100 protein-coding genes, 2 tRNA genes and 1 pseudogene (2 of these 103 only partly in view) are annotated in these 113,081 nt (G+C 70.0%); 40 read left to right on the top strand and 63 right to left on the bottom strand.

All coding sequences use genetic code 11. The features are described 5' to 3' along the window. On the bottom strand, window positions 1–826 hold the 5' portion of the coding sequence (gene hemC / locus BUB57_RS07105; RefSeq protein WP_073064395.1) for a hydroxymethylbilane synthase. 149 nt of this gene lie to the left of the window's left edge; 826 of the gene's 975 nt are visible here — the first part of the coding sequence; it begins with the start codon at window positions 824–826; its stop codon lies off the left edge, out of view. A gap of 71 nt (window positions 827–897) precedes the next feature. Here hemC and hemE point away from each other — a divergent pair, with 71 nt between their 5' ends. Next, window positions 898–1,941, top strand: a complete 1,044-nt coding sequence (hemE, locus tag BUB57_RS07100) for a uroporphyrinogen decarboxylase (protein WP_073064392.1) — start codon at window positions 898–900, stop codon at window positions 1,939–1,941. 9 nt (window positions 1,942–1,950) lie between these two features. Further along, the gene (locus tag BUB57_RS07095; RefSeq protein WP_073064389.1) at window positions 1,951–2,826 is read left to right on the top strand and encodes a DMT family transporter; all 876 of its coding nucleotides are present in this window, start codon (window positions 1,951–1,953) and stop codon (window positions 2,824–2,826) included. A 131-nt stretch (window positions 2,827–2,957) separates the two neighbouring features. Here BUB57_RS07095 and hemF read toward each other — a convergent pair whose 3' ends face one another. Next, window positions 2,958–3,860 (bottom strand): oxygen-dependent coproporphyrinogen oxidase, encoded by a 903-nt coding sequence (gene hemF, locus BUB57_RS07090; protein WP_073064386.1) that lies wholly within the window; start codon window positions 3,858–3,860, stop codon window positions 2,958–2,960. An 80-nt stretch (window positions 3,861–3,940) separates the two neighbouring features. Between hemF and BUB57_RS07085 the strand changes: the two genes are divergently transcribed. After that, the gene (locus tag BUB57_RS07085; RefSeq protein WP_073064384.1) at window positions 3,941–4,348 is read left to right on the top strand and encodes a hypothetical protein; all 408 of its coding nucleotides are present in this window, start codon (window positions 3,941–3,943) and stop codon (window positions 4,346–4,348) included. A 24-nt stretch (window positions 4,349–4,372) separates the two neighbouring features. Here the strand turns inward: BUB57_RS07085 and BUB57_RS07080 are convergent, their stop codons facing one another. Together BUB57_RS07080 and clpS are read right to left on the bottom strand one after the other, a co-directional pair. Beyond that, window positions 4,373–5,410, bottom strand: a complete 1,038-nt coding sequence (locus BUB57_RS07080) for a class I SAM-dependent methyltransferase (RefSeq protein ID WP_073064381.1) — start codon at window positions 5,408–5,410, stop codon at window positions 4,373–4,375. A gap of 18 nt (window positions 5,411–5,428) precedes the next feature. After that, entirely contained in the window at window positions 5,429–5,761 is a 333-nt protein-coding gene (gene clpS, locus BUB57_RS07075; RefSeq protein ID WP_073064767.1) for an ATP-dependent Clp protease adapter ClpS, read from the bottom strand. Between the two features lie 257 nt (window positions 5,762–6,018). Between clpS and BUB57_RS07070 the strand changes: the two genes are divergently transcribed. Then, complete coding sequence (locus BUB57_RS07070; RefSeq protein WP_327082958.1) at window positions 6,019–7,632, top strand: D-alanyl-D-alanine carboxypeptidase family protein; 1,614 nt, start codon at window positions 6,019–6,021, stop codon at window positions 7,630–7,632. A 403-nt stretch (window positions 7,633–8,035) separates the two neighbouring features. On the opposite strand, the gene ccoS is transcribed toward BUB57_RS07070, so the two are convergent. From ccoS to ccoN, 8 genes are all read right to left on the bottom strand, one after another. Further along, window positions 8,036–8,194, bottom strand: a complete 159-nt coding sequence (gene ccoS, locus BUB57_RS07065) for a cbb3-type cytochrome oxidase assembly protein CcoS (RefSeq protein WP_073064378.1) — start codon at window positions 8,192–8,194, stop codon at window positions 8,036–8,038. After that, complete coding sequence (locus tag BUB57_RS07060) at window positions 8,194–10,377, bottom strand: heavy metal translocating P-type ATPase (protein ID WP_073064375.1); 2,184 nt, start codon at window positions 10,375–10,377, stop codon at window positions 8,194–8,196. Before BUB57_RS07060 ends, ccoS begins: the two co-directional genes overlap by 1 nt. Then, window positions 10,374–10,841 (bottom strand): FixH family protein, encoded by a 468-nt coding sequence (locus tag BUB57_RS07055; RefSeq protein ID WP_073064372.1) that lies wholly within the window; start codon window positions 10,839–10,841, stop codon window positions 10,374–10,376. Before BUB57_RS07055 ends, BUB57_RS07060 begins: the two co-directional genes overlap by 4 nt. Next, window positions 10,842–12,302 (bottom strand): cytochrome c oxidase accessory protein CcoG, encoded by a 1,461-nt coding sequence (gene ccoG, locus BUB57_RS07050; RefSeq protein ID WP_073064369.1) that lies wholly within the window; start codon window positions 12,300–12,302, stop codon window positions 10,842–10,844. It lies immediately after the preceding gene. Between the two features lie 286 nt (window positions 12,303–12,588). Further along, window positions 12,589–13,446 (bottom strand): cytochrome-c oxidase, cbb3-type subunit III, encoded by an 858-nt coding sequence (gene ccoP / locus BUB57_RS07045; RefSeq protein ID WP_234952017.1) that lies wholly within the window; start codon window positions 13,444–13,446, stop codon window positions 12,589–12,591. Window positions 13,447–13,700: 254 nt separating this feature from the next. After that, window positions 13,701–13,904: a CcoQ/FixQ family Cbb3-type cytochrome c oxidase assembly chaperone gene (locus BUB57_RS07040; protein ID WP_073064366.1), complete on the bottom strand. Its 204-nt coding sequence runs from the start codon at window positions 13,902–13,904 to the stop codon at window positions 13,701–13,703. A 13-nt stretch (window positions 13,905–13,917) separates the two neighbouring features. After that, window positions 13,918–14,643, bottom strand: a complete 726-nt coding sequence (gene ccoO, locus BUB57_RS07035) for a cytochrome-c oxidase, cbb3-type subunit II (protein WP_073064362.1) — start codon at window positions 14,641–14,643, stop codon at window positions 13,918–13,920. Window positions 14,644–14,658: 15 nt separating this feature from the next. After that, window positions 14,659–16,275 (bottom strand): cytochrome-c oxidase, cbb3-type subunit I, encoded by a 1,617-nt coding sequence (gene ccoN, locus BUB57_RS07030; protein ID WP_073064359.1) that lies wholly within the window; start codon window positions 16,273–16,275, stop codon window positions 14,659–14,661. 189 nt (window positions 16,276–16,464) lie between these two features. Between ccoN and BUB57_RS07025 the strand changes: the two genes are divergently transcribed. Next, a complete protein-coding gene (locus BUB57_RS07025; protein ID WP_073064357.1) occupies window positions 16,465–17,304 on the top strand; it encodes a universal stress protein in 840 nt (279 codons plus the stop codon). Between the two features lie 210 nt (window positions 17,305–17,514). Here BUB57_RS07025 and fnrL read toward each other — a convergent pair whose 3' ends face one another. Then, on the bottom strand, window positions 17,515–18,237 hold the full coding sequence (gene fnrL / locus BUB57_RS07020; RefSeq protein ID WP_073064353.1) for a transcriptional regulator FnrL: 723 nt from the start codon (window positions 18,235–18,237) through the stop codon (window positions 17,515–17,517). Window positions 18,238–18,315: 78 nt separating this feature from the next. Between fnrL and hemN the strand changes: the two genes are divergently transcribed. Beyond that, window positions 18,316–19,671: an oxygen-independent coproporphyrinogen III oxidase gene (gene hemN, locus BUB57_RS07015; RefSeq protein WP_073064349.1), complete on the top strand. Its 1,356-nt coding sequence runs from the start codon at window positions 18,316–18,318 to the stop codon at window positions 19,669–19,671. Between the two features lie 167 nt (window positions 19,672–19,838). On the opposite strand, the gene BUB57_RS07010 is transcribed toward hemN, so the two are convergent. Continuing rightward, window positions 19,839–20,657 carry a sulfotransferase family protein gene (locus tag BUB57_RS07010; protein ID WP_073064347.1) on the bottom strand — a complete coding sequence of 273 codons (819 nt, stop codon included), beginning with the start codon at window positions 20,655–20,657 and terminating at the stop codon, window positions 19,839–19,841. A gap of 159 nt (window positions 20,658–20,816) precedes the next feature. On the opposite strand from BUB57_RS07010, the gene BUB57_RS07005 reads away from it, so the two are divergent. Further along, window positions 20,817–22,394 (top strand): DUF5928 domain-containing protein, encoded by a 1,578-nt coding sequence (locus BUB57_RS07005; protein ID WP_073064344.1) that lies wholly within the window; start codon window positions 20,817–20,819, stop codon window positions 22,392–22,394. 12 nt (window positions 22,395–22,406) lie between these two features. After that, window positions 22,407–22,781, top strand: a complete 375-nt coding sequence (locus tag BUB57_RS07000) for an HIT domain-containing protein (protein WP_073064340.1) — start codon at window positions 22,407–22,409, stop codon at window positions 22,779–22,781. 3 nt (window positions 22,782–22,784) lie between these two features. Here BUB57_RS07000 and BUB57_RS06995 read toward each other — a convergent pair whose 3' ends face one another. Continuing rightward, window positions 22,785–23,762, bottom strand: a complete 978-nt coding sequence (locus BUB57_RS06995) for an ABC transporter ATP-binding protein (protein ID WP_073064337.1) — start codon at window positions 23,760–23,762, stop codon at window positions 22,785–22,787. 144 nt (window positions 23,763–23,906) lie between these two features. Between BUB57_RS06995 and BUB57_RS06990 the strand changes: the two genes are divergently transcribed. Next, window positions 23,907–24,122, top strand: a complete 216-nt coding sequence (locus tag BUB57_RS06990) for a zinc-finger domain-containing protein (protein WP_073064334.1) — start codon at window positions 23,907–23,909, stop codon at window positions 24,120–24,122. 181 nt (window positions 24,123–24,303) lie between these two features. Here the strand turns inward: BUB57_RS06990 and polA are convergent, their stop codons facing one another. Continuing rightward, complete coding sequence (polA, locus tag BUB57_RS06985; RefSeq protein WP_073064331.1) at window positions 24,304–27,108, bottom strand: DNA polymerase I; 2,805 nt, start codon at window positions 27,106–27,108, stop codon at window positions 24,304–24,306. 327 nt (window positions 27,109–27,435) lie between these two features. Between polA and fumC the strand changes: the two genes are divergently transcribed. The 5 genes from fumC to BUB57_RS06960 all read left to right on the top strand — a co-directional run bounded on the left by fumC (window position 27,436) and on the right by BUB57_RS06960 (window position 30,783). Next, on the top strand, window positions 27,436–28,830 hold the full coding sequence (gene fumC, locus BUB57_RS06980) for a class II fumarate hydratase (protein WP_073064327.1): 1,395 nt from the start codon (window positions 27,436–27,438) through the stop codon (window positions 28,828–28,830). Between the two features lie 70 nt (window positions 28,831–28,900). Continuing rightward, complete coding sequence (locus BUB57_RS06975; protein ID WP_073064324.1) at window positions 28,901–29,095, top strand: DUF4169 family protein; 195 nt, start codon at window positions 28,901–28,903, stop codon at window positions 29,093–29,095. Next, on the top strand, window positions 29,085–29,333 hold the full coding sequence (locus tag BUB57_RS06970) for a ribbon-helix-helix domain-containing protein (protein ID WP_073064319.1): 249 nt from the start codon (window positions 29,085–29,087) through the stop codon (window positions 29,331–29,333). Before BUB57_RS06975 ends, BUB57_RS06970 begins: the two co-directional genes overlap by 11 nt. A gap of 30 nt (window positions 29,334–29,363) precedes the next feature. After that, entirely contained in the window at window positions 29,364–30,110 is a 747-nt protein-coding gene (locus BUB57_RS06965; protein WP_073064316.1) for a YebC/PmpR family DNA-binding transcriptional regulator, read from the top strand. A gap of 64 nt (window positions 30,111–30,174) precedes the next feature. After that, window positions 30,175–30,783, top strand: a complete 609-nt coding sequence (locus tag BUB57_RS06960; protein ID WP_073064313.1) for a LysE/ArgO family amino acid transporter — start codon at window positions 30,175–30,177, stop codon at window positions 30,781–30,783. Window positions 30,784–30,935: 152 nt separating this feature from the next. Here BUB57_RS06960 and BUB57_RS06955 read toward each other — a convergent pair whose 3' ends face one another. From BUB57_RS06955 to BUB57_RS06945, 3 genes are read right to left on the bottom strand one after another with little or no spacing between them, the layout of a single operon-like run. Then, entirely contained in the window at window positions 30,936–32,012 is a 1,077-nt protein-coding gene (locus BUB57_RS06955; protein ID WP_084732012.1) for a quaternary amine ABC transporter ATP-binding protein, read from the bottom strand. Next, window positions 32,009–32,860 carry a choline ABC transporter permease subunit gene (gene choW / locus BUB57_RS06950; RefSeq protein WP_073064309.1) on the bottom strand — a complete coding sequence of 284 codons (852 nt, stop codon included), beginning with the start codon at window positions 32,858–32,860 and terminating at the stop codon, window positions 32,009–32,011. Before choW ends, BUB57_RS06955 begins: the two co-directional genes overlap by 4 nt. Then, window positions 32,860–33,807, bottom strand: a complete 948-nt coding sequence (locus BUB57_RS06945; RefSeq protein WP_073064306.1) for a choline ABC transporter substrate-binding protein — start codon at window positions 33,805–33,807, stop codon at window positions 32,860–32,862. Before BUB57_RS06945 ends, choW begins: the two co-directional genes overlap by 1 nt. Window positions 33,808–33,921: 114 nt before the next feature. On the opposite strand from BUB57_RS06945, the gene betI reads away from it, so the two are divergent. Next, window positions 33,922–34,491 (top strand): transcriptional regulator BetI, encoded by a 570-nt coding sequence (gene betI / locus BUB57_RS06940; protein ID WP_073064303.1) that lies wholly within the window; start codon window positions 33,922–33,924, stop codon window positions 34,489–34,491. A 35-nt stretch (window positions 34,492–34,526) separates the two neighbouring features. Here betI and BUB57_RS06935 read toward each other — a convergent pair whose 3' ends face one another. The 6 genes from BUB57_RS06935 to BUB57_RS06910 form a co-directional block, all read right to left on the bottom strand. After that, entirely contained in the window at window positions 34,527–35,018 is a 492-nt protein-coding gene (locus tag BUB57_RS06935) for an SspB family protein (RefSeq protein ID WP_073064300.1), read from the bottom strand. Window positions 35,019–35,145: 127 nt separating this feature from the next. Further along, window positions 35,146–35,222: transfer RNA gene (locus BUB57_RS06930), tRNA-Asp, on the bottom strand. Window positions 35,223–35,254: 32 nt separating this feature from the next. Beyond that, a tRNA-Asp gene (locus BUB57_RS06925) sits at window positions 35,255–35,331 on the bottom strand. Window positions 35,332–35,834: 503 nt separating this feature from the next. Continuing rightward, complete coding sequence (locus BUB57_RS06920; RefSeq protein WP_073064297.1) at window positions 35,835–36,962, bottom strand: PRC-barrel domain-containing protein; 1,128 nt, start codon at window positions 36,960–36,962, stop codon at window positions 35,835–35,837. A gap of 130 nt (window positions 36,963–37,092) precedes the next feature. Continuing rightward, on the bottom strand, window positions 37,093–37,953 hold the full coding sequence (locus BUB57_RS06915; protein ID WP_073064294.1) for a PRC-barrel domain-containing protein: 861 nt from the start codon (window positions 37,951–37,953) through the stop codon (window positions 37,093–37,095). Window positions 37,954–38,069: 116 nt separating this feature from the next. Continuing rightward, window positions 38,070–39,161 carry an anhydro-N-acetylmuramic acid kinase gene (locus tag BUB57_RS06910; RefSeq protein ID WP_073064291.1) on the bottom strand — a complete coding sequence of 364 codons (1,092 nt, stop codon included), beginning with the start codon at window positions 39,159–39,161 and terminating at the stop codon, window positions 38,070–38,072. Window positions 39,162–39,235: 74 nt separating this feature from the next. Here BUB57_RS06910 and tyrS point away from each other — a divergent pair, with 74 nt between their 5' ends. After that, complete coding sequence (gene tyrS / locus BUB57_RS06905) at window positions 39,236–40,483, top strand: tyrosine--tRNA ligase (RefSeq protein ID WP_073064288.1); 1,248 nt, start codon at window positions 39,236–39,238, stop codon at window positions 40,481–40,483. 129 nt (window positions 40,484–40,612) lie between these two features. Continuing rightward, on the top strand, window positions 40,613–41,521 hold the full coding sequence (locus BUB57_RS06900; protein ID WP_073064286.1) for a pseudouridine-5'-phosphate glycosidase: 909 nt from the start codon (window positions 40,613–40,615) through the stop codon (window positions 41,519–41,521). A 250-nt stretch (window positions 41,522–41,771) separates the two neighbouring features. On the opposite strand, the gene BUB57_RS06895 is transcribed toward BUB57_RS06900, so the two are convergent. The 5 genes from BUB57_RS06895 to BUB57_RS06875 all read right to left on the bottom strand — a co-directional run bounded on the left by BUB57_RS06895 (window position 41,772) and on the right by BUB57_RS06875 (window position 49,116). Continuing rightward, a complete protein-coding gene (locus BUB57_RS06895; RefSeq protein ID WP_073064283.1) occupies window positions 41,772–42,824 on the bottom strand; it encodes a patatin-like phospholipase family protein in 1,053 nt (350 codons plus the stop codon). A gap of 46 nt (window positions 42,825–42,870) precedes the next feature. Next, the gene (prfB, locus tag BUB57_RS06890; RefSeq protein ID WP_073064280.1) at window positions 42,871–43,998 is read right to left on the bottom strand and encodes a peptide chain release factor 2; all 1,128 of its coding nucleotides are present in this window, start codon (window positions 43,996–43,998) and stop codon (window positions 42,871–42,873) included. A 107-nt stretch (window positions 43,999–44,105) separates the two neighbouring features. Further along, entirely contained in the window at window positions 44,106–46,598 is a 2,493-nt protein-coding gene (locus tag BUB57_RS06885; RefSeq protein WP_073064276.1) for a penicillin-binding protein 1A, read from the bottom strand. 73 nt (window positions 46,599–46,671) lie between these two features. After that, window positions 46,672–47,970, bottom strand: a complete 1,299-nt coding sequence (locus tag BUB57_RS06880) for an N-acetylmuramoyl-L-alanine amidase family protein (protein WP_073064272.1) — start codon at window positions 47,968–47,970, stop codon at window positions 46,672–46,674. A gap of 3 nt (window positions 47,971–47,973) precedes the next feature. Next, the gene (locus BUB57_RS06875; RefSeq protein WP_073064269.1) at window positions 47,974–49,116 is read right to left on the bottom strand and encodes a pyridoxal phosphate-dependent aminotransferase; all 1,143 of its coding nucleotides are present in this window, start codon (window positions 49,114–49,116) and stop codon (window positions 47,974–47,976) included. Between the two features lie 159 nt (window positions 49,117–49,275). Here BUB57_RS06875 and BUB57_RS06870 point away from each other — a divergent pair, with 159 nt between their 5' ends. Beyond that, the gene (locus tag BUB57_RS06870; protein ID WP_073064247.1) at window positions 49,276–50,025 is read left to right on the top strand and encodes a DsbA family protein; all 750 of its coding nucleotides are present in this window, start codon (window positions 49,276–49,278) and stop codon (window positions 50,023–50,025) included. A 342-nt stretch (window positions 50,026–50,367) separates the two neighbouring features. Here BUB57_RS06870 and ispG read toward each other — a convergent pair whose 3' ends face one another. The 3 genes from ispG to hemA all read right to left on the bottom strand — a co-directional run bounded on the left by ispG (window position 50,368) and on the right by hemA (window position 54,192). Further along, entirely contained in the window at window positions 50,368–51,489 is a 1,122-nt protein-coding gene (gene ispG, locus BUB57_RS06865; protein ID WP_073064244.1) for a flavodoxin-dependent (E)-4-hydroxy-3-methylbut-2-enyl-diphosphate synthase, read from the bottom strand. Between the two features lie 94 nt (window positions 51,490–51,583). Continuing rightward, a complete protein-coding gene (locus BUB57_RS06860) occupies window positions 51,584–52,843 on the bottom strand; it encodes a helix-turn-helix domain-containing protein (RefSeq protein ID WP_073064242.1) in 1,260 nt (419 codons plus the stop codon). A gap of 119 nt (window positions 52,844–52,962) precedes the next feature. After that, window positions 52,963–54,192 (bottom strand): 5-aminolevulinate synthase, encoded by a 1,230-nt coding sequence (gene hemA / locus BUB57_RS06855; RefSeq protein ID WP_073064240.1) that lies wholly within the window; start codon window positions 54,190–54,192, stop codon window positions 52,963–52,965. 177 nt (window positions 54,193–54,369) lie between these two features. On the opposite strand from hemA, the gene BUB57_RS06850 reads away from it, so the two are divergent. After that, window positions 54,370–55,755 (top strand): M20/M25/M40 family metallo-hydrolase, encoded by a 1,386-nt coding sequence (locus tag BUB57_RS06850; RefSeq protein WP_073064239.1) that lies wholly within the window; start codon window positions 54,370–54,372, stop codon window positions 55,753–55,755. 180 nt (window positions 55,756–55,935) lie between these two features. Next, window positions 55,936–56,631, top strand: a complete 696-nt coding sequence (locus tag BUB57_RS06845; RefSeq protein ID WP_143159650.1) for a peptidoglycan peptidase — start codon at window positions 55,936–55,938, stop codon at window positions 56,629–56,631. 55 nt (window positions 56,632–56,686) lie between these two features. Here BUB57_RS06845 and BUB57_RS06840 read toward each other — a convergent pair whose 3' ends face one another. From BUB57_RS06840 to BUB57_RS06820, 5 genes are all read right to left on the bottom strand, one after another. Continuing rightward, window positions 56,687–57,196, bottom strand: a complete 510-nt coding sequence (locus BUB57_RS06840) for a CarD family transcriptional regulator (RefSeq protein ID WP_073064237.1) — start codon at window positions 57,194–57,196, stop codon at window positions 56,687–56,689. Window positions 57,197–57,482: 286 nt separating this feature from the next. Continuing rightward, window positions 57,483–57,821 (bottom strand): ferredoxin FdxA, encoded by a 339-nt coding sequence (gene fdxA, locus BUB57_RS06835; RefSeq protein WP_073064235.1) that lies wholly within the window; start codon window positions 57,819–57,821, stop codon window positions 57,483–57,485. A gap of 55 nt (window positions 57,822–57,876) precedes the next feature. Beyond that, entirely contained in the window at window positions 57,877–58,233 is a 357-nt protein-coding gene (locus BUB57_RS06830; protein WP_073064232.1) for an RNA-binding S4 domain-containing protein, read from the bottom strand. Between the two features lie 25 nt (window positions 58,234–58,258). After that, the gene (locus tag BUB57_RS06825) at window positions 58,259–61,372 is read right to left on the bottom strand and encodes a helicase-related protein (protein WP_073064229.1); all 3,114 of its coding nucleotides are present in this window, start codon (window positions 61,370–61,372) and stop codon (window positions 58,259–58,261) included. Window position 61,373: 1 nt separating this feature from the next. Beyond that, window positions 61,374–61,994: a hypothetical protein gene (locus BUB57_RS06820; protein WP_234952007.1), complete on the bottom strand. Its 621-nt coding sequence runs from the start codon at window positions 61,992–61,994 to the stop codon at window positions 61,374–61,376. Between the two features lie 15 nt (window positions 61,995–62,009). On the opposite strand from BUB57_RS06820, the gene BUB57_RS06815 reads away from it, so the two are divergent. Continuing rightward, complete coding sequence (locus BUB57_RS06815) at window positions 62,010–62,294, top strand: SCP2 sterol-binding domain-containing protein (protein WP_073064226.1); 285 nt, start codon at window positions 62,010–62,012, stop codon at window positions 62,292–62,294. A 3-nt stretch (window positions 62,295–62,297) separates the two neighbouring features. After that, window positions 62,298–63,284 carry an alpha/beta hydrolase gene (locus BUB57_RS06810; protein ID WP_234952006.1) on the top strand — a complete coding sequence of 329 codons (987 nt, stop codon included), beginning with the start codon at window positions 62,298–62,300 and terminating at the stop codon, window positions 63,282–63,284. A gap of 68 nt (window positions 63,285–63,352) precedes the next feature. Here the strand turns inward: BUB57_RS06810 and pgi are convergent, their stop codons facing one another. From pgi to BUB57_RS06790, 4 genes are all read right to left on the bottom strand, one after another. Next, window positions 63,353–64,966, bottom strand: a complete 1,614-nt coding sequence (gene pgi, locus BUB57_RS06805) for a glucose-6-phosphate isomerase (RefSeq protein WP_073064223.1) — start codon at window positions 64,964–64,966, stop codon at window positions 63,353–63,355. A 43-nt stretch (window positions 64,967–65,009) separates the two neighbouring features. Continuing rightward, the gene (pgl, locus tag BUB57_RS06800; RefSeq protein ID WP_073064220.1) at window positions 65,010–65,678 is read right to left on the bottom strand and encodes a 6-phosphogluconolactonase; all 669 of its coding nucleotides are present in this window, start codon (window positions 65,676–65,678) and stop codon (window positions 65,010–65,012) included. Between the two features lie 48 nt (window positions 65,679–65,726). After that, a complete protein-coding gene (gene zwf / locus BUB57_RS06795; protein ID WP_073064746.1) occupies window positions 65,727–67,175 on the bottom strand; it encodes a glucose-6-phosphate dehydrogenase in 1,449 nt (482 codons plus the stop codon). A gap of 110 nt (window positions 67,176–67,285) precedes the next feature. Further along, entirely contained in the window at window positions 67,286–67,840 is a 555-nt protein-coding gene (locus BUB57_RS06790) for an RSP_2648 family PIN domain-containing protein (RefSeq protein ID WP_073064216.1), read from the bottom strand. A gap of 175 nt (window positions 67,841–68,015) precedes the next feature. Here BUB57_RS06790 and BUB57_RS06785 point away from each other — a divergent pair, with 175 nt between their 5' ends. After that, window positions 68,016–69,377, top strand: a complete 1,362-nt coding sequence (locus BUB57_RS06785; RefSeq protein WP_073064213.1) for a glutamate--cysteine ligase — start codon at window positions 68,016–68,018, stop codon at window positions 69,375–69,377. A gap of 67 nt (window positions 69,378–69,444) precedes the next feature. On the opposite strand, the gene BUB57_RS06780 is transcribed toward BUB57_RS06785, so the two are convergent. The 6 genes from BUB57_RS06780 to BUB57_RS06755 all read right to left on the bottom strand — a co-directional run bounded on the left by BUB57_RS06780 (window position 69,445) and on the right by BUB57_RS06755 (window position 72,761). Continuing rightward, the gene (locus BUB57_RS06780) at window positions 69,445–69,861 is read right to left on the bottom strand and encodes a DUF2852 domain-containing protein (RefSeq protein ID WP_084732010.1); all 417 of its coding nucleotides are present in this window, start codon (window positions 69,859–69,861) and stop codon (window positions 69,445–69,447) included. Between the two features lie 85 nt (window positions 69,862–69,946). Then, on the bottom strand, window positions 69,947–70,558 hold the full coding sequence (locus BUB57_RS06775) for a TetR/AcrR family transcriptional regulator (protein WP_073064210.1): 612 nt from the start codon (window positions 70,556–70,558) through the stop codon (window positions 69,947–69,949). Window positions 70,559–70,573: 15 nt separating this feature from the next. After that, on the bottom strand, window positions 70,574–70,849 hold the full coding sequence (locus BUB57_RS06770) for an HPr family phosphocarrier protein (RefSeq protein WP_143159649.1): 276 nt from the start codon (window positions 70,847–70,849) through the stop codon (window positions 70,574–70,576). Next, entirely contained in the window at window positions 70,846–71,265 is a 420-nt protein-coding gene (locus BUB57_RS06765) for a PTS sugar transporter subunit IIA (RefSeq protein ID WP_073064203.1), read from the bottom strand. The genes BUB57_RS06770 and BUB57_RS06765 overlap by 4 nt, the downstream gene beginning before the upstream one ends. A 13-nt stretch (window positions 71,266–71,278) precedes the next feature. Continuing rightward, window positions 71,279–72,316 carry an RNase adapter RapZ gene (gene rapZ, locus BUB57_RS06760; protein WP_084732009.1) on the bottom strand — a complete coding sequence of 346 codons (1,038 nt, stop codon included), beginning with the start codon at window positions 72,314–72,316 and terminating at the stop codon, window positions 71,279–71,281. Between the two features lie 31 nt (window positions 72,317–72,347). Then, on the bottom strand, window positions 72,348–72,761 hold the full coding sequence (locus BUB57_RS06755) for an HPr kinase/phosphorylase (RefSeq protein WP_073064199.1): 414 nt from the start codon (window positions 72,759–72,761) through the stop codon (window positions 72,348–72,350). A gap of 156 nt (window positions 72,762–72,917) precedes the next feature. On the opposite strand from BUB57_RS06755, the gene BUB57_RS06750 reads away from it, so the two are divergent. Then, a complete protein-coding gene (locus BUB57_RS06750) occupies window positions 72,918–74,513 on the top strand; it encodes a phosphoenolpyruvate carboxykinase (RefSeq protein WP_073064196.1) in 1,596 nt (531 codons plus the stop codon). Window positions 74,514–74,789: 276 nt separating this feature from the next. Here the strand turns inward: BUB57_RS06750 and rnr are convergent, their stop codons facing one another. Together rnr and BUB57_RS06740 are read right to left on the bottom strand one after the other, a co-directional pair. After that, the gene (gene rnr / locus BUB57_RS06745; protein WP_084732008.1) at window positions 74,790–77,048 is read right to left on the bottom strand and encodes a ribonuclease R; all 2,259 of its coding nucleotides are present in this window, start codon (window positions 77,046–77,048) and stop codon (window positions 74,790–74,792) included. Window positions 77,049–77,130: 82 nt separating this feature from the next. Then, complete coding sequence (locus BUB57_RS06740; protein ID WP_073064193.1) at window positions 77,131–77,676, bottom strand: gamma-glutamylcyclotransferase; 546 nt, start codon at window positions 77,674–77,676, stop codon at window positions 77,131–77,133. Between the two features lie 63 nt (window positions 77,677–77,739). On the opposite strand from BUB57_RS06740, the gene BUB57_RS06735 reads away from it, so the two are divergent. Next, window positions 77,740–78,741 (top strand): DUF2125 domain-containing protein, encoded by a 1,002-nt coding sequence (locus BUB57_RS06735; RefSeq protein ID WP_073064190.1) that lies wholly within the window; start codon window positions 77,740–77,742, stop codon window positions 78,739–78,741. A 122-nt stretch (window positions 78,742–78,863) separates the two neighbouring features. Here BUB57_RS06735 and BUB57_RS06730 read toward each other — a convergent pair whose 3' ends face one another. Beyond that, window positions 78,864–79,796, bottom strand: a complete 933-nt coding sequence (locus BUB57_RS06730; protein WP_234952005.1) for a prephenate/arogenate dehydrogenase family protein — start codon at window positions 79,794–79,796, stop codon at window positions 78,864–78,866. Next, window positions 79,793–80,938 (bottom strand): histidinol-phosphate transaminase, encoded by a 1,146-nt coding sequence (gene hisC, locus BUB57_RS06725; RefSeq protein WP_073064186.1) that lies wholly within the window; start codon window positions 80,936–80,938, stop codon window positions 79,793–79,795. The genes BUB57_RS06730 and hisC overlap by 4 nt, the downstream gene beginning before the upstream one ends. 181 nt (window positions 80,939–81,119) lie before the next feature. Between hisC and queA the strand changes: the two genes are divergently transcribed. From queA to lpdA, 4 genes are read left to right on the top strand one after another with little or no spacing between them, the layout of a single operon-like run. Next, window positions 81,120–82,181, top strand: coding sequence for a tRNA preQ1(34) S-adenosylmethionine ribosyltransferase-isomerase QueA (gene queA / locus BUB57_RS06720; protein WP_073064183.1), 1,062 nt, complete (start codon window positions 81,120–81,122; stop codon window positions 82,179–82,181). Beyond that, on the top strand, window positions 82,175–83,425 hold the full coding sequence (locus tag BUB57_RS06715) for an MFS transporter (RefSeq protein ID WP_073064179.1): 1,251 nt from the start codon (window positions 82,175–82,177) through the stop codon (window positions 83,423–83,425). The genes queA and BUB57_RS06715 overlap by 7 nt, the downstream gene beginning before the upstream one ends. A 2-nt stretch (window positions 83,426–83,427) precedes the next feature. Beyond that, window positions 83,428–84,027, top strand: coding sequence for a DUF924 family protein (locus BUB57_RS06710; RefSeq protein WP_073064176.1), 600 nt, complete (start codon window positions 83,428–83,430; stop codon window positions 84,025–84,027). Window positions 84,028–84,069: 42 nt separating this feature from the next. Next, window positions 84,070–85,461 carry a dihydrolipoyl dehydrogenase gene (lpdA, locus tag BUB57_RS06705; RefSeq protein WP_073064173.1) on the top strand — a complete coding sequence of 464 codons (1,392 nt, stop codon included), beginning with the start codon at window positions 84,070–84,072 and terminating at the stop codon, window positions 85,459–85,461. 76 nt (window positions 85,462–85,537) lie between these two features. Here lpdA and phoU read toward each other — a convergent pair whose 3' ends face one another. The 8 genes from phoU to BUB57_RS06665 all read right to left on the bottom strand — a co-directional run bounded on the left by phoU (window position 85,538) and on the right by BUB57_RS06665 (window position 92,289). Beyond that, on the bottom strand, window positions 85,538–86,257 hold the full coding sequence (phoU, locus tag BUB57_RS06700) for a phosphate signaling complex protein PhoU (protein ID WP_073064169.1): 720 nt from the start codon (window positions 86,255–86,257) through the stop codon (window positions 85,538–85,540). Window positions 86,258–86,274: 17 nt separating this feature from the next. Further along, on the bottom strand, window positions 86,275–87,078 hold the full coding sequence (gene pstB, locus BUB57_RS06695; protein WP_073064166.1) for a phosphate ABC transporter ATP-binding protein PstB: 804 nt from the start codon (window positions 87,076–87,078) through the stop codon (window positions 86,275–86,277). A 23-nt stretch (window positions 87,079–87,101) separates the two neighbouring features. Next, window positions 87,102–88,445 carry a phosphate ABC transporter permease PstA gene (gene pstA, locus BUB57_RS06690; RefSeq protein ID WP_073064162.1) on the bottom strand — a complete coding sequence of 448 codons (1,344 nt, stop codon included), beginning with the start codon at window positions 88,443–88,445 and terminating at the stop codon, window positions 87,102–87,104. Beyond that, window positions 88,442–89,650 (bottom strand): phosphate ABC transporter permease subunit PstC, encoded by a 1,209-nt coding sequence (pstC, locus tag BUB57_RS06685; protein WP_073064159.1) that lies wholly within the window; start codon window positions 89,648–89,650, stop codon window positions 88,442–88,444. The genes pstA and pstC overlap by 4 nt, the downstream gene beginning before the upstream one ends. Window positions 89,651–89,713: 63 nt before the next feature. Beyond that, window positions 89,714–90,745 (bottom strand): substrate-binding domain-containing protein, encoded by a 1,032-nt coding sequence (locus tag BUB57_RS06680; RefSeq protein WP_073064134.1) that lies wholly within the window; start codon window positions 90,743–90,745, stop codon window positions 89,714–89,716. 345 nt (window positions 90,746–91,090) lie between these two features. Continuing rightward, on the bottom strand, window positions 91,091–91,255 hold the full coding sequence (locus BUB57_RS06675; RefSeq protein WP_073064131.1) for a YdcH family protein: 165 nt from the start codon (window positions 91,253–91,255) through the stop codon (window positions 91,091–91,093). A gap of 12 nt (window positions 91,256–91,267) precedes the next feature. Further along, window positions 91,268–92,086 carry a tRNA1(Val) (adenine(37)-N6)-methyltransferase gene (locus BUB57_RS06670; RefSeq protein ID WP_073064128.1) on the bottom strand — a complete coding sequence of 273 codons (819 nt, stop codon included), beginning with the start codon at window positions 92,084–92,086 and terminating at the stop codon, window positions 91,268–91,270. Beyond that, complete coding sequence (locus tag BUB57_RS06665) at window positions 92,083–92,289, bottom strand: putative signal transducing protein (RefSeq protein ID WP_073064125.1); 207 nt, start codon at window positions 92,287–92,289, stop codon at window positions 92,083–92,085. The genes BUB57_RS06670 and BUB57_RS06665 overlap by 4 nt, the downstream gene beginning before the upstream one ends. Window positions 92,290–92,410: 121 nt before the next feature. Here BUB57_RS06665 and BUB57_RS06660 point away from each other — a divergent pair, with 121 nt between their 5' ends. Together BUB57_RS06660 and BUB57_RS06655 are read left to right on the top strand one after the other, a co-directional pair. Continuing rightward, window positions 92,411–93,412 (top strand): polyprenyl synthetase family protein, encoded by a 1,002-nt coding sequence (locus tag BUB57_RS06660; RefSeq protein ID WP_073064122.1) that lies wholly within the window; start codon window positions 92,411–92,413, stop codon window positions 93,410–93,412. A gap of 214 nt (window positions 93,413–93,626) precedes the next feature. Then, a pseudogene (locus tag BUB57_RS06655) lies at window positions 93,627–95,687 on the top strand (transglycosylase domain-containing protein); the annotation flags it as partial. Between the two features lie 765 nt (window positions 95,688–96,452). On the opposite strand, the gene BUB57_RS06650 reads toward BUB57_RS06655, so the two are convergent. Together BUB57_RS06650 and BUB57_RS06645 are read right to left on the bottom strand one after the other, a co-directional pair. Continuing rightward, window positions 96,453–97,061, bottom strand: coding sequence for an MlaC/ttg2D family ABC transporter substrate-binding protein (locus tag BUB57_RS06650; RefSeq protein WP_073064119.1), 609 nt, complete (start codon window positions 97,059–97,061; stop codon window positions 96,453–96,455). After that, window positions 97,039–97,758 carry an MlaA family lipoprotein gene (locus BUB57_RS06645; protein ID WP_073064116.1) on the bottom strand — a complete coding sequence of 240 codons (720 nt, stop codon included), beginning with the start codon at window positions 97,756–97,758 and terminating at the stop codon, window positions 97,039–97,041. Before BUB57_RS06645 ends, BUB57_RS06650 begins: the two co-directional genes overlap by 23 nt. Before the next feature lie 138 nt (window positions 97,759–97,896). Between BUB57_RS06645 and BUB57_RS06640 the strand changes: the two genes are divergently transcribed. The 9 genes from BUB57_RS06640 to ntrX all read left to right on the top strand — a co-directional run bounded on the left by BUB57_RS06640 (window position 97,897) and on the right by ntrX (window position 112,635). Then, window positions 97,897–99,606, top strand: coding sequence for a type I secretion system permease/ATPase (locus BUB57_RS06640; protein ID WP_073064734.1), 1,710 nt, complete (start codon window positions 97,897–97,899; stop codon window positions 99,604–99,606). Then, window positions 99,603–100,991 (top strand): HlyD family type I secretion periplasmic adaptor subunit, encoded by a 1,389-nt coding sequence (locus tag BUB57_RS06635; protein ID WP_234952004.1) that lies wholly within the window; start codon window positions 99,603–99,605, stop codon window positions 100,989–100,991. Before BUB57_RS06640 ends, BUB57_RS06635 begins: the two co-directional genes overlap by 4 nt. A gap of 1,304 nt (window positions 100,992–102,295) precedes the next feature. Then, on the top strand, window positions 102,296–103,669 hold the full coding sequence (gene trkA / locus BUB57_RS06630; protein WP_073064114.1) for a Trk system potassium transporter TrkA: 1,374 nt from the start codon (window positions 102,296–102,298) through the stop codon (window positions 103,667–103,669). Next, on the top strand, window positions 103,669–105,297 hold the full coding sequence (locus BUB57_RS06625; RefSeq protein WP_073064111.1) for a TrkH family potassium uptake protein: 1,629 nt from the start codon (window positions 103,669–103,671) through the stop codon (window positions 105,295–105,297). Before trkA ends, BUB57_RS06625 begins: the two co-directional genes overlap by 1 nt. Window positions 105,298–105,394: 97 nt before the next feature. Further along, the gene (dusB, locus tag BUB57_RS06620) at window positions 105,395–106,411 is read left to right on the top strand and encodes a tRNA dihydrouridine synthase DusB (protein WP_073064108.1); all 1,017 of its coding nucleotides are present in this window, start codon (window positions 105,395–105,397) and stop codon (window positions 106,409–106,411) included. Continuing rightward, window positions 106,408–107,514: a two-component system sensor histidine kinase NtrB gene (locus tag BUB57_RS06615; RefSeq protein WP_073064105.1), complete on the top strand. Its 1,107-nt coding sequence runs from the start codon at window positions 106,408–106,410 to the stop codon at window positions 107,512–107,514. Before dusB ends, BUB57_RS06615 begins: the two co-directional genes overlap by 4 nt. Then, complete coding sequence (locus tag BUB57_RS06610) at window positions 107,514–108,890, top strand: response regulator (RefSeq protein WP_073064102.1); 1,377 nt, start codon at window positions 107,514–107,516, stop codon at window positions 108,888–108,890. Before BUB57_RS06615 ends, BUB57_RS06610 begins: the two co-directional genes overlap by 1 nt. A gap of 92 nt (window positions 108,891–108,982) precedes the next feature. Further along, window positions 108,983–111,250 carry a sensor histidine kinase NtrY-like gene (locus BUB57_RS06605; protein ID WP_073064729.1) on the top strand — a complete coding sequence of 756 codons (2,268 nt, stop codon included), beginning with the start codon at window positions 108,983–108,985 and terminating at the stop codon, window positions 111,248–111,250. Next, on the top strand, window positions 111,247–112,635 hold the full coding sequence (ntrX, locus tag BUB57_RS06600) for a nitrogen assimilation response regulator NtrX (RefSeq protein WP_073064098.1): 1,389 nt from the start codon (window positions 111,247–111,249) through the stop codon (window positions 112,633–112,635). Before BUB57_RS06605 ends, ntrX begins: the two co-directional genes overlap by 4 nt. 250 nt (window positions 112,636–112,885) lie before the next feature. On the opposite strand, the gene hflX is transcribed toward ntrX, so the two are convergent. Next, window positions 112,886–113,081, bottom strand: partial view of a GTPase HflX gene (gene hflX / locus BUB57_RS06595; RefSeq protein WP_084732003.1) — the final stretch only. It continues 1,211 nt past the right edge of the window; 196 of the gene's 1,407 nt are visible here — the last part of the coding sequence; its start codon lies beyond the right edge, outside the window — the gene reads right to left on this strand; the stop codon is at window positions 112,886–112,888.

Genomic DNA, 113,081 nt, shown 5'->3' with positions numbered 1-113,081 from the left:
AGCCGTCGGGCAGCAGGATCTCGCCCCGCAGCCACAGCTGATCGCCGTCCAGCAGCGCCAAGCCCGCGATGGGGGTCTGGCAGGATCCGTCCAGCCGGCGCAGATAGGCGCGCTCAGCTTCCACCCGCAGGGCGGTGGGCTGGTCGGCAATGGCCGCCAGCAGCCCGGCCGCGATCTCGTCGCCCTTGCGCCGTTCCACCCCGATGGCGCCCTGCGCGACCGCGGGCAGCATGTCTTCGGGCTCGATCGCGCCCCTGACGACTTCCAGCAGCCCCAGCCTTGTCAACCCGGCCATGGCGAGGAAGGTCGCCGCCGCCACGCCTTCGTCCAGCTTGCGCATCCGTGTCTGCACGTTGCCGCGGAACTCGACCAGCTGCAGGTCGGGGCGGCGATGCGCCAGTTGCGCGCGCCGGCGCAGGCTGGAGGAACCCACCGCCGTGCCCGCCGGCAGCTCGGCGATCGAACCATAGCGGCGGCTGACGAAGGCGTCGCGCACATCCTCTCGCGGCAGGTAGCAGTCGATCACCAGCCCGTCGGGCTGCAGCACCGGCATGTCCTTCATCGAGTGCACGGCGATGTCGATGCTGCGGTCCAGCAGCGCATCCTCGATCTCGCGGGTGAACAGGCCCTTGCCGCCGATCTCGCGCAGCGGGCGGTCCAGCACCCGGTCGCCGGTGGTCTTGATGACGTGGATTTCAAACGCGGCCTCGGGCAGCCCATGGGCCGCCATCAGCCGGTCGCGGGTCTCATGCGCCTGCGCCAGCGCCAGCGGAGAGCCGCGGGTGCCGATGCGCAACGGGCGTTCGGGGGAAGGGTGTGCGTCCATGGCCACGGGTTAGCCCCACGGCAGCGGCTTGACAACCGCCCCCCCGCTGCGATGAAGGGCGCATGACTGCGATGCCCACCCCCCGCCCGACCAAGACCCTCCTGCGTGCCCTTGCCGGGGAACGCCTGCCGACGCCGCCGATCTGGATGATGCGGCAGGCGGGGCGCTATCTGCCCGAATACCGCGCGACCCGGGCGCAGGCCGGCGACTTTCTGTCGCTGTGCTATACGCCTGATCTGGCGGCCGAGGTGACGCTGCAACCGATCCGCCGCTTCGGCTTCGACGCGGCGATCCTGTTTGCCGACATCCTGCTGATTCCGCAGGCGCTGGGGATGGACCTGTGGTTCGTCACCGGCGAGGGGCCGCGGCTGTCCACCGTCACAACTCCGGCGGAGCTGGCGGCGCTGAAACCGGCCGGGGCGGTGCATGAGACCCTGGCCCCGGTCTATGAAACCCTGCGCATCCTGTCGCGCGAGCTGCCCCGCGAAACCACGCTGATCGGCTTTGCCGGCGCGCCCTGGACGGTGGCGACCTATATGGTCGCGGGCCGCGGCGGGCTGGAACAAGCCCCGGCACATGCGCTGAAGGATCAGGACCGCGCGACGTTCCAGGGGATCATCGACCTGGTGACCGAGGCCACGATCACCTATCTCTCCGCCCAGATCGAGGCCGGGGCCGAGGTGGTCAAGCTGTTCGACAGCTGGGCCGGCAGCCTGCGCGGGCAGGATTTCGACGATTTCGCGCTGGAACCCACCCGCCGCATCATCGCGGCGCTGAAGGACCGCCACCCGGATATCCCGGTGATCGCCTTCCCGCGCGAAGCGGGTGAGCGCTATGTCGGCTTTGCCCGCGCCACCGGCGCCAATTGCGTGGCGCTGGACAACTCGGTCGCGGCGGAATGGGCGGCGGAGCATGTGCAGAAGGACGGCTGCGTGCAGGGCAACCTTGCGCCCGGGCACATGGTCACCGGCGGGCAGGCGCTGGTGGACGAGACGCGGCGGATCGTCGCAGCGTTCTCCAATGGGCCGCATATCTTCAACCTCGGCCACGGCATCACCCCGGATGCGAACCCCGACAACGTGGCGCTGATGATCCAAACGGTGCGCGGCGGCTGACACCCAGCCATGTGGATCGCGGCGACCCTGATTGCCTCGCTGGCGCAGACGGGGCGCAATGCCGCGCAGATGGGGCTGACCGCGCGCATCGGCACCATGGGCGCGACCGGCGTACGCTTTGTCTTCGGCCTGCCGTTTGCGCTGCTGTTCCTGGCGGTGGCGGCACTGGTCGGGCCGGTCCCCGCCCCGGACGCGACCGTGCTCGGATATGCGGCGCTGGGGGCGGTGGCGCAGGTCGCCGCGACGGCGCTGATGCTGACGGCGATGCGGCACCGGGGCTTTGCCGTCGCCACCGCGCTGATCAAGACCGAGCCGGTGACGCTGGCGCTGATGGGCTGGGCGATGCTGGGCGACGCGCTCTCGCCCCAGCGCGCGCTGGCGATCCTGGTGGCAACGCTCGGGGTGCTCATGGCCTCGGGCCGGGGGTGGAGACGCGCGGCCCCCGGTCCGGCGCTGCTTGCGATCGGGGCGGGCGCGCTGTTCGGCCTGTCGGCGATCGGCTTTCGCGGCGCGATCCTGGCGCTACCCGAGGGGGGCGAGGTCGTGCGCGCCACCACCGTGCTTGCCATCACCCTGGCCCTGCAGACCGCGATGGTCGGCGCCTGGCTGGCGCTGGCCGACCGCGCGGCTTTGCGCGGCATGGCCGCCGCATGGCGGGAATCGCTGGGCGCGGGGTTCCTGGGGGCGCTGGCCTCTCAGTTCTGGTTCATCGCCTTTGCACTGACCCCGGCCGCGAATGTGCGCACGCTGGCGCTGGTCGAGATCGCCTTCGCCGCTGCCGTCAGCCGCCACCGGCGCGAGGCGATGTCCCCCACCCAGCTTGCCGGCATGGCGCTGATCCTGATCGGCGTCGCCTGGCTGATCCTGGCCGGCGCGAGCGGCTGACTCCTCGCAGTTCCAGCCCGTCGTTGGTGTAGAAATATCCCGGGGCTTCCGAGCGCCCGGAAAACGGTCCGGTGGACCGTTTTCAGCGAGGAAGGCCACGGCAGTGGCCCGGGGCAGAGCCCCGGTCCCCGCTAAACCCACTTCGCCAGCGGCGGCAGGCTCATCAGCACCGCGTCGGGGTCGTGCCCGGTTTCCAGCCCGAACTTGGTGCCGCGGTCATAGACGAGGTTGTATTCGGCATAGAGCCCGCGGTGGATCAGCTGCGCATCCTTGTGGCCTGCGTTCCACTCGCGCCCCATGCGGCGGCGGACCAGCGGCAGGAAGGCGGGCAGGAACGCCTCGCCCACCGCCTTGGTAAAGGCGAAATCCCCCTGCCAGTCGCCGCTGTTCAGGTCGTCATAGAAGATGCCGCCGACGCCGCGGGCGCGGCCGCGATGGGGGATGAAGAAATATTCGTCCGCCCAGGCCTTGAAGCGGTCATAGTAATCCGCGCCATGCGGGGTGCAGGCGTCGCGCAGCGTGTCGTGGAAATGCGCGGTATCCTCGGGGTATTCCAGGCAGGGGTTCAGGTCGGCGCCGCCACCGAACCACCACGCATTCGGGGTCCAGAACATCCGCGTGTTCATGTGCACCGCCGGCACATGCGGGTTCTTCATATGCGCGACCAGGCTGATGCCGCTGGCCCAGAACCGCGGGTCGCTGTCCATCCCCGGCACGCCGCGCGCCGCCATCGCCGCCTGTGCGCGGGGGGCCAGCGTGCCATGCACCTCGGACCAGTTCACGCCGACCTTCTCGAACACGCGCCCGCCGCGCATCACCGACATGATGCCGCCGCCGCCGTTGCCGGCGCGCTCGGTCGGGGTTACCTCGAAGCGGCCGGGCGTCGGCGGGCCCGCCGCGGGCTCGCCCCCGGTCTCACCGTGGGCCATGGCGCCGCCGGCCTCGTCCTCCAGCGCCTCGAACGCCTCCACGATCCGGTCGCGCAGGTTGCGAAACCACAGCGCCGCCTCGCGCCGTTCGTCGATCATGTCCATCCCGAAAGCCCCTTTCGTGATTTGCGCCAGCGTGCCGGGCGCGCTACCCTGTCAATCCGTCCTGACTAAGGCGAGCACCGATGACCCGCAACCTGACCCTTGCCGCGCTTGGCTGCCTGATGCTCGCGTCCTGCGGGACGCCGCAGGAGCAGTGCATTTCCCGCAACACCCGCGAATACCGCACCGTGGCGAACCTGCTGCAAGAGGTCGAGGGCAATCTTGCCCGCGGCTATGCGTGGGAAGAGCGCACCGTCTGGCGCCCCGAGTTCGACACGTGCAGCCATGTGGTGCGCGACAAGGACGGCAACGCCCATATCATCCGCCGCGGCTGCTGGCGCGATGTCGCGGAAACCGAACGCTACCGCGTGCCCATCGACCCCGCGGTCGAGCGCCGCAAGGCCGAGGGTCTGCGCTTGCGGCTGACCGAGCTGACCCCGGGGGCCGAGGCCGCGGTGCGCGCCTGCCGCAGCGCCTATCCCGAGGACTAGCGGCCACACCACAGCGGCAGGCGCCTAGCGCCGCCGCCGCGTCTTCGGCTGCCCAGCACCCGAACCCTTGCCCGCGGGCGCCTTGCGGCCCGCGCCGCTGGCAGAGATGATCTTGAAGCGGCTGTCGCCGCCGATTTCCTGCACATCCCCGAAATGCTCGGCCAGCACCGCTTCGTAGGGCAGATGCCGGTTGGCGACCATCCACAGCCGCCCGGCCCCGGTCAGCAGCCCCGCCGCGGCGCGGATGAAGCGCGCCCCCAGATGCGGGTCGGCGGCACGGGTTTCGTGGAAGGGTGGATTCATCACCACCCCGTTCACCGGCTCGGGCAGGCGGAAGGTGGTGGCGTCGGCCCAGTGGAACTGCGCGCGCGGGTCGGTGATGTTGCGGCGCGCGCATTCCAGCGCGGCGTGGTCGGCCTCGACCAGATGCAGCTGCTCGACGCCCGGATGGGTCAGGATCTGCGCGGCCAGCCAGCCCCAGCCCGCACCCAGCTCGACGATGCGGGTGGGCAGGCGCTCGGGCAGCGCCGCGGCCAGCGCCTGCGAGGCCGGGTCCGGCCCGTCGGCCGAAAACACCCCCGGCGCGGTGACGAAACCGCCCGCGATCTGATGCTGGCGCCCGGCCCAGTCCGGCGGCAGCCACGCGCCCGCGGGCAGCGTCACCCGAAAGATCTTGCCATGCGCGCGCGACTGCACCTGGTCCACCGGGGCGAGTTCGCGCAGCTCGCGCAGCACGGAATCGACGCCATCGGTCTTTTGCCCGTCGATCCACAGCGCATCCCCCGGCGCCAGCGCCGCGGCCGCGGCCGCGATGCGGGCCCGCGCCTCGGCCCGCGCCCGCGGCAGGAAGACCACCGCCGCATCGGCGCGGCCCTCAGGCCCCGCGGCGGGGGCGGTCAGCACCCGGAACCCCTGCCCCGCCACCGCGTCGTGCAGCGGCCGGAACCCCTGCACCACCAGCGTGCGCGCCGGGTCAAAGGGCGCAACATCGCCCGGCCCCGCCCCGATCAGCAGCAGCTTTCCCGCGGGCGGGTCGATCAGTTCAAGCCGTGATCCGGCCATCTATGCGGTCCCCGCCATTTATTCCTTTTCCATGGTGCATTGCAGCGGGTGCTGCTGGCGGCGCGCCAGCTCCATCACCTGCGCGACCTTGGTCTCCGCGATCTCGTGCGAGAACACCCCCACCACCGCCACCCCCTTGCGGTGCACGGTCAGCATGATCTCGATCGCCTGCGCGTGGGTCATGCCGAACAGCCGTTCCAGGATATGGACCACGAACTCCATCGGGGTGAAATCGTCGTTCAGCAGCAGCACCTTGTACATCGGCGGGCGCTGGGTCCGCGGCTTGGTCTTGACCGCGACCCCCGCCTCGCCGCCGCCATCGGGGGGCGAGGGCGGCGCAGGGTCGGTCATGCGCGGGGTATCGGTCGAAGACAGCGTCACGGGCAGCTGGTCCTGGCTGGTCAGGGGCATGGCGGTTTGCCGTCCGAATATAAGGATCGCGGCGGGCAAGGAAAGGCCCGGGCAGATACGCACGCCCGGCGGAACACGGCCTGAGGTTGAAAAACTGGCGATTGCGTGGTTCCCGGGCGCAATTCGCCGTGCTATTGTCGATTTATAAACGAATGGCGTGCGACAAGAACACGCCCACAGGCAGAGAGAGCAGGACAGTGCAGATTCTCTATCGGACCCTCATCGCGGGGTGGATCGCCCTTATCGGCGCGCTCGTGCCGCTGACGGCGTCCTCCGCGCCCTTTGCGGCCTTTGTCATGGACGGGCGGACCGGCAAGGAAATCTATTCGCAGAACGCCAATGCCCGGCTGCACCCGGCCTCGCTGACCAAGATGATGACGCTCTACATGGCCTTCACGGCCATCGAGCGGGGGCAGGTGCGGCTGGACAGCCGCTTTACCGTCACCCCGCACGCCGCGGGGCAGCCGCCCTCGCGGCTGGGGCTGCGCGCCGGCCAGCAGATCGAGCTGCGCTACCTGATTCGGGCCGCGGCGGTGAAATCGGCCAATGACGCTGCCACCGCGATCGGCGAGGGGCTGGCCGGTTCCGAAAAGCGCTTCGGCCAGCAGATGACCGCCATGGCGCGGGCGCTGGGGATGAACAACAGCAACTTCCTGAACGCCAACGGGCTGACGCAGCAGGGGCATTATTCCTCGGCCCGCGACATGACCCTGCTGGGGCGGCGGCTGTTCTATGATTTCCCGCAGTATTACTCGATCTTCTCGCGCCGCTCGGCCGACGCCGGGATCGCCACCGTGTCCAGCACCAACAAGCGCTTCCTGGACAACTATTCCGGCGCCGACGGGATCAAGACCGGCTACACCCGCGCGGCGGGGTTCAACCTGACCGCCTCGGCGCAGCGCGGCTCCAAGCGGATCATCGCCACGGTGATGGGCGGCCAGTCCACCGCGCAGCGCAACGAGGTCATGGCGCAGCTGCTCGACACCGGTTTCGGCAAGGCCCCGACCAAGGTGCGCGAGGAACGCCCCGATCCGCCCGCCTATATCGCCGAACGCAAGCGCAGCGTGCAGATGGCGCGCAGCGCGCCGCCGGTGCCCTCGCCGGTGGCGGCGCGGCAGGTCCGCGGCTCGACCGTGCCGCTGGAACCGCCGGCGCAGCGCCAGGCCGAGGCCGCACCGGCCCGCAACGTCGGCTCGGCCCGCCCGTTGCGCCGCCCAGGCAGCGCCGTGGCGCTGGCCGCGGCCCCTGCGGCCGAACCCGCCGCCGAACCTGCACCCGCGCCGACCACGGCGGCGGTGCGGCTGGCCGTGGTCGGGTCCGCTCGCCCGGTTCCGGCGCCGCGCACCGTCGCTGTCGCATCGGCGTCCGCTGCGGCCCCGGCCGCCCAGGCCAAAGCGCCGCGCACCCCCGGCTCGACCTTCGCCGCCGCCGAACCGGCAAGCGGGCGCGCCGCGCTGCTGGCCTCATCGAAGCCGGTGCCCAAGTCCGACACGGTGATCCTGGCCGCGCTCGAGGAAGAGGGCGACCGTTCGGATCCCGAGGCGACCGAGATCGTCTCGCGCCCCGTCACCAAGGGCCGCGGCAACTACGGCATCACCCTGGGCCGCTACAAGACCAAGGCCGAGGCCGAGCAGCTGCTGCTGCGCATCGCGCTGCAGGAAAGCGCGGTGCTGAGCAACGCCGTCCGCCGCGTCGGCGACACCCCCCGCGGCTGGGAGGCCAATTTCTCGGGCCTGACCCGCGACGCCGCACAACTGGCCTGCGACAAGCTCGCCGCCACCGCCCAGCGCTGCACGGTGCTGGGGAACTAGGCGCGCTGGGGCGGCCCCGGCGGGCACGTCCTTTGCGACAAGACACCGAAAACCCCGCGTGAGGCGCGGGGTTTTCTTTTGGGCGGCATCGCGCGCGCCTGGCCGGTTGGGCAAGCCGCCATGGTCATGGAGAGAGCATTCCACCGCATCTGTTGGACGCATGAGCCATGCCGGTCGGGACGAAACCATGCTACATTAGCAGTAACGACTACCTCCCGCTGCGCATAGAGAATACCGTCGCTGCCGGGCAGCCGTCGGCACGCCTCGGGTGCAGTGACAGAGCCTGTTAAGCCAACTCCGACAGCCATCTGCCGGTCCGCTCGACGACAATCCGAGTCACAGAGCCCTGACAAACCCGCCGTGCAGCCTCTATGCCAGTGCGTCGGAGCGCACCCTCCGCCCCTTACGGCTTCGGCCGGTCGTCCCATTCGTCGCTGAGGATACGTTCGGCGTCGCCCTTGGGGTCGTCGTACTGGCGGTTGCGCAGCGCCCAGAGGAAGGCCAGCAGCCCCAGCGCCCCCAGCAGCAGCGATACCGGGATCAGGAAGGCCAGCACCTCCATCAGCGCAGCCTCAGCGCGTTCAGCGTCACGCAGATGGAACTCGCCGACATCGCCAGCGCCGCGATCAGGGGGGTGGCGAAGCCGGCGATGGCGATCGGCACCGCCAGGATGTTGTAGCTGACCGAGATGCCGAAATTCTCGCGGATGCGGCGGACCGAGGCGCGCGCGACGCCGACCGCCTCGGCCACCGGCGCGAGGTTCGAGCCGACCAGCACCATGTCCGAGGCCACCCGCGCCGCATCCAGCGCAGTCGCCGGAGAAATCGAGGCATGGGCCGCGCTCAGCGCCGCGGTGTCGTTCAGCCCGTCGCCGACCATCAGCACCCGGCGCCCCTCGGCCCCCAGCGCGGCCACCACGGCCGCCTTGTCCTGCGGCAGCACATCGGCGCGCCATTCGGCAATCCCCAGCCGCGCGGCGGTATCCGCGACCGCGCCGGCGCCGTCGCCCGACAGGATCAGCACCCGCAGCCCCAGCGCCTGCAGCCTTGCCACGGCCGCCTCGGCCCCAGGGCGCAGGCTGTCGGTGAAGTCGATGCGCTGCACCCGCTCGCCGATGCGCAGCCAGCTGGCGGCGCCCGGGGCGCCACCCTCGGCCCCGATCCAGTCGGCGCGACCCAGCCGCACCAGCTGCCCCTGCCAGCGGCCCTCGACCCCGTAGCCCGGCACCTCGCGCAGCTCGTCCAGCGCGGCGGGGGCGGTGTCTGCCAGCGCCTCGGCCAGCGCCCGCGACAGCGGGTGGCTCGATCCCGCGGCCAGGGACAGCGCCACCGCGCGCGCCTCACCGGCCAGCGCGTCGGGGTTGTTCACCCGCGGGGTGCCCATGGTCAGCGTGCCGGTCTTGTCGAACACCACCGTGTCGACCTCGGCCAGACGTTCCAGCGCGGTGCCGTCCTTGATCAGCAGCCCGGCGCGGAACAGCCGCCCCGACGCCGCGGTGATCACCGCCGGCACCGCCAGCCCCAGCGCGCAGGGGCAGGTGATGATCAGCACCGCCGCGGCGACGTTCAGCGCCACCCGCGCGTCGCGCGTGGCCCACAGCCAGCCCAGAAAGCTGAGCAGCGCCACCGTATGCACCACCGGCGCATAGAAGCGGCTGGCGCGGTCGGCCAGCGAGGTGTAGTGCCCGCGCGCCGATTCCGCCGCCGCGACCAGCGCGGTCAGCCGCGCAAGCGAGCTGTCCTGCCCCGCCGCCGTCACCCGCAGAGTCAAGGGGCCGGTCAGGTTCACCTCTCCCGCGGACAGCGGCTGCCCCGGATGCGCGGCGACCGGCACCGATTCCCCGGTCAGCAGCGAGCGGTCGATTTCAGACGCGCCCGCCGTCACCACCCCGTCCGCGGGGATGCGCCCGCCGGGCCGCACCAGGATCAGGTCGTCCGGGCGCAGTTCGGCCACCGGCACGGTTTCCTCGGCCCCGTCGGTCAGGCGGATCGCGCGCGGCACCTCGAGCGCGGTCAGCTCTTCGGCGGCGGAACGCGCCACCGCGCGGGTGCGATAGTCCAGATAGCGCCCGATCAGCAGGAAGAAGCACAGCATCGCGGCGGCGTCGAAATAGGCGTGGCGCCCGCCGTGGAAGGTCTCATAGACCGAGATCGCGCTGGCCAGGATCAGCGCCAGCGAGATCGGTACGTCCATCCCCAGCCGCCGTGCCCGCAGCGCCCGCCAGGCGCTGGAAAAGAACGGCTGCCCGGCAAAGGCCACGGTGGGCAGCGCGATGGCGCCGGAAATCCAGTGGAACAGGTCGCGGGTGTTGGCGTCGGCCCCCGACCACACCGCCACCGACAGGATCATGATGTTCATCATCGCAAAGCCGGACACCCCGATCCGCATCAGCAGATCGCGGCCGTGGCGGTCGGCGGCGGTGGCCGACAGCGCGCCTGGGTCGAGTTCATGCGCCTCGTAGCCGATGCGGTCGAGCACCGGGATCAGGTCGGGCGCGGCCAGCCCCTCGGCGTCGACGATGACCCGGCGCAGGGTCAGGTTCACCCGCGCGTCGCGCACCCCCGGCACCGCCCGCAGCGCGCGCTCGACATCCGAGATGCAGGCGGCGCAATGGGCGGTGGGCAGCGACAGCACGATGTCGCCGCGCGCCGGCCCGGTCTGCGCCAGCCGCCCGGCCAGCGGCGCTGCATCGCAGGCCGGGCAGGCGCTGAAGCGGCTTTCGAAATCCTGGGTGGCGTGGGTCATCCCTTCACCCGGCTGCCCGAGAAATGGTCGATGCGCTGGCGGAACGGGGTGCCGTCCCAGGCCTCGGCGGTCAGGTGGATGATCCAGTTGCCCGGGGCCAGGGTCAGCGGGGCGCGGAACATCCCGTTTTCATAGCTGAACTGCGGGGTCTGGTCGTCGCGCACATGGGTGGGTCGGCCGATGCTGGCGGTCAGGTTGCGGACCCGGGCCGGGTTGCCCTGCGCATCGCGGACCATCAGCGTCAGCTCGGTCCCGTCATAGTCGGGGGTGACGGTCCAGCCCAGCGATTCCTGCGCCACCCGCTCGGCGTCGAACACCTGCGAGGCGACGTAGCTGTTCGGGGTTTCCAGCCCCGGGAAAGTGCTGACCGCCTTGAAGGCCATCAGCAGGTTCACCGCGATGATGACGCCAAAGGCGCCCAGGGTGATCGCCAGCACATGCCGGCCGGTCAGTTCGCATGCCATCTATCGCCCCCTTCCCTGGAACACGGTTTCCACCGCGGCGCGGCGGCCGGACACCACATCCTCGATCCACAGGATCAGCCCGGCCTGCGCGCCGTCCGCCAGCGCCGAGCCCGGCCCGGCGGTCAGGTAGACGCGCTGTTCGTAGGTGGCGTCCTGCGCCACGGTCACGGCGTCGCCGCCGCCTTCCAGCGTCAGCTCAAGCCCGTCCAGCGCCGCGCCCGCGGCATCGCTGACCCCCACGGCAAAGGTCTTTTCCTCGCCCTGCTTGTTGCGCAGCCGCAGTTCGTAGGTGTTGCGGATCGAGCCGTCGGACATGGTGACATACAGCGGGTTGCGGATCGGGGTGACGTTCAGATCATAGGGCGAACGCAGGAAAAGCGCCACGATCAACCCGACGCCGATCGCCGACCACAGGCCGAAATACAGCAGCGTGCGCGGGCGCAGCACATGGCGCCACAGCGACTCGCCCTCTTGCCCGGTCTTTTCGGCGCTTTCATCCTTGAGCGCCATATAGTCGATCAGCCCGCGCGGTTTGCCGATGCGCGCCATCACGTCGTCGCAGGCGTCGATGCACAGCGCGCAGGTGATGCATTCCAGCTGCTGGCCGTCGCGGATGTCGATGCCCATCGGGCAGACGTGGACGCAGGCCAGGCAGTCGATGCAGTCGCCCTTGAGCGCGGTAGGGCTGTCGGATTTCGTGGCCTCGCCCTTGGCGATCTTGCCGCGCGGCTCGCCCCGCCATTCGCGATAGGCGACGGTCAGCGTGTCCTCGTCCATCATCGCGCCCTGGATGCGCGGCCAGGGACAGGCGTAGATGCAGATCTGCTCGCGCGCGAAACCGCCAAAGAAAAAGGTGGTCGCGGTCATGATCGCGATGGTGGAGTAGGCGATCGGATGGGCGTTGCCGGTGACCAGATTGCCCAGCAGCGTCGGGGCATCGGCGAAATAGAACACCCAGGCGCCGCCGGTCAGCAGCCCGATCAGCAGCCACACCACCCATTTGGTGACCCGTAGCCGCGCCTTGCGCGCGTCCCAGCGCTGTTCGTACAGGCGGATGCGGGCGTTGCGGTCGCCCTCGATCCAGCGCTCGACCAGGATGTACAGGTCGGTCCAGACGGTCTGCGGGCAGGCATAGCCGCACCAGACCCGCCCCAGCGCCGAGGTGAACAGGAACAGCCCCAGCCCGGCCATGATCAGCAGCCCGGCGACGAAATAGAACTCGTGCGGCCAGATCTCGATCCAGAAGAAGAAGAAGCGGCGGTTGGCGAGGTCCACCAGCACCGCCTGGTCGGGCAGGCCGGGGCCGCGGTCCCAGCGGATCCAGGGGGTGATGTAGTAGATGCCCAGCGTCACCGCCATCAGCACCCATTTGAGGCTTCGGAACTTTCCCTTCACCCGGCGCGGAAAGATGGGTTCGCGCGCCGCATAGAGGCGTGGGGGTTCCTGCTCGACTGTGGACATCCGTCGCTCCGTTGCCGCAGGGCACGGTGGCGGACCCTGCAAATGCGGGCTTGACTTACATCAAGCAACCGATGGCCCGTCATATATGGGACAGGGCCGGAAGCTTTTAGGGGCGTTTTGTCGCAGCCTCCGCCAAGGCCGGACAGAACGCGATCCGGGCGCGGCCCTGGGGGGCGCGCCCGGGAAGTCCGGTGGTCCGCCGGCCAGCCGCTGCGGCGACCGGCCCGGCTGCGCGGTCACGCAATCGGGGCCGGCGCGGGTGCAGCCCGGCGGGCGGGGGCGGCGATCACTCGCCGCCGCCCAGCCCGTGCACATAGGTCGCGACCGCGCGGATGTGGCTTTCCGACAGGCGGCCCGCCCAGGCCGGCATCACGCCGAAGGGGCCGTCGTGGATGATCCGGCGGATCGTGGCCTCGTCGGCCTGCCCGTTGACGTTGTACAGCCAGACCGCATCGGTCAGGTCGGGCGCGCCCTGCATCCGGTCGCCGGTGCCGTCCTCGGCGTGGCAGGCGATGCACTGCTCTTCAAAGACCACGGCGCCGGCCTCGGCCGCGGCCTGATCGTGCGGCTGGCCCGACAGCGACAGCACGAATTGCGTCACCTCGTCGATCTGCTGGTCCTCCAGCAGCCCGTCCACGCCGAAGCGCGGCATTTCCGAATAGCGGGTGTCGCCGTCGTCGGGGCTGCGGATGCCGTGCATCACCGTCAGGTGAATGTCCTCGATCGAACCGCCCCACAGCCAGTCGTTGTCCAGCAGGCTGGGATAGCCCGGGTTGCCGCCCGCGCCCGAACCGTGGCACTGCGCGCAATAGGTGCGGAACACCGCGGCGCCGGCGTTGTTGGCATAGTTGAGCAGATCGGGATCGCCCTGGATCTCGGTCAGGTCCACTGCGGCCAGCCGGGTCTCGATCGGGGCGTTCGCCTCGTCAAAACGCTGGATCTCGCGCGCAACCTCGTCGCGCGGGGTCGTGCCCAGGAAGCCCTGGGTGGTGCCCTTCAGCAGCGGCACCGCCGGGAAGGCCAGCGCATAGGCCAGCGCCCAGGCGATCGTCACGTAGAAGGTCCACAGCCACCAGCGCGGCAGCGGGTTGTCGTATTCCTCGATCCCGTCCCAGCTGTGGCCGGTGGACTGGACCTCGACCACCTTCTTGCCGACCCGGCGGGTGACCTTGCGGCGCGGCTCGCGATCCGCGCGCGGCTTCACCCCCACGATATTCTCGGGGACGTTGCGCAGGATCTGCTCGGCGTTTTCCGCGTCGGCGGCCTGCCGCTCCAGCGAGATCCGGTTTTCCGGGTTCGCCGGGCTGGTGTGCGGATCGTCGGCGCTGACCCCCAGGTTTTCGGCCACCTGGCGGTCCAGCGGGGTCGGCGTCGGGTTTTCGTCTTTCGGATCGGCCATCAGTCGACCTCCTTGCGGTCCTCCGCTTCCCTGTCCTCAGGGGCGGGTTTCGTCTCGTTGCGGAAGATGCTCTCGGCGGCGTCCTTTTGCAGCCGGCGCGCGCCGGGGCGCCAGACGAACAGGATCACCCCGACGAACACCAGTGTCAGCACCAGCAGCACCCAGCTGTCGGCGAGCTGGCGCAGGAACGTATAGCGGTCCATGCTCCTGCCCGCGTCAGCGATGCTGGTCGGGCTGGAAGGTCGAGAAATCGACCATCGTCCCCAGGACCTGCAGATAGGCGATCAGCGCATCCATCTCGGTCACGCCCGGCTGGCGGTCGAAGTTGCGCTGCTGCGCCCCCGGATACCGCTCTTCCAGGTCCGAGCCGTCCGCGTCGGGATCGGCCTGCGCCACGAAGTCGGCGCGCGCCTCGGCTAGCATCTCGTCGCTGTAGGGCACGCCGACGCGGCGGTCGGCGACCAGCCGGTCCTCGATGTACTTGGCGTCGATCGGGCGGTTCAGCAGGAAGCCGTAGCCGGGCATGATCGATTCCGGCACCACCGACTGCGGATTGACCAGGTGGTCGATGTGCCATTCGTCCGAATAGCGGCCGCCGACCCGGGCCAGGTCCGGCCCGGTGCGCTTGGAGCCCCACTGGAACGGGTGGTCGTACATCGATTCCGCGGCAAGGCTGTAATGGCCATAGCGCTCGACCTCGTCCCGCATCGGGCGGATCATTTGGCTGTGGCAGGTATAGCAGCCCTCGCGGACATAGATGTCCCGCCCGGTCAGTTCGAGCGGCGTATAGGGACGCATCCCCTCGACCTTCTCGATGGTGTTTTCCAGGTAGAACAGCGGCGCGATCTGCACGATGCCGCCGATGGTGACGACCAGGAACGAGAACACCAGCAGCAGGGTGGCGTTCTTTTCGATGATCTTGTGGTGATCAAGAAGGGCCATGAACTTTGCCTTTTCTTATTCGGCCGGCACGGCGACGCGATCCGACGCGACGCGCGGCTGGCGGGCAACCGTGGCCCAGAGGTTCCAGCACATGATGATGCCGCCGGTCAGGTAGAACACCCCGCCCAGGGTCCGCACCACCAGCATCGGGTATTTGGCGACCACCGTGTCGGCGAAGGCGTTGACCAGGAAGCCCTGGGTGTCGACCTCGCGCCACATCAGCCCCTCCATGATGCCCGACACCCACATGGACGAGGCGTAGAGCACCAGCCCGATGGTGGCGAGCCAGAAGTGCCAGCTGACCAGCGACAGCGAATACAGACGCTCACGCCCCCACAGACGCGGCACCAGGTAGTAGAGCGCGCCAAAGGTGATCATGCCGTTCCAGCCCAGCGCGCCGGAATGCACGTGGCCGATGGTCCAGTCGGTATAGTGCGACAGCGAGTTCACGGCCTTGATCGACATCATCGGCCCCTCGAACGTCGCCATGCCGTAGAAGCCGACGGCGACGACCATCATGCGGATGATCGGGTCGGTGCGCAGCTTGTCCCAGGCGCCCGAGAGGGTCATCAGCCCGTTGATCATGCCGCCCCAGCTGGGCATCCACAGCATGATCGAGAACACCATCCCCAGCGTCGCGGCCCAGGCCGGCAGCGCGGTGTAGTGCAGGTGGTGGGGGCCGGCCCAGATATACATGAAGATCAGCGCCCAGAAGTGGATGATCGACAGCTTGTAGCTGTAGACCGGACGCTCGGCCTGTTTCGGGATGAAGTAATACATCATCCCCAGGAAGCCCGCGGTCAGGAAGAAGCCGACGGCGTTGTGGCCGTACCACCACTGCGTCATGGCGTCCTGCACGCCCGAGAACAGCTGCACCGACTTGGACCCGAACACGGACACCGGAATCGCAAGGTTGTTGACCACGTGCAGCATCGCGATGGTCACGATGAAGGACAGGTAGAACCAGTTGGCGACGTAGATATGGGGCTCGCGCCGCTTCATGATGGTGCCGACGAACACCGCCAGGTAGGTCACCCAGACCGCGGTCAGCAGCCAGTCGGCGTACCATTCCGGCTCGGCGTATTCCTTGGAATGGGTGGCGCCCAGCACATAGCCGCTGGCGGCCAGCACGATGAACAGGTTGTAGCCCCAGAACACGAACCACGCCGCATTGCCGCCCCACAGCCGCGTGGCCGAGGTGCGCTGCACCACATAGAACGAGGTCGCGATCAGCGCGTTGCCGCCAAAGGCGAAGATCACCGCCGAGGTGTGCAGCGGGCGCAGCCGGCCGAAGTTGGTGTAGCCGGCGGTCCATTCGGACAGGTTCAGCACCGGCCAGGCCTGCTGGGCGGCGATGACGACGCCGACGAGGAAGCCCACGACCGCCCATCCGGCGGTGGCGATCACCCCCGCACGGATCACGCCGTCCATGTATTCCGATCCGGCATTCGCCAGCGCGCGCTGGCGGATCGGGTCGTCCATGGTCCGCATGGTCCACAGGAACGCCGTGCCTGCGGCCAGCATCACAATCAGCGCGCTTACCATAAATGCCAGATCGCGCGCGTAATTGGCCGCGATCGCGGCAAAGACCGCAATCGCGCCCAGCACGATCAGCTTCAAGCTATCCCACATCGTGTCGGTATCCTTCGTGTCGAAACGGCCCGGCCGACTCGTCCGCTGACGATCCGCCAGGCCGTCGTGCCCGTGTGCTCTAGGGAGGGAAACTTGACCAATCCTTGATCTAGGTCAATCAAAGGGGGGCAAACTGCGGCTTAAGGTCGCCCCCGCGGGCAAGTTGTCCCGCCAATATGGAGCAGCGCAATGGGCTACAAGACCATCCTTACCGTCATCACCCAGACCGGCCAGATCGCGCAGCTCGAATCCGCCATGGCGCTGGCCCGGCGCGAGGATGCGCATCTCGAGGTGTTCGCGCTGGGGGTCGACCGCACCCAGACCGGATATTACTACGCCGGCGCCTCGGCCTATGTGTTCCAGGAGGCCGTCGACCGCGCCATGGCCACCGCCGAGGCGATCGAGGCCGAGATGCGCGAGCAGCTCTCGCACGAGGATATCCGCTGGTCGCTGGACAGCGCAGTGGCCCAGATCGGCGGGCTGTCGTCGCTGGTGGCGATGCGGGCGCGCTATGTCGATCTGGTGGTGCAGACCCAGCCCTACGGCCCCGACGCCGCCCCCGACGCCGAAGCCGTGGTCGAGGCGGCGCTGTTCGAGGGCGGCGCCCCGGCGCTGATCATGCCGCGCGGGGCAGAGCTGGGAACCGCGGTGGGCAAGCGGGTGCTGATCGGCTGGAACCAGTCCGACGAGGCGCTGCACGCCGTCCGCCGCGCCATGCCGCTGCTCAAGATGGCCGAATCGGTGGAAATCGCGGTGGTGGACCCCTCGCCCCATTCGCCCGAGGGCTCGGACCCCGGCGGGCGGCTGTGCCAGATGCTGACCCGCCACGGGGTCAACGCCAATATCGCGGTGCTGGCCAAGACCCTGCCCACCGTCACCGAAGTGCTGAACCGCCGCGCGATCGAGACCGGCGCCGACATGATGGTGATCGGCGCCTACAGCAAGTCGCGGCTGCGCGAGGCGATCCTGGGCGGCGTGACAAGGCGGATGCTGGAACATGCTACGCTGCCGGTGCTGATGGCGCGCTGAGCGCTTAAGGAGCGGCCGGGCATCCGGCCCTTCCTGCATCACGGGCCGCGCCCCATTACGCCCCCCGAGGGTGAGGTTCAGATCGGCAGGCCGCCGTCGGAGCTGATGGCGCGCTGAGCGCAGTCACGCGCCGATCGCGCAAAGGGGGTGACCCGGCATCCGGCCGTCCCCGCAGCACGGGCCCGTCCCCATCGCAGCCTTCTGGAGGAGTCAGATCGGCAGGCCGCCGTCGGAATCGTCGCCGCTTTCGGTGACCAGCCGGTTGAAATCGGGCACCGCCACCTGCCGCTTGCCGACCAGCCGGATCACCCCGTCCCGCTTCAGCGCCGAGATCTGGCGGCTGACGGTTTCCAGCGTCAGGCCAAGATAATCGGCCATCGCCTCGCGGGTCAGTGGCAGCTCGATCTCGATCCCGTTTTCCGGCTCGGCCTGCATCAGGGCGGCGTGGCGGCGCGCCAGGATCACCAGGAACGAGGCGATCTTTTCGCGCGCCGACTTGCGGCCCAGCAGCAGCAGCCATTCGCGCGCCGCGTCCAGGTCGTCCAGCGTCATGTCCAGCAGCCGCCCCGAGATCCGCGGGTTCGAGCGCAGCAGATCCTCGAAGGGCTTGCGGCGGAAACAGCACAGCAGCAGGTCCGACAGCGCGGTCACGTCATAGGCCGACACCGCCCGTCCCGGCCGGCCCAGGAAGTCCGACGGCAGCAGCAGCCCGACCATCTGGGTGCGCCCGTCCTCCATCGTCTGCGACAGCCCGGCCACGCCGGTGACGACCGAGGCCACGAACTCCATCCGCTCGCCCGCCAGCGCCACGGTCTGGCCGGCCTGATAACGGCGATAGTATTTGGTGGCGTCGAGACGGTCGAGATCCCCCGCCTCGCAGGTGGCACAGACCGCGCGGTAACGGATCGGGCAATCCGCACAGGGAACCTGCATCGGGTGGCAGGTTTCAGGGGTGATGCTCTTGACCTGTGTCAATGCCGTGTCCAGTTAAGCCGGGCAATGAATAGCGCCATGGAACAGGAATCGCAACTGACCCGCCTGGGGTTGTTCGACGCGCGCGTGCCGCGTTACACATCCTATCCGACCGCGCCGCATTTCAAACCCACGGTAGGCGCTGCCGATTTCACCCGCTGGGTGCAGGAGATCCCGGCCGGGGCGGCGATCTCGCTGTACATGCATGTGCCGTTCTGCCGCAGGCTGTGCTGGTTCTGCGCCTGCCGCACCCAGGGCACCCAGTCGGACGCGCCGGTGCGCGCCTATGCCGACGTGCTGCTGCAGGAACTCGATCTGCTCAAGGCCAGGCTCGCCCCCGGGGTCAGGCTGTCGCGCCTGCACTGGGGCGGCGGCACGCCGACGCTGATGCCGCCCGACATGATGCGCCGCGTGGCCGGCGCGGTGTTCGACGCGTTCCCGCTTGCCGAGGGGGCAGAGTTCTCGGTCGAGATCGACCCCAACGAGATCGACGAGGCCCGCATGGACGCGCTGGCCGAGGCCGGACTGACCCGCGCCTCGATCGGGGTGCAGGACTTCGACCCCGAGATCCAGAAGACCATCGGCCGCGAACAGAGCTTCGAGATCACCGCGCAGGCGATCCGCATGATCCGCGACCGCGGCATCGCCAGCCTGAACACCGACATCCTTTACGGGCTGCCCCACCAGACCCCGCAGAAGATCGCCGATTCCATCCAGAAGCTGATGGCGCTGTCGCCCGACCGCATCGCGCTTTACGGCTATGCGCATGTGCCGTGGATGGCCAAGCGGCAGGTGATGATTCCCGACGACACCCTGCCCGACGCGCAGGCGCGGCTGCGGCTGTTCGAGGTCGCCCGCGACCTGCTGGTCGCCGACGGCTATGACGAGATCGGCATCGACCATTTCGCCCGCCCCGGCGACGGGCTGGCGGTGGCGCAGCGCGCCGGGCTGCTGCGCCGCAACTTCCAGGGCTACACCGACGATCTGGCGCAGGCGCTGGTGGGCATGGGCGCCTCGTCGATCTCGCGGTTTCCGCAGGGCTATGCACAGAACGCCCCCGCCACCGGCGCCTATACCAAGGCGATCCGCGAGGGGCGCTTCTCGACCACCCGCGGCCATGTGTTCACCGACGAGGACAACTGGCGCGCCCGGATGATCGAGGCGCTGATGTGCGATTTCCGCATCTCGGCCGAGGAGTTCATCCGCGACCACGGCTTCACCCAGGCCGCACTCGCCGCGCTGTTCGCCCCGGTCAAGGAAGAGTTCGGCGACATGGTGCAGCTGGACGATAGCGGCCTGTCGATCCCCGAACCGGGCCGCCCGCTGACACGGATGATCGCCCGCCGCTTCGACGGCTACGAGATGGAGGCCAAGGGCCACAGCCCCGCCATCTGACCTGCCGCGCGGGGGCCAGCCCCCGCGCCCCCGGGATATTTCAGGACAGAAGATGTTTCCGCCGGAGCGGCTTCTTCTGTCCGAAAATATCCTCGGGGGAATCGCCGTCAGGCGATGGGGGGCAGACAGCCCCCTTGCGACGGCGCCGCAGCCACCCCGCCCCTGCCCTATCGGCCCAGCTTCGCGTGAACCTCGTCCAGATCGACCTCGCCCTTGGGGAACTTGTTGTCGGGGTCGTCGAAGTCATAGCGGAACAGCTGGAAGTCCTTGCGGTAGATTTCCCAGATCAGATGCCGCGACAGGTCGTCGAAATATGCGCTGACCTTGTGGGCGCGTTTCGGCCCGTGGCCTTCGGATTCGTTGAACCGCGGCACCTGCGCCACGTCCATGCGGACCGGAGTGCGCGCCGCGTCCAGCACCCTCTGCATCCCCTCGTTGAAGTTTTCCGTAAAGAAGATCTGGTCGTAGCGGCCGCCGTTCACGATGAAGGTGGCGATATGGCCCGACATCGCCGACCAGTGGATGTCCGGCTCCATCGGGCGGCGCCAGCGGATGGTGTCGCGGGCAAACAGCAGGAAGCGGCGGAAGCTGCGGATCTGGTCGAAGTCGAACCCGTCCTCGGGGCTGCCGACCTCGACCCCGTAGCGCTGCATCAGCTGCGGCACCAGATTGCCGCGGTAGCGCTTGCCGTTGCGCTGGATGCCGGCGATCTTGTCGAAGAATGACGACAGGATCCGCGCATAGGGATTGCGCACGCAGGTGAAGGCGACCGGGCGGTGGGCCAGCACCGCCGCCTCGATCAGCGGCTGGCTGCGATCCTGGTTCCACTTGTGCAGCCCCTCGGTCGCGTCGTGGATGTCGCCGTCGTAATAGCGGCCGTGGTCGGAATGGAACATGATCTGCCCGATGGTCGAGCAGGCGCATTTGGGCACCACCCGATAGGCCATGCTTTCGCTTTCGGTCATCCAGGTTCCGGGAAACCCCATGGCTCGCGTCCTCGTAAAACTCGTAAGATATTGGTGCGTCTTGTTCGTGCCCATAAAATCGTTATGCACGCAAGGCAACTCGCCACCGGCGGATCGCCCGAAACGGGGGCGCACGCACGCGGCCCGGCGGGCCGGAAACACCGCACGGGGTAGCTGCGCATGGCCCGCATCGCCTTCATCCTGCTTTGCCACAAGGACCCGGTGGGGGTTATCGCGCAGGCCAGGCGGCTGACCGAATCCGGGGATTTCGTCGCCATCCATTTCGACGGCCGCGCCGATGCGGCGGATTACGCGCAGATTCGCGCCGGGCTTGCCGGCAACCCGGCGGTCGCCTTTGCGGCGCGGCGGGTGCGCTGCGGCTGGGGCGAATGGTCGCTGGTCGCCGCCACGCTGGAGGCCGTCCGCACCGCCGTCGCGGCGTTTCCGCAGGCCTCGCATTTCTACATGCTGTCCGGCGACTGCATGCCGATCAAATCCGCGGCCTATGCGCATGAGTTCCTGGACGCCCACGACCTCGATTTCATCGAAAGCTTCGATTTCTTCGACAGCGACTGGATCAAGACCGGCATCAAGGAAGAGCGGCTGATCTATCGCCACTGGTTCAACGAACGCACCCGCAAGCGACTGTTCTATGCCAGCCTCGAGGCGCAGAAGCGGCTGGGGCTGGCGCGGCGGGTGCCCCCCGACCTGCAGGTGATGATCGGCTCGCAATGGTGGTGCCTGCGCCGGCAGACGATCGAGACCCTGCTGGCCTTCTGCGACCAGCGGCGCGACGTGATGCGGTTCTTTGCCACCACCTGGATCCCGGACGAGACCTTCTTTCAGACCATCGTCGCCCATGTGGTGCCGCGCCGGGAAATCCGCTCGCGCACGCTGACCTTCCTGATGTTCACCGACTACGGGATGCCGGTGACCTTCTACAACGACCACTACGACCTGCTGCTGGGGCAGGATTATCTGTTCGCCCGCAAGATCAGCCCCGACGCGATCGAGCTGCGCAAGCGGCTGGGGGCGCTGTGGCAGGCCAGCGACGCGCAGTTCCCGATCACCAACGAGGCCGCCGGGCTCTATCGCTTCCTCGCGGGGCGCGGCCGCATCGGCCGCCGCTTCGGCCAGCGCTTCTGGGAGGCGGACGGATCATTGGGCCGCGGGCGGCGGCTGATCCTGATCGTGGCGAAGAAATGGCATATCGCCAAGCGGCTGACCGCGGCGATCCGCCGCCACACCGGCATCCCGGCGGTGGACTACCTGTTCAATGAACTGGACGCGCATCTGCCCGACATGGGCGGGATCGAGACGACGCTGGCCAAGCGCGAACGCCACCGCCGCGCGCTGGTCAAGATGCTGTTCGTCCAGTTCGAAAGCCCCTGCGTGGCGCTGTGCCTCGACCCCTCGGCGCTGGGGCTGATCCAGGATTTCCTGGACGACAAGGCCGAAACAAGGGTGCTGCTGATCGATTCGGATTTCGACGACGATTATGTGCGCGGCCATATCGGCCGGGTCGGGCTGGCCGGTCAGCACAGCGCCCCCGAGCAGGTCAGCCGGCTGATCCCCGCCGTCCGCGCCGATCTGGAACATGAAGGCGAGCGCATCCGCGACCTGGAGATCGAGGGGTTCCAGGTGATCTCGCCGGCGCTTGGAACCAATGCCAACGCCGCGGCGCTGGCAAGGCTGCTGGACCTCGACCCCGATACGGCGCTAGCCCTTGCCGGCACCGATCATCTGTTCGACGACTGAAGGAGCCCGTCCATGGCCTATGACGACAGCAACATCTTTGCCCGCATCCTGCGCGGCGAAATCCCCAATGACACGGTGGCGGAAAACGAACACGCGCTGGCCTTCCGCGACATCCGCCCGCAGGCGCCGATCCATGTGCTGGTGATCCCCAAGGGCGCCTATGTCAGCTACGACGATTTCGCAGCCAATGCCCCGGACGCGGAAATCGTCGGCTTTCACCGGCTGGTGGCGCAGGTCGCAAGGTCCGAGGGGCTGATGCTGGCCGAGGGCAGCGCCGGGTTCCGCGCCATCACCAACGCCGGCGATGACGGCGTGCAGGAGGTGCCGCATTTCCATCTGCACCTGCTGGGCGGCCGCCCGCTGGGCCGGATGCTGGCGCCGCAATAAGGCTCAGCCCCGGGTCAGTTCAAGGAACACGTCCTGCAGATCGGGCTGCTCGGTCGAGACATCGACCATCGGCACCCCGGCCCCGCGCAGCGCATCGACGATCTGCGCGGCCTGGGTGCGGCCGGTGTTCCAGCTCAGCGCCAGTTGCCCGTCGGGGCGGCGCTCGGCGGTGACGCCCTCAGGCAGCGGCGGCAATTCGCCGCGCCAGTCGCCGGGATCGACCAGCAGCGTCTTGGACCCCATCCGCGCCAGCAACTGGCCGGTGGGCTCCTGCACGATCCTGGCGCCGTGGTTGATGATGGCGATCTCGTCGCACATCTCCTCGGCCTCTTCCAGGTAATGGGTGGTCAGGATCACCGTCATTCCTTGCGCATTCAGGCGGCGCACGTTGGTCCACAACATCTCGCGCAGCCCGATGTCGACGCCGGCGGTGGGTTCGTCCAGCACCAGGATGCGCGGGCGGTGGACCAGCGCCTTGGCCAGCAGCAGCCGCCGCTTCATCCCGCCCGAAAGCTGCCTTGTATAGCTTTCCGCCTGCGCGGTCAGTCCGACGAGTTCAAGGATCTCGTCCGTCCAGCGGTCGGCCTTGGGGACCGCGTAGAGCCCGGCCTGCACCTCGAGACTGGCGCGCGGGGTCAGGAACGGGTCGATGTTCAGCTCCTGCGGCATCACCCCGATGGCGGCGCGGGACTGGCGCGGGTTCACGTCCTGGTCGAAACCCCAGATCTCGACCTTGCCGGCGGTCTTGTTGACCAGCCCGGCGAGGATGTTGATCAGCGTCGATTTCCCGGCCCCGTTCGGCCCCAGCAGCCCGAAGATCGAGCCGCGGGGGATCACCAGATCGACGCCCTTCAGCGCCTCTTTCGGGGGGCTGGCGCCGTCTGCGGCATAGACCTTGCGCAGCCCGCTCAGGCGGATCGCCGCATCGGGCAGGGCAGCAGCTTGCGGCTGGATCGGGGCGGGGTGCGGAATGGGGGACATCGGATAGCCTTTCGCGGCCCGGGGCCGCGGCTGCGGCGCATCTTGCGGCAGCGGGCCGGGGCTGGGTAGTATGGCCCCGTTAAACCGGTCCCGCCCCGCCAGCACAAGAGAGCCCAGATGCAGCACGCAATCTCTGAAACCCCGATGTCCACCAACCAGGACCCGGAGGCGGCGGTCCTGCCCGCCCCCGAGACCGAGATCGTGACCAGCTGGAAGGTCGCCTGCTCGGGCAACGAGGCGCTGGGGCTGGGCCATCCGCGGGTGTGGCTGCGCATCGCGCCCGAGACCGGCTTTGTCGATTGCGGCTATTGCGACAAACGCTTCGTGATCGACGCCGAACACGCGCACGAGGATCACTGATCCCCCCCTCCGCTCCCGACGGGCCACTTCTTCCTTACTCAAATATCCCGGGGTGCGGGGCAGCGCCCCGCTTGCGGCGCGATCTGCTGATGCGGCGCGGCCGGACTGGGGCGCCGCCCCAGACCCCGGGATACTTAGGCACCAAAGACCACGCCACCGGGCGAGAGTGCGGCGCGCCTGATCAATGCGCCTCGGCCCAGTTGCGCCCCGAGCCCGCATCGACGACCAGCGGCACGCTGAGGCGCACGACCGGATCGGCGGCGCCAGCCATCACCTGGCGCGCGGCGGCGATCAGCGGTTCGACCGCAGCCTCCTCCGCCTCGAACACCAGCTCGTCGTGGACCTGCAGCAGCATCCGCGCGGGAATGCCTTCGATCGCTTCGGGCATGCGGATCATGGCGCGGCGGATGATGTCGGCAGCGGTGCCCTGGATCGGCGCGTTGATCGCCGCGCGGCGCGCACCGGCCGCCGCCGGGCCGGAAGACGAGATCCCCGGCGTATGGATGCGCCGCCTGAACAGCGTGCGCACGAAGCCCTGCGCCTTGGCCTCGGCAGTGGTGCGGTCCATATAGGCGCGGATTTCCGGGAAGCGCTGGAAATACATGTCGATGAAGGCCTGCGCCTCGGCCCGCGGGATGCGCAGGTTGCGCGCCAGCCCATAGCCCGAGATCCCGTAGATCACCCCGAAGTTGATCGCCTTGGCCTGCCGCCGGATCATCGGGTCCATGCCCTCGACCGGCACCCCGAACATCTGGCTGGCGGTCATCGCATGGATGTCGATGCCGTCGGCGAATGCCTGTTTCAGCGCCGGGATATCGGCGATATGGGCGAGAATCCGCAACTCGATCTGGCTGTAGTCGAGGCTGACCAGCCGCTTGCCCTCGGGCGCCAGGAACGCCTCGCGGATGCGGCGGCCTTCTTCCGTGCGCACCGGGATATTTTGCAGGTTCGGATCGGTCGAGGCCAGCCGCCCGGTCGCCGCACCCGCGATGGAATAGCAGGTGTGCACCCGCCCGGTGTCCGGGTTGACGAAGGTCGGCAGCGCATCGGTATAGGTGGATTTCAGCTTGGCCAGCGCCCGCCAGTCGAGGATGCGGGCGGGCAGCGCGTGCCCCTCGGCCGCAAGATCCTCGAGCACGTCGGCGCTGGTCGACAGCGCCCCCGACTTGCCGGCCTTGGTGCCGGTCAGCCCCATCTGGCCGAACAGGATCTCTCCCAGCTGCTTGGGCGAACCGAGGTTGAACCTGCCCCCCGCAAGCCCATGCGCCTCTTCCTCCAAGGCCGCCATCTTCTGCGCAAAGGCGCCGGACATCCGCGACAGATGCTGGCTGTCGATCTGGACGCCGGCCATCTCCATCCCGGCGAGCACCTCGATCATCGGCCGCTCCATCGTCTCGTAGACGGTGGTGACCTGGGCCGCCGGCAGCTGCGGGCGGAAATGCTGCCACAGCCGCCAGGTGATCTCGGCATCCTCGGCGCCGTAGCGGGTGGCGGCGTCGATGGGCACCTGCGCGAAGGTGATCTGGCTCTTGCCCGAGCCGATCAGCCCCTTGATCGGCTGGCAGCGGTGCCCGACATAGGTTTCCGCCAGCTCGTCCAGCCCGTGGTTGTGCAGGCCCGAGTTCAGCACATAGCTCATCAGCATGGTGTCATCGACCGGCGCCATGCGGATGCCCAGCCGGGCGAGGATCTTCCAGTCGTATTTGGCATTGTGCAGGATCTTCAGCACCGCCGGGTCTTCCAGCACCGGCTTGAGCATCGCCAGCGCCTGATCCATCGGGATCTGCCCCGCCGCCTGCGCGCCGCCGCCGAACAGATCGGCGGTGCCCTCGACATGGCCCAGCGGCAGATAGGCGGCCTTGCCAACCTCGGTGCAGAAGGAAATCCCCACCAGATCGGCGCGCATCTCGTCCAGCCCGGTGGTCTCGGTATCAACGGCGACCATGCCGCGCTCGGCGATCGCGTCCAGCCAGCGCTGCAGCGCGGCGGTGTCGCGGATCGTCTCATAGGCGTCGCAATCGACCGGCGGGAACTGAGGGGCGGCGGGGGCCGCAGCCTCGGGCGGGGGGACCACCAGCTCGGGCGCGGTCGTCCCGAAACGCTCGGCCACGCGCTTGGTCAGGCTGCGGAACTCCATCCGGTTGAGGAACTCCATCAGCACGTCGGGGTCGGGGTCCTTGACCTCGAGCGTGGCCATGGCGAAGTCGATCGGCGTCTCGCAATCCAGCTGCACCAGCCGTTTCGAGACGCGGATCTGATCGGCATGGTCGATCAGGGTCTGGCGCCGCTTGGGCTGCCTGATCTCTGCCGCGCGGTCGAGCAGCGATTCGAGGTCGCCGTATTCGTTGATCAGCAGGGCGGCGGTCTTGATGCCGATGCCCGGCGCCCCCGGCACGTTGTCGGTGGGGTCGCCCGCCAGCGCCTGCACATCGGCCACAAGCTCGGGCCACACGCCGAATTTCTCGAACACCTCGTCGCGGCCGATGGGCTTGCCCTTGATCGGGTCCAGCATCTCGACCCCCTCGCCCACCAGTTGCATCAGGTCCTTGTCGGAACTGATGATGGTGACGCGCCCGCCCAGCTCACGCGCCTGGCAGGCCAGGGTGGCGATGATGTCGTCGGCCTCGAAATCGCGGATCTCGATCGAGGGCAGGTTGAAGGCGATGGTCGCCTCGCGCGTCAGGGGAAACTGCGGGCGCAGTTCTTCGGGGGGCTCGGGGCGGTTGGCCTTGTAGGCGGGGAAGATCTCGTTGCGGAAGGTTTTCGAGGAGTGGTCGAAGATCACCGCCACATGCGTCGGCGCATCCGGCCCCTTGGCATCGTTGATGTATTTCCAGATCATGTTGCAGAAACCGGCCACCGCCCCGATCGGCAGCCCGTCGGATTTCCGCGTCAGCGGCGGCAGCGCGTGAAAGGCGCGGAAGATGAAGGCCGAGCCGTCGATCAGATGCAGGTGGCTGCCCTTGCCGAAGCCTTCGTCGTTCATCGCCCGTTCCCCTTGTTCGCCGTTGCGCCATCTTCTGCCATGCCGCGGGCACTGGCGCAAACGGCCCCCGCAGCGCCCCGCCTGCCCGCGCCGCGCCACCTGCCCCGCCGCATGGGTATTTGAGCCAGAAAGAAGCTCGCATCCGCCGGGCACCATGGACTTCTTTCTGGTCCAAATACCCATGCGACCGCGACGCAGGCCCAAGGCCGCATGGCGGGGCGCGGCGGCGCGGCGGCAGCGGTATGCCACCGCATACCGATTGATCCCCCAGCGCTTTCGGCCTATGACGCCCGCGTTATCAGCCCATCGCTGCCAAAGGATCAGCCCATGACCGACACCCGCACCGAAACCGACAGCTTCGGCCCGCTGGAAGTTCCGTCCGACCGCTATTGGGGCGCGCAGACGCAGCGGTCCCTGGGCAATTTCAAGATCGGCTGGGAAAAGCAGCCCACAGCCATCGTCCGCGCGCTTGGCGTGGTGAAACAGGCGGCGGCGCAGGTCAACATGGCGACCGGCAAGCTGGACCCCGCCATCGGGGGCGCGATGGTCGAGGCCGCAGGCGAGGTAATCGCGGGCAAGCTCGACGATCATTTCCCGCTGGTGGTCTGGCAGACCGGTTCCGGCACCCAGTCGAACATGAACGCCAACGAGGTGATCTCGAACCGCGCCATCGAGATCCTGGGCGGCGAGATGGGCTCGAAAAAGCCGGTCCATCCGAACGATCACGTCAACATGGGCCAGTCCTCGAACGACACCTTCCCGACCGCGATGCATGTCGCCATTGGCATGGTCGCGCGCGACGTGCTGCTGCCGGGGCTGGAGCATCTGGCGGGTGCGCTCGAGGCCAAGCGCGACGAGTTCAAGGACATCATCAAGATCGGCCGCACCCATACCCAGGACGCCACCCCCCTGACCCTGGGGCAGGAGTTTTCCGGCTATGCCCATCAGGTCCGCATGGGGATCGAGCGGGTCAAGCTGTGCTTGCCGCAGATCTACGAACTTGCGCAGGGCGGCACCGCCGTCGGCACCGGGCTGAACACGAAAAAGGGCTGGGACACCGCCATCGCCGCCGAGATCGCCAAGATCACCAGCCTGCCCTTTGTCACCGCGCCGAACAAGTTCGAGGCGCTGGCCGCCCATGACGCGATGGTGTTCTTCCACGGCGCGCTCAAGACCATCGCCGGCTCGCTGTTCAAGATCGCCAACGATCTGCGCTTTCTGGGCTCGGGGCCCCGCTCGGGTCTGGGCGAGCTGATCCTGCCCGAGAACGAGCCGGGTTCGTCGATCATGCCGGGCAAGGTGAACCCGACCCAGGCCGAGGCGCTGACCATGGTCTGCGCCCATGTGATGGGCAACGACGCGGCGGTGGGCTTTGCCGGTAGCCAGGGGCATTTCGAGCTGAACGTGTTCAACCCGATGATGTCCTACAACGTGCTGCAATCCATGCAGCTGCTGGGCGACGCCGCCGTCTCCTTCACCGACAACATGGTGGTCGGGACGCAGGCCAACACCGCGCGCATCGAAAAGCTGATGAAGGAAAGCCTGATGCTGGTGACGGCGCTGGCGCCCACCATCGGCTATGACAACGCCACGCTGGTTGCCAAGACCGCCCACAAGAACGGCACCACCCTGCGGGAAGAGGCCGTTGGCCTCGGCCTCGTCACCGAGGACGAATTCGACCGCATCGTGCGCCCCGAACAGATGGTCGGCCCCGAGGACTGATCGCCATTCCGCGCGGGGCCACGGTCCCGCGCGGCTTTCCCGGCGCCCGCGGGCGCGCTATCCTGCCGCCATGGCGCAGATCACCAACCTCAACCGTTTCCGCAAGGACCGCGCCCGCGCCGACAAGCGCCGGCAGGGCGACGAGAACGCCGCGAAATACGGCCGCAGCAAGGCCGAGCGCGCGCAGGACCAGGCCGAGGCGGCGCGGGCCGCCCGCATCCTCGACCAGCACCGGCGCGAGAACGGGGACGGGGATGACGCTTGACCTGCCGCCGCTGTCGCCGCCGCGCAAGCGCTCGGTCACCATCGACGGGCACGCCACCAGCGTCAGCCTGGAAGATGCGTTCTGGCGCGCCGCCGCCGATGCCGCTGCCGCCCGCGGCATCACCCGCGCGCAGCTGATCGCCGCCATCGACCACGCCCGCCCGCCCGAAGTCGGGCTGGCCACCGCCCTGCGGCTGTTCCTGTTTGCCCAGCTTGCGCCCCCGCCCCGCGCTGACTAGAACCGCGCCACACCAGAGCGAGAGGATCTCATGGCAGGCCATTCCAAATGGGCCAACATCCAGCATCGCAAGGGCAAGCAGGACAAGCTGCGGTCCAAGCTGTTTTCAAAGCTGGCCAAGGAAATCACCGTCGCCGCCAAGATGGGCGACCCCGACCCGGAAAAGAACCCGCGGCTGCGGATGGCGGTGAAAGAGGCGCGGTCGAACTCGGTTCCCAAGGACGTGATCGACCGCGCGATCAAGAAATCGCTGGGCGGCGACACCGAGAACTACGAGGAAATCCGCTATGAGGGCTACGGCCCCGGCGGTATCGCCATCATCGTCGAGGCGATGACCGACAACCGCAACCGCACCGCCTCGAACGTGCGCAGCTATTTCACCAAGCACGGCGGCGACCTGGGGCAGACCGGCTCGGTCAGCTTCATGTTCGACCGGGTGGGCGAGATCATGTATCCGGCCAGCGCGGGCGATGCCGACACGGTGATGATGGCGGCGCTGGAGGCGGGCGCATCCGACGTGGAAAGCGACGACGAGGGGCACTGGATCTATACCGGCGACAGCGACCTGGCCGAGGTGGCCTCGGCGCTGGAAACCGCGCTGGGCGAATCGGAAACCGCCAAGCTGATCTGGAAGCCGCAGTCCCCGGCCGAGGTCGCCGATCTCGACCATGCGCAAAAGCTGATGAAGCTGATCGACACGCTGGAAGAGGACGACGACGTGCAGAACGTCACCGCCAATTTCGACCTGTCCGAAGAGGTCGCGGCGCAGCTGGGCTGAGCGGACGGGCAAGGATTCCGGCGGCGCCCGCTGCGGCGCCGCTTTTTCATGCGGGGACGGCAGGATGATTCAGGCGGGCAGCTATCTGGCGGGGCTGGGGGTCGGGCTGTCGCTGATCATGGCGATCGGGGCGCAGAACGCCTTTGTCCTGAAACAGGGGCTGCTGCGCAACCACGTCTTTGCCGTCTGCCTGTTCTGCGCCGCCTCGGACGCGGCGCTGATCGCGGCGGGGGTGGCGGGCGCCGGCGCCATCGCGCGCAATGCGCCGTGGTTCCTGCAGGCGATGCGCTGGGGCGGGGCGGCGTTCCTGCTGTGGTACGGGCTGCGCTCGGCCCGCGCGGCCTGGCGCGGGGACGAGGCGCTGCAGGCCAGCGCCGGGGCCGCCCCGGCACTGGGGCCGACGCTGGCGACGCTGGCGGCGCTCACCTGGCTCAACCCGCATGTGTGGCTGGACACGGTGGTGCTGATCGGCTCGATCTCGTCGGCGCAGCCCGACCGGCTGGGGTTTGCGCTGGGGGCGATGAGCGGCTCGTTCCTGTTCTTCTTTTCGCTGGGCTTTGGTGCGCGGCTGTTGGCGCCGCTGTTCGCGCGCCCGGTGTCCTGGCGGGTGCTCGAGGCCGGGGTGGCGCTGGTGATGTGGACCATCGCCGCGACGCTGATCCTCGGCGACTGAGCGCCGCACCCCACCCGGCAAAGGATGCGCCCGCGGCACGGGAGCCATGGGTATTTGAGCCAGAAAGAAGCCCCCTCGCCCGCCTAAGGCGGCAGCTGCTTCTTTCTGGTCCAAATACCCATGCAGCGGCGACGCCGGCGCGGCCGATGCAGCTATGTGCGGCCGTTGCCGGGATGCGCCAGCCGCTTGAGCACCCCGGCCCGCGTCACCCGGCCGCCGCCGGCGACCGGCAGCGCCTCGGCCGTGGTCAGCGCGGACATCACCTCGCGCGCGGGCAGCGTCCCCGGCAGCGGCGCCCCCGGCGCCTCGCCCGGTTCGGCCAGGTCGGCGGCGGTCAGCACCGCCACCGGGTTCATGTGGGCGACGAACTCGGCCACATAGGCGTTGGCCGGGTTGCGCAGGATGTCCAGCGCGGTGCCGGTCTGCACGATCCGCCCCTCGTCCATCAGCGCGATGCGGTCGCCCAGCTTGAACGCCTCGTCCAGGTCGTGGCTGACGAAGATGATGGTGCGCGGGCGGCTGGCCTGCATCGCCAGCAGGTCGTCCTGCAGCCTGGTGCGGATCAGCGGGTCCAGCGCCGAGAACGGCTCGTCCATCAGCAGGATCGGGGCGCGGGTGGCAAAGGCGCGGGCCAGCCCCACGCGCTGCTGCATCCCGCCCGACAGGTCTCCGACCCGGCGGTCGGCCCAGTCCGACAGGCCGACGGTTTCCAGCTCCTGCTCGACGCGGGCGCGGCGCTGGCGGCGGGACTGCCCGGCAAGCTCCAGCCCCAGCCCGACGTTCTCGCGCACCGTGCGCCAGGGCAGCAGTCCGAATTGCTGGAACACCATCGACACATGGTCCAGCCGGATCCGGCGCAACGTCTGGGGGTCGGCGCTGGTGACGCTGGTCATCGCCTCGTCCATGCGGATGCGGACATCGCCGCGCACCGCCGGGTTCAGCGCGTTCACCGTCCGCAAGAGCGTCGATTTCCCCGAGCCGGACAGCCCCATCAGCACCACGATTTCACCCGCCCCGACCTCGAGCGAGCAGTCATGCACCCCCAGCACCTGCCCGGTCGCCTCGCGGATGGCGCTGCGGTCCAGCCCCTCGTCGGCCAGCGGCAGCGCCCGCTCCGGGCGGTCGCCGAAGACGATGGACACGCGGTCGAAGACCACGGCGGGCGGGCGCGGCGGCGCCGCCGCAGAGGGCGCGGGGGCGGCCTGGGTAACGGGGGACGGGGCGGTCATTTCTCTCTCCGTGGTGCGGCCAGCAGCCGGTCGAGGATGATCGCCACCACCACGATCACGATGCCCGATTCGAACCCCAGCGCCGTGTTCACGCTGTTGAGCGCACGCACCACCGGCACCCCCAGCCCCGCCGCCCCGACCAGCGCCGAGATCACCACCATCGACAGCGACAGCATGATGGTCTGGTTCAGCCCGGCCATGATCTGGGGCGCGGCACTGGGCAGCTCGACCTTCCACAGCAGCTGCCGGCGGGTGGCGCCAAAGGCGCGGGCGGCCTCGACCAGCGGCAGCGGCGTCGAGGCGATGCCCAGCCGCGTCAGCCTTATCGGCGCCGGCAGCACGAATATCACCGTGGCAACCAGCCCCGGCACCGTGCCGATGCCAAAGAACACGATCGCCGGGATCAGATAGACGAAGCTGGGTAGCGTCTGCATCAGGTCCAGCAGCGGCCGCGCCAGCCGGTAGAGCCGCGGCCGGTGCGCCAGCGCGATTCCCGTGGGCACCCCCAGCGCCATGCAGACGATCCCCGCCGCCAGCACCAGCGACAGCGATTCCATCGTCGGCTTCCAGTAGCCCTGGTTGAGGATGAACAGGAACCCCGCCGCCACCCCGGCAGCGACCGCCAGCCCGCGCCGCAGCAGCAGCGCCAGCGCCGCCGCCGCTGCGGTGAACAGCAGCGGATGCGGGAACACCAGCACCGCGTGGATCGCGTCGACCAGCGCCCCCAGCCCGCTCGCGACCGCGGCGAACACCGGCTCGGCGTGCAGCTTGAGCCAGTCGAACACCTGCCGCGCGATCCTGCCGACCGGCAGCTTGCTTTCGGTCAGGACCGCGGTCAGACGTTCCATCACCCTTCCAGCGCCGTGGTCAGCGCCGCCTGCGCATCGCCCCCGTCGATGGTGGTGACGCCCTCGAGCCATTGCCCGGCGACCTCGGGATGCGCCTTGAGCCAGTCGCGCGCCGCCGCCTCGGGGTCGCGGCCCTCGTCGAGGATCGCGCCCATGATCTCGTTCTCCATCGCCAGGGTGAACTCGAGATTCTGCAGGAGTCGGCCGACGTTCGGACATTCGGCGACATAGCCGGCGCGGGTGGTGGTGCGCACCTCGGCGCCGCCCAGGTCGGGGCCGAAGATCTCGTCGCCGCCGGGCAGATAGGTCATCTCGAAGCGTTCGTTCATCGGGTGCGGCTCCCACCCCAGGAACACCACCGGCTTGCCGGCGGCATCGGCGCGGGCGACCTGCGCCAGCATCCCCTGTTCGCTGGATTCGACCAGTTCGAAGGTGCCCAGCCCGAACTGGTCGGCAGCGATCATGTCCAGCAGCAGCCGGTTGCCGTCGTTGCCCGGCTCGATCCCATAGATGCGGCCCTCCAGCACGTCGCGCTGCGCGGCGATGGACGCGAAATCGGTGATCCCGGCCTCGACCCCGGCTTGGTTGGTGGCCAGCGTGTATTTGGCGCCGGTCAGGTTGGTGCGCACCGTGTCGATGGTCCCGGCCTCGGCATAGGGGCGCAGGTCGGCGATCATCGAGGGGTGCCAGTAGCCCAGGAACACGTCCAGGTCGTCGCTGGCCAGCGAGGCGAAGGTGAAGGGCAGCGACAGCACCGTGACCTCGGGCTCATACCCCAGCGCCTTGAGCACGGTGGTGGTCAGCCCGGTGGTGGCCGAGATATCGGTCCAGCCGGGGTCCGACATGCGGATGCTGCGGCAGCTGTCGGGCTCGGCCGCAAACGCGGCGGGCGCGGCCAGCGGCAGCATCGCGGCGGCAAGCGCCAGCAGGCTGGTGCGGAAGGTCATGGCTTTCTCCTTCTTCGTCGTTTCCGTGGCAGCGCCGGGGCGTTTGTTGATTGACGAGTCAATCAGGCTGCGCTATTCCTCACGGCACTTGGTGATTCTGCCGAGGGTCCTCTTATGCCTAAAATCGGGGCCGAGGCCAGCCGAAAGGCGGCCCTGGTGGATGCCGCCATCGCCGCCGTCGGGCGGACGGGCACGCAAGAGGTGACCGTGGCCCGGATCGCCCGCGATGCGGGGATGTCGCCGGCGCTGGCCCATCACTATTTCGGATCGAAATCGCAGATGCTGGTTGCGGCAATGCGCCACATCCTGATCCGCTACGGCGAAAGCGTCCGGCAGGCGCTGGCTGCAGCCGCGCCGGACCGCCGGGCCGAGGCGATCGTCGCCGCCAGCCTCGACAGCGCCCATTTCGACCGCGAGACCACCGCCGCCTGGCTGAACTTCTATCCGCTGGCCCTGACCGAGCCCGAGGCGGCGCGACTGCTGGCCATCTATCACCGCCGCCTGCGCAGCAACCTGCTGCACGCGCTGCGGCCGCGGGCGGGCGCGGATGCGGCGCGGCTGGCCGAGACGCTGGGGGCGCTGATCGACGGCATCTATCTGCGCGCGGTGATCGACGCCCGCGGCCCGGTCCCGGACCAGGCGCACCGCATGGTGCAGCAATGGCTCTCCGACGCGCTGCGCTAAGCCCGGTCACCCGGCCCGCGCCGCGCGCCTGCGGGTCACTTGCGCCATTTGTCCAGGCTGACCACCTCGGCGCCGCCGCCGGTGCCACCGGCGGGTCCGTCGTCGTTATCGTCGCCGTTGCCGTCGCCGCCCTCGGCCTCGGCCTCGGGCGAGGTGTCGTCGTCGCCCTCGCCCTCCTGGGTCTCGAATCGCAGGCCGAACTCGACCGAGGGGTCGACGAAGGTGCGCACCGAATCGAAGGGGATGTACAGCGGCTCGGGCGAGTTGCCGAAGTTCAGGGTGATGGTGAAGCCCTCGTGCGTGACCTTGAGATTGTCGAACCAGTGCTGGATGACGATGGTCATTTCCTCGGGGTAGCGCTCGCGCAGCCAGTCGGCCATCTCGACCCCCTCGTCGCGGGTGTCGAAGGTGATGAAGAAATGATGCTCGCCCGGCAGCCCTTCCTCGGCCACAACCTGCAGCACGTCGGCGATCAGCCCCTGCATGGCACGGTGCATCATGCCGCCATAATCGATTCCGCGCGCCATCAGCCTCTCCTTCGCAACGGGGTCAGCATAGGGATGTGACGCCGGATGAAAAGGCCCGCCGCACCGGCGATTTCGGCCGGCATACCGTCGGCACGGCAGGACAAGCGACAGGATGAAAGGGAGAAGGTGGCGCGGTTGACGGGGCTCGAACCCGCGACCCCCGGCGTGACAGGCCGGTACTCTAACCAACTGAGCTACAACCGCGCATTACCCGGTGGCGACCGTCTGGTGGTGGATGGCGCGGTTGACGGGGCTCGAACCCGCGACCCCCGGCGTGACAGGCCGGTACTCTAACCAACTGAGCTACAACCGCCCACACCACACCCAGATCGCCTCTGGGGTGACGGGGATGTACGCATCGCCGCGCAGGAGGTCAAGCGACAAAGCGCGCCGCGGGGGAGGAATGGCGAAAAACTGACGGCGGCGGGGGATGGGGCGAGGCCGGAGAGGGTCCCGAGGGAGCGAGGCGGCGCGCGGGGATGGTCGTGAGGCGGAAGCCGCGACAAGCGGCTGGGACGAACGTCGAGGGAACCGAGCCGCCGAGGAAGAGGTCCCGCGGGCAATCGAGCCGTCGAGGCAGAGGTCCTGCGCAATCCAAGGGGCCGCATACCGGCGAGGCAACGGTCGCGAAAGAACCGGGCTGTGCGAGCGCTTCAACCGGCACTGCTCAACCGGGCGCCGCGCAAGCAGTTGAAAACCCGCAGCGTGACCCGCCCAAAATGAAACCGCTAATCGCCATGACGAAAATCGGGCGGCAGTCCCGCTGCCGCCCGGCCGTTCATGTCCCCTGCCCGGCCGGTGGTGCCGGGGGCTCAGTCATTCCTCGGGCAGGTATTCGGGCAGGTTCTGCACCTCGGCGGCGGGGGTGCCGACATAGGCGCGCATGTCGCTGCCGTCGGGCTGGCGCTGGAAGGACACCTCGTCGAAGGGATAGGCGAGGTCGCGTTCGCCGATGCCCAGGAAGCCACCGACCCCGACGATCACCTGCTGGATCTGCCCAGAGGGGTCGGCGATCACGTCGCGGATGTCGCCGATATGCTCGTCGCCGGCTGCATAGACCGGGGTGCCGGTCAGCGCGTCGGCCGACAGCTCCTCGACCGGGACCGCGGCATAGCCCTCGCGGATATCAAGCTCGGAGGCGCGCAGCCGCGGGGTCGCCGGGGCGGGGGCGGGGCCGGTGACCTCGACGGCGGGCTGGTCCTGCTGGACCTCGACCTGCGCCTGCTCGGCGCCCTCGACCTCGACCTGCGGCTCGGGGGCGTCCTGCATCTGCACCTGAGCGTCGCCGGCCTGTTCGACCGCGATCTCGGGCTGGTTCTGCCTGATCTCGACCTGCGCCTCGGTGGCGCGGGTGACGTCGATCTGCGGCTCGGCCTCGGTCACCTGGACCTGGGCCTCGGCGCCCTCGACGGTGATCCGGGGCTGCGGCTGCACGAAGGACACCACCGGCTCGGGCACCTCGACGGTGACCTCGGGGCGGGCCTCGTCCACGGTCACCTCGGGATCGGCCAGCGCGACCGAGACGATGGGCTGCGGGATGTTCACGGTCACCGTCGGCTCGGCCTGGGTGACGGTGATCTTGGGGGCGCATTGCTCGACCGTGACCTCGGGCGGGGCCTGGGTGACGGTGACGGTCGGTTCGGGCTGCTCGACGGTGACCTGGGGGGCGGGCTGGCTGACATGGACCCGCGGCGTGGGGGCGTCGACAGTCACGGTCGGCTCGGCCTGCTCGACCACCACCTGCCCGCCCAGCCCGGCGGCGCCTGCGGCAGCATCATCGGCGGGCGCGTCGGCCGCTGCCTCGGTTCCCGTGTCCGTCGTCGCCTCGGCCGGTGGGGGGGCGGCGTCCTGGTCGGTTGCGGCGTCGGTATCGGTCTGCGCCATCGCCCCCGCGGCGACGAGTGACAGCACTGCGGCTGTCCCCAGAAGATGCTTGCTCAGCATGGCATGAGATCCTTGTCCTGTGGTGTGCTCCGGGCATCGCCGGATCAACCCGAGCGGCCAACCAGGGTTCCAGCCGCAACGAAAAAGGGCGCCCCGAAGGGCGCCCCGTCTGGCCGTCTTGCGGGCCGGATCACTGCATGACGGTGGATTTGTCGAAATCCGGCAGCGCTTCCAGCTCTTCGCGGGTGAAGTTGGTGGCAAAGAACGCGTCGTCGCCGATGCGGACGAAATGCAGCGCGTCCTTGCCCAGCAGCACCTGCTTGGCGCCGATGCCCAGGAAGCCGCCGATATCCGCGACATAACCCAGCACGTTGCCGTCGGCGTCGACCACGATGTCGCCGACCTTGGCGATATCGGTCCACTCGGCCGGGCGCTCGGTCAGCACCGGGTCGTCCCAGACGGTGGACGAGGGCTGGTTGGTGGTCCAGATCCGGCGGTTGAGCAGCCACGACCCCAGCATCCCGGGATTGTCGGCGCTGAGCGCGGGCGCATCGACATCGGGGGCGACCACGACGGCGCCGGTGGTGTCGGTGGTGGTCATGTCGGTGGTCGTGGTGGTGGTGCCGTCCGCCGGGGTCATCGGCGCCGGCGTCACGTCCGAACCCGGCGCATCCGTGCCCATGGTGTCGGTGGTCGCGGTAGTATCGGTGGTCGTGGTGGTGGTGTCGGTCGTGGTGGTGACGGCGGCGTCGCCCGAACCGGCGGTCACCGCCTCGTCCGCGGCGCTTTCGGCGCTGTCGGCGGCATCCTCGACCACATCGGCGGTGCCGGTGGTCACGGTCTCGTCAACCGCGCTTTCGGCACTGTCGGCCCCGTCCTCGAGCTGATCCGCAGCACCCGCGGCCGCATTGTCGAGGTCCGTCGCCGCATCCTCGACGATGGTCGTCGATTCGGTGGTCGTGGTGGCGGTGCCGTCCGGGGCCGGGGTCTGGGCCATCGCAAAGCCGGTCAGGGCAAGCGACGACGTGGCGGCAAGAAGCAGGGCTTTCATCGTGGGCCTCCTTTGTCGTGGCGAAGATGGGGAACGCGGTTCCCCGACTGTGCCGGCCCAACGCGGACCCGCCGCAACCGTTCCGCCCGCCGTGATTTTCCGCCCCTCCGCCGGCGTCATCCCGCCGGGGCGCTGATCCTGCCGCCGCAGACGGCGCGCGGCGCGCCGGTGGTGCCGGGACCCGAGGTCGGCAGCCCGCGCAGCACCCGCGCGGCCAGCCAGGCAAAGCCCTGCGCCTCGATCATGTCGCCGTCCAGCCCGGCGGCCTCGACTGGCTGCACCGGCAGACGACAACGCGACCCCAGCGCCGCCATGATCGCGGCATTGTGACGGCCGCCGCCGCAGACCAGCAGCATTTCCGGGCGCGAGGGCAGCAGCCCCAGCCCCCTTGCCACCGCAGCCGCCGCGGCATGGACCAGCGTCGCCGCCGCATCGGCGTCCCCCAGAGCCGCCACCGCCGCCGACAGCCCGGCGAACGCATCCCGGTCCAGCGATTTCGGCGCCGGGCGGGTGAAATACTCGTGGCGCAGGAAAGCCTCGACCACGGTTTCATCCGGCGTGCCCGCAGCGGCCAGCGCCCCGCCCTCGTCCCGCGCCAAGCCGCGCCGCGCCCGCATCAGGTCGTTCAGCGGCGCATTGGCCGGGCCGGTGTCAAAGGCGATGCAGGCGCGCAGCGGATCGGGCTTGCGCGGGTCGCACCAGGTCAGATTGCCGACCCCGCCCAGGTTCAGGAACACCACCGGCGCGGCCGCAAGCCGCCCCTGCGCCACCGCCCAGCGGGCCAGCGCGTGGTGGAAGAACGGCACCAAAGGCGCGCCCTCGCCCCCCTGGCGCACATCCTCGCGCCGGAAATCCCAGACCACGCGGCGCCCGGTCGCCCGCGCCAGACGCCAGCCCTGCCCGGCCTGATGGGTGCGGCCGTGCGCGGGGTCATGGGCCAGGGTCTGGCCATGATAGCCGATCAGCGCCGCCTCGGGAAAATCCGCCGCCAGTGCTGCGTGGGCGGCCACCGACAGCGCCGCGGCCTCGGCCACGCCCTCGTCGCCCGGCCACCGGCCAAGTGCGGCGTGCAGCACCGCGGCCTCGGCGGCGCAATAGGGGCGATAGGCGCTGCGGCCGAAGCCGTGGATCGCCTCGCCGTCCGTCTCGACCACCGCCGCGTCCACCCCGTCGAGCGAGGTCCCCGACATCATCCCCAGCACCAGCATCCGCACCCCCGCCAGTTCGCTTTTCCTTGCCCCGCGCTGGCTGTATAGGCGGGCGCAGTGAAAGGAAAAAGCCGATGACCTACCGCCCGAAATCCGAGTTCCTGACCGTCATGGTCGAACGCGGCTATCTGGCCGACTGCACCGACATGCAGGCGCTGGATGTTGCCCTGATCGAGGGGCCGGTGACGGCCTATATCGGCTATGACGCGACCGCGGCCAGCCTGCATGTCGGCCACCTGCTGAACATCATGATGCTGCGCTGGTTCCAGAAGACCGGCAACCGCCCGATCACCCTGATGGGCGGCGGCACCACCAAGGTCGGCGACCCCTCGTTCCGCAGCGAGGAACGCCCGCTGCTGACCCCGGACGCGATCCAGTCGAACATCGACGGGATGCAGCAGGTCTTTGCCCGCTACCTGCAATACGGCGACAGCGGCGCGATGATGCTGAACAACGCCGAGTGGCTGGACAACCTCAACTACCTCGATTTCCTGCGCGACATCGGGCGGCATTTCTCGGTCAACCGGATGCTGTCCTTCGAATCGGTGAAATCGCGGCTGGACCGGGAACAGAGCCTGTCGTTCCTTGAATTCAACTACATGATCCTGCAGGCCTACGACTTCCTCGAGCTGTACCGGCGCTATGGCTGCCGGCTGCAGATGGGCGGGTCTGACCAGTGGGGCAATATCGTCAACGGGATCGACCTGACCCGCCGGGTGCTGGATGCGGAGATCTGGGGCCTGACCTCGCCGCTGCTGACCACCTCGGACGGGCGCAAGATGGGCAAGTCGGCGGGCGGCGCGGTGTGGCTGAACGGGGCGATGCTGTCGCCTTACGAGTTCTGGCAGTTCTGGCGCAACACCACCGACGCCGACGTGGGCCGGTTCCTCAAGCTTTATACCGAGCTGCCGGTGGCGGAATGCGAGCGGCTGGGTACGCTGCAGGGCGCCGCGATCAACGACGCCAAGATCATCCTGGCGAACGAGGTCACCACCCTGCTGCACGGGGCCGACGCCGCCGCCAGCGCCGAAGCCACCGCGCGCGAAGTGTTCGAGCAGGGCGGCACCGGCGCCGATCTGGAGCTGGTCGCCATGCCCGCCGCCGCCTTTGACGGCGGGCTGTCGGTGGCGCAGATGCTGGCGCAGACCGGGCTCACCTCCAGCGGCAAAGAGGCCAAGCGCCTGATCGCCGAGGGCGGGCTGCGGCTGAACAACGACCCCGTGACCGACCCGCAGCGGCTGCTGACCGCGGACGAGGTGGGCGAGGGCATGAAGATCAGCCTGGGCAAGAAAAAGCACCGGATGCTGCGCATCGCCGGCTAGGCCGCCGGCCGCAGGCGCCCTTCTCCGGCGCCTGCGACAACCGGGCCGCGCCCGTCCCGCGCGGCTGCTCTTGACGCGCCCGGTCGCGCTGGCGCTTCATCCCCGGGACCCTACCCCGAGGAGCCCCCGATGACCGACCTGCCGCTGAGCTTCACCCCCGAGGTCCGCGAGGCGCTGGACGCGGGCCGCCCCGTCGTGGCGCTGGAATCGACGATCATCACCCACGGGATGCCCCACCCCCGCAATCTGGACATGGCGCGCGAGGTCGAGCGCGCGGTGCGCGACGCCGGCGCCACCCCCGCCACCATCGCGGTGATCGGCGGGCAGATCCGCATCGGGCTGGACGACGCGACGCTGGAACATCTGGCCGCGGCCGAGGGGGTGATGAAGGTCAGCCGCGCCGATCTGGCCGTCTGCCTGACCAGCGGCCGCACCGGCGCCACCACGGTCGCCGCGACGATGATCTGCGCGGCGCTGGCCGGCATAAGGGTGTTCGCGACCGGCGGCATCGGCGGCGTCCACCGCAACGTCGAAGAGACCATGGACATCTCGGCCGATCTTTACGAGCTGGCGGCGACACCGGTGACGGTGGTGTCCTCGGGGGCCAAGGCGATCCTCGACCTGCCGCGGACCTTCGAGTTCCTGGAAACCCTGGGCGTGCCGGTGATCGCGGTCGGGCAGGATGCGATTCCCGCCTATTGGTCGCGCGATTCCGGCCTGCCCGCGCCCTTGCGGCTGGACGACCCGGCCCAGATCGCCGCCGCCGCAAGGATGCGCCGCACCCTGGGCCTGCCCGGCGGGCAGCTGGTGGTGAACCCGATCCCGGCCGAGGCCGAGATTCCCCGCGCCGAGATCTTCCCAGCCGTCGAACGCGCGCTGGAAGAGGCCGCCCGCAAGCGCATCGCCGCCAAGGCGGTCACCCCCTTCCTGCTCGATCGCGTCTACGACCTGACGCAGGGCCGCTCGGTTGAGGCCAATATCGCGCTGGTGCTGGCCAACGCCCGGCTGGCCGCAGAAATCGCGGCGCAGGACGCCTGAGCTTCTTTCATCCTGCCGCAAATATCCTCGGGGCTTCCGTGCGCCCGGAATAGAAGGCGGATCATAAAACTGCCCAAGGCTGTTTTCCGCCGGATGGTCCGGTGGACTGTTTTCAGCGAGGAAGGCCACGGCAGTGGCCACGGGCTGGCCCCCGCTCCGGCAGCGCCGCGAATGGAAGGCGGATCAGAAAAACCGCCCCCCCAAAGCTGCTTTTCTGCCGGATGGCCCGGTGGCGTCGCCCCGACCGCCGCTAGCCGTAAAGCCGCGGCAGATCCACCGAATCGCGGCTGCCCACATTCGCCAGATCGCCGCGCAGGAAGGCCTCGGCGGCCTGTCGCCCGGCGGCCTTCATCCGCCCGATCAGCCCCGGCCCCGGCATCAGCTTGCTGTGCGCCCCCAGCGAGTTCATCAGCGCGTCATCGGAAATCAGGTGGATCAGCGGCGATTTCATGCCGCGGCCGGACAGCCGCCCCTCGGCGGTCAGGCGCTTGACGAACTGGATGGCGCGCAATTCCCGCTGCAGCGAGGAATTGAAGCTGATCTCGTTGATCCGGTCCTGGATCTCGACCGGGGTGCGGGGAATGCCGTCGCGCTCCATCGGGTTGATCGCCACGATCACGATGTCGGCGGGCAGCTCGGGCTCGAACAGCGGGAACAGCGCCGGGTTGCCGGAATAGCCGCCGTCCCAGAACGCCTCGCGCCGGCCGGTCTGGGGGTCCTCGATCTCGACCGCACGGAACAGCGTCGGCAGGCAGGCCGAGGCCATCACCGCATCCGGCGTCACCTCGCCCCCGGAAAACACCCGCACCCGGCCGGTGCGCACATTGGTGGCCGTGACAAACAGCGCCGGGGCGCGGCCGCCCTGCCCCGCGTCCAGCGGATGCGGCATCCGGGCAATGACCGCACCCAGCGGGTTGCTGTAGAACGGGCCGCTGTCATAGGGGCTGAACACCCGCGCGATGCCTTCGGCCCAGGCGGCGGGGGAAAACATCTCGGCCCAGCGGTGCCAGGCGGTCGGCACCGGCGCCAGGCTGGACATCCAGCGCACCAGCCGGTTGTCGGAATAATGGCTGACCTCGCGCCACACATGGTCAAGGTTCTCGCGCGCCGCCTGCCGCCCGGCGCGGCCCTCGGCCACCGCCAGCCCGGCGGCCAGCGCCGCCCCGTTCAGCGCCCCGGCCGAGGTGCCGCTGATGCCGGCGATCTCGATCTCGTCGCCTTCCAGCAGCCGGTCCAGCACGCCCCAGGAAAACGCGCCATGCGCACCGCCGCCCTGCAGGGCCAGGTTGATCGGTTTCGCCATCTCGCGCCCCTCGTGGCTTTGCCCCCGCGCTGGCCGAGCCGCGCGATCAGGCGTCCGAATTGGCCTCGGAGCGGCTCTTGCCGGACACGTCCATCGCCAGCGTCGCCGCCATGAACCCGTCCAGGTCGCCGTCCAGCACCCCCTGCGTGTCCGAGGTCTCAAAGCCGGTGCGCAGGTCCTTCACCATCTGGTAGGGCTGCAGCACGTAAGAACGGATCTGGTTGCCCCAGCCGGCCTCGCCCTTGGAATCATGGGCGGCGTTGATCGCGGCGTTGCGGCGGTCCAGTTCCAGCTGATACAGCCGCGACCGCAGCGCGTTCATCGCGATCTCGCGGTTCTGGTGCTGCGACTTCATGCTGCTGGTGACGACGATATTGGTCGGCAGGTGGGTGATGCGCACCGCCGAATCGGTGGTGTTGACGTGCTGCCCGCCCGCGCCCGAGGACCGGTAGGTGTCGATCCTGATCTCGTTGTCGGGGATGACGATCTCGATATTGTCGTCCACCACCGGATAGACCCAGACCGAGCAGAACGAGGTATGCCGCCGCGCCGAGCTGTCGAAGGGGCTGATCCGCACCAGCCGGTGCACGCCCGATTCCGATTTCAGCCAGCCATAGGCGTTGGGCCCGGTGATCTTGTAGGTGACCGAGCGGATCCCGGCCTCGTCCCCCGCGGTCTCGGACTGCAGCTCGACCTTGTAGCCCTTTTTCTCGGCCCAGCGCGTGTACATCCGCGCCAGGATCGCGGCCCAGTCGCAGCTTTCGGTGCCGCCGGCGCCGGCGTGGATCTCGATGAAGCTGTCGTTGCTGTCGGCCTCGCCGTCCAGCAGCGCCTCGAGCTCTTTCTGAGCGGCGGTCTCGGCCAGGGATTTCAGCGTGGCCTCGGCGTCGGCGACGATCTCGGCGTCGCCCTCGGCCTCGCCCAGCTCGATCAGCTCGACGCTGTCGCGCAGGTCCTGGTCCAGCCGGCGATAGGTTTCCACCTTGTCCGACAGGATCTGGCGGTCGCGCATCAGCTTTTGCGCGCGGGCCGGGTCGGACCAGAGGTCCCCGTCCTCGATCATCGCGTTCATCTCTTCCAGCCGGTGCGGCGCGGTGTTCCAGTCCATGCGCTGCGCGAGCAGGCCCAGCGACTTGAGGATGGACTCGACGGTGGCTTGGGTTTCGGCACGCATGGGCGGTCCCTGACAGGCGAACGGCAATTCGGATGAAAGCGGCTGATACCGCGGCCCGGCCGCCGGCACAAGCAGGACGGCGGCCCTGCCCCCCGCCGCGGCGGGGCCTAGTAGAGCCCGCCCGAGCTCATGCTGCCGAAATCGGCCTTTTTCGGGATCACCTTGCGCTTGCCGGTCGAGGTGGTGACCGCCTTGTCCGCGGTCTCGGTCACGTCCGAGCTTTGCTTGCGGCCGAAACCGCCGTCGATCACATAGTCGCTGGCGGTGGTGCCGTTGCGGAAATATTCGGCGATGGTGTATTTTCCATAGGACACGTCGGCGAAATACCCGCCCGGCGGCACCTTGAAGGCGCTGCCCCCGTATTGCTTGACCGCCTGCCGCATGAAGGCGTTGAACACCGGCACGCACATGGTGCCGCCATAGGCGTTCGACCCCAGGCTGCGCGGCTCGTCAAAGCCGATATAGCAGCCCGCCACCAGGTTCGAGGTGAAGCCGACGAACCACACGTCCTTGGCGTCGTTGGTGGTCCCGGTCTTGCCCGCCACCGGCACCGGCAGCTTGACCCCTTTGCCCGAGCCGCGGCTGACCACCCCTTCCAGCATCGAGGTCAGCTGATAGGCGGTCACCGCGTCCATCACCCGTTCCCGGTCCGAGGCGATCACCGGCGCCTGCCCGGCGGGCAGGTTGCCCATGTCGCAGGTGGTGCAGCTGCGGCGGTCGTGGCGATAGACGGTGCGGCCGCGGCGATCCTGCACCCGGTCGACCAGCGTCGGCTCCACCCGCTCGCCGCCGTTGGCGAACATGGCATAGGCGGCGACCATCTTGAACAGGGTGGTTTCCTGCGCCCCCAGGCTGTTGGCCAGGAACGGCGACAGCCGGTCGTAGACGCCGAAACGTTCCGCATAGGCGGCCACCGTATCCATGCCGATGTCCTGCGCGATGCGGATGGTCATCAGGTTGCGCGACTGCTCGATCCCGGTGCGCAGCGGCGTGGGGCCATAGAAGCCGCCGCCGGCATTCTTGGGGGTCCACAGCCCCTGCGGGGTGTTCACGGTGATCGGTTCATCTGCAACGATAGTGGCGGGGGTATAACCCTTGTCCAGCGCCGCCGCATAGACGAAGGGCTTGAAGGACGACCCCGGCTGCCGCATCGCCTGCGTCGCGCGGTTGAAGACCGAGCTTTGATAGCTGAAGCCGCCCTGCATCGCCACCACGCGGCCGGTGTTCACGTCCATCGCCATGAACCCGCCCTGCACCCGCGGCACCTGCCGCAGCGTCCAGCGGATGAAGGCGCCGGTATTGTCGTCGGTCATCTGCCGGACCAGCACCACCTCGCCCACTTCCAGCAGGTCCGAGGCGACCCTGGCCTGCGGCGCCCGCTGGGTGCCGGGCAGCATCTTGCGCGCCCATTGCACGTCCTTGGCCGGGATCAGATGCGGCTCGTCGCCCTGCGGGACGCCCTCGATCCCGATCACGGCGTCGGTCTCGGTCAGCTCCAGCACCACTGCCGGGTGCCAGCCCTCGATGTCGCGCGGCACCTTGGCGCGGGCCAGCGCCGCACGCCAGTCCGGCTCGGCCGCCAGCTTGTCCGCCGGGATGGTGATGCCGGTGCCGCGCCACAGCCCCAGCCCGCGGTCATAGCGTTCCAGCGCATCCTGCAGCGACTTGGCGGCGATCGCCTGCAGCTGCGGATCGACGGTGGCGCGGATCTGCAGCCCACCGCCGAAGAACTCGTCCTCGCCGAACTGCGCCGACAGCTGGCGGCGGATCTCGTCGGTGAAATAGCCGCGCGGGGGCAGGCTGTTGCGGAATGCCGGGAAATCGCCGTTCTGCACGGTCCGCAGCGGCTGCGCCGATTCGGCGCGGAACACCGCTTCGGTCAGATAGCCGTTCTGCCACATCTCGCGCAGCACATAGTTGCGGCGTTCGGTGATCCGTTCCTTGTCGCGCACCACCGACCGCGAGGGCGCCTGCGGCATCGCCGCCAGCATCGCGGCCTCGTGCGGGGCCAATTCGGTCAGAGACTTGTTGAAATAGGTCTGCGCCGCCGCCGCGACGCCCGAGCTGTTCTGCCCCAGGAAGATCTCGTTGAGGTACAGTTCAAGGATCTGGTCCTTGCTCAGCGTGTTCTCGATCCGCGTGGCCAGGATCAGTTCGCGCACCTTGCGTTCCACGCTGCGCGACGAATCGAGCAGGAAGTTCTTCATCACCTGCTGGGTGATGGTCGAGGCCCCGCGCACGCTGGCCCCGCGGGTCTGCACCGCCTGCACCGCCGCGCCGATCATGCCGCGCGGGTCGTAGCCGTGGTGCTTGTAGAAGTTCTTGTCCTCGGCCGAGATGAAGGCCTGTTTCACCAGATCGGGGATTTCCTCGATCGGGACGAAGATCCGCCGTTCCTCGGCGAATTCGTCGATCAGCTTGCCCTCGCCGGAATAGATGCGGCTGATGGTCTTGGGGGCATAGCTGGCCAGCGCCTCGTGGCTGGGCAGGTCGCGGGCGTAGATCCAGAAGATCCCGCCGATCCCCAGCGCGACGAACAGCGCCGCGGTGACGAACCAGGAAAAGATCGCGCCGACGAAATTGAGCAGGAAACGGATCAAGCGACAGGCCCACCATAGCCAAGCAGAGGGTTTCCTATACCGCCTGTCGCGCCCGGATCAAAGCGGCGTTGCATCACCCGGGCGGGGTCTTGTGCGATCCCGGCGCCTTGCTGCCGCTGCCCGGGGCCGGGGTTTCGGCGGGCTTTTCCGCGGGGGTCCAGGCGGCGGCCCAGTCGACGATCCCCGCCGCCAGCGCCGCGGCGACGCGGGCGCGCCAATCCGGGTCAAACAGGTTGCTGCGGTCGTCGGGGTCGGTCAGGAACCCCAGCTCGATCAGCACCGAGGGAATGTCGGGCGATTTCAGCACCGAAAACGCCGCGCCGCGGATCGGCACCCGGTGCATGTCCACCCCCGCCGCATCCATCTGCGCCACCAGCATCCGCGCCGCATCGGCGCTGCGGAGCTGGGTGTCCAGCCGCGCCAGGTCGATCAGCGCCCGGCTGACATCCTCGTCGGTGTCCGACAGGTCGAGCCCGGCCAGCATGTCGCTGCGGTCGTGCAGCAAGGCCAGCTGCCGGGCGGCGCGGTCGTTCGAGCGCGCGTCCCAGGTATAGATGGTCGCGCCCGCCGCCTCGCCCGCCGGCAGCGCATCCGCGTGCAGCGAGATGAACAGGTCGGCCCCCTTGGCCCGCGCGATGGTGGTGCGCGCCTCGAGCGGCACGAAGTGGTCATCCTCGCGTGTCAGCACCACCTCGATGCCGCGGTCGCGCAGCACGGCGGCGAACTCGCGCGCAAAGCCCAGCATCAGCGCCGCTTCCGAGATGCCGCCGACCTGCGCGCCGGGGTCGATGCCGCCATGGCCGGGGTCAAGCACCACCCGCAGCCGCTCCCCCGCGGGCGCGGCGGGCGGGCGGGCGGTGTCGGCGGGTTCCGGCAGGCCGCGCAGCACCGTCAGGCTGTCGCGGCGGGGGCGGAACTCGGCCGGCTTCACCGGCACCAGCCGCAAGGACAGCGCCGGCGCCGGCCCGCCGGTCAGCTGCGCGCTGTCCAGGTTCATCGGCCCGGGCAGGGTCAGCACCGCCCGCGCGCCGCCCTGCGGCGCCGGCCCCCAGCGCAACGCCAGCGCCGCGGCGGGGTCGGCATCCGGGTCAGTGTCGGCAGGGGGCGGCGCCTGCGGGACCTCGGTATCGCGCAGGTCCACCACCAGCCGCGGCGGCGCGTCGATCACCGCGACCGCATGGGCCACCGCCCGCGACAGCCCGATGGTCAGCGCGATCGGCCGCGGCCGCCCACGGTCCCTGCCCTCGAACCCCAGCATGACGCGGCCCTGATCGACCTCGGCCAGCGTTTCGGCCACGACCGGCCCCGGCCGCCCCACCACCGCCAGCGCGGCCAGCAGCAGCGCCGCCGCCGCAAGGCGCAGGATCCCCACCGCTCAGCGCCCGGCCATGAAGGCCGCCAGCCGGTCCAGCCCCTCGGTGATCTCGGCGGTGGACTGGGCATAGGACAGCCGCAGCGTCCCCGCCCCCCGGATCGGGTCGAAATCCAGCCCCGGCGTGACCGCGACGCCGGCGCGGTCGAGGATCTCGGCCGCCAGCGCCCGGCTGTCGTCGGTCAGCGCCGACACATCGGCATAGATGTAGAAGGCCCCGTCCGGCGGCGCGATGCGGTCGAACCCCATCGCCGGCAGCCGTTCCAGCATCAGCTGCCGGTTATGCGCATAGACAGCCAGGTTGGCCTGCGCCTCGGCATCCGCCTCGGGCGACAGTGCGGCCAGCGCCGCCACCTGGCTGGCGTGGGGGGCGCAGATGAACATGTTCGCGGCCAGCCGGCCGATGGTGCGCACCATGTCGGGCGGCACCACCATCCAGCCGACCCGCCAGCCGGTCATGCTGAAGTATTTGGAAAAGCTGTTGATCACCACCACATCGTCGGTCAGCTCCAGCGCGCTGACCGGGCGGGTGCCGTAATCCAGCCCGTGATAGATCTCGTCCGAGACCAGCGCCGCGCCGATCTCTTGCGTGCGGGCGACCAGCGCAGCCAGCGCGTCGCGGTCCAGCATCGTCCCCGAGGGGTTCCCGGGCGAGGCGATCATCACCCCCTGCACATCACCGGGAATGTCCTCGGGCACCGGCTGATAGCGGTTTTCGGCGCGGGTCTGCATCCCCACCGGCTGCACCGACATGGCGCGCAGGATCTGGCGATAGCTGGGATAGCCCGGCTCGCCCACCGCCACCCGGTCGCCTGCGTCGAACAGCGCCGAGAACGCCAGCACGAAGGCCCCCGAGGAACCCGGCGTCACCACCACCCGCGCGGGGTCGAGGTCAATCCCGTACCAGCGCCGGTACAGCCCGGCGATGGCGGCGCGCAATTCCGGCATCCCCAGCGGGATCGTGTAGCCCAGGGGCTGCGACAGCGCCTGCCCCAGCTTATCCAGCGCCGCGCGGGGGGCGGGGGTCGAGGGCTGGCCGACCTCCATATGCACGATGCGGCGGCCCTGCGCCTCGGCGCGGCTCGCGGCCTCCATCACGTCCATGACGATGAAGGGGTCGACCTGACCCCGCTGCGATTGCCGCATCCGACTGCGCCCCATGGTTTTTTGCTTGGCGCCCTTTTGGCCCCGCCCCCGACCCCGGTCAAGAGACGGCGAGCCCGCCCGCAAGGGGTGGACAGACCGCGCACCGGCAGGGCAAATGCCTCCGGCACCGGAAGGGCCGAGACCGGAAAGGACCCCGTGATGAAATCGCTGATGACCGCTGCCGCCATGGCGGCGCTGCTGGCTTCGCCCGCAGCCGCCTTCGACCCCGCGAACATGACCGAGGCCGAGCGCGAGGCCTTTGGCGAGGCGGTGCGCGGCTACATCATGGACAACCCGCAGGTGCTGGTCGAGGCGATCAACGCCATGGAGGCCCGGCGGCTGGAGGCCGAGGCCGAAAACGACAAGCTGCTGGTCGCCGCCAACAGCGCTGCGCTGTTCGAGGACGGGTATTCCTGGATCGGCGGCAACCCCGAGGGCGGGCTGACCATCGTCGAGTTCATCGACTATCGCTGCGGCTATTGCCGCCGCATCGCGCCGGAGCTGGACAAGGTGGTGGCCGAGGACGGCGATATCCGCCTGATCCTCAAGGAGTTCCCGATCCTCGGGCAGGAAAGCGACTTGGCCTCGCGCTATGCCATCGCGGTGCGGCAGATCGCCGGTGGCGACGCCTACAAGGCGGCACATGACCGGCTTTACGAATTGCGCGGCGGCGTCACCATCGAGACGCTGAATGCGCTGTCGGCGGATCTGGGGCTGGACGCGCAGGCGATCGTGCAGCGGATGAACACCGAGGAGGTGTCCTCGGAAATCCGCCAGAACCGCCAGCTGGCCGAGCGGATGCAGATCATGGGCACGCCGACCTTCGTCATCGGCCCGGAACTGCTGCGCGGCGTGCCGACCGCCGGGCTGGCGGCGGTGATCGAGACCATCCGCGCCGAGGCGGGCTGAGGGCCGCCGCCGGGCATTGTGGCGGCGCTGCGCCCGTTCGTCAGCGGCACCAATCCGCGCCGGCTGGTTCTGGGAATGCGCCGTCGGACCGGGGCTCTGCCCCGGACCCCGGGATATTTGAGACCGCCCGAAGCGCGTTAACCGAATCTTCAGGATTTAGGGGCAATGTCGGAATTGCGGTACAGGCGGGGACGCCGATGACCGCACCGACCGAAAGCCGCCCCCGTCCCTGTGGCGGGGGCGTGCCTGTTTCGGGCGGTCGGAAATATCCTCGGGGGTGAATGGCGCCCCGAAGGGCGCCAGAGGGGGCGGAAAGCCCCCTGAGAACAGTTCCGCCGGGCGTTACTCGGCCGCTTCGGCGGCGCCGGAAAGCTCTTCGGCGCGGCGCTCGACCAGCTCGACGATATGGTCGATCATCTGGTCATTGGTCATCTTGTGGTCCTGCTTGCCGGCCAGATAGACCATGCCGCTGCCAGCGCCGCCGCCGGTAAAGCCGATGTCGGTCATCAGCGCCTCGCCGGGCCCGTTCACCACGCAGCCGATGATCGACAGGCTCATCGGGGTCTTGATGTGCTCGAGCCGCTGTTCGAGGATTTCCACGGTCTTGATTACGTCGAACCCCTGCCGCGCGCAGCTGGGGCAAGAGATGATCTGCACGCCGCGGGTGCGCAGCCCCAGCGATTTCAGGATCTCGTAGCCGACGCGCACCTCTTCCACCGGATCGGCCGACAGCGACACCCGGATGGTATCGCCGATCCCGGCCCAGAGCAGGTTGCCCATGCCGACCGCGGATTTCACCGTGCCGCCGCGCAGCCCGCCCGCCTCGGTGATGCCCAGGTGGATCGGCGCGTCGGTGGCTTCCGCCAGCGCCTGATAGGCGGCGGCGGCCAGGAACACGTCCGAGGCCTTCACGCTGATCTTGAACTCGTGGAAATCGTTGTCCTGCAGCAGCTTGATATGGTCGAGCCCGCTTTCCACCATCGCGTCCGGGCAGGGCTCGCCGTATTTCTCCAGCAGGTGGCGTTCCAGGCTGCCCGCGTTCACCCCGATGCGGATCGAACAGCCGTGGTCGCGGGCGGCCTGCACCACCTCGCGCACCCGCGCCGGCTCGCCGATATTGCCGGGGTTGATGCGCAGGCAGGCGGCGCCGGCCTCGGCAGCCTCGATGGCGCGGCGGTAGTGGAAATGGATGTCGGCGACGATCGGCACCGGGCTTTCGCGGGTGATCTCGCGCAGCGCCCGGGTCGAGGCCTCGTCGGGGGTCGAGATGCGCACGATGTCGGCGCCCGCATCCGCGGCGGCGATCACCTGCGCCAGCGTCGCGCGCACGTCCGAGGAATCGGTGTTGGTCATGGTCTGGACGCTGATCGGGGCATCGCCCCCGACCGGGACCGAACCGACCATGATCTGCCGCGACCGGCGGCGCTGAATATTGCGCCAGGGGCGGATCGGGTTATGCGTCATCGCTGGACCTTTCGGCTGTCGCCGACACAGATAGGCGCTTGGCCCCGCCGGGGCAACCGGCCGCCGCGGGGTTTCCCCTGCCCGGCCGCGCGGCCTATTCCTGGGGCGCGGGGTCCTCGCCCACCAGCGGCGCGGCCGAGGCGACCGCGAACATCGTCGCCAGCGCCGGGTCGGCGGCCGGGTCGGCCAGCGCGAACTTGCCGGTCAGCGCGTCGGGCGACAGCTCGATGTTGCGCACCACCTGCGGCCCGGGCGCGGCCGGGCCATAGGTCTGCCCGTTCACCGCGAAATACACCGCCCCCGAGTTGCCGGTCCGCAGCAGCGGCGGCTGTTCGCTGGCCGGCAGCACGAAGCGTTCGCCCGCGTCGAGGGTCTTTTCCAGCAGCACCGAGCCGTCCGCGGCGCTGACCCGCACCCAGGCGGGGCGGGTGGCAAGGATTTCCACCTGCGGCGGCTCGGGGCCCAGGGTGCGCACCGACGGCGCCTCGGCCACGGTCTGCGCGCCCGGCGCCTGCACGCCCGGCAGGTTCAGCGGCACGGTGGGGGTCAGCGCCAGTTCGGTCGCCTCGGAGGGCGTCACCGCCTGCGGCGCGGCCTCGGCGGGATCGGGCAGGCCCGGGTCGATTGCGGCGATGGGGGTGTCGCGCGGGGTCAGCACCGGCACCTCGAGCGCACGGGGGCGATAGATACGGTCCATCGCCTCGGGCTGCGGCAGGTCGACCGCGCCCGCATCCGCCACCCCGACCGGCGCGGCCTCTTGCACCGGGTCCAGCGCCGCGATCACCGCCGGCGCCTGGTCCGAGGGGGTCAGGTTGACCTTCTGCACCTCTTGCAGCACCGCCCAGCCGCCATAGCCCAGCCCCAGCGCCAAGGCCCCCATGACCAGCACCGAGCCGATGGCCCGCGGCTCGATCGAGGACCAGAAGCTTTCCGGCTGCGGGATGAACAGCGCCCGCGGGTTGGCCAGCGCCTCGGCCGGGTCCGAGGGGCGGCGGGTCGGCTTGGGACCGGCGGCGGCGGGGGCCATGCCGTGCACCGGCTGGAACCCCGATTCCTCGCAGAAGCGGCGGAACACCCAGTCCTGGTCCATGCCCAGATAGCGCGCATAGGACCGCACATAGCCCGACACGAAGCTGGGCGCGTCAAAGGCCGACAGGTCGCTGTTCTCGATCGCGGCAACGTACGAGGCGCGGATGCGCAGCTCGCGCTGCACATCCAGCAGCGACTTGCCCATGGTGGCGCGTTCGCCACGCATGATGTCGCCCAGCCGCATCTCGAAATCGTCGAACCCCGGAGCCGAATCCCGCCCGTTGACGGAATCATCCGGCCCTGCGGGCGCTCTCGTCCCGATCATTCCTGCCTGCCCCATTTCTAGCCGTCCCGGATTCGCTTGTGCCTCAACGCGAATCTGGCGTGATTTGTTTAAATTGATGCTATCACGCTGGCGAGAGGGGGGACACTACTTCTTGGGCGTCAAGCCACTGCATGCGCACGATTCAGCGCACAGCGCGACCACAGCGCATCCATGGCATGGACCAGATGGTCGATCTGCTTGGGATCGTGCACCGGCGACGGGGTAAAGCGCAGGCGTTCCGTGCCGCGGGGCACGGTGGGGAAGTTGATCGGCTGCACGTAGATGCCGAACTCGTCCAGCAGCATGTCGGACAGCATCTTGCAGTGGACCGGGTTGCCGACATGCACCGGCACGATATGGGTGCCGCGGTCGTCGATGGGCAGGCCCAGCCCGCGCAGGCGCATCTTGAGGATGCGGGCGTGCAGCTGCTGGGCGTCGCGCAGCTGCTGGCCCTCTTCGGTCTTCAGCAGCGCGATCGAGGCCGCCGCACCGGCCGCCACCGCCGGCGGGATCGAGGTGGTGAAGATGAATCCCGGCGCGTAGGAGCGGATCGCGTCGCACATCTTGGCCGAGGCCGCGATATAGCCGCCGAACACCCCGAAGGCCTTGCCCAGCGTGCCGTTGAAGATGTCGATGCGGTGCATCAGCCCGTCACGCTCGGCCACGCCGCCGCCGCGGGGGCCGTACATGCCGACCGCGTGCACCTCGTCCAGATAGGTCAGGGCGTTGAATTCGTCGGCGAGGTCGCAGATCGCCTCGATCGGGCCGAAGTCGCCGTCCATCGAATAGATCGATTCAAAGGCGATCAGCTTGGGCACAGCCGGGTCGTCGGCGGCCAGCAGCTCGCGCAGATGCTCGACGTCGTTGTGGCGGAAGATGCGCTTGGCGCCGTCGAAACGCTTGATCCCCTCGATCATCGAGGCGTGGTTCAGCTCGTCCGAATAGATGATCAGGCCGGGGAACAGCTTGCGCAGCGTGGAAAGCGTCGCGTCATTGGCGATATAGGCGCTGGAAAACACCAGCGCGGATTCCTTGCCGTGCAGGTCGGCCAGTTCGGCCTCGAGCCGCTTGTGATAGATGGTGGTGCCGGAAATGTTGCGGGTGCCGCCCGAGCCGGCGCCGGTGGCGTCCAGCGCCTCGTGCATGGCGCCCAGCACGGCGGGGTGCTGGCCCATCCCCAGATAGTCGTTGCCGCACCAGATGGTGATTTCCTGCTCGGTCCCGTCGGGGCGGGTCCAGATCGCTTGCGGGAAATGCCCCTTGCGACGCTCGACGTCGATGAACACGCGATAGCGGCCTTCGTCATGCAGGCGCTGCAGGGCCTGGTCGATTGCGGCATCGTAGTTCATCAGCTTGCTCCTTGCTTGCCATTCGGCGGGCTTGCGTCACGGGCCTGCGGCGATCATGGTCGCCGGTGGGGCCGCTCGTCATTGATAAGGATCAATGGCAGGAAAATACACCCTTTAATCCCCGATGGGACGAAAAGTCGTACCGTCCGGGACATGCTCTGCGGGAAAGGACGGCAAATGGCAAGGATGGCGCGGCTGGACGAGGTATTGACGACGCTGGACGAGGGGCTGCCGGCGGCGCTGGACCGGCTGATGGCGTTCCTGCGCATCCCCTCGATCTCGACTGACCCGGCCTATGCCGGGCGGGTGCGCGAGGCGGCGGGCTGGCTGCAGGGCGAGCTGGCGGCGCTGGGGTTTCAGGCGACGGTCGAGGACACGCCCGGCCACCCGATGGTGGTCGCGCGCAGCCAGCCGGGCGCGGGCCGCAGCCTGCTGTTCTATGGCCATTACGACGTGCAGCCGGTCGACCCGCTGGCGCTGTGGGACCGCGACCCCTTCGACCCGGCGATCGAGGACACCCCCGCCGGCCCGGTGATCCGCGGCCGCGGCGCCAGCGACGACAAGGGCCAGCTGATGACCTTTGTTGAGGCTTGCCGGGCCTGGAAAACCGTGCATGGCGCCCTGCCCGCGGGGCTGGTGCTGCTGTTCGAGGGCGAGGAGGAATCCGGCTCTCCGAGCCTCGAGGGGTTCCTGCGCGACAATGCCGAGCGGCTGCGCGCCAGCCTGGCGCTGATCTGCGACACCGGCATGTATGCCGACGGACGCCCGGCGATCACCACCCAGCTGCGCGGGCTGCTGGGCGAGGAGATCGTGATCCGCGGCGCCGACCGCGACCTGCATTCCGGCAGCTTCGGCGGGCTGGCGGCGAACCCGCTGCAGGTGCTGGTGAACGCGCTGGCGGCGCTGAAGGACGCGCAGGGACGGGTGACGCTGCCCGGGTTCTACGACGGCGCGCCCGAGTTGTCCGAGACGCTGCGCGCGGACTGGGAGGCGCTGGGGTTCAATGCGGGCGACTTTTTGTCGCAGGTCGGGCTGCGCCATCCCATCGGCGAGCCGGGACGCAGCGGGCTGGAAATGGTGTGGAACCGCCCGACCCTTGAAATCAACGGCATCGCCGGCGGCTATGCCGGCGAGGGGTTCAAGACCGTGCTGCCGGCCGAGGCCCGCGCCAAGGTCTCCTGCCGGCTGGTCGGCACCCAGGACCCCGAGGCGATCCGCGAAGCCCTGCGCGCCCATGTCCGCAGCTTCCTGCCCACGGATTGCAGCGTCGAGTTCCACCCGCACGGCGGCTCGATGGCCAGCGTCATGGATATTTCGGACCCGGCCTTCGGCGCGGCGCGGCAGGCGCTGAGCGACGAGTGGGGCCGCGAGGCGGCCTTTATCGGCGCCGGCGGCTCGATCCCGGTGGCGGGGGATTTCAAGCGGCTGCTGGGGATGGATTCGCTGCTGGTCGGCTTTGCCCGCGACGACGACCGCATCCACTCTCCCAACGAGAAATACGACGTGGAAAGCTTTGCGAAAGGCGCGCGCAGCTGGGCGCGGATCCTGGCGGCGCTGGGTTGAACGGCGCGGCCGGAGCGGGGTTCTCCACCCCGGCCACTGCCGTGGCCGTCCTCGCTGAACGCAGTCCACTGGGCCATCTCCGGCGGGAAAACGGCCTTGCGGGCTGTTTTCTGATCCGCCTCCTGTTCCGGGCGCTCGGAAGCCCCCAGGATATTTGGGGCAAGCTGAAAGGGGGGGGCATTGCCGAATAATCCGCGCAGACGGATTGCCGCGGCTTTGCTGGCGCTGGCGGCGTTTTCGCCTTGCGGCGCCGTGGCCGAGACCCCGGATTACGCCGCGATGATGGCGGAGGCTGCCTGGGACTGGCAGCCCGGCGATCCGATCTTCCTGAACGGGATCAATGCGCTCGACGAGCTGATCCGGCAGGCCGAGGGCGGAGACTGGGGTTCCGTCGGCATCCTCCGCCCGTCCAGCGGCGACCCGCGCGTGGTGTTCGCCGATGAAGAAGCCGGGATTACCGAACTGATTCTCTATGAAATCACGGATCGCCGCGCCCCGTCGGAATATGCGGTTTACCGGATCGGGGGCACGTCGGGGAACGGGCTGGGGCTGCTGACGAATTACAGCCTGTTTTCGGCCTACGGCAGCGGCCTCGACAGGCTGATGCTGTTCGGGAACGGGGCTTTCTACAATGCCGAGCTGGTCTTTGAGGCGGCGCTGAGCGAAGGCCATGTCCTTGGAACGCCGCGGAAACTTGCCGGATTGACGACGATGGAGGGGCCGCTGGCGCAGGCGCTGCTTGCGGAATGGCAAGCCCACCCCTATTGCGTCGCGGCGCTGTCGGCCGGCGAATGCTGGGAAGAGCTGCGCGAGATCGCCGTTATCACCCCCGGCACGCTGCTGGCATCAGGCAGGCTGGAACAGGTTTATCCCTAGAAGTCCGCGGGACGGTCCTTGCCCGTCAAGCAAAGGACCGCCCTGCCATGGACGGTCAGGCGGCGCGGGACATCAGCACCGATTCGACCTTTTTCTGGGCGCCGCCCTCGTCGATGCCGTTCACGGCGGCGACCTCGCGGGTCAGGCGGTCCAGCGCGGCCTCGTAGAGCTGGCGCTCGGAATAGGATTGCTCGCGCTGGTCGTCGCTGCGGTGCAGGTCGCGCACCACCTCGGCGATGGACAGCAGGTCGCCCGAGTTGATCTTCTGTTCGTATTCCTGCGCCCGGCGCGACCACATCGCGCGCTTGACACGGGCCTTGCCCTTGAGCGTTTCCAGCGCGCGGTCCACCAGGTCGGGCGAGGCGAGGCCGCGCATCCCGATCTCGGTCGCGCGGGCGGTCGGGACACGCAAGGTCATCTTGTCCTTTTCAAACGAGATCACGAACATCTCGAGCTTGAGGCCGGCGACTTCCTGCTCTTCGATGGACACGATCCGGCCGACGCCGTGGGCCGGATAGACCACGAAATCGTCGGGGCGGAACTCGTTCTTCTTGGTCTTCGACATCTTGCTTCCTTCCAGATCGCGCCGCGGATGGCGCAAAAAGACCCCTGGGGGGTTGCCCTCCCGAGGTCCCTGTGGTTGTTGTCGGTCAGCCGGATGGGCAGACATCCGGGCACACTATGGCTGGCCAGTGTCCATGACCCTGCCGGTGCAACAATCTTGTATCACGAATCACCCCCTTTTAGAAGGGGTTTTTCCCGGGCGCGAATCGCGGCCGGCCCTGGCGCGCGGCCGGGCCGGCGCATGGACCCGGGCCGGCGCTGGCGCGGCCGGCCGGGGCCGAGAGCGATCAGTCACCCTCGCCGGGGTTGGGCGAGAAGTATTTGTCCAGCTTTCCGGTCACGCCGTCCATTTCCTCGGCGGTGGGCAGCGGGTCCTTCTTGCGGGTGATGACCGGCCATTGCTCGGAATAGGTGCGGTTGAACTCGACCCAGGCTTCCATGTCGGGCTCGGTATCCGGGCGGATGGCGTCCGCCGGGCATTCCGGTTCGCAGACCCCGCAGTCGATGCATTCATCCGGGTGGATCACCAGGGTGTTTTCCCCCTCGTAGAAACAGTCGACCGGACAGACCTCGACGCAATCCGTGTATTTGCACATGATGCAGTTGTCGGTCACGACATAGGTCATGGTCAGCCTCGTGGGGGAAGTTGCGAGGCTCACCTATGCCTTTCGCGCGGGGGGTTCAAGCCGGGCTGCCCGGTTCCCCGGCGTCCCCCACCTGCGCCGTGTCGTCGCGGTCGAGATCCTGGAACAGCGCCTGCGCCTCGGCCGCCGGACCGCGGCGCAGGCCGGGGGCCAGCACCCGCAGGCTGCGCACGCCCGAGGGCGCCGCCACGGTCACCACATCGCCGGGTCGGACCTCGTGGCCCGGCTTGCGGCAGGGGGCGCCATTCACCCGCACGCCGCCCTGCGCGATGCGGTCGGCGGCCAGGGTGCGCGACTTGAAGGCGCGGGCGTGGAACAGCCAGCGGTCCAGCCGGATCGCCTCTGACGGCTGCGGCGGGTCGTCGCCGCCCGGGCGACCGCCCCTGCGCGCCATCAGCCCGCCTGCATGGCTGCGGCGCTCACGTCTTGTTCTTCAACGCGGCGAGCACGGCAAAGGGGCTGTCGGGGTCCACCGGCTTGTCGTGGCGGGGCGGCCGGGCCTCGAAGCTGCGCTCGGGCTTGCCGCCCTTGCCGCGGTTCTCGTTGCGCTCGCCCCGCCCCTCACCGCGTCCCTCGCCCCGGGGCTTTCCGCTCGGCTTGCCGCCGGGTTTCCCCTGCCGCTGCGGGCGCTGCCCGTCCTCGCCTTCGCGCCGCCGCTCGCCGCGGGGGCGGTCGGAGCGGTCGGATTGGGGGCGATCCGATTGCGGCCGGTCGGCGCGGGCACCCTCGGGCTGGCCGGGGGCGGCGCCATCGCGGCGCGGGCGGCGCTGGAAGCGCCCCTCGGCTTCGGCGCCGCGACGCGGGCCGCGGGGGCGCGGGGCCCAGGTGAAGCTGTAGAAGACCTCCATTTCGGGGGCGGGCGTCTCGGCAGCATCCCCGTCGGCCGGGGCGCCCCCGGCCTCGGCAGCCTCGGCCCCGGTGCCATCGGCGCCGGTATCCTCGGCCTCGGCCCCCTCGCCTGCTTCCGCGGCAGCGGCAGCCTCGGCCTCGGCCGCAGCGGCAGCCTCGGCGGCGCGTTTCTCGGCCTGCTCGGCTTCCCAGCGGGCGCGGGTCTCGGCGGCGAGCACGCTTTCCTCTTCGGTCAGCGGCGCGTCCGATACCGGCGCATCGCCGCCCTCCTCGCCCATTTCCGGCGTGGCGTCAGCCTCGGCCGGGGGCGGAACGGCGCGGGTCTTGACCCGTTCGCCGCGTTCGGCGCGATAGCCCAGCCCGCCCATCAGATCGGCGAATTGCTCCAGCGTCATGCCGGTGATCGACAGCATGTCGGCGGTAGCCTCGAACCCGCCGCGGCTGTCCTGGCCGCGCAGCATGTCGGCCAGCCGTTCCAGCATGTCGATGCGGATCGCGCGCTCGCCGGCCGGGTGATAGCCCGACAGCGTGTAATAGTCGCGCGGCACCTCGGGCAGGTTCGGGATGGTCACCAGCCCGGGCGGCGGCGATTCGGGGAACTCGTCCGCGCCCGCCCACAGCGCCGACAGCAGCAGCCGCAGCCGGGTCGGCGCCGGCTTCAGCAGCGCCGGCTGGAAGACGGTGTACTGGCCGAAGCGCACCCCGTGCTTGCGCAGGCTGCCCCGCGCGTCCTGGTCCAGCGCCTTGATGTCGGCAGCCACCGCGTCGCGCGGCAGCACCCCCAGCGCCTCGACCAGCCGGAACGCCACGCCGCGCGCCAGCCCGGCCAGCGTCTCGTCGGCCTGCATCGCCAGCAGCGGCTCGAACCCGGCGGCGATCTTGCGGTCGATGAAATGCTGCAGCCGGCGGCGGACCTTTTCGGCCACCTCTTCGCCCGCATCCTCGTCCACGAAGACCTCGATCGCGGGCTTCAGCGGCTCGGAGCCCTTGACCAGCTTGCCCACCGCCGAGGCGCCCCACATCAGCCCGCCCTGCTCGGTAAAGTCGAGCTCGGTATCGGGGGCGTTGTAGAAGCGGTCGGCGCGCAGATGGAACTCGGGGCGCAGCGCCTCGTATGCGGCGCGGGTCAGCATCCTTGCCTCGTCGCCCTGGGCGGCGGGATCGGTCCGAAAGCGGAACCCGTCCAGCCGGCCGGCGAACTCGCCCTCGACCGTCACTTCGCCCTTGTCGTTCACCTCGGCCACCAGGCTCTCCTTCTGTTTGAGCCGGCGCAGCAGCACGGATGTGCGCCGGTCCACGAATCGCTGCGTCAGCGCGGCGTGCAGCGCATCAGACAGACGGTCTTCTACAGCCCGCGTCTCGCCGCGCCAATGGGCTTCGTCGCGCACCCAGCCGCTGCGCTGCGCCACATAGGTCCAGGTGCGGATATAGGCCAGCCGCTTGCTGATCGCGTCGATGTCGCCGCCGGTGCGGTCGATGCGGGCGACGGCGCGGGCCAGCCAGTCGCCGGGAATGCCGCCGTCCTGCAGGAAACCGTAGATCCTGGTCAGCAGCGTGGTGTGTTCGGCGGGCGAAATGCCGCGGAAATCCGGGATCCGGCAGACGTCCCACAGCAGCCGCACATCCTTGGGGTGGGTCACGCGGTCGCGGATCTCGGGCAGCCCCGACAGCACCTTGAGCGCGGCAAGATCGTCGGCCTCGCGCCCGCGGCCCAGCCATTCGCTGCCCGAGGGGCGTTCCAGCGACTGGATCAGCCGGTCCACGGTGCCGAACTCCAGCGCCGAGTTGCGCCACACCAGGCGCGAGATCGGCTGGAAACGGTGGTTCTCGATGGCGTCGATCAGCCCCTCGTCCAGCTCGCGCGCCTCGCCGGTGACGCCGAAGGTGCCGGGCTCGGTATGGCGGCCGGCACGGCCGGCGATCTGGCCCAGCTCGTGCGGGAACAGCGGCCGCATCCGGCGGCCGTCGAACTTGTGGGTGGATTCAAAGGCAACGTGGCGGATGTCGAGGTTCAGCCCCATGCCGATGGCGTCGGTGGCGACCAGGTAATCGACCTCGCCTGCCTGATACATCGCCACCTGCGCGTTGCGGGTGCGGGGCGACAGCGCCCCCATCACCACTGCGCAGCCGCCCTTGAGCCGGCGCAGAAGCTCCGCCGTCGCATAGACGTCATCGACCGAGAACCCGACGATGGCCGAGCGCGCGGGCATCCGCGACAGTTTCTTCGACCCCGCCCAGCTGAGCGTGGAAAACCGCTCGCGCCGGATGAAATGCGCCTCGGGGACCAGCGCGGCAATGGCCGGGCGCATGGTGTCGGACCCGAGGAACAGGGTCTCGTGCAGCCCGCGCATGTGCAGCAGCCGGTCGGTGAAGACATGGCCGCGTTCCGGGTCGGCGCATAGCTGGATCTCGTCGATGGCGACGAAATCGGCCAGCACCTCGGGCATGGCCTCGGTGGTGGCGACCCAATAGGCGGCGCGCTCGGGGACGATGCGTTCCTCACCGGTAATCAGCGCCACCACCGAGGGGCCGCGCGCCTTGACGATGCGGTCGTAGACCTCGCGCGCCAACAGCCGCAGCGGCAGGCCGATGACGCCAGTGCGATGGGCCAGCATCCGCTCGATCGCGTAATGGGTCTTGCCGGTGTTGGTCGGCCCCAGCACGGCCGTGACGCGCCCCGCCACCTCAGACGCCCTGCCCCGGCGTCACCGACAGCCGCGCGGCGCCATCCTGCGCGTCGGGCTGATGCGGATTGACGCCCAGGCTTTCGCGATAGGCGGCCAGCGCCCGCGCCGTATCGCCGCTGTCCTCGAGGATCGCCGCCAGCAGCGTGATCGAGGGCCAGTGCCGCGGTTCAAGCTGCAGGGCGCGGGCCAGGTCGGCCATGGCGGGGCCGGTCTGCCCGGCCATCTGGAACGCCGCCGCCCGCGCTGCCCAGCCGGCGGCGAAATCCGGCGCGTGGTCGGTCAGCGCGGTCAGATGCCCGATGGCAGCCGCGGTGTCCCCCGCATCCAGCGCCGATTCGCCGCGCATCAGCAGCAGGTCCAGCGCGGCCGAGCCGGACCGCGACCAGGCCCGCTCGATATCCGATTGCGCCCGCATCCAGCCCTCGCCATCGGCGGCCAGTTCGCTGAACAGCGCCTCCATGTCGTCGGGGGGTTCCGCCGGGCTCTGGGCCGCCAGCGGCGCGGCGGCCAGCGCCGCCGACAGCAGGGCCGCGGCAAATGCCGTGGCGACAGGGTGGAACTGGGGCTTGGGCGCGCGCATAAGGTCGATGTAGACACTCGAGCGCCGCGGCGCCAGCATGGGAGACAGGGACAGATGAGTTCAGTGATCGAAGGCGCCATCAAGGCACTGGCCGCGCGGATTTCCTCGTTCGACGGCACCGCCAAGTTCGTGATCGACGGTGTCGGCGCGATCATGATCGACGAGAACGGCGTGCGCGCCGGCGACGACGAGGCCGAGGTGACGCTGACCGCCAGCCGCGACACCTTCGAGGGGCTGCTGAACGGCGAGACCAATCCGACCATGGCCTATATGACCGGCAAGCTGAAGATTGACGGCTCGCTGCCAACGGCGATGAAGCTGGGCTCGGCGCTGTCCTGAGCCATGGCGCCCGGACGCGCCGCACCGATCATGCCGGGGACCGCCGCCTGCCTGCGGCGGTTCCCGGCCGCGCCGCTGCACCGCCTGCCGGATGAACCCGACAGCGGCGGGCAGGCGTTCTGGGTCACCACCAGCGACGGGCTGCGGCTGCGGCTGGGGCTGTGGCAGCCGGCGGGGACGGCGCGGGGCACGGTGCTGCTGTTCCAGGGCCGCACCGAATATCTGGAAAAATACAGCCCCATCGCCGCATGGCTGGCGGCGCAGGGGCTGGCGGTGATCGCGCCGGACTGGCGCGGACAGGGGCTGTCGGACCGGCTGCTGGCCGACCCGCGCCCGGGCCATATCGGCGATTTCGCCGATTACCGCGCCGATGCGGCCGCCGTGGTCAGCGCCGCCGAATCGCTGGCGCTGCCGCGGCCGTGGCATCTGCTGGCGCATTCCATGGGCGGCTGCATCGGGCTGGCGGCGCTGCTGGACGGGCTGCCGGTGGCGCGGGCGGCGTTCTCGGCCCCGATGTGGGGGCTGCACCACCCGCTGGTGCCGGGGGGCGTGATCAGCGCGCTGACCTCGGGCGCGCGGCTGCTGCACCGGACCGGCCGCGCCGCGGTGGGCACGGGCGGCGGCGGCACCTATCTGCTGGACGCGAGGTTCCGGGGCAATGCGCTGACCTCGGATGCGCGGCAATGGGCGCGGCTGGTGGCGCAGGCCGGCAGCTGGCCCGAGCTTACTCTGGGCGGCGCCACCTATGGCTGGATCGCCGCCGCGCGCCGGGAAATGGCACGCCTCGCCGCAATGCCTTCGCCTGAAATCCCTGCGCTGATCGGGGTCGGGGGCGCCGAGGCGGTGGTGTCGCCAGCCGCGATCCGCCGCCGCGCGGCCAGCTGGCCACAAGCCCGGCTGTCAGAGCTGCCCGGGGCGCGGCACGAGCTGATGTTCGACCACTCCGCCCCGCAATTCCTCGCCGCCGTTGAACAGCTTTTCGCCGCCTGAAGCTGCTTCTTCATCATCCAAATATCCTGGGGGAGCCGGTCGCAGACCGGCGGGGGCAAAGCCCCCTGCTAGGCCCCCTCGCCCCGCATCCGCCGCAATTCGGCCACCAGCGCCCGGGTCGAGCCATCCTGCCCGCCGCCCTCGCCGCCCTCGAGCAGCGGCAGCACCTCGCCCGCCAGCTCCTTGCCCAGCTCGACCCCCCATTGGTCGAAGCTGTTGATGCCCAGGATCGCACCCTCGACAAACACCCGGTGCTCATACAGCGCCACCAGCTGTCCCAGCGTATAGGGGGTCAGCGCCGGGATCAGCAGCGTGGTCGAGGGGCGGTTTCCGGGGAACACCCGATGCGCGGCCTGACATTCGGCCTCGGGGCCGGTCAGCCCCATGGCGGCGACGATCTCGCGCGCCTCTTCCATGCTGCGCCCGCGCAGCAGCGCACCGGATTGCGCCAGGCAATTGGCGATCAGCAGCCGCTGGTGATGGTCCAATCCGGGTTCCTCGCCCCGCGCGGCCACGATGAATTCGCAGGGCACCACCGCGCTGCCCTGATGCAGCAGTTGGAAGAACGCGTGCTGACCGTTGGTCCCCGGCTCTCCCCACACGATGGGCCCCGAGGGCCGCGCCAGCGCCTGCCCGTCCATGGTGACGCCCTTGCCGTTCGATTCCATCTCCAGCTGTTGCAGATAGGCCGGCAGGCGGCGCAGGCGCTGCGCATAGGGCAGCACCGCGCGGGTCGGATAGCCGCAGATCTGGTGGTGCCAGATCCCGACCAGCGCCAGCATCACGGCCAGGTTTTCCGCCAGCGGCGCGGCGCGGAAATGCGCGTCCATGGCGCGGCCGCCGGCCAGGAACTCGTCGAAGCGATCCGGGCCGATCCCCAGCATCAGCGACAGCCCGACCGGGCCCCAGACGGAAAACCGCCCCCCCACCCAGTCCTCGAAGCCGAACACCGCCCGGCGGTCGATGCCGAAATCGGCGGTGCGCGCCAGCGCGGTCGAGACGGCGGCGAACTGAAGCTCGGGCCGGGCGACGCTTGCCGCCATCCAGCGGCGCACGGTGTCGGCGTTGGTCATCGTCTCGACGGTGGTGAAGGTCTTGGAGGCAACGATCACCAGCGTGGTTTCCGGGTCCAGCCCGCGCAGCGTGTCGGTGGCATCGGCGCCGTCGACGTTGGACAGGAAATGCAGCCGCGGCCCGTCAGCCCACGGCGCCAGCGCCAGCGAGGCCATGGCGGGCCCGAGGTCCGAACCCCCAATACCGATGTTGACCACATCGGTATAGCGCCCGCCCTGCCCCGCGATCCGCCCCGCGCGCACCGCCCTTGCAAAGTCCCGCATCCGGTCCAGTGTGGCGTGCACGCCCGGCAGCACGTCGCTTCCGTCGACCTCGATCGGCCCGTCCAGCGCGCGCAGGGCCACATGCAGCGCGGCGCGGCCCTCGGTCTCGTTGATCCTTTCGCCGGAAAACATCGCCTCGCGCCGCGCAGACACGCCCGCGGCCAGCGCCAGCAGCAGCCCGAGCGCCCGCGCGTCGATGGCGGTCTTGGACCAGTCGAGCCACAGCCCGTCCGCCGCCACCGCACAACGCCGCGCCCGCTGGGGGTCGGCGTCGAACAGGGCGGTGATCGGGCGGGCCGCGGTCGCGGCCCGATGCGCGGCAAGCTGCTGCCAGAGCTCTGTCATCTTCACTACTCGTTACCTGTCACCCGGCCGATGCAGCCACGGCCTATTCGGCGTAATGGACCCGCAGCCCCTTCAGAAACGCCCTTATCGGCGCCTCTTCAACCGGCAGCGAGGCGGCGCGTTCCAGCGCCGCACGCTTTTCCGGGCCGGTGATCATCAGCAGCGCATCGGTGGCCGAGGTCAGCGCCGGCAGGGTCAGCGTCACCCGCGGCTCGGGCGCGGCCGGGGCGGTGATCGCCAGCACCGGCGGCGCCGAGGGCTCCAGCGCGGCACCGAGCCCCTCGGCCCCGGGGAACAGGCTGGCGGTGTGCATGTCCTCGCCCATGCCCAGCAGCAGCACCGACAGCGGCAGCAGCGGCGCCACGCGCGCCGCAGCCGCCGCGGCGCCCGCGTCGGGGTCCAGCCCCTCGGTATACAGCGGCACCAGCTCTGCCGCCGCGCCCTCGTCGATCAGGTTGCGCCGGATCAGCCGCGCGTTCGAGCGGTTGTGGTCGGGCGCCACCCAGCGTTCGTCGCCGGGCAGCACCACCACCCGCGCCCAGTCCAGCGGCGCCGCCGCCAGCGCCTTGTAGACCGGCACCGGGGTCGAGCCGCCGGGCAGGCACAGCACCGCCCGGTCGCGGGTCTTCAGCGCCATGCCCAGCGATTCGGCGATATCCTGCGCCACGGCCAGCGTCAGCGCCTCGCGGTCGGGATGCTCGGTCAGTTTCATGGTCTCATGTCCCCAGTCTGCATCTCTGTTGCGTGTTGTGGTGGTGGCTCATGCCCGGATCTCGCGCCAGCGGCGCCCGTCGCGGTGCATCAGCGCCAGCGCCTCGTCCGGGCCGCTGCTGCCGGGCTGATAGGGTTCGGGGCGGGCGGTGCCGTTTTCCCAGGCGGCGATGATCGGGTCGATCCAGGCCCAGGCGGCCTCGACCTCGTCCCCGCGCATGAACAGGGTCTGGTTGCCGCGGATCACGTCGGTGATCAGCCGCTCATAGGCGTCGGGCATGTCGGCGCCCTCGGGGCCCAGCGCCTCGGCAAAGCTCATGTCCAGCGGCACCTCGACCAGGCGCATGCCGCCGGGGCCGGGCTCCTTGATCATCACCTTGAGGTTGATCCCCTCGTTCGGCTGCAGGCGGATCACCAGCTGGTTGGCCTTGTGCCCGGCCGAATCGTCAAAGATCGAGTGCGGCGGCTCGCGGAACACCACCGCGATTTCGCTGCTGCGCTCGCGCAGGCGCTTGCCGGTGCGCAGGTAGAACGGCACCCCCTGCCAGCGCCAGTTGGCGATGCGCAGCTTCAGCGCGACGAAGCTTTCGGTACGGCTGTGGGGGTTGTCCACGTCCTGCGCATAGGAAGGCGCCGCCCCCGCCGCATATTGCCCGCGCACCACGTCGGCGGGCGCAACCGGTTCCAGCGCCCGGATCACCTTGAGCTTTTCGTCGCGCACCGCGTCGGGGTCGAAGTGATACGGCGGCTCCATCGCGATCAGGCAGACCAGCTGCATCAGGTGGTTCTGCACCATGTCGCGCATGGCGCCGGCGTGGTCGTAATAGGCGCCGCGCCCGGCGACGCCCACGGTCTCGGCCACGGTGATCTGCACATGGTCGATGTAAAGCGCGTTCCACAGCGGCTCGAACAGCATGTTGGCAAAACGCACCGCCATCAGGTTCTGGACGGTTTCCTTGCCCAGGTAGTGGTCGATCCGGTAGATCTGCGCCTCGGAAAAATGCCGCACCAGCGTGCGGTTCAGCGCCCGCGCGGTATCGAGATCGCGGCCGAACGGCTTTTCGGCGACGATCCGCGCGTCCGGCCCGGCGATGGAATGGTCCGAGAGCCGCCGCGCGATGTCGCCAAACAGCGACGGCGCCACCGACAGGTAGAACGCCTGCACCACCCCCGGCCGCATCCGCGCCGCGAGTTCCGGCCAGCCGGACTCGCCGGTGGCGTCGATGGCCAGATAGGACAGCCGCTCCAGAAACCCCGGCAGCTCGGGCGATTGCGCGCGGGGCGGGTCGAACTCGGCAATCGCGGCGGCCACCTCGTCGCGAAAGGCGGCGTCGTCCATGCGGGTGCGGGCGGCGCCGATGATGCGCGCCTCCGGCGGGAACTGCCCCGCGGCATGGCGGCGAAACAGCGCGGGCAGGATCTTGCGGCGGGCAAGATCCCCGGTCGCCCCGAAGATGACGAGATCGAAATCATCGACCTGGATCAGACGCGATGCCATCGCGGAACCTTTCGGACTGGTGATCAGGTGGTAGAGGCTGCGGGCCGACGCGGCAAGCGCCCAGCCGCCCTGCGGCAAGGGTCCGCCCGGCGTTTGCCGCGTGTTTCCCGCTAGCTTCCTGCCCGTTCCAGCGCCTTGCCCAGCCGCGGCAGCCGCGCGCGGCCCATCAGCTCGCGCAGCGCGACCGGCCCGCCCAGCGCCTGCGCGCGGCCGTGGGCGGCATGGACGCTGGCGGCAACCGGGGCGGCGTCCCTTTGCCACAGATCCAGCAGGAAGGGATCGGGATGGACCGCCCGCAACCCCAGCGCCGCCAGCGTGCGCGCCGGAAAATCGCGCAGGTTGGCGGTGACGATCACGCTCGCCCCCGCCGCCAGCGCGGTTTCGACGACATGGCGGTCGGCGGGGTCGGGCCAGTCGTAGCCGGCGGTCGTGCCGGGCGGCTCGGGGGTCTCTGCCGCCGGATGGCCCAGCCGCAGCAGCGCGATCTCGGCCCTGGCAACGGCGGCGTGCTGCTCGCCCAGCCGCGCGGCGGCGTGGCGCCATTCGGCCAGGATCCGCGCCGACCACAGCGGCGCATACAGCCCCGCCTCGGCCGTGCCGATCAGGATTTCCCGCAGCACCGTGGGGTAAAGCACGCAGGCATCCAGAACCGCCCTGACCATCATCCACCTTGTTTTCCGCGCGCGCCTGCGCCACCTGCCCCTGCATGTCGTCGCCCCAAAGCCGCGCCGCAAGGGGCGGTTGCCGGACAAGACCCCGGCGGGATGCACCAAAGGGCCTGCTTGACTATCCCGGATGGCCGCGCCACCTGTCCCCGGATTACGACCTCGTGAGGGCCACATGTCCATTCCCCAGCAGGGCGGCGGCCCGATCGAGCGGCGCGAAGAGCTGGCCGACTACATCGCCTCGGGCGAGAAACCGCGCGATGCGTGGCGCATCGGGACCGAACACGAGAAGTTCGGCTTTCTGACAGATACGCTGGAACCGCTGCCCTATGAGGGGCAGCGTTCGGTGCTGGCGATGCTGGAAGGGCTGCGCGACCGTTTTGGCTGGTCCGAGCTGCGCGAAAACGGGCATCTGATCGGGCTGTCGCGGGACGGCGCCAATGTCAGCCTGGAACCCGGCGGCCAGCTGGAGCTGTCCGGCGCGCCCCTGTCCGACATCCACCAGACCGACGCCGAGACCCGCCAGCACCTGGCCGAGGTCAGGGCGGTGGCCGAGCCGCTGGGCATCGGCTTCATGGGGCTGGGGGCGGCGCCGGTGTGGCGGCAGGACCAGATGCCGATGATGCCCAAGGGCCGCTATGCGCTGATGACCCCCTATATGCAGCGGGTCGGCACGCTGGGCACCCAGATGATGTATCGGACCTGCACGGTGCAGGTGAACCTGGACTTCGCGTCCGAATCCGACATGGTGCAGAAGCTGCGGGTGGCGCTGGCATTGCAGCCGGTGGCGACGGCGCTATTTGCCAGCTCTCCGTTCCTGGACGGGCAGGTGAACGGGATGAAATCCTGGCGCGCCCATATCTGGCAGAACCTGGACGCGGCGCGCACCGGGCTGTTGCCTTTCGCGTTCGAGGACGGGTTCGGGTATGAGCGCTGGGTGGACTATGTGCTTGATGTGCCGATGTATTTCGTCTACCGCGACGGGCAATACATCGACGCGCTGGGACAGAGCTTCCGCGATTTCCTGAACGGGCGGCTGCCGGCGCTGCCGGGGGAAATCCCCACGCTGTCGGATTGGGCCGACCACATGACCACCGTCTTCCCCGAAGCGCGGGTCAAGAAATACATCGAGATGCGCGGCGCCGATGGTGGACCGCTGAGCCACCTGAACGCCCTGCCGGCGCTGTGGGTGGGGCTGACCTATGACCAGGGCGCGCTGGACGCCGCCAGCGAGCTGATCCGCGGCTGGACGGCCGAGCAGCGCGAAGGGCTGCGCCGCGCCGCCGCCCGCGACGGGCTGGCGGGTGAACACGACGGGCTGCGGCTGCGCGATCTGGCGGCCGAGGTGCTGGGCCTGGCCGAGGCCGGGCTGGCGGCGCGCGGCCAGCTGGCGGGGGGCGCGGACGAGACCGGCTTCCTTGCCGTGCTGCGCGAGCGGGTGGAACGCGGCGCGACGCTGGCCGACGACCTGCTGGCGAAATACCACGGCGAATGGCAGGGCGACCTGACCCGCATCTACGCCGATACCGCTTACTGAAACGGGCTTACTGAAAACGGGGCCCGCATCGAACGGGCCCCGCGAAAGATCAGGCCGGGGCCGAGCTTTAGCCCTGGCGGCGCTCTTCCATGAACTGGTCGAACTCGGCCTTGTCGCGAGCCTCGCGCAGCTTCTGCAGGAAGTCGAGGAAGGCGCTGTGTTCGTCCTCCAGCCGCTTCAGCGTCTCGTCGCGATAGGCGTCGAAGGCGGCGTTGCCGGTGGTTTCGACGCGGTTGAAGCGGCCGGGGCCGGCGTGGCGGCGGGTGCAGTTTCCGAACATGCGTTTGCTCCAGATCATGTAGCCGAGGATGGCGAGGCCGACCGGCCAGGCAGCGACGAAGCCCAGGATCATGGCGATGATCCACGCGGGCTTGCCGCGGGCGTCGAGCCAGTCGCGGGCCTGCATCAGCACCCGCTTGACCGACTGCACGAAGCCGTCGGCCGGCGCGACCGGGGTTGCGATGGGGGGATAGGCATGGGGCATGGGGTGCTCCGGGGCATGTTAATGTTAATCACATTAACAATGTGGAACGCAGCCGGCCCGCGTCAATCCCCCGCCCGCGATTTTTTCATTCGGGGATCACGCCCAGCCCGCGCAGATAGATCAGCACCCCGCTTTCCAGCATCTCGGCGGCGCCGATGGGGCTGCGGGTGCCGGGACGGCCGCGGCCGAACAGCTCGACCACCCCGTGCGACAGCGCCCAGACGTGGTTCGCCACCATCGTCGCGGGCGGGCGGCGCCCGAGGGGCAGGCGCGCGAACAGCGCCTCGGCCGCACGGACCAGCGCCAGCTCGGCCCGCTCGGCGGCGGCGGCCAGATCGGCGTTGCCGGCGATCGACAGCCCCGATTCGAACATCGCCATGTAGAACCCGGGCCTTGCGGCGGCAAAGCCCAGATAGGCCTCGCCCATGCGCAGGAACGCCGACAGCGCCGAGGGTCGGCCGCCGTCGAACGCCGCTTCGAGCCTGGCGGCGAAATCGAGGAACCCCTGCCGCACCACCTCTTCCAGCAGCTGGTCGCGGCCCGAGAAATGCCGATAGGGTGCGGCGGCGCTGACGCCGGCCTGGCGCGCGGCCTCGGCAAGCGTAAAGGCCATCGGCCCCTTCTGCTCGATCAGCGCCACGGTCGCGTCGACCAGCGCCTGCCGCAGGTTGCCGTGGTGATAGCTGTCGCGGGCCATGGGCGCGGCGCCGCCCTAGCCGCCTTCGCCGAAATAGCCGTCGACCAGCTCGGTCAGCGCCTGCATCAGCGCCTCGGCATCCGGCCCCGAGGTGGTGACCTGGATGGCGCTGCCGCGGGGGGCGACCAGCATCAGCAGCCCCATGATCGAATCGCCCGACACCCGCTCGCCATCCTTTTCGACGATGGCGCGGGCGTTGAATTGCTCGACCGTTTCGACGAAGCGGGCCGAGGCGCGGGCGTGCAGTCCCTTTTCGTTGATGATCCGCAGCTCGCGGCGCAGTTCCGTCACGAAACCGCCCTTTGCGCCTGCGGGGCTGCCGGGCCGGGGGCGTAGCAGTCGATGTATTTGCGCCCGGCCTCGCAGGCCAGCATCGCCGCCTGTCCCACGTCCAGATGCCGCGACTTGGCCAGCTTGACCAGCAGCGGCAGGTTGGCGCCGTACAGGATGCGGCGCTGTTCCGGCAGGCAGGCCGGCATCGACAGGTTCGAGGGCGAGCCGCCGAACAGGTCGGTGACGATCACCACCCCCGCGCCGGTGTCGACCGCATTCGCGGCGGCGCAGATCTCGTCCTGCTTGGCGGCGCGGTCGTGATCTTCCTCGATGGTCACGGCCACGATGCCGGCCTGAGGGCCGACGACATGCTCAACCGCCGCGAGGTATTCACGGGCCAGCCCGCCATGTGCAACGATGACAATTCCGATCAACTGTGTTCCACCATCACGACGGATCGGCCTTGCCCGATCCCCCCAGATACGCCCCCGACAGAGTTGCCGCGCCGGCACCGGCTGCCGAAAGGGGCGCCCGGGAACGTCGCTCTATCTCTCGATGTCGTTTAGACACCTGCCAACATTTTTTAGCAAGGTCGTCAGCCATCAACTCGACCAAAGTGACCGAGCGGTGTTGCCCGCCCGTGCAGCCGAAGCCGATGGTCAGATGGGCCTTGCCCTCATCCACCTGCGCCGGAAGAACATAAAGGATAAGATCTCGCAGCTTGTCAAAAAAGGGCTGGAACCGCGGGTCTGCCGTCACGTAATGCTGAACCGCCGGGTCGCGGCCGTCCAGCGGGCGCAGCGCTGGCTCCCAATGCGGGTTGGCCAGGAAGCGGCAGTCGAACATGAAATCCAGCCCCCGCGGCACCCCGCGCTTGTAGCTGAAGGATTCCAGCGACACCGACAGCCCCGGCCCGCCGCGGGCGTCGAAGGACTGCGCCAGCTCGGCCCGCAGGTCGTGGGGGGACAGCTCGGTGGTGTCGATCAGCAGGTCGGCGCGGTCGCGCACCGCGGCCAGCAGGTCGCGTTCGGCGGTGATCGCCTCGACCGGGGGGATGTCGCCGGCCAGCGGGTGGCGGCGGCGGGTTTCGGAATAGCGGCGCACCAGCACCTCGGTGGCGCAGTCGAGATACAGCACCTCGGGCAGGAAGGCCGGGTTGCGGGTCAGCGAATCGATCAGCTCGATCAGGTTGGCGGCCGAGAAGTCGCGGTTGCGCACGTCCAGCCCCAGCGCCAGCGGCACCGGCCGGGGCGGCCCGTCCAGCAGCCGCGGCACCAGCGACAGCGGCAGGTTGTCGATCGCCTCGAATCCCATGTCCTCGAGCGCGTGGATCGCGGTCGAGCGCCCGGCGCCGGAGGGCCCGGTGACCAGCACCAGCCGCTGGGCATCGACGATGCCGCCCGCGGGTGCCTGCGGCACGGTGCCTTCGGCCGCCGCGCCCTGCGCGGTCTCGCCGCTGCTCCCCCTGCCCTCCTCGCCGTTCATCTCGGTTCCCGTTCGGTTGCGCCGCGGCGCGTCAGTCGCTGCGCCCGCCCAGCAGCAGCTGGCGCAGCGCCGGGGCAAGATGCGGCCCCATCGGCCCCAGCACAAGGGGCAGCGCGATCCCCTGCAGGGTGATGCTGCGCCGGGGCGGCAGGCGCATGGTTTCGGCCCGGCCCAGATCGACCACCTGCGCCACCGGCACGGGGCCCGCGGCGGCGGCCGAGAGAATCCCCATCCCCCGCGCCTCGATCCGCCCCGCCAGCGGCGGCGGGCAGGCGGCGATCAGCCGGCCGTTGCGGGCGTCCAGCAGCACCCGGTCGTCGGCAACCAGCAGCGCCCCCTGCGCCATCAGCGCCAGCGCGAGCGACGATTTCCCCGCCCCAGACGGCCCGAGGATCAGCAGCCCCCGCCCCTCGACCGCCACCGCGCTGGCGTGAATCGTGGTCACCGCCGCCGCCCCGGCCGCGGGCGGATTGCAACATCTGCAAAGATGGTATCGCTAACTTCCGATGGTTGCGCTAACTGTGGCCTTTGCCGGTCTATCATCGTCAAATCCCCATGTTATTAGATGCGCCCAGCGACAGCGCCCTTATGGAGTACCGGCATGGCACAGACCCGCGTCAACCCGAACTGCAAACTCGAAGACCAGGGAATCGTCGGGCTGGGCCAGGTTCACTATAACCTGCTCGAACCCGCACTGGTCGAAGCCGCGATCCGGCGCGAGGAAGGCAAGCTGGGTCTGGGCGGCGCGTTCCTGGTGTCGACCGGCGCCAAGACCGGCCGCTCGCCCAAGGACAAGTTCGTGGTCCGCACCGCTTCGGTCGAGGATTCGATCTGGTGGGACAACAATCCGCCCATGGACCCCGAGGCGTTCGAGCGGCTGCACGCCGACATGCTGGAACACATGAAGGGCAGGGAATATTTCGTGCAGGACCTGTTCGGCGGCGCCGATCCCGAACAGCGGCTGGACGTGCGGGTGGTCAGCGAGCTGGCCTGGCACAGCCTGTTCATCCGCCATCTGCTGCGCCGCCCCGAGGCCGAGGAACTGGCCGGCTTCACCCCCGACTGGACCATCGTCAACTGTCCCAGCTTCAAGGCCGACCCGGCGCGCCACGGCTGCCGCACCGAGACGGTGATCGCGCTGAACTTCGATCGCAAGCTGATCCTGATCGCCAACACGGAATACGCGGGCGAGAACAAGAAGGGCGTGTTCACCCTGTTGAACTACATCCTGCCCGGGCGCGACATCATGCCGATGCACTGCTCGGCCAATCACGCCGTCGGCAATCCTGACGAGGTGGCGATCTTTTTCGGCCTGTCGGGCACCGGCAAGACCACGCTGTCGCAGGATCCCTCGCGCACGCTGATCGGCGATGACGAACACGGCTGGTCGGACAAGGGCGTCTTCAACTTCGAGGGCGGCTGCTACGCCAAGACCATCAACCTGTCGCCCGTGGCGGAACCGGAAATCTACGCCACCACCTCGCGATTCGCGACCGTGGTGGAAAACATGGTGTTCGACCCCGACACGCTGGAGCTGGACTTCGCCGACAGCTCGATCACCGAGAACATGCGCTGCGCCTATCCGCTGGAGGCGATCTCGAACGCCTCGGAAACCGGCATCGCCGGGCAACCGAGGAACGTCATCATGCTGACCTCGGACGCCTATGGGGTGATGCCGCCGATCGCACGGCTGACGCCCCAGCAGGCGATGTATCACTTCCTGTCCGGCTTCACCTCGAAGACCCCGGGGACCGAGGACGGGATCGTCGAGCCGGTGCCGACCTTCTCGACCTGCTTCGGCGCGCCGTTCATGCCGCGGCGCCCCGAGGAATACGGCCGCCTGCTGGCCGAGCGGATCCGCAAGTCCGGCGCCACCTGCTGGCTGGTCAACACCGGCTGGACCGGCGGCCCGTTCGGCACCGGAAGCCGGATGCCGATCAAGGCCACCCGCGCCCTGCTGGCCGCGGCGCTGGACGGCTCGCTGAACGGGGTCGAGTTCCGCTGCGACCCGAACTTCGGCTTCGAGGTGCCGGTGAGCGTGCCGGGCGTCGACGACAAGCTGCTGGACCCGCGCGCGACCTGGGCGGACGGTGCCGCCTATGACGCGCAGGCGGAAAAGCTGAAGGGGATGTTCCGCGACAACTTCACCAAATACGAAGACAAGGTGGACCAGGACGTGCGCGACGCGGCGATCTGACCCGACGCCCGGATGCGAGGAAAGGGCCGTCCCTGCGGGGGCGGCTTTTTCTTTGGGCCGGACCGGGGCGCCGCCTCCCTCGGGCTTCGCCCCTTTCTCGCTGAAAACAGTCCGCTGGACTGTTTTCCAGGCGCTCGAAAGCCCGGGGTATTTGGGCCAGAAAGAAGCGACCCTTTTCGGCATGGAATAATTGCCCGGCCGGCCCCGCGCCTGATGGCGCGTGATCTGCCGGGTGCATTCATCCGTGCGATGATTCTGACGATGGCGGCGCCGTGCCTATTTGCGGCGCAGGCGCGAGCGTTTGCGTTCCGCCGCGTCCGCGCGCAGCTTGCCGCGGATGAAACCGCGGCGGGCGGCCTTGCCGCGGGGGCCGCCGGGGGCGGGCAGCGGCGCGCCCTCGACCTCGACCAGTTCCAGCGTCAGCCCGCCGGTGGTGGGCACCGCCTCGGCCAGCCGCACGGTGACGCGCTGGCCGATGCCGATGCGCAGCCCGCTGTCGGCCCCGATCAGCGTTTGGTTATCGGGGTCGTAGTGGAAATACTCGCGCCCGATCTCGCGGATCGGCAGCAGCCCGTCGGCGCCGGTCTCGTCCAGCCGCACGAAGGCGCCGAAGCGCTGCACCCCGTTGATGCGGCCGGAAAACTCGGTCCCCACCCGCTCGGACAGATAGGCGGCCAGATAGCGGTCGTTGGTGTCGCGCTCGGCCGCCATGCTGCGGCGCTCGGTGTCGCTGATATGCTGGGCGGTCTGTTCCAGCGTCTCGATATCCTGCGCCGACAGCCCGTCCTTTCCCCAGCCATGCGCCGAGATCAGCGCCCGGTGCACGATCAGGTCCGAATAGCGCCGGATCGGCGAGGTGAAATGCGCGTAGTTTTTCAACGCCAGCCCAAAATGCCCGAGGTTTTCCGCATTGTAATACGCCTGCGTCATGGAGCGCAGGGTGCTGATGTTGATCAGCTCGTCGAAATCGGTGCCCTGCGCCTGCGCCAGCAGGCGGTTGAGCTGGCTGGTCTGCAGCACCTGCCCCTTGGCCAGGCTGAACCCCGATACCTGCGCCACCTCGCGCAGCGCATCCAGCTTTTCGGGGCTGGGTTCCTCGTGGACGCGGAACAGCAGCGGCCGGCGCAGGCGGGTCAGTTCCTCGGCGGCGGCGACATTGGCCAGCACCATGAACTCTTCGATCAGCCGGTGTGCGTCGTAGCGCTCGCGGAAGGCCACCGATTTCACCCGGCCGTCCGGGGTCAGCTCGATCTTGCGCTCGGGCAGTTCCAGGTCCAGCGGCTGCCGGCGCGCGCGGGCGGCCTTGAGCAGCTCGTACCCCGCGAACAGCGGCCGGATCACCTCGTCCATCAGGGCCGCGGTCTGCTCGTCGTGCTGGCCGTCGGCGGCGGCCTGCGCCTGTTCGTAGGACAGCGAGGCAAGGCTGCGCATCATCCCCCGGCAGAAGCGATGCCCGATCTTGTTGCCCTGCGCGTCCAACCGCATGCGGACCGCGATCACCGGCCGGTCCACGCCCTGGTGCAGCGAACAGAGATCGCCCGACAGGATGTCGGGCAGCATCGGCACCACCCGGTCGGGGAAATAGGTCGAGTTGCCGCGGTTGCGGGCCTCGCGGTCCAGCGCCGATTGCGGGCGCACGTAATGCGCCACATCGGCGATGGCCACCCACAGCACCACCCCGCCCGGGTTGCCCGGGTCGTCGTCCAGCATCGCCGCCACCGCGTCGTCGTGGTCGCGGGCGTCCTCGGGGTCGATGGTGACCAGGGGCAGGTCGCGCAGATCCTCGCGCTCGCCCATGGGGGCGGGTTTCTGGGCGTCGGCCTCGGCCATCACCGCGTCGGGGAAATCGTCGGGAATGCCGTGCTGGTTGATGGCGATCAGGCTGACCGCGCGGGGGGCCGACGGATCGCCCAGCCGCTCGATGATGCGCGCATCCGGCAGGCCCAGGCGGGCGCGGGTGCCGATCTGCTCGGCCTCGACCAGCTCGCCGTCCTGTGCGTCCAGCGTGGCGTCGCCGCGCACCCGCCAGGTCTTGTCCGCGCCCTTGTCGATGGGCAGGATGCGGCCGCCCTCGGTTTCCTTGCGGAAGATGCCGACGATGCGATGCGGGGCGGTGCCGATGCGGCGCATCAGCCGCGCCTCGTACTGGTGGTCCTCGCCCTCGGTCTCGGCCAGCCGGACCAGCACCCGCTCGCCCGCACCCACCGCCGGGTCGGTGCGCCGCGGCAGGAACAGAATGCGCGGCATCGGCGCCGCCCCCTGCCATTCCAGCGGCCGCGCGAACAGGTCGCCGCTATCGTCGGGGGGCAGGATCTCGACCACGCTGACCGGGGGCAGCCGTTCGTAGTCGCGATAGCTGCGGCGGCGGCGTTCCAGCAGCCCCTCGGCCTCCAGCTCGCGCAGCAGGCGCTTCAGCTCGATCCGGGCGCTGCCCTTGATGTTGAAGGCCTTGGCGATGTCGCGCTTGGCGGTCGCGTCGGGGTTGTCTGCGATCCAGTCGAGGATCTGCTGGCGGGAGGGGAGCATCTGGACCATGGCGACACGCTTATCACGCCGCCCGCAGCGGCGGCAGAGGGGAAAGCACGGCCCCGCGCCACAAGTTCCGCCTGGCTCGGGTTCAGGCGGCCGAGGTCTTCAGCGCCCGCACCCGTTCCGCCAGCCCGGCCATGTCGTTGTCGGGGATGCCCAGCTCGGCCAGATGGGCGACGGTGTTGAACAGGTAATCGGCATTCGGCCCGCGCCCGCCATGGGCGGCGGCGATGATCGCAGCCTGTTCGTCCGCCGACAGCCCCGCCGCGTATTGCCGATGCTCGGGGCGCATCACATAGGTGACCGCGGCGACGCGGCGCCCGTCGGCCAGCGTCAGGTCGATGCTGGCCTCGCGATAGGCCTCGGTCACCAGCTCGCGGGTGCGGATGGCGGCAATGACTTCGGGCCACAGCGCATCCTCGATTCGCAGCGCCAGCCCGGTGCAGGAGGCGCCGGCGCAGCGTTCCAGCCCCAGCACCAGCCCCGGCTGCGCCAGCGTCCCGCGATGGCAGACCGAAAGCAGGCAGAAGCTGCGCCGCCAGCCGTCGCTGCGCGCGATCACCCGCTCGGCCACCGGGAAATCCGGCGCCCACATCAGCGAGCCATAGCCGAAGACCCAGAAACCCTTGTCCATCCGCTTGCCCTTTCCACCGGGCAAAGGTTAGGGCGGACGCGCGGTTTTGCAAGTGAGGTCCCGATGCGGTTCCTGTCGATCCTGCTGCTGGTGGGGGCGGCGCTGGCCGCGACATGGCTGGGCGGCGAGACATGGCTGGCCGCAAGGGCGCAGCGCCTGATCGCACAGGATCCCCGGCTGGAGGCAGCGGCGGTGGCGCCGCTGCGGCGGCTGGACCGGATCGGGCTGCATCTCTCCGAGCTCTCCGTCCAGACGCAGGGCGGCGCGGCGCTGCTGCCTTCGGTCGAGCTCTGGGCGGCGCCGAGTGCGCCCACCCATTTCCACGCCGAACTGCCGGCGCAGATGCAGCTGCCGCTGCTGGGAAAGGCACGGCAGGTCGCGGCGCAGGATGCGGGGCTGGGGCTGCGGGTGTCCCCGGGCAGCCGGATGGCGGTGGGGCTGATGGCGGCAAGCAGCGGCCCGGTCAGCGTCGACGGCACGCCGTTGCTGGCGCGGCTGGAGGCGCAGGCGCTGCTGGCGCCGATGGGGGCGCAGGCCCCGCAAGCCGCCCGCGCCGCCTATGCGGTCGAGGCCGAATGGTCCGGGCTATCCCCCGCGGCGCTGCTGGAACTGCCCCCGGCGCTGGCCGCGCAGGCGCTGTCGGGCAAGGGCAGCGCGCAGGTCTTTCTGACCGGCCCGCTGCGCCCCCGCGGGCCCGAGCCGCAACTGGCCGGCATCGCCTCGCCCGGCTTCACCCTGACGCTGGGGCCGCAGACGCTGCGCATCGCCGGGCAGCTGACGGCGGACGCGGACAACCGGGCCGAGGGCGCGCTGTTCCTTTACACCGCCGACGCCCGCGCCTGGATGCAGCTGGCGGGCGATCTGGGGCTGATCCCGCCCCGGCTGGTCATGCTCGCCGGCACCGCCCTGGAACAGGCCGCCGCAACCGAGATCGACCTGCCCGCGACCACCCAAGCCCCGGACGAGCCCGCCCCGGGCGAGCTGCGCATCCCGCTGATCTTCCGCGACGGCCGCATGTTCCTCGGCCCGCTGCCGCTCGGCGAAGCGCCGCGCCTCAGCCGCTGACCCTCACCGCCCCGCAACTCCAAGGGGCTTTCATCTGCCCTAAATAGCCCGGGGTCCGGGGCAGGACCCCGGTCCACCGGACCGTTTTTCAGCGAGAAAGGCCGGGGCAGAGCCCCGATCCGTCACTCCTTCCCCGCGCGGCCAAAGTCGGGGGCGGCGGTGTCCTGCCCCGCCTCGATGATGCCGCGGCGGATGGCGCGAGTGCGGGTGAAGTAGTCGTGCAGATGCTGGCCGTCACCCATGCGGATGGCGCGTTGCAGCACGAACAGCTCTTCGGCGAAGCGGCCGAGGATATCCAGCGTCGCCTCGCGGTTGTGCAGGAACACGTCACGCCACATGGTCGGGTCCGAGGCGGCGATGCGGGTGAAATCGCGGAAACCGGCGGCGGAGTACTTGATCACCTCGTCGTCGGTGACCCGGCGCAGGTGGTCGGCGACCCCGACCATCGTATAGGCGATCAGGTGCGGCGCGTGACTGGTCACCGCCAGCACCAGGTCGTGATGCGCGGGCTCCATCGTCTCGACATTGGCGCCCAGCGCGCGGACCAGTTCCGTCAGCCGCGCGACCGCCGCGGGGTCGCTGTCGGGCAGCGGCGTCAGCAGCCACCAGCGGTTGCGAAACAGCGAAGGAAAGCCCGAGCGCGGGCCGGAGTGTTCGGTCCCCGCCAGCGGGTGACCGGGGATGAAATGCACGCCCTTAGGGACATGGGGCGCCACTGCCTCGATCACCGACTGCTTGACCGAGCCGACGTCGGTCAGGATCGCGCCCGGGGCCAGATGCGGGGCGATCTCGGCTGCGATCTCGCCCATGGCGCCCACCGGCACCGCCAGCACCACCAGATCGGCGCCGGCAACGGCCTCGGCCGCGCTGTCGGTCACCTCGTCCACCAGCCCGATCTCGCGCGCGGTGGCGCGGGTCTCGTCCGAGCGGGCATAGCCCACGATTCGCCCCGCCAGCCCCGATTCGCGCATCGCCAGTGCCATCGAGCCGGCAATCAGCCCCAGCCCGATCAGCGCCACGCGCCGGAACATCGGCGCGGCTGCCGGCGCGCTCATGTCGCCACCGCGGCGCGGCCGGCCATGAACTGGCCGATGACATGGGCCACGCGGCGGCACGAGGCCTCGTCCCCGATGGTGATGCGCAGGCATTGCGGCAGGCCGTAGCCGCCGACCCCGCGCACGATGATGCCCTCACCCCGCAGCATGGCGTCGCAGGCCTCGGCCGTCGCCGCGTCCTCGAACCGGGCGAGGATGAAATTGGCGAACGACGGGTCCGAAGGCACGCCGCGTTCCGCCAGCGCCGCCGCCAGCCAGTCGCGCAGCCGCGCGTTCTCGCTGCGGGAATGTTCCAGATGCGCATGGTCGCGCACCGCGGCCTCGGCCCCTTCCAGCGCCAGGCTGGACAGGTTGAACGGGCCGCGGATGCGGTTCAGCACGTCGATGATCTCGCGCGCGGCATAGGCCCAGCCGACCCGCAGCCCACCCAGCCCGTAGATCTTTGAAAATGTCCGGGTCATCACCACGTTGGGCAGGCGCTCGACAAGCCCGGCGCCGCCGTCGAAATCGGGGCCGACATATTCGGCATAGGCCCCGTCGATCACCAGCAGCGTCTGCGGCACCGCCTCGGCCAACCGCGCAAGCTCTTCCTCGGCGACCATGGTGCCGGTGGGGTTGTTGGGGTTGGCGACAAAGATCAGCCGCGTGTCCGGGGTCGCGGCCGCGATCAGCGCGTCGATGTCGGTGGTCCGCTCGCGCTCGGGCGCGGCGACCGGGGTCGCGCCTGCGGCGAGCGCGCTGATGCGATACATCAGGAACCCGTGTTCGGTGAACAGCACCTCGCACCCCGGCCCGGCATAGGCCTGGCACAGGAAATGGATGATCTCGTCCGAACCCACGCCGCAGATGATCCGGTCGGGGTCCAGCCCGTGCACCTCGGCGATCGCAGCGCGCAGCCTTGCGTGGTCGGTCGAGGGGTAGCGGTGCATCGCATGCGCCGCCCGCGCCACCGCCTCGCGCGTCTTGTCGCTGGCGCCGAACGGGTTCTCGTTCGAGCTGAGCTTCAGCACGTCGCTGCGCCCCGACAGCGTGGCGGCCCCGGCCTCGTAAAGCGCGATCTCCATGATGCCGGGCTGCGGCTGGATCACGGGGCGGGGCTGGTCGGAACCGGGCTGGCTGGGGCTGGGCGGCTGCTGGCTCATGTCGTGCTCTCGAATGGGTCACGTCGTCTTAGGCAAGCGGCCGGGCGATGGAAAGGGGCAGGCGCGGCGGCGGCTGCCCATGCCGGGCGGCGGCAGGGACAGCGGCCTCGTGCCGCCCGCTCGCGCCGGTTTGCGCGGACAGGCAGTTGACCCGGCGCGACGCCGGGCCGACAACGCCATCATGCGCCTGTCCGATTTCGATTTCGACCTGCCCGAGCGGCTGATCGCCACCCGCCCCGCCCGCCCGCGCAGCGCCGCGCGGCTGCTGGTGGCGCAGGGCGATACGATCACCGATGCCCATGTCCGCGACCTGCCGGCGTTCCTGCGCCCGGGCGACCTTCTGGTGCTGAACGACACCCGCGTGATCCCCGCGCGGCTGACCGGCACCCGCACCCGCGCGTCAGAGCAGGGCCCGGCCACCGCCCGGATCGAGGTCACGCTGCTGGAACCCGCCCCCGGCGGCCGGTGGCGGGCGCTGGCCAAGCCGCTGCGCAAGCTGCGCGAGGGCGAGGTGATCCGCTTTGGCGACGCGCTGTCGGCGCGGGTGGACCGCATCGAGGACGCCGCGCTGCTGCTGGATTTCGACGCGGCGGGCGAGGCGTTCGACGCGGCGCTGGCGCTGGTCGGCGCCATGCCCCTGCCCCCCTATATCGCCGCGCTGCGCCCCCCGGACGAACAGGACCGCACCGACTACCAGACCGTCTGGGCCGAGCGTCCGGGCGCGGTCGCCGCCCCCACCGCGAGCCTGCATTTCGACGATGCGCTGCTGGCCACGCTGGCGGCGATGGGGGTGCAGACCACCCGCGTCACCCTGCATGTGGGGGCGGGGACGTTCCTGCCGGTCAAGACCGACGACATCAGCCAGCACCGGATGCACGCCGAACGCGGCATCGTCTCGGCCGCTGCCGCCGCCGCGATCAATGCCGCGCGGGCCGAGGGTCGCCGCGTGATCCCGGTCGGCACCACCGCGCTGCGGCTGATCGAATCGGCGGCCGCGCCCGACGGGCGGGTGAGCCCCTATGACGGGATGACCGACATCTTCATCCGCCCCGGCTACCGCTTCCGCGTCACCGACGGGCTGATGACCAATTTCCACCTGCCGAAATCGACGCTGATGATGCTGGTCTCGGCGCTGATGGGGGTGGATCGTGTCCGCGCGATCTACGCGCACGCCGTTGATCAAGACTACAGGTTCTTCAGCTACGGAGACGCATCCCTGCTGCTGCCCGAGGCGCCATGCTGACCGTTCTGCGCACCACCTGGCCGCTGCTGCTGGGCATCCTGCTGTTCATGGTCGGCAACGGGATGCAGGGCACGCTGCTGGGCGTGCGCGGCGGCATCGAGGGGATCCCGACCTCGCTGATGTCGGTGGTCATGGCCGGTTATTTCGGCGGCTTCGTGCTGGGCAGCCTGGCGGTGCCGCCGATGATCCAGCGGGTCGGGCATGTGCGGGTGTTCGCGGCGCTGGGGTCGCTGATCTCGGCGGTGCTGATCCTTTACGCCGCCGCGCCGCACTGGATCGCCTGGGCGGTTCTGCGGCTGCTGATCGGCTTCTGCTTCTGCGGGGTCTACATCACCGCCGAAAGCTGGGTGAACGCCAGCGCCACCAACGAGACCCGCGGCCAGGCGATGTCGGCCTATTTCATCATGCAGATGCTGGGGCTGGTCACCGGGCAGGCGCTGCTGAACGTCGGCGACCCGGCGGGGTGGATGCTGTTCGTCATCCCCTCGGTGCTGGTGTCGCTGGCTTTCACCCCGATCCTGCTGGCGCAGGTGCAGGCCCCGCGGTTCGAGCAGATCAAGCCGATGAGCCTGCCGCGGCTTTACCGCGCATCGCCCCTGGGGTGCGTCGGCATCTTCCTGGTGGGCGGGGTGTTTTCGGCGCTGCTGGGCATGGGCGCGGTCTGGGGGGCGGTGATCGGGCTGGACGTCAAGCAGATCTCGGCCTTCGTCGCGGCGATCTCGGTCGGCGGGCTGCTGGCGCAATATCCGATCGGCTGGCTGTCGGACCGGCTGGACCGGCGCAAGCTGATCATCGCGCTGTCGGGGTTCGGCGCGGCGGTGGCGGCGGTGGTCGCGGTGGCCGAGCTGGGCATCTGGGGCTATCTGCTGGCCGCGGCGCTGGTCGGCGGCGTCGCCAACCCGGTCTATGCGCTGCTGATCGCCTATACCAACGACTTCCTGGACGCCTCGGACATGGCGGCGGCCTCGGCCGGGCTGCTGCTGGTCAACGGCGCGGGCTCGGTGTTCGGGCCGATCCTGACCGGCTGGCTGATGACCCTGATCGGCCCCGAGGGGTTCTGGATCTATATGGCGGTGCTGCTGGCGATGCTGACCGCCTATGGCGCCTGGCGGATGACGCAGCGCGCCACGCCCAGCCTGGACCAGAACTTTGCCGTGCTGATGCCCGCCGCAACCCCGGTTGCGGTCGAGGCCGCGCTGGCCGAGGCTGGGGACAGCCATTCCACCCACCCGCAGGATGACTAGATATGACCCACAGCGACGCCCAGCCCGATCCGACGCCGGAAGACATCATCAGTTTCTGGATCGACGAGACCGGGCCCAAGGGCTGGTACCAGCAAAGCGACGATCTGGACCGGCTGGTGCGCGACCGCTTCATGGCCGCCTGGATCGACGCGCCGCGGCTGGCCGAGGCATGGGCCGGCAGCGCCACCGGCGCGCTGGCGGCGCTGATCCTGACCGACCAGTTCCCGCGCAACATGTTCCGGGACGACGCCCGCGCCTTTTCCACCGACCCGCTGGCGCTGCGCATCGCCCGCGCCGCGCTGGACGCCGGCCACGACCTGGCCACCCCGGAACCGGCGCGGCAGTTCTTTTACCTGCCCTTCGAGCACAGCGAAGAGCCGGCCGACCAGGAGCTGGCGGTCGAGCTGTTCGCCCAGCGGATGCCGGGCGAGAACCTGCTGCACGCGCAGATCCACCGCGACACCATCGCGAAATTCGGCCGCTTTCCGTGGCGCAATGCCGCACTTGCGCGGATTTCCACGGAATCCGAGCGGATGGTGATGGACGCAGGCGGCTATGGGGCGCTGGTCTCGGGCAGTCTGTCGCTTGCCGATCTGCCCTGAGCCTGCAAATGTGAACCGGCCGGCAGCGACGAGGGGAAAGCGATGGCGCAGAGTTTCGACGTGGTGGTGATCGGCGCCGGTCCCGGCGGCTATGTCTGCGCGATCCGCGCCGCGCAGCTGGGGCTGAAGACCGCGGTGATCGAACGCGAGAACCTGGGCGGCATCTGCCTCAACTGGGGCTGCATCCCGACCAAGGCGCTGCTGCGCTCGGCCGAGGTGTTCCACCTGATGGGGCGGGCCAAGGATTACGGGCTGAAGGCCGGCGACCTGGGCTTTGACCTGGGCGCGGTGGTGCAGCGGTCGCGCGGCGTGGCCAAGCAGCTGGCCGGCGGCGTCGGCCACCTGCTGAAAAAGAACAAGGTCGCGGTGGTGATGGGCGAGGCGACGCTGACCGCGCCCGGCAAGCTTTCGGTCAAGACCGACAAGGGGGTTGAGGAGGTCACGGCCAAGAATATCGTGCTGGCCACCGGCGCCCGCGCCCGCGAGCTGCCGGGGCTGGAGGCCGACGGCGAGCTGGTCTGGACCTACCGCCACGCGCTGGTGCCCAGGCGGATGCCGGAAAACCTGCTGGTCATCGGCTCGGGCGCGATCGGGATCGAGTTCGCCAGCTTCTTCAACACGCTGGGCGCCAAAACCACGGTGGTCGAGGTGATGGACCGCGTGCTGCCGGTCGAGGACGCCGAGATTTCCGCCTTTGCCAAGAAGCAGTTCGTCAAGCAGGGCATGACGATCATGGAAAAGGCCACGGTCAAGCAGCTGGACCGCAAAGGCAAGACCGTGACCGCCCATATCGAGACGGGCGGCAAGACCGTGACGCAGGAGTTCGACACGGTGATTTCCGCGGTGGGCATCGTCGGCAACGTCGAGGGGCTGGGGCTCGAGGCGCTGGGGGTCAAGCTGGACCGCAGCCACGTGGTGACCGACGAATACTGCCGCACCGGCGTCGACGGGCTTTACGCCATCGGCGACGTGGCCGGCGCGCCTTGGCTTGCCCACAAGGCCAGCCACGAAGGGGTGATGGTGGCCGAGCTGATCGCCGGGAAAAACGTGCACCCGGTCAAGGCCGCGAACATCCCCGGCTGCACCTATTGCCAGCCGCAGGTCGCCTCGGTCGGGCTGACCGAGGCCAAGGCGAAAGAGGCGGGGCACGAGGTGAAAATCGGCCGCTTCCCCTTTGTCGGCAACGGCAAGGCCATCGCCCTGGGCGAGCCCGAGGGCATGGTGAAGACGGTGTTCGACGCCAAGACCGGCGAGCTTTTAGGCGCCCATATGGTCGGCACCGAGGTCACCGAGCTGATCCAGGGCTACGTGATCGGCAAGACCGCCGAGCTGACCGAGGAAGACTTCATGCACACGGTCTTTGCCCACCCGACCCTGTCGGAAATGATGCATGAATCGGTGCTGGACGCCTATGGGCGGGCGATCCATTTCTGAGTTGCGGCATCCGGGGGCCTTGCCCCCGGACCCCCAGGATATTTGAACACCAAAGACAGGCTGCGGGCCGTCTTGCCTAACCCGCCCCGCCGAGGTTGACCGCGGCCACGCTGTCGCTTTTCGGACGCGGGTCCTCGGGCAGCGTGCCGTGGACCAGATACAGCACCTGCTCGGCGATGGATGTTGCGTGGTCGCCCATGCGCTCGACGTTCTTGGCAATGAAATGCAGGTGCATGCAGGCGGTGATGTTGCGCGGGTCCTCCATCATGTGGGTCAGGAACTCGCGGAACAGCGCATTGTACATCTGGTCGACCTCGATGTCGCGGGCGCGGACCTCGGCCGCCAGAGTCGCATCGCGGCGGACATAGCTGTCCAGCGCGTCGCGCAGCAGGGTGCTGACGGCTTCCGTCATCCGCCGCAGCGCCAGGCCGGCGCCGGGAATCGTGGGCATCTGCGCCAGCAGATGGGTGCGCTTGGCCATGTTCTTGGCGTAATCCCCCACCCGCTCCAGCGCCGAGGCGACCTTGATCACCGTCAGCACCAGCCGCAGGTCGGTGGCCCGCGGGGCGCGCAGCGCGATCAGCCTTGCGGCGGATTCGTTGATCTGCACCTCGAGATGGTCGATCTCGCGGTCGCGGCGGCGGACTTCCTCGGCCAGGGCCTCGTCGCTGGTTTCCAGCGCGCGGGCGGCATCGGCGATCGCGGTCTCGACCAGCCCGCCCATGCGCATCACCTCGGCCTGGATGCTTTCCAGGTCGCGGTCAAAGGCGGACATGATGTGCTTGTCGCGTTGCATTGCAAACGTCCTTTCCGTCAGCCGATCCGGCCGGTGATGTAGCTTTCCGTCCGCGGGTCCTTCGGACTGGTGAAGATGTCGTCGGTGCTGGCGTATTCGACCAGGTGCCCCAGGTGGAAGAACGCGGTCTTCTGGCTGACCCTTGCGGCCTGCTGCATCGAGTGGGTGACGATCACCACCGAATAGCGGTCGCGCAGCTCGTCGATCAGTTCCTCGATCTGGGCGGTGGCGATGGGGTCGAGCGCCGAGCAGGGTTCGTCCATCAGCAAGACCTCGGGCGAGGTGGCGATGGCGCGGGCGATGCACAGCCGCTGCTGCTGCCCGCCGGACAGGCTGGTGCCGGTTTCCCCCAGCCGGTCCTTGACGTCGTCCCACAGCGCCGCCCGGCGCAGGGATTTTTCCACCACCGCATCCAGATCGGCGCGGGTCGGGGCCAGCCCGTGGATACGGGGGCCGTAAGCCACGTTGTCATAGATCGACTTGGGGAACGGGTTGGGTTTCTGGAACACCATCCCCACCCGCGCCCGCAGCTGCACCGGATCGACGCGGGGGTCATAGATATCCTCGCCGTCCAGCAGCATCTGCCCGCCGACCCGCGCGGCCGCGATGGTGTCGTTCATCCGGTTCAGGCAGCGCAGAAAGGTGGACTTGCCGCAGCCCGAGGGGCCGATGAAGGCCGTCACCGTCTTGTCGAGGATATCGACGCCCACGTCCTTGAGCGCGTGTTTTTCCCCATACCACACCTGCACGTCGCGGCATTCGAATTTGACGTCCCGGGTCTCGGTCTGCACGCTGCGCTCCGCCTGTGTCATCTGGTTCATGGATATGGTCTTTCCGGCCGCGGTTACCAGCGGCGCTCGAACTTGCGGCGCAGCCAGATGGCGATCAGGTTCATCGCCAGCAGGAAGGCCAGCAGCACGATGATCGCCCCCGAGGCGCGTTCGAAGAAGGCCGGGTCGGCGCGCTGGGTCCAGTTGTAGATCTGCACCGGCAGCGCCGAGGCCGGATCGAACAGCCCCTGCGGCGGGGCCGAGGGATAGGTAGTTACGAACGCAACCATCCCGATCAGCATCAAGGGCGCGGTTTCCCCCAGCGCCTGCGCCAGCCCCAGGATGGTGCCGGTCAGGACCCCCGGCATCGCCAGCGGCAGCACGTGATGGAACACCGTCTGCATCCGCGACGCCCCTACCCCCAGCGCCGCATCGCGGATCGAGGGCGGCACCGCCTTCAGTGCCGCGCGGGTGGAAATGATGATGGTGGGCAGCGTCATCAGCGTCAGCACCAGCCCGCCGACAATGGGGGCCGAGCGCGGCAGCCCGACGAAATTGATGAAGGCGGCCAGCCCGAGGATCCCGAACACGATCGAGGGGACGGCGGCGAGGTTCGAGATATTCACCTCGATCACGTCGGTCAGCCGGTTCTTGGGCGCGAACTCCTCAAGCCAGATCGAGGCCGCCACCCCGATCGGCAGCGCCAGCACCAGCACGATCAGCATCATGTAGAACGAGCCGAGGATCGCAACGCCCAGTCCTGCGGCCTCGGGGCGGCTGTCCGAGCCGTCGGGCGCGGTGATGAAGCGCCAGTTGAAGCCGGCACGCACCACCCCGCGGTCGCGCAGCGCCATCGCCAGATCATATTGCGCGACCGAGGTCCTGGCGTCCCGCGCCGCCATCTCGCGAGTGATGCGGCCCTTGAGCATCGCATCCACCCGCGACGAGGTCATCATCCGCCACTCGATTTCCTGCCCGACCAGCGAAGGGTCGGCCAGCACCGCCCGGCGCAGATCGGCGCGGGCCTGCGCCGACAGGAAGCCGGTGATGTCGCGCTGGGTCAGGCCCCCGACCTGAATGCCGCTGCGCGCGATCTCGCGGGTCAGGGCCTGGTCCAGCAGCCGGCTGTAGCTCATGGTCAGGATCTTCGCCATCTCGGCCGGGTCGCGGTTGCCCTGGGGGTCGACGACATCGGCCGCAATCACCACCGGAATGGTGGCGCGGGCCTGCACAAAGGCCGAGGCGCCGTCGCGGAACACGGTGAACATCAGCACCGCCAGCGCCGCCATGGCGGTCAGGATCGCCGCGGCGCCATAGGTGCGGAACCGCCGCTCGGCCGCATTGCGGCGGCGGGTGCCGGCGTCGGTCTGCAGCAGCGAGCGGCGGGGGCGCGGGGCGGTCTGGGCCGGATCGCTCATTCGTATTGCTCCCGGTATTTGCGCACGATGTAGAGGGCGAGCACGTTCAGCCCCAGCGTCATCACGAACAGCGTCAGCCCCAGCGCAAAGGCGACCAGCGTCTCGGGCGAGTTGAAGTCGTTGTCGCCGGTCAGCTGGCCCACGATCTTGACGGTGATGGTGGTCATCGCCTCGAACGGGTTGCCGCTGATCCGGGCCATGGCGCCCGCGCCCAGCACCACGATCATGGTTTCACCGATGGCGCGGGATGCCGCCAGCAGCACCGCGCCGACGATGCCGGGCAGCGCCGCCGGGATCACCACGTGGCGGATGGTTTCCGAGGGGGTCGAGCCCAGCCCCAGCGCCCCGTCGCGCAGCGATTGCGGCACCGCGTTGATGATGTCGTCCGAAAGCGAGCTGACGAACGGGATCAGCATGATCCCCATCACCAGCCCGGCTGTCGCGACCGAGGCGCCGCTGTCCCCCAGCCCCAGCGGCTGCGCCAGCCAGTCGCGGATCAGCGGGCCGACCGTGACCAGCGCGAACAGCCCGTAGACGATGGTCGGGATCCCGGCCAGCACCTCGATCGCCGGCTTGGCGACCGCGCGCACCCGGCGCGAGGCGTATTCCGACATGTAGATCGCCGCGAACAGCCCGATCGGCACCGCCACTAGCAGCGCGATGAAGCTGATATACAGCGTCCCCCACAGCAGCGGCAGCATCCCCAGTTTGGATCCGCCGCCGAAGCGCGGGGTCCATTCGGTGCCGAACAGGAACTCGTGCCAGGGGTAAAGCCGGAAGAAGCTGGCCGATTCGAAGACCAGCGACAGCACGATCCCCAGCGTGGTGGCGATGGCGATCAGCGAACACAGGATCAGCAGCAGCCCGATCACCCGCTCGACCGCGTTGCGGGCACGGAAGCCGGGCGAGATGCGGGCGAGCCCCACCCCCAGCCCGGCCAGCGCCAGCAGTGCCGCCGCCGGGGCCAGCAGCGCCCCCGCGCCGTGGGTCGCGCCGGGGATCAGCGGCCCCGCCAGCCCGCCCAGCACCAGCAGCCCCAGCGGCGGCAGCGCCGCCAGCAGCGCCACCAGCCAGCCGTGATAGGCCGGGCGCGAATGCAGCTGCCGCGTATCCCCCGCGACCAGCGCCACCGCGCGGCGCCGGCCCAGCAGATAGCCGAGCCCCGCAAGCCCCAGGATGATGATGAGTGTCGTAAGAGGTGACATGGATCCTCGAAAGCAGCGCCGGGCGCAGGACCGGACGGGGCCGGCCTGCGGGCGGTTGCGTGGTCAGTCTGCGCCCATGACGTGTTCCGCGGCCACCGCCGCCTGCACCGCGGCCAGCTGCGGGTCGGGCACCAGCCCGTAATCCGCCAGCGGTCCGCCGGGCCCGGCGATGGCATCGACGACGAAGAACTCGGCGAACTCCTTCAGCCCGGGCACCAGGCCGAAGTGGTCCGCCTTGACATAGAAGAACAGCGGCCGCGACACCGGATATTCCCCCGAGGCGACGCTGGCGACCGTGGGCACCACCCCGTCGATCGGCGCCACCTTCAGCCGGGTGGTGTTGTTTTCATAGAAGGACAGCCCGAACACTCCCATGCCGTTGGGGTTGCTGTCGACGCGGGCCAGTGTCTCGGTATAATCGCCGTCGATGTCGACCGCGCGCCCGTCGCTGCGCAGCGCGGTGCAGGCGGCACGGGCAGCCTTGTCCCCGTCCAGCGCCGCCAGCTCCGCCCGCGTCCCCGAGGCGTCGCAGCCCGCCGCCATCACCTTTTCCTCGAACACCTCGCGGGTGCCGTGCTTGGTGCCGGGAACGAACACCGCGATTTCCTGCGCGGGCAGCGTGGGATTCACATCCGCCCAGCGGCGGGCAGGATTGGGGGTGCGGCGCCCGTCCACCACCACCTCGGCGGCCAGCGCGGCGTGGATGTCCTGCGTGCTCAGCGCGAAATCGGGACCATTGATCCCCGAGGCAAAGACGATGCCGTCATAGCCGAACCGCACCTCGATCACCCGGGCGACGCCGTTGGCGTGGCAGTCGGCGAGCTCGGCTTGCGTCATCGGGCGCGAGGAATTGGCGATGTCGATGGTGCGCGGGCCGACCCCGGCGCAGAACTGCTTGATCCCGGCGCCGCTGCCGCCGCCCTCGACCACCGGGGCGGCGAAATCGGTATTGTCGGCAAAGGCTTCGGCGGCGATGGTCGCATAGGGCAGCACGGTCGACGAGCCTGCCACCTGAATCTGGTTGCGGGCCGCGGCCGGCAGGGCCGAGGCCGCCAGCAGCGCCAGAGCCGCGGCGGACATTCTCATCATGCTCATCGGCAGCTCCTGCTGTTTGCCATGAGTTCGGTATCCGGGCCGTGCCGTCTCATAGCGTCCCCGGAACGGCAAGGAAAGAATCGGCCGCCATGGGAATCGGCCCGCCGGGGGAATTGCCGCGGCGGCACCCCGTTTCCGCAGTCCCGGCCCGACCCGCAGCGGGGAATCGGCCGGCAGCGGGAATTGCCGCCGCGACCCCAATTCCCGCCACACCGGCCCGACCCGCAGCGGGGAATCGGACCACAGGGAATCAAGAAGGGGACCGGCACGCGGCCGATCCCCCTCCGATCCCCTCCGGCCCGGATGCCGGGCCCCCGATCAGCACACGGGGGCGCGGCCCGGCGCTCAGTTCGACAGCCGCTCGATCTCTTCCTTGAGCCGCAGCTTTTCCTTTTTCATCGCCGCGATCGACAGGTCGTCCGAGCCCGGAGCGCGTTGCGCGCGCTCGACTTCCTCCGAAAGATGCTGGTGTTTTCTGCGCAGTTCCGCGACATGCGACTGAACCGACATTCGATCCTCCTGCTATGGGTCGATGGACCCAGTGCAGCATGTTTCGGCGCCGCTGTCACCCGAAACCTCGCGTTCCCTTTCGGCCCCGGCGACGATGGCGGCGCCGTCGCGCAGCACCGCCCGGGCGGCGGCGCTCAGATCCTCGCAGTCGCGCTCATGGGCGGGGCGGGCGTGCAGGACAAAGGGCGCGTGCAGCCGCAGCCCGCCGCGGGCGCCCTTGCGCGCGGTGACGATCACGCGGCCCGCGTCATGCCCCTGCCGCGCGGCCAGCGGCAGCAGCGACACCGCCCCCGCCCGCCCGGCCAGCGCCACCAGAATGCGGTCCAGCGCCTCGGCCCGGTGGATCAGGGTCAGCCCGCCCCCGGGCCGCAGCCGCCGCAACCCGGCATCGATCCAGGATTCCAGCGCGGTGTCCTCGTGCCGGGCGGCGGCGCGGGCCGCGTCGGGCGCGCGGGTGCCGCTGGCAAAGAACGGCGGGTTCGCGATGACGTGATCAAAGCTTTCCGCCCGCAGCGCCGCCGGCATCTGCGCCAGATCGCCGGTCACGATCCGCGCCGCGATGCCAGTCGCGGCGACGTTATGCCGCGCCAGCGCCGCCAGCTCTTCCTGTCGCTCGAGCCCGGTCAGCGCCACGCCCGGCACCCGCGCGCCCAGGCAGAACAGCGCCACCCCCGCCCCGCAGCCCAGTTCCAGCACCCGCTCGCCCGGCCGCGCGGGACAGGCGGCGGCCAGCATCACCGCATCGGTGCCGGCGCGATAGCCGCGGGCGGGCTGGCGCAGCACCAGCCGCCCGCCCAGGAACCCGTCGTCCCGGGTGGTCGCGTCGTTCATCCGATACCGTGGTCGCGCAGGATGGAGGCCGCCATGAAATGATCGCGGTCCGCCACCATCAGCCGCCGCGGCAGCACCCCGATCGAGCCCTCCAGCACGCTCATGTGCTGGTCGAACTGGAACGCGACGATTCCCTCGGCCTCCAGCAGGCCGCTGGCGCGGGTGATGGTCAGCGGATCGGTGGTGCGCAGGACTTCCTTCATCCCCGCAAGCTAGGGCGCAGTTGCGCAACTGTCCACGCCGTGGCAATGGGCAATCGCGCAAGACGCATGGCAGCACAGGCGTGGAACGGGTGCGGAAACGGGACGCGAAAGGGGTATCTTCATGGGTGTGAACGAAACCGTGGCCAAGCCGCTGGACCGGCTGTCGACCCTGCTCGCCCCCGAGATGGAGGCCGTGAACGCCCTGATCCGCAGCCGGATGGAAAGCCGCCACGCCCCCCGCATCCCCGAGGTGACCGCCCACCTGGTCGAGGCCGGCGGCAAGCGCCTGCGCCCCATGCTGACGCTGGCCGCGGCAAGGATGCTGGGCTACCGCGGCACGCATCACCACCTGCTGGCCGCCACGGTCGAGTTCATCCACACCGCCACCCTGCTGCACGACGACGTGGTGGACGAAAGCCGCCAGCGCCGCGGCCGCCCCACCGCCAACCTGCTGTGGGACAACAAGTCCAGCGTGCTGGTCGGCGACTATCTGTTCGCCCGCAGCTTCCAGCTGATGACCGAGACCGGCAACCTGCGGGTGATGGAGATCCTCTCCAACGCGTCGGCCGTCATTGCCGAGGGCGAGGTGCTGCAGCTGACCGCCGCGCAGGACCTCGGCACCGACGAGGCGGTCTATCTGCAGGTGGTCCGCGGCAAGACCGCGGCGCTGTTTTCCGCCGCGACCGAGGTGGGCGCGGTGATCGCCGGCGCCACCCCCGCGCAGGTGCAGGCGCTTTACGACTATGGCGATGCGCTGGGGATCGCCTTCCAGATCGTCGACGACATCCTCGACTACAGCGGCGCGGCCGAAACCATCGGCAAGAACGTCGGCGACGATTTCCGCGAACGCAAGCTGACGCTGCCGGTGATCAAGGCGGTGGCGCAGGCCGACGCCGGGGAACGCGAGTTCTGGCAGCGCACCATCGAAAAGGGCGACCAGCAGGACGGCGACCTCGACCGGGCACTGGCGATCCTCGCCCGCCACGGCGCGATCGAGGCTGCGCGCGCCGATGCGCTGTCCTGGGCCGCCGGCGCCCGGCAGTCACTGGACCTGCTGCCCGAGGGCGAGATCCGCCAGCTGCTGGCCGAACTGGCCGATTTCGTCGTCGCCCGCGTCGCCTGAACCGTCCCCCGGCCCGGGAAAACCCCCGCCAGGACTTCTTTCTGGCCCAAATACCCCTGCGGCCGCGCCACCCCGCGCGGCGCCTGCCCATCGGCAGCAGCTTGCCCACCGGGTCACGTCTCGGTCACCGGCGCGCGGTAATCGTTTCTAAATCATTTGTCGTGTTATATGTGGTTCCCGGAAAAAGGCCGAGAAACGGTCCCAGGATGCAGGCATGAAGACACCCGAACGGCCCCGGCGCATTGCCGCCGACAAACGCTATGCCGCCCCCTCGTCCCCGCAGGGCCCTGCTGCGGCCGGCGGCGGGTTGCCGCCGCAACAGGCGGCGCGCCGCGCCAAGCCGGCGCCGAAGAAGCCCCGGCGCGGGAACTTCGTTACCCGCGGGGTGGCGGGGGCGGTGTCGCTGGTCTGGCGGGTGATCTGGGGCGCATTCTGGCGCACCGGGCTGGCGCTGGCGCTGATCCTGGGGCTGACCGTCGCCTATTACTATTCCACCCTGCCCGACCCGCAGGCGCTGTTCGACGCGCGCGCCCGCGGCTCGGTCACCATGCTCGACCGCGAGGGGCGGGTCTTCGCCTGGCGGGGTGAGACCTACAACACCGTCAGCGCCGACCAGATCTCGCCCCATCTGCGCAACGCCGTGGTCGCGACCGAGGACAAGCGCTTCTACAGCCATCTCGGCATCGACCCGCGCGGCATCGCCGGCGCCATCCGCATCAACCTGTCGCAGGGGCGCAGCGCGCTGTCCGGGCACGGCGGCTCGACCATCACCCAGCAGGTCTCCAAGCTCCTGTGCCTGGGCGAGGGGTTCGACCCGATCAAATGGAAGGACGAGGCCGAATACGAAGCGTCCTGCCGGGTCGGCTCGTTGTGGCGCAAGGTCAAGGAAGTCCCCTACAGCCTTGCGCTGGAAGCGAAATATTCCAAGTCCGACATCCTCAACATCTACATGAACCGCAGCTACCTGGGCGCCGGCGCCCGCGGGTTCGAGGCTGCGGCACAGCGCTATTTCGGCAAGTCCGCGGCCGAGGTCACCCCGGCCGAGGCCGCGATGCTGGCCGGGCTGCTCAAGGCGCCCAGCTATTTCTCGCCCACCTCGAACCTGCAGCGCTCGCAGGACCGGGCCGGGGTCATCCTCGGGCTGATGCATGACCAGGGCTATCTGACCGACGCCGACTTCGCCCAGGCCAAGGCCAACCCGGCGGTGCTGTCCAAGGCCGCCGCCGCCCGCGCCGGGGGGTATTTCGCCGACTGGGTGATGGAATCGGGGCCGGGATTCCTGACCTCGGAAACCACCGAGGACGTGACCATCACCACCACCTTCGACCAGACCATCCAGCGCCAGGCCGAGCGGGCGCTGAAGCGGGTGTTCGAGGAAAAGGTCAAGGACGGCTCGCAGGCGCAGGCCGCGGTGGTGGTGATGTCGGCCGACGGCGCAGTGCGCGCGATGATCGGCGGGCGCGACACCACCGCCGCGGGCACCTTCAACCGCGCGACCCAGGCCAAGCGGCAGACGGGTTCCGCCTTCAAGCCCTTTGTCTATGCGGCGGCGCTGGACCAGGGGTTCTCGCCCAACGACACCATCCTGGACGCGCCGATCACCATCCACATCAAGGGCTCCAAGCCCTGGACGCCCAAGAACTACACCCGCAACCACCTGGGCCAGATCACCCTGACCACGGCGCTGGCCAAGTCGATCAACACCTCGACCATTCGCCTGCAAGAGGCGGTGGGGCGTGAAAACGTCCGCCGGGTGGCCCGCGATTTCGGCTTTGCCCATGACCTGACCGCGGGGCCGTCGATGGGGCTGGGGGTGTCGGAAACCACGCTGCTGGAAATGACCGGCGCCTATGCCGGCATCCGCAACGGCGGCACCGCCGTGCGCCCCTATGGGCTGGTCGAGCTGCGCATCAAGGGCGACGACAAGCCCCTGATCGGGCAGGCCGGCGGCATGGGGCAGCGGGTGATCTCGACCAAGGCGGCGTCCGAGCTGATCTGGATGATGAAGCAGGTGGTGGAAAGCGGCACCGGCACCCGCGCAAGGCTGCCGGGGCGCGAGGTGGCGGGCAAGACCGGCACCACCTCCTCCTATCGCGACGCTTGGTTCATCGGCTTTACCGAGCAATATGTGACCGGCGTCTGGATGGGCTACGACGACAACACGCCGCTGTCCGGGGTGACCGGCGGCGGGCTGCCGGCGGAGATCTGGCAGGCGGTGATGGAGGAAATCCACGAGGGGCTGCCGGCCAATCCGCTGGATGTGGTCGCACCCGACGGCGGCGGCAGCATGATCGTTGCCAGCGACATCGTGTCGGCCGATTCGGACGACCCGCTGGCGGCGGCGCTGGCCGCGGCGGTGGCGGCAGCGCAGCCGGTGGGCGGCGATTACGGCGGCGCGGTATCCGCCGACGCCCCGCCCCCGGTCGCGGTGACCATGCCCGACGGCTCGGACGACCCGCTGTCGGCCGCGTTGGCCGAGGCGATGGGCCCCGGCGCGGCGCCGCCGTCCGACCAGATGCAGCTGCTCGACCCCCAGACCGCCAACCCGACCCCGGCCCCGGCCGCGCCGGTCCCGGCGCCGGTGCCGGTGCAGGCGACGCCCCTGACGCCGTCGCCGGTCGGCGCCGCCCCGCCACCCGCCCGCGCACCGCGCAGCCCCGGCTCCACGGTCAGCTCCTCGCCCACGCCCCGCAGCGAGGCGGCGGCGGCGGGGGCCGCCCTGGCCGAGGCGCTGGTCGGCGGCCCGCAGGCCAACGGCGCCCTGCAGGCCGCCGCAGTCGGCGCCGCCCTCGCCGAGGCCTTGGCCGGAGAGGCGCCGGCGAACCTGACCACCGAGCGCGCGGTCAACGACGCCCTGACCGAAGCCCTGCGCGGGATCACCGGCACCAACTGACGCCCCCGGGGCCCTCCCCTGCGCCGGGTCGCTACAGCTGCCGGCCCCAAATGAAAAAGCCCCGCCAAGGCGGGGCTTTTTCATGTATCGAAGCAGCGGACCGCATCTGGACCTCCGGCCATGCCCGGCCGAAGCAGCGCGACCGCGTCACCCCGCCCGTTGCAGATCCGCGATCAGTCCGCGCACGTCGCCGCGGCGGCGGGCCAGCATCGCCCCGATCTCTTCGCGCTCCGAGGCCAGCATGTTCACCCCCTCGATGATCAGGTTGAAGAACCGCGCCTGCCCGCTGCGGTCCGAGACGTGCCACTCGACCTTGGTCGGGGTCTGGCCGCGCAGATAGGCGGTGGAATCCACCGTCCAGAAGGACTTGAGCTGCCGCGCCGCGCCGATCTCGATCCGCGCGCCCAGGAACTCCTGGAAACGTTTTCCGTATTTGCGCGAGACATAGCCCGACATCGCCTGCCGGAAGGCGGCGAACTCCTGTGCGCCCAGCTGGCGTGCCGCCGGCCCCAGCGCCGCCCGCGCCATCGCGTCGATGTCGGCGCGGCGGGTGAAGATCCGCTCGAAGGCCGGGTACAGCTGCGCCGCCGGCCGGCCCGAATTGACGGTGGCCAGCACCTCCTGGACCGTGGCGCTGACCAGCGCCACCGCCTGGTTGCCGTTCAGCGCGTGGGCCGGCATCGCGGCCCAGACGGCGCCGCCCCCGATCAGCCCCAGGACCCCGCGGCGGGTGCTATTCGTCGGAATACGGGTCAATGACCTCTCCTTCCTCTTTCAGCTCATACTGGCGGTGCTGCGTGTACAGCAGCCGCGTCTGCGCGTAGCTGTCGGCACTTTCGTGCAGAACCGAGTCCAGGGTCGAGCCGAATTGCGCCCGCTCACCCGCTTTTGACAGCACCCGCGCCGCCAGCCCGGCGCGCCGCACGTCCCGGTGCACCACGCCGTCCAGCGGGTCGATCAGCAGCACGTCCACGATGTCGCCGACCAGATCGCGCTGCGTCGAGGGGCCCAGCACCGGCAGTTCAAGATAGGCGCCGGCCGGAACCCCCCAGACATGCAGGGTCTCGCCGAAATCGGTGTCGACCTCGGGCAGGTCGAAATCCTCGGTCGCCAGGTCGAACAGCCCGCCGATGCCCAGCGTCGAATTGACCATGAAGCGGAACATGTTGCGGGCCGCGGGCTCGGGGCGGCCCTGCAGCAGGCTGTTGACCACCTTGCCCGGCAGCGCCAGGTTCGCGCCGAAATTGCCGATCATCTCGACGGCGCCGGGCCCCTCGGCGGGCTGGCCGCTGACCAGCGCCTGCGACACCGGCCGCAGCACCGCCGCATCCAGCGACTTGTTGAAGCCGTGGACCCGGCGGTTCATCGGCTCGAACGGGTCCGCGATATCACCCGGAGGCGCCGAGGCGCAGCCGGCAAGGGCCAGACTCAGCAAAAGCGGGGCAGCGCGCATCAACTTCTCCTCAATCTTTTCGTGCGAGAACACGAATCAGCGGTGCCGGCGGCCGTCTGCGGCCAGCCCGGCGCTGCTTTCCCGGGGATAGACAGGGGCGGCTGCCACGGCAACCGCGCTGAACAAGGGGGCGTGCGCGTGGGCGGGGAATGGCACGACGGTTTTGCCGAGCTGCGCGCGGCGCGTGCGGGCAGCCCCGGGCTGCTGGCGGCGGTCGCGGTGTTTTCCGTGGCCGTCAACCTGCTGGCGCTGACCGGGCCGCTGTTCATGCTGCAGGTCTATGACCGGGTGCTGGTTAGCCGCTCGGGCCCGACCCTGGCGGCGCTGTTCCTGCTGGTGAGCTTCCTGTTCCTGATGCTGGGGGTGATCGACCTGGCGCGCAGCCGGGTGATGGCGCGGATCGCGCTGCGGTTGCAGGACCGGCTTGAACCACGGGTCTTTCAGGCGGCACTGGCGCAAGGGGGCGCGCCCGCGGCCGGGTTGCGCGATCTTGATTCGCTGCGGCAGCTGCTGGCCTCGCCCTTGGCGCTGGCACTGTTCGACCTGCCCTGGGCGCCGCTGTTCCTGGCGGGGCTCTATCTGTTCCACCCGCTGCTGGGCGGGGTCGCGACGCTGGGCGGGCTGGTGCTGGTGGCGGCCAGCTGGCTCAACCGCTGGCAGAGCCGCGCGCCGCTGCGCGCCGCCGCCGCGGCCGAGCATGACGCCGACCGCCTCGCCGGGCTTTACCGCGACGAGGGCGAGCTGATCGGCGCGCTGGGAATGCGCGGGGCCAGCCTCGCGCGCTGGCGCCACGCCCGCGAACGCATGGCCGATGCCGCGCTGGTGGCGCTGGATCGCGGCGCCGGGTTCACGGTGTTTTCCCGCAGCTTCCGGCTGTTCCTGCAATCGGCGCTGCTGGCGGCGGGCGCCTGGCTGGTGCTGCGCCACGAACTGACGCCGGGCGCGATGATCGCCAGCTCGGTGCTGATGGGGCGGGCGCTTGCTCCGGTCGACCAGCTGGTCGCCGGCTGGTCGGCGGTGCAGCGGGCGCTGGACGGCTGGGAGCGGCTGGGGCAGCTGCTGTCCCGGCACCCGCCGCCGGTTCCCCGCACCCCCCTGCCCCGCCCGGCCGCGCGGCTGGAGGTAACCAATCTTGCCCTCATCCCCCCGGGGCAGGATCTGCCCGCGCTGCGCGGCATCGGGTTCTCGCTGGCGCCGGGGCAGGCGCTGGGGGTGGTCGGCCCTTCGGGCGCGGGCAAGTCGACGCTGGCGCGCGCGCTGATCGGCACCTGGCCGGCGGCGGCGGGCGCGATCCGGCTGGATGGCGCGGCGCTGGACCAGTACGACCCCGACACGCTGGGCGGGCTGATCGGCTATCTGCCGCAGCGGGTGACGCTGTTCGACGGCACCGTGGCGGAAAACATCGCGCGGCTGTCGCCGCAGCCCGTCCCCGCGGCGGTGGTGCGCGCCGCCGTTGCGGCCGGGGCGCACCGGATGATCCTGGGGTTGCCGCAGGGCTATGACACCCCGCTGAGCCAGGCGGGGGCGCCGCTTTCGGGCGGGCAGATCCAGCGCCTCGGCCTCGCCCGCGCGCTTTACGGACAGCCGGTGCTGCTGATCCTGGACGAGCCGGATTCGCATCTCGACGCCGAGGGGGCGGCAGCGCTGAACCTCGCCATTCGCGCGGTGAAGTCGCGGGCGGGCGCGGTGGTGATCATCGCCCACCGCCCCGCTGCCATCGCCGAATGCGAGCTGCTGCTGCGGATGGATGCGGGACGGCAGACCGCCTTCGGCCCGCGCGACGAGGTTCTGGGCGGGACACTGCGTAGCGCCACAGCCCGCCGCGCCTCTGGCGGGGGTGCGGCATGATCCCTCCTTCCGCTGCCATGCCGCCGGAAACCGCCCTGGGCCGCGCCCCGGTGGCGGTGATCGGCCCCGGCGCCCGGATGCCTGCGGCTGCTCTGCCCCACCGCCGCTCGGCCCGCGGCGCGCTGTGGCTGGGGCTGATCGGGCTGGTGCTGCTGCTCGGCGGCTTCGGCAGCTGGGCGGTCGCCGCCCGGATCGCCGGCGCGATCATCGCCCCGGGCCAGGTCGAGGTCGAGCGGCACAACCACACCCTCCAGCATCCCGGCGGCGGCGTGGTCGAGACCGTCGCCATCCGCGACGGCCAGATTGTCGCGGCCGGCGAATTGCTGCTTCGCCTCGACGGCACCCTGCCCCGCAGCGAGCTTGCCATCGTCGAGGCGCAGTATTTCGAGCTGCTGGCCCGGCGCGGCCGGCTCGAGGCCGAACGCGCGGACCGCCCCGACATCGGCTTTCCCGCCGAGCTGACGCTGGCCGCGGCCACGCGCCCGGAAATCGCGGCGTTGATGCAGGGGCAGGCGCGGCTGTTTTCCGGCCGCCGCGACACGCTGGAACAGGCCGGCCGACAATGGGACCAGCAGTCGCAGCAGGTCCGCAACCAGATCGCCGGCATCGACGCGCAGGCGCAGGCGCTGCGCGACCAGCAGGCGCTGATCGAGCAGGAGCTTTCCGCCCAGCGCAGCCTGCTCGAACGCGGGCTGACCCCGGCCGCTCGAGTGCTGGCGCTGGAACGCGAACAGGCGCGGCTGGCCGGGCTGATCGGAGAGATGCAGTCCCAGCGCGCCCAGGCCGGCACCCGCCTGGCCGAAATCGGCATCGCGCGGCTAAAGGCCGCCGCCGAGCGCCGCGAAGCCGCCGAGGCCGAGCTGCGCCAGCTGGCCCCGCGTGAACTGGAACTGGCCGAGCGCCGCCAGGCCCTGGCCGCCCAGATCGCCCGGCTGGAGCTCCGCGCCCCGGTGGCGGGCGTGGTGCACCAGCTGCGCGCGCCCGCGCCCGGCGCGGTGCTGCGGCCGGCCGAGCCGGTGCTGTCGCTGGTTCCGCTGGACCGGCCGCGGGTGATCGCCGCCCGGATCCCCCCGGCCCGGATCGGCCATATCGCGCCGGGCCAGCCGGCGGTGCTGCGCCTGCCCGGCGCCCCCGCCCGCCAGCCGCCGATCGAGGGAAGGGTCGAGCGCATCTCGGCCGACGTGGTGACGGACCCGGCGACCGGACAGCAGTTCTACCGCGCCGAGGTGACGATACCGCCCCCCGGCCCCGACCAGCCGGACGAGGGCGCCCTGATTCCCGGAATGCCGGTCGAGGTCCATTTCCAGACCGGCTCGCGCAGCCCGCTTTCCTATCTGCTGCAGCCGCTGACCGACCAGCTCGGTCGCGCCCTGCGCGAGCCGTAATACGGTGTCTCGGCCCGCAAGCCTTCCCTCAGCCACTGGGCGCGGGGGCGGCTTTCTCTGGTCCTTGGTTCAAGCCGGGCGGGAGTGCGCAACTCGCGGGCGCGGGCGGGCGGCGGCGCAGCCTCCGGGTCCTTGATGACGTCGATCGCCCGCACAGTTCGCGGGTGCGTGTATGCGGCCGGCGGCTTGGCTGCACGGTGTATGGGAGGACCCTGTCCGCTCCGCTCGCGGGCGCGAACGAGCGGCGGCCGTGCCTGACGCCCCAATCATGTAGTTGTCGGCGCTCGCTTCGCCGGCGCGGGCGAGAGGCGGCGCGCATCTTCCTGCATAGCGCCGCACTGCTGGTCGCTCGGTTCGCGGGCGGTGGTGGCTGCTCCGCGTCAGAGTGTCCATCTTCTCGGCGCTGTCCGCTCGGCTCGCGTGCGAGCGCGAGGGGGCGGCAAACACCAGCGGCGGCGCGGGTGATGGGAACCCCGCCCGGCTCGCGCGCGCGAGTTGGGGGCGGGCCTCTGCGCACTGGATCTTCACGGGCGGGACCACTCGGCTCACGCGCGCGAGTGGGGGCACCATCCACCGCACGCCCAAGGGCCAGCCCGCCCCCCGCTCGGCTCGCGCGCGCGCGAGTGGGGGCGTAAGACGCCGCTGCGAACCAAGCGTTTATCACGCAGCGCTCGGCTCGCGCGCGCGCGAGTGGGGGCGTCCCCCTCGGCCAGAAACAACCGCCGCTGGTCAGCGCTCGGCTCGCGCGCGCGCGAGTGGGGGCGTCGATGAGGCGTACGAGGTGATCCAGGCGCTGGCCGCTCGGCTCGCGCGCGAGTGGGGGCCTGGACGCGATCCGCGGTCCACATCTGCGTCGGCACGCGCGCTCACTTGCGCGCGCGAGCGGAGGCCGCTTGTAATCTCTAGGGAATGGAAAGCGGCGAAGCTCAGCTCGCGTGCGCGCGCGACAGGCGGTTGCAGATGCGCACGATCACTTGCACCTGCCCGACGCCGTTCAACTCGCTGTCGGGCGCGGGAGACGCAGACCGGCGACATGCGCTGGATGTCAACGCTGCGCACCGCTCAGCTCGCACGCACAGGAGAGACGCGGCAGCGCCCCTGCACCGGCGGACCCATCTCAGACCCCTTCGCCCCCAGGCACGCAGCGGGTCGCCGGCCCACCCGAACGGCACCGCCTCGGATCTCGGCCTCCTCAGCACGGCAGCGGCGGCCTCCCCTTCCCCCCGCCCATTCGCGCCACCCATTGCCGCGCCGCGCTGCGCGTCCTATGGCTTGCACTTCGGGTTCCACCGCGGGGCGGGTTCATGCGGATCATCATCTGCGGCGCGGGACAGGTCGGCTGGCAGATCGCCCGGCAGCTTTCGCGCGAACGACATGACATCGTGCTGATCGACCGCGACGAGCGGCTGATCCAGCAGGCCAACGACGCGCTGGACGTGCAGGGAATCACCGGCCACGCCAGCCATCCCGACGTGCTGGAAAGCGCCGGGGCCGAGGATTGCGACCTGCTGATCGCCGCCACCGCCAGCGACGAGGTGAACATCGTCGCCTGCGAGGTCGCCCATGCGCTGTTCTCGGTCCCGCGCCGCTTTGCCCGGCTGCGCGGCCATGCCTATCTGCTGCCGCAATACGCCGATCTCTACCAGGCGCAGAACCTGCCGATCGACGTGGTGATCAGCCCGGAACAAGAGGTCGCGCTGGCGGCGCTGTCGCGGCTGGACGTGCCGACCACGCTGGACACCGAAACCTTCATGGAGGGGCGGGTCCGGCTGCTGGCCATGGCGCTGACCGAGAACTGCCCGATCCTGAACACGCCGCTGCGCCATCTGGACCAGACCTTCTTCGGGCTGCGCGCGGTGGTGGTGGGGCTGCGCCGCGCCGGCCGCTTCTTCGCGCCCGAGCCGAACGACCAGCTGCATGCGGGCGACCACGCCTATGTGGTGGCCGCGGTCGAGGATGTGGCGCGGACGCTGGACATCTTCGGCCTGCCCTCGCGCCCGGTGGAACGGGTGGTGCTGATCGGCGGCGGCAATATCGGGCTGGCGGTGGCGCGGGCGCTGGATGCGCGGCCCGGCATCTCGCTGAAGCTGATCGAGCGCGACCGCGACCGGGCCGAGGCCGCGGCCGAGGCGCTGCGCCGCACCGTGGTGCTGCATGGCGACGGCATGGCCGCCGACCTGATGGCCGAGGCGGGCGTGCCCCGCGCCGATGCGGTGCTGACGCTGACCGCCGACGACCGCACCAACCTGCTGGCCGCGGTGCGCGCCAAGCAGGCCGGGGCGCGGATGGTGGATGCGCTGATCAACGACACCACGCTGATGCCGCTGGCCGCGAATCTGGGGATCGACGGGCTGATCAGCCCGCGCGCGGTCACGGTGTCCTCGATCCTGCGCCATATCCGCCGCGGCCGGGTCCGCGACGTCTACGCCCTGGGCGATTCCGAGGCCGAGCTGATCGAGGCGCAGGTCCTGCCCGGCTCGGCGCTGGCCGGGCAGCGGGTGCGCGAGATCCAGCTGCCCCGCGGCGCGCTGGTCGCCGCGGTCGAGAAACAGGGCGTGATCCTCAAGCCCCGCCCCGACACCCGCATCGACCAGGGCGACCTGGTGCTGATCTTCGCCCTGTCCGGCGACATCGAGGAGGTCGAGCGTCTGTTGCAGGTCTCGGCCGACTGGTTCTGATGGACCGGCTGCTGGGACGCCTGCCGGTGCTGGTGATCGCGGGGCTGGTGCTGGCGCTGGCCATGCTGATCCCCGCCGCCCATGCCGAGGCGGTGGGCGAGCGCCGGCTGGCGCTGATCTTTGCCGGATCGGGCGCGGGGCTGCTGGTGCTGTGGCTGATGCTGGGCATCGCCACCGCCGCCGCCCCCGAGGCGCCGCTGTCGCGCGGTGTGCTGGTGACGCTGCTGGGGGTGTTCGCACTGCTGCCGTTACCGGCCGCGATCCCATTTGCCGCCGCCATGCCGGACACCGGGCTCTTCAACGCTTGGTGGGAAATGCTGTCCTGCCTGACCACCACCGGCGCCTCGCTTTACGCGGCCGAGCTGGTGGCCCCGACCCTGCATCTGTGGCGCGGCATCCTGGGCTGGCTGGGCGGGCTGTTCATCCTGACCGCCGCCATCGCGCTGATGGCGCCGATGCGGGTCGGCGGCTTCGAGATCATGGACCGCTCGACCGGCACCGACGAGCGTTTCGACCGCATCGGCGGCGCCGCGAGCGCTGAAATGCGCCCCGGTCGTGATGAGCATATGAAGGATCCGGCGCGACGGCTGATCCGCTGGGGGATGGCGATCGCGCCGGTCTATGCCGGGCTGACGGTGGCGCTGTGGGCCGGGCTGGTCGTCACCGGCCAGGGCGCGCTGGGGGCGCTGCTGCGGGCGATGGGCACGCTGTCGACCAGCGGCATCGGGATGGATGCGCGCCCGGTCGGCAGCACCGGCGGCATCGCGGCCGAGGCGCTGGTGGCGCTGTTCCTGCTGGCCGCGCTCAGCCGCCGCGCCTGGCCGGGGGGCGACGAGCTGCGCACCACCCCCCGGCTGCGCCACGACCCCGAGCTGCGGGTGGCGGCCGGGCTGGTGGCGCTGGTCACGCTGACGCTGGTGCTGCGGCCGTTCCTGGGCGCCTTCCTGGCCGAGTTCCAGCCGGTGCTGGCGCCCGAGCCTGCGGCCCCCGACGTCGGTGGCGGGCTGGCGCGGGCGGCGGGGGCGGCCTGGGGCAGCCTGTTCACCGCGCTGTCATTCCTGACCACCACCGGCTGGACCTCGATCCAGTGGGAAGGCGCGCGCGCCTGGGCCGGGCTGACCGCGCCGGGGCTGATGCTGGCGGGGCTGGCAATCATGGGCGGCGGCGTCGCCACCACCGCCGGCGGCGTCAAGCTGCTGCGGGTCTTTGCCCTGGCGCTGCACGCGCGGCGCGAACTGGACAAGATCGTGCACCCCGCCTCGGTCGCCGGCGGCGGGCCGGTGATCCGGCGGCTGCGCGGGCCGGGGGCCTATCTCGCGTTCATCTTCTTCATGGTGTTTGCCATGTCGATCATGGCCACGATCGCGCTGGTGTCGCTGCGCGCGGTCACGCTGGAAACCGCCACCATCCTCAGCGTCGCGGCGCTGACCAACACCGGCCCGCTGGCCGAGGCGATCCCCCTGATCCCGGTCTACGAGGGCAGCGTCGGCATTGCCGGATCGCCCTGGCAGGGCTGGGCCGGGCTGGCGCCGGCCACCAAGGCGGTGCTGGCGGCGGCGATGGTGGCCGGGCGGCTCGAGATGCTGGCGATCCTGGCGCTGCTGACCCCGGGGGCGTGGCGGCGCTGATCCCTGCGGCGATCGTTGCAGGGGGGACGGCGGGATTTGCGGATGGCCCGGAAATCGGGCATTGTGCGGCGATTCCCGCACAGGGCCCCCGCTGCGCATGACCGAAGAACCGCTTTGCCTAGGCGACGCCCGGCTGGGCCCGCCGGTGTTCCTGGCCCCGATGGCCGGGATCACCGACCTGCCGTTCCGCCGCGCCGTCGCCCGCCACGGCGCCGGGCTGGTGGTCAGCGAGATGGTCGCCTCGACCGAGATGGTGACGCCGCGCCCCTCGACCCGCGCGGCGGTGCGGGCGAAAGCGATGATCGAGGAAAACGGCGTGCCGGTCAGCGTCCAGATCGCCGGGCGCGAGCCGGGACCGCTGGCAGAAACCGCGCGGATCGTGGCCGGGATGGGCGCGGGGATCATCGACATCAACATGGGCTGCCCGGCGCGCAAGGTCACCGGCGGGCTGTCGGGCGCCGCCTTGATGCGCGAACCCGACCGGGCGCTGTCGCTGATCGAGGCGGTGGTGGCAGCGGTCGCACCGCTGCCGGTGACGCTGAAGATGCGGCTGGGCTGGGACGCGGGCTGCCTGAACGCGGCCGATCTGGCCCGCCGCGCCCGCGATGCGGGCGTGCGGATGATCGCCGTTCACGGGCGGACGCGGGCGCAGTTCTACACCGGCAGCGCCGATTGGGCCGCGATAAGCGCGGTGCGCGCGGCGGTGCCCGACCTGCCGCTGGTCGCCAACGGCGACGTGGTGGATGCGGCCTCGGCCCGCACTGCCCGGGCGCTGTCGGGGGCCGATGCGGTGATGGTGGGGCGCGGCGCGCAAGGCGCGCCCTGGCGGCTGGCCGAGATCGCGGCGGCGAACCACGGCGCGCCCGCGCCGGTGATCCCGCGCGGCGCCGCGTTGGCGGATGCGGTCGCCGACCACCACGCCGACATCCTGTCCCATTACGGCCGCGACCTTGGCCTGCGGGTCGCGCGCAAGCATCTGGGCTGGTACCTGGCCGCGGCTGACCTTGATGACGCGACGCAGGCCCGCGCCGCGCTAATGGCGGCAGCCTCGCCCGAGGCCGCACGCGCCGCGATCCGCGCCGTCTTTTGCGGGGCCGAGGCCCGCGCCGCATGAGCGCGCCCCTTGCCGCCGCGCCTGTCCCCGATCCCGCGCTGGCGCTGGAATCGCTGCCGCTGCCGGTCGCCTGTTTCGACGCCGAGGGCCGCTGGGCCAGCCTCAACGAGGCGGCCGAGGAATGGCTCAACCTGTCCTCGACCGGGGTGCGGGGGCGGGCGCCCGAGGACCGCGCCCTGATCGCGCGGCTGCGCACCGATCCCGGCCTGGGGGCGCTGGTCGCGCAGGCAGCGGCCACCGATGAGCCGGTGCTGCACGCCGCCGTGCAGTTCCAGACCAGCGACCGCGCCGACCGCTGGACCACGCGGCAGGCGGCGGTGCATCTGTGCGCGCTGCCGGGCGGCGGCGTGGTCGCCGCGATCCTGCCCGCGGCGACGGGCGACGCCGCCATGCCGCGGCGCGCCGCGCGCAGCGCCATCGGCATGGCCGAGATGCTGGCGCATGAGATCCGCAACCCGCTGGCCGGCATCCGCGGCGCCGCGCAGCTGCTGGCCACCGACCTGTCCCCCGAGGACCGCGAGCTGGCCGATCTGATCGTCGCCGAAAGCCGCCGCATCGTGGCGCTGCTGGACGAGGTCGAGCGTTTCGGCGACACCTCGCCCCCGCGGCTGCAGGCGGTGAACATCCACGACATCCTGGAACGCGCCCGGCGCAGCATCCTGCTGGCGGACGCGGGCGCGGGGCTGCGGATCGTGACCGACTACGACCCCTCGCTGCCCCCGGCGCTGGCCGATCCCGACCGGATCATGCAGGTGGCGCTGAACCTGCTGCAGAACGCCGTGCAGGCGATCTCCGGCGCCCCCGGCGCGGTTCCCGGCACGATCCGCCTGCGCACCGCCTGGGACGGCGCGCTGCGCAACCCGGACGGCGCCCCCCTGCCCATCCAGCTTGAAATCGAGGACGACGGCCCCGGCATCCCGCGCCGCATCGCCGACCAGGTGTTCGAGCCCTTCGTCTCGGGGCGCGAGAACGGCACCGGGCTGGGGCTGGCGCTGGCCGGCAAGATCGTGACCGACCACGGCGGGCTGATCCGCGCCGAAAGCCGCCCGGGGCGGACGGTGCTGCGGGTGTCGCTGCCCCAGGCGGGCAAGGGGGGCGGCTGATGGACGGGACCGTGCTGATCGCCGACGACGACCGCGGCATCCGCATCGTGCTGACGCAGGCGCTGACCCGCGCCGGCTGCCGCGTCCACGCCACCGGCAGCCTGGCGCAGCTGATGCGCTGGGTCGAGGAGGGCGCGGGCGATCTGGTCATCACCGACGTGATGATGCCCGACGGCAACGGGCTGGACCTGATCCCCGCCATCGCCCGCGCCCGCCCCGACCTGCCGGTGATCGTGATCTCGGCGCAGAACTCGATCGTGACCGCGATCCGCGCGACCGAGGCCGCGGTGTTCGACTACCTGCCCAAGCCCTTCGACCTGCCCGAGCTGATGGCGCGGGTGCGGGCGGGGCTGGAACGCCGCCGCCAGCGCACGCCCGCCGCTCCGACGCCGGCCCCTGCCCCCGCCCCCGCCCCTGCCGCGTCCGATGGCACTGCGCTGATCGGCGCCACCCCCGCCATGCAGGCGCTGTTCCGCGAGGTGGCGCGGGTGGTCGCCACCGACCTGCCCATCGTCATCGCGGCCGAGCCCGGGGCCGGGCGCAGCACCCTGGCCCGCGCCCTGCACATGCTGGGCGAACGCCGCGGCGGGCCTCTGGTCACGCTGGTCCCCGGCGACCCGCCCGAGGCGCTGGCGGCCCGGCTGGCCGAGGCGCGGGGCGGCACGCTGATCGTCGAGGACCCGGCCGCGCATGACCCGGCCACGCAGCTGCGGCTGGCGGTGCTGCTGGACGCGCCGCCCGCCGAGGGGCCTTCGCCGCGGCTGGTCGCCACCACCGGCCCCGATCCGCTGGCCGACATCGCCGCCGGGCGGCTGAGCCCGGAACTCTACTACCGGCTGGCCGGGGCGGTGCTGGCGCTGCCGCCGCTGCGCGAGCGGCTGGACGACCTGCCCGCGCTGGCGCGGCTGATGCTGGAACGTGCCGGCGGGCAGGCGCGCGAGCTTTCCCCCGCGGCGCTGGAGCTGCTGCGGGCGCATCTCTTTCCCGGCAACCTGCGCGAGCTGGACAACCTGCTGCGCCGCCTGTCGCTGACCGCCCAGGCCCCGCGCATCGAGGCGACCGAGGTCGCCGCCGCCCTGGCCGCCACCCGCACCGCACCCCGCGCCCCCCGCCCCGACCCCAGCCAGCCGCTGGCCGAGACCGTCGAGCAGCATCTGCAGCGCTATTTCGACCTGCACGGCAATGACCTGCCGCCGCCCGGGCTTTACGACCGGATCATGCGCGAATCCGAACGGCCGCTGATCCAGATCGCGCTGGATGCCTGCAACGGCAACCAGCTGCGCTGCGCCGAATTGCTGGGGCTGAATCGCAATACCCTGCGCAAGAAGATCGCAGAGCTCGATATCCAGGTGACACGGCGCCGTCGTGTGATGTAAAAGCGTCACAGAGGGCACAGGACTCCGTAACTCCCGTGCAACAGCAACGCCGCGGCAACAGCGGCGCGGAAACAAAGGCGAGGCGGCAGGTGGTGGCATACGCCCTTGCGGGACGATCATGGGAACGGCTGGCGCGGCTGCGCCGGCAGCGGCGCGTGCAGAACGCGGCGACGCTGTCGCTTGCCGTGCTGGGGCCGGTGCTGGCGGTGGCGACCTATGGGGTGATGGGGCCGCTGTCGGGACAGGCCGACAGCACCGGGCTGCGGCTGATCCTGCTGGCCGATCTGGTCTATATCCTGCTGCTGACCGGAATGGTCGGCTGGCGGATGGCGGCGATCCTGGCCGCGCGCAAGGCGGCGACTGCCGGCTCGCGGCTGCACATGCGGCTGGTCGGCGTCTTTACCGCGCTGGCGCTGGTGCCGACGGTGCTGGTGGCGCTGTTCGCCGGGCTGACCGTCAATATCGGGCTCGAGGGCTGGTTTTCCAGCCGGGTGCAGCAGGTGGTTGCGACCTCGCTGTCGGCGGCCGAGGCCTATCAGGACGAACACCGCCGCGACCTGACCGCCGACGCCAACCTGCTGGCGCGGGTGCTGAACGACGCCGGCCGCGCCGCGCCCTTCCTGGACGACGGCACCCTGCGCGGGCTGCTGACCGAGGCGCAGGGCCTGATCCAGCGCGGCCTGCGCGAGGCCTATGTCATCGACGCCACCGGCGACATCCGCGCCCGCGGCGACCGCAGCTATCGCTTCTGGTACGAGCAGCCGACAGAAGACCAGTTCCGCATCGTCGACCGCGACGGGATCCTGCTGGTCGAGGACTGGCAGAACAACGAGTTCCGCGCCCTGGTGCGGCTGGACCGGCTGGTGAACCGCTATCTTTACGTCACCCGCGACGTGGACGGCAGCCTGCTGGGGCTGCTGGACGACACCCGCGCCACGGTCGGCGAATACCAGCGGCTGGAACAGACCCGCAGCCGGGTGCTGTTCGAGTTCTCGCTGCTGTATCTGGCCTTTGCGCTGCTGCTGGTCGCAGGCGCGATCTGGCTGGGGCTGTGGTTCGCCGAACGGCTGAGCCGGCCCATCGGGCGGCTGGCCGCGGCGTCCGAGCTGGTGGGCGAGGGCGACCTGGACGTGCGCGTTCCCGTCCCCGACACCGGCGACGAGATCCAGACCCTCGGCCTCAGCTTCAACCGCATGACCGAGGCGCTCAAGCGCCAGCGGGTCGAACTGGTGGAAAGCTACCGTGCCGCCGACGACCAGCGACGGCTGTTCGACAGCGTGCTGAGCTCGGTCACCGCCGGGGTGATCGGGCTGGGAAGGGACGAGCGCATCGATTTCGTCAACCGCTCGGCCCTGCGGCTCTTGGCTCTGACCCCCGACGCCGCCGACGACCGGCCGCTGCTGGAGGTGGTGCCCGAGTTCGAGCCGCTGTTCCAGCGCCTGCAGGGCTCGGTCGCCGACAGCGTGCAGGACGAGGTGCGGCTGCACCGCGGCGGCCATATCGAAAGCCTGCTGGTGCGCATGGCCGAGCGCCTGGCCGAGGACGGCAGCGTCGCGGGCTATGTGATCGCCTTCGACGACGTGACCGAGCTGGTCACCGCGCAGCGCATGGCCGCCTGGGGCGACGTGGCAAGGCGCGTGGCGCATGAGATCAAGAACCCGCTGACCCCGATCCAGCTGTCGGCCGAACGCATCCGGCGCAAGTTCGGCAAGCTGGCCTCCTCGGACGAGGACCGCGAGGCGCTGGCGCAATATACCGACGTGATCATCCGCCAGACCAGCGACCTGCGCCGCATCGTGGACGAGTTCAGCCGCTTTGCCCGGATGCCGGAACCCGACCGCCGCGAGACCGACCTCGCCGCGCTGCTGCGCGAGGCGGTGGTGCTGCAGCAGGATGCCGTTTCGGGCGGGATCGCAGCAGAGATCCCCGCCCAGCCGGTGATTGTCGATTGCGACGCGGGCATGATGGGGCAGGTCTTCACCAACCTGCTGAAGAACGCCGCCGAGGCGCTGGCGGACCGCCCGCCCGGCGACTGGACCCCCCGGGTCGAGGTGACGCTGGACGCCCGCCCCGATGCCGTCGCCATCCGCATCTGCGACAACGGCGTCGGCCTGCCCGAGGACCGCGGCCGGCTGTTCGAGCCCTATGTGACGCTGAAACAGGGCGGCACCGGGCTGGGGCTGCCGATCGTCAAGAAGATCGTCGAGGAACACGGCGGCACGCTGATGCTGTCCGACGCGCCCCCCGACGCCAGCGGCCACCGCGGCGCGATGGCCGAGATCCGACTGCCCCGCGAACGCCAGCCGGTGCGGCTGCCGCCATCGCGCAAACACAAACCAGAAGAGGCGACAGGCAAATGAGCGACATTCTGATCGTCGACGACGAACGCGACATCCGCGAACTCATCGCCGATATTCTCGGCGACGAGGGGTTCACGACCCGGACCGCCGCCAATGCCGACGAGGCGCTGGCCGCGATCAACGCCGAGGAACCGGCGCTGATGATCCTGGACATCTGGCTCAAGGACAGCCGGATGGACGGGATCGACATCCTCAAGCAGGTCAAGCGCAACAACCCCTCGGTGCCGGTGGTCATCATCTCGGGGCACGGCAACATCGAGATCGCGGTGGCGGCGATCAAGCAGGGCGCCTACGACTTCATCGAGAAGCCCTTCAACATCGACCAGCTGATGGTCGTGATCACGCGGGCCATGGAAACCTCGCGCCTGCGCCGCGAGAACCGGCAGCTGAAGAAAAAGGAAACCGCGGCGGCCGAGATGCTGGGCCAGTCCGCGCCGTTCCGGCGGCTGCGCGACAACCTGGACAAGGTGGCGCGCTCGAACGGGCGGGTGATGCTGACCGGCGAGCCGGGCACCGGCAAGGAGCTGGCGGCGCGCTACATCCACGCGCAGTCGCCGCGCGCCGAGGGGCCGTTCGTCGCCGTCCCCTGCGCCACCATCGAGCCCGAGCGGATGGAAGAGGTGCTGTTCGGCCGCGAATCGGCCGAGCGCGGGGTCGAGCCGGGGCTGCTGGAACAGGCCCATGGCGGGGTGATCTATTTCGACGAGGTGGCGGACATGCCGCTGGGCACCCAGCCCAAGATCCTGCGGGTGCTGACCGAACAGCAGTTCCAGCGCGCCGGCGGCACCGACAAGGTGCGGGTGGACCTGCGGGTGATCTCCTCGACCACCCGCGACCTGGGCAGCGAGATCGCCGCCGGCCGCTTCCGGCAGGAGCTTTACGACCGGCTGAACGTGGTCCCGGTCGCGGTCCCCGGCCTGGCCGAGCGCCGCGACGACATCGCCGCGCTGGCCGAATATTTCGTCGAGCAGTTCCACGCCGGCCAGGGCCTGCCGCTGCGCGCGATCCCCGAGGAAACCGTCGCGGCGCTGCAGGCGATGCGCTGGCCGGGCAACATCCGCCAGCTGCGCAACGTGATCGAGCGGGTGCTGATCCTGGGCGAGGGCAGCGGCCCGATCCAGCCCGCGGAACTGGAACCCCAGGGCGCCACCCCCGAAAACGGCGAGGCCCTGGCGCTTGGCCCCCAGATCACCGCGCTGGCCCTGCGCGAGGCGCGCGAGCTGTTCGAGCGCGAATATCTGCTGGCCCAGATCAATCGTTTCGGCGGCAACATCAGCCGCACCGCGCAATTCGTCGGCATGGAACGCTCGGCGCTGCACCGCAAGCTCAAGTCGCTGGGCGTCGTCGGCGGGATGCGGGTCGAGGAAGAGATGATGGCCAAGTAGGGCCGACAGGGCCTCGGCGCCGCGCCCGCGGCACCGCTCCGACGCCTCCGGCGGGGATATTTGGGGACAGAAGACGGGGTGGCGCCCCGCTCTATCCGATCTTCTGTCTGGAAATATCCCGGGGCCCGGGGCAGAGCCCCCGGTCGGGCGCTGCGGCATAAGCTGCCGGTGAGAATGGCAGCCGGACGGTTCCCGCAGCGGGTTTTCTGCGAGTAAAGGATCCCCTTGGCGCCCGCCGCGCTCTGCCGTCCTAGTCGTTGGCCAGCGGGTCCCAGCCGCCGAGGCGGCGGGGTTCCTCTTCATCGTCCAGGTCAAGGTCGTCGGGGCACGGCTGGTCGCCGTCCAGCGCCTCGAAGGCTTCGCGCTGGCGGCGGGTCCAGCGGACGGTCAGGCGCGTGCCGTTGTCGTCCGGCTCCTCGCGTTCCACCACCCCCGCGGCGTGCAGC

The organism is Paracoccus solventivorans, from assembly GCF_900142875.1.
In the GTDB taxonomy this organism is placed as follows: Bacteria; Pseudomonadota; Alphaproteobacteria; order Rhodobacterales; family Rhodobacteraceae; genus Paracoccus; species Paracoccus solventivorans.
This window is presented reverse-complemented; position numbering and strand designations above follow the sequence as displayed.

Coding starts and splice junctions, on each gene's coding strand:
- hemE (WP_073064392.1), top strand. CDS start 898: ATGCCCACCCCCCGCCCGACCAAGACCCTCCTGCGTGCCCTTGCCGGG.
- BUB57_RS07095 (WP_073064389.1), top strand. CDS start 1,951: ATGTGGATCGCGGCGACCCTGATTGCCTCGCTGGCGCAGACGGGGCGC.
- hemF (WP_073064386.1), bottom strand. CDS start 3,860: ATGGACATGATCGACGAACGGCGCGAGGCGGCGCTGTGGTTTCGCAAC.
- BUB57_RS07085 (WP_073064384.1), top strand. CDS start 3,941: ATGACCCGCAACCTGACCCTTGCCGCGCTTGGCTGCCTGATGCTCGCG.
- BUB57_RS07080 (WP_073064381.1), bottom strand. CDS start 5,410: ATGGCCGGATCACGGCTTGAACTGATCGACCCGCCCGCGGGAAAGCTG.
- clpS (WP_073064767.1), bottom strand. CDS start 5,761: ATGACCGACCCTGCGCCGCCCTCGCCCCCCGATGGCGGCGGCGAGGCG.
- ccoS (WP_073064378.1), bottom strand. CDS start 8,194: ATGGAGGTGCTGGCCTTCCTGATCCCGGTATCGCTGCTGCTGGGGGCG.
- BUB57_RS07060 (WP_073064375.1), bottom strand. CDS start 10,377: ATGACCCACGCCACCCAGGATTTCGAAAGCCGCTTCAGCGCCTGCCCG.
- BUB57_RS07055 (WP_073064372.1), bottom strand. CDS start 10,841: ATGGCATGCGAACTGACCGGCCGGCATGTGCTGGCGATCACCCTGGGC.
- ccoG (WP_073064369.1), bottom strand. CDS start 12,302: ATGTCCACAGTCGAGCAGGAACCCCCACGCCTCTATGCGGCGCGCGAA.
- BUB57_RS07040 (WP_073064366.1), bottom strand. CDS start 13,904: ATGGACCGCTATACGTTCCTGCGCCAGCTCGCCGACAGCTGGGTGCTG.
- ccoO (WP_073064362.1), bottom strand. CDS start 14,643: ATGGCCCTTCTTGATCACCACAAGATCATCGAAAAGAACGCCACCCTG.
- ccoN (WP_073064359.1), bottom strand. CDS start 16,275: ATGTGGGATAGCTTGAAGCTGATCGTGCTGGGCGCGATTGCGGTCTTT.
- BUB57_RS07025 (WP_073064357.1), top strand. CDS start 16,465: ATGGGCTACAAGACCATCCTTACCGTCATCACCCAGACCGGCCAGATC.
- fnrL (WP_073064353.1), bottom strand. CDS start 18,237: ATGCAGGTTCCCTGTGCGGATTGCCCGATCCGTTACCGCGCGGTCTGT.
- hemN (WP_073064349.1), top strand. CDS start 18,316: ATGGAACAGGAATCGCAACTGACCCGCCTGGGGTTGTTCGACGCGCGC.
- BUB57_RS07010 (WP_073064347.1), bottom strand. CDS start 20,657: ATGGGGTTTCCCGGAACCTGGATGACCGAAAGCGAAAGCATGGCCTAT.
- BUB57_RS07005 (WP_073064344.1), top strand. CDS start 20,817: ATGGCCCGCATCGCCTTCATCCTGCTTTGCCACAAGGACCCGGTGGGG.
- BUB57_RS07000 (WP_073064340.1), top strand. CDS start 22,407: ATGGCCTATGACGACAGCAACATCTTTGCCCGCATCCTGCGCGGCGAA.
- BUB57_RS06995 (WP_073064337.1), bottom strand. CDS start 23,762: ATGTCCCCCATTCCGCACCCCGCCCCGATCCAGCCGCAAGCTGCTGCC.
- BUB57_RS06990 (WP_073064334.1), top strand. CDS start 23,907: ATGTCCACCAACCAGGACCCGGAGGCGGCGGTCCTGCCCGCCCCCGAG.
- polA (WP_073064331.1), bottom strand. CDS start 27,108: ATGAACGACGAAGGCTTCGGCAAGGGCAGCCACCTGCATCTGATCGAC.
- fumC (WP_073064327.1), top strand. CDS start 27,436: ATGACCGACACCCGCACCGAAACCGACAGCTTCGGCCCGCTGGAAGTT.
- BUB57_RS06975 (WP_073064324.1), top strand. CDS start 28,901: ATGGCGCAGATCACCAACCTCAACCGTTTCCGCAAGGACCGCGCCCGC.
- BUB57_RS06970 (WP_073064319.1), top strand. CDS start 29,085: ATGACGCTTGACCTGCCGCCGCTGTCGCCGCCGCGCAAGCGCTCGGTC.
- BUB57_RS06965 (WP_073064316.1), top strand. CDS start 29,364: ATGGCAGGCCATTCCAAATGGGCCAACATCCAGCATCGCAAGGGCAAG.
- BUB57_RS06960 (WP_073064313.1), top strand. CDS start 30,175: ATGATTCAGGCGGGCAGCTATCTGGCGGGGCTGGGGGTCGGGCTGTCG.
- BUB57_RS06955 (WP_084732012.1), bottom strand. CDS start 32,012: ATGACCGCCCCGTCCCCCGTTACCCAGGCCGCCCCCGCGCCCTCTGCG.
- choW (WP_073064309.1), bottom strand. CDS start 32,860: ATGGAACGTCTGACCGCGGTCCTGACCGAAAGCAAGCTGCCGGTCGGC.
- BUB57_RS06945 (WP_073064306.1), bottom strand. CDS start 33,807: ATGACCTTCCGCACCAGCCTGCTGGCGCTTGCCGCCGCGATGCTGCCG.
- betI (WP_073064303.1), top strand. CDS start 33,922: ATGCCTAAAATCGGGGCCGAGGCCAGCCGAAAGGCGGCCCTGGTGGAT.
- BUB57_RS06935 (WP_073064300.1), bottom strand. CDS start 35,018: ATGGCGCGCGGAATCGATTATGGCGGCATGATGCACCGTGCCATGCAG.
- BUB57_RS06920 (WP_073064297.1), bottom strand. CDS start 36,962: ATGCTGAGCAAGCATCTTCTGGGGACAGCCGCAGTGCTGTCACTCGTC.
- BUB57_RS06915 (WP_073064294.1), bottom strand. CDS start 37,953: ATGAAAGCCCTGCTTCTTGCCGCCACGTCGTCGCTTGCCCTGACCGGC.
- BUB57_RS06910 (WP_073064291.1), bottom strand. CDS start 39,161: ATGCTGGTGCTGGGGATGATGTCGGGGACCTCGCTCGACGGGGTGGAC.
- tyrS (WP_073064288.1), top strand. CDS start 39,236: ATGACCTACCGCCCGAAATCCGAGTTCCTGACCGTCATGGTCGAACGC.
- BUB57_RS06900 (WP_073064286.1), top strand. CDS start 40,613: ATGACCGACCTGCCGCTGAGCTTCACCCCCGAGGTCCGCGAGGCGCTG.
- BUB57_RS06895 (WP_073064283.1), bottom strand. CDS start 42,824: ATGGCGAAACCGATCAACCTGGCCCTGCAGGGCGGCGGTGCGCATGGC.
- prfB (WP_073064280.1), bottom strand. CDS start 43,998: ATGCGTGCCGAAACCCAAGCCACCGTCGAGTCCATCCTCAAGTCGCTG.
- BUB57_RS06875 (WP_073064269.1), bottom strand. CDS start 49,116: ATGCGGCAATCGCAGCGGGGTCAGGTCGACCCCTTCATCGTCATGGAC.
- BUB57_RS06870 (WP_073064247.1), top strand. CDS start 49,276: ATGAAATCGCTGATGACCGCTGCCGCCATGGCGGCGCTGCTGGCTTCG.
- ispG (WP_073064244.1), bottom strand. CDS start 51,489: ATGACGCATAACCCGATCCGCCCCTGGCGCAATATTCAGCGCCGCCGG.
- BUB57_RS06860 (WP_073064242.1), bottom strand. CDS start 52,843: ATGATCGGGACGAGAGCGCCCGCAGGGCCGGATGATTCCGTCAACGGG.
- hemA (WP_073064240.1), bottom strand. CDS start 54,192: ATGAACTACGATGCCGCAATCGACCAGGCCCTGCAGCGCCTGCATGAC.
- BUB57_RS06850 (WP_073064239.1), top strand. CDS start 54,370: ATGGCAAGGATGGCGCGGCTGGACGAGGTATTGACGACGCTGGACGAG.
- BUB57_RS06840 (WP_073064237.1), bottom strand. CDS start 57,196: ATGTCGAAGACCAAGAAGAACGAGTTCCGCCCCGACGATTTCGTGGTC.
- fdxA (WP_073064235.1), bottom strand. CDS start 57,821: ATGACCTATGTCGTGACCGACAACTGCATCATGTGCAAATACACGGAT.
- BUB57_RS06830 (WP_073064232.1), bottom strand. CDS start 58,233: ATGGCGCGCAGGGGCGGTCGCCCGGGCGGCGACGACCCGCCGCAGCCG.
- BUB57_RS06820 (WP_234952007.1), bottom strand. CDS start 61,994: ATGCTGGCGCCGCGGCGCTCGAGTGTCTACATCGACCTTATGCGCGCG.
- BUB57_RS06815 (WP_073064226.1), top strand. CDS start 62,010: ATGAGTTCAGTGATCGAAGGCGCCATCAAGGCACTGGCCGCGCGGATT.
- BUB57_RS06810 (WP_234952006.1), top strand. CDS start 62,298: ATGGCGCCCGGACGCGCCGCACCGATCATGCCGGGGACCGCCGCCTGC.
- pgi (WP_073064223.1), bottom strand. CDS start 64,966: ATGACAGAGCTCTGGCAGCAGCTTGCCGCGCATCGGGCCGCGACCGCG.
- pgl (WP_073064220.1), bottom strand. CDS start 65,678: ATGAAACTGACCGAGCATCCCGACCGCGAGGCGCTGACGCTGGCCGTG.
- zwf (WP_073064746.1), bottom strand. CDS start 67,175: ATGGCATCGCGTCTGATCCAGGTCGATGATTTCGATCTCGTCATCTTC.
- BUB57_RS06790 (WP_073064216.1), bottom strand. CDS start 67,840: ATGATGGTCAGGGCGGTTCTGGATGCCTGCGTGCTTTACCCCACGGTG.
- BUB57_RS06785 (WP_073064213.1), top strand. CDS start 68,016: ATGTCCATTCCCCAGCAGGGCGGCGGCCCGATCGAGCGGCGCGAAGAG.
- BUB57_RS06780 (WP_084732010.1), bottom strand. CDS start 69,861: ATGCCCCATGCCTATCCCCCCATCGCAACCCCGGTCGCGCCGGCCGAC.
- BUB57_RS06775 (WP_073064210.1), bottom strand. CDS start 70,558: ATGGCCCGCGACAGCTATCACCACGGCAACCTGCGGCAGGCGCTGGTC.
- rapZ (WP_084732009.1), bottom strand. CDS start 72,316: ATGAACGGCGAGGAGGGCAGGGGGAGCAGCGGCGAGACCGCGCAGGGC.
- BUB57_RS06750 (WP_073064196.1), top strand. CDS start 72,918: ATGGCACAGACCCGCGTCAACCCGAACTGCAAACTCGAAGACCAGGGA.
- rnr (WP_084732008.1), bottom strand. CDS start 77,048: ATGGTCCAGATGCTCCCCTCCCGCCAGCAGATCCTCGACTGGATCGCA.
- BUB57_RS06740 (WP_073064193.1), bottom strand. CDS start 77,676: ATGGACAAGGGTTTCTGGGTCTTCGGCTATGGCTCGCTGATGTGGGCG.
- BUB57_RS06735 (WP_073064190.1), top strand. CDS start 77,740: ATGCGGTTCCTGTCGATCCTGCTGCTGGTGGGGGCGGCGCTGGCCGCG.
- BUB57_RS06730 (WP_234952005.1), bottom strand. CDS start 79,796: ATGAGCGCGCCGGCAGCCGCGCCGATGTTCCGGCGCGTGGCGCTGATC.
- hisC (WP_073064186.1), bottom strand. CDS start 80,938: ATGAGCCAGCAGCCGCCCAGCCCCAGCCAGCCCGGTTCCGACCAGCCC.
- queA (WP_073064183.1), top strand. CDS start 81,120: ATGCGCCTGTCCGATTTCGATTTCGACCTGCCCGAGCGGCTGATCGCC.
- BUB57_RS06715 (WP_073064179.1), top strand. CDS start 82,175: ATGCTGACCGTTCTGCGCACCACCTGGCCGCTGCTGCTGGGCATCCTG.
- BUB57_RS06710 (WP_073064176.1), top strand. CDS start 83,428: ATGACCCACAGCGACGCCCAGCCCGATCCGACGCCGGAAGACATCATC.
- lpdA (WP_073064173.1), top strand. CDS start 84,070: ATGGCGCAGAGTTTCGACGTGGTGGTGATCGGCGCCGGTCCCGGCGGC.
- phoU (WP_073064169.1), bottom strand. CDS start 86,257: ATGCAACGCGACAAGCACATCATGTCCGCCTTTGACCGCGACCTGGAA.
- pstB (WP_073064166.1), bottom strand. CDS start 87,078: ATGAACCAGATGACACAGGCGGAGCGCAGCGTGCAGACCGAGACCCGG.
- pstA (WP_073064162.1), bottom strand. CDS start 88,445: ATGAGCGATCCGGCCCAGACCGCCCCGCGCCCCCGCCGCTCGCTGCTG.
- pstC (WP_073064159.1), bottom strand. CDS start 89,650: ATGTCACCTCTTACGACACTCATCATCATCCTGGGGCTTGCGGGGCTC.
- BUB57_RS06680 (WP_073064134.1), bottom strand. CDS start 90,745: ATGAGCATGATGAGAATGTCCGCCGCGGCTCTGGCGCTGCTGGCGGCC.
- BUB57_RS06675 (WP_073064131.1), bottom strand. CDS start 91,255: ATGTCGGTTCAGTCGCATGTCGCGGAACTGCGCAGAAAACACCAGCAT.
- BUB57_RS06670 (WP_073064128.1), bottom strand. CDS start 92,086: ATGAACGACGCGACCACCCGGGACGACGGGTTCCTGGGCGGGCGGCTG.
- BUB57_RS06665 (WP_073064125.1), bottom strand. CDS start 92,289: ATGAAGGAAGTCCTGCGCACCACCGATCCGCTGACCATCACCCGCGCC.
- BUB57_RS06660 (WP_073064122.1), top strand. CDS start 92,411: ATGGGTGTGAACGAAACCGTGGCCAAGCCGCTGGACCGGCTGTCGACC.
- BUB57_RS06645 (WP_073064116.1), bottom strand. CDS start 97,758: ATGCGCGCTGCCCCGCTTTTGCTGAGTCTGGCCCTTGCCGGCTGCGCC.
- BUB57_RS06635 (WP_234952004.1), top strand. CDS start 99,603: ATGATCCCTCCTTCCGCTGCCATGCCGCCGGAAACCGCCCTGGGCCGC.
- trkA (WP_073064114.1), top strand. CDS start 102,296: ATGCGGATCATCATCTGCGGCGCGGGACAGGTCGGCTGGCAGATCGCC.
- BUB57_RS06625 (WP_073064111.1), top strand. CDS start 103,669: ATGGACCGGCTGCTGGGACGCCTGCCGGTGCTGGTGATCGCGGGGCTG.
- dusB (WP_073064108.1), top strand. CDS start 105,395: ATGACCGAAGAACCGCTTTGCCTAGGCGACGCCCGGCTGGGCCCGCCG.
- BUB57_RS06615 (WP_073064105.1), top strand. CDS start 106,408: ATGAGCGCGCCCCTTGCCGCCGCGCCTGTCCCCGATCCCGCGCTGGCG.
- BUB57_RS06610 (WP_073064102.1), top strand. CDS start 107,514: ATGGACGGGACCGTGCTGATCGCCGACGACGACCGCGGCATCCGCATC.
- ntrX (WP_073064098.1), top strand. CDS start 111,247: ATGAGCGACATTCTGATCGTCGACGACGAACGCGACATCCGCGAACTC.